Here is a 114583-nt window from a genome sequence, read left to right as displayed (position 1 = left end):
GGACGATCGCCCCGTGATGCTCGATATTCTTCTTCATGCGGGCCTCGTACATGCCCAGCACGGTCATGTTGAGGATGTTCTTGGTGTAGTCGGTGTGCAGGTCCTTGATGATGCGCTCCAGCGACGGATTGCCGGCGGCGCGGAAGATCAGGGCGTGGAACTCCTGGTTCTTGACCACCCAGTGCCGCATGGACGCGGCAGCCTGGCGCGGCGCCGCCGCGCCGCCGGCGTTGACCTCGGTGTACAGCGCGGCGACGGCCTCGGCGCATTCGGCGTGGGTGGCTTGCAACTGTTGCAAGTCGGCGTCGGAGATCCAGCGCGCCGCAAGCTCGGCCGCCATGCCTTCCAGTTCGCCGCGCAGCCAGTAGTTCGCGCCTATGTCCTTGATTGTCGGCGCCACCACCGTGGCGCCGTAGCGCGGCTGCTGGACGATCAGACCCTTGGTCTCAAGCTGCCGGAACGCTTCGCGCACCGGCGTGCGGCTGACGTCGTACTCTTCGGCCAGCGTCTCCTGTCGCAGCTTCTGCCCGGGCGCATAAGCGCCATTGAAGATCTTCGCGGAGATCGACTCCACCAGATGCTGCACCAGTTCTTCCGCGGCGGGATATGCGCGATCCATGGCCTGACTCCCCTGTCCTTGACGGCTGCGGCTATTCCCCGACGGCTATTTTCCGGGTTCCGCGGAGAATACCAGCAGCCACTTCTCTTGTTCCTGGCGCATGCGTTCCAGAAAGACCTGCGATCCCGTGGGCATGGGCTGGCTGCCTTGCGCATACAGCTGCGCCATGCCCTCGCTCTGCGCCACCGCCAGCATGGCGCGTTCCAGCTTGGCGACGATGTTCCGCGGCGTGGCGGCAGGCGCCACCAGTCCCGATATCGAGCCTACATCGAATTCGCCGCCCAGGGCTTCGCGGGCAGCGGGGACGTCCGCCAGATTCGACACCCGCTGTGCGGAGGTCACGCCCAGCGCCCGCATCTTTCCGGACTGGATGAACGGCCCGACCACCACGGTCTCGACCGCGGTCACGTCCACCACGCCGGAAAGCAGGGCGGTGGCCGCCTCCGCGCCGCTCTTGTAAGGCACGTGCATGAGCGTGGCGCCGGTCTGCTGCTGCATCAGGGCGAACACTTGGTGTATCGAGGTGCCCTGTCCGGAACTGGCAAAGGATACGGCGTCCGGCCGGCTGCGGGCCCGCGCCACCAGCGCCGGCAGGTCCTGGATCGGCGAACTTTCCGGCACCACCAGGGCCAGTGGCGTATTGGCGATCATGGAGACGTAGGCGAAATCCTTGAGCGCGTCGTAGTTCAGCTGCTTGTGGATGAGCGGGTTGACCGCGACCATGCCATTGGTGATCACCATCAGCGTGTAGCCGTCGGGCTTGGCCCGGGCCACGATGTCGGCGGCAATGTTGCCGCCGGCGCCGGGCTTGTTCTCCACCACTACCGGCTTGCCGAGCTCGGCTTGCAGCTGTTTGGCCACCGTGCGGGCGGTTAGATCGGTGATGCCGCCGGGGCCGAAAGGCACGACCAGCGTGATGGGGCGCTCGGGCCAGTCCGTGGCGGCCTGAGCCAGGCCGCCAAGCGAAAGCGTCAACGACGCGAGGCAGGCGCGCAGAATAGAGGCGTGCATGATGGTTGTCTCCTTGGAATTTTCTATCTCTTGGCATGCCGGCCGGTCTAAGCCGGCCGTGGACGGCTGCCATTCATGGTTGCCGCCCGGGGAACTGCGGACTATCAGTGTTCGAGGTCCTGTTCGGTGATCGCGGGCGGTTCGCCCTTGATGTTCATGCGGCCTTCGTACACCGGCCGGCCGCCGGTCGTGGGGCCCTGGTACTGGACGAAGAACAAAGTGCCGCCGGTCTCGGTGCTGAGCGCCTCCTCGATGTGCGGGTCCGGATGGAACACCACGGTGCCGGGACCGTACATCTTTCCGCCCATGTTGAATTCCCCTTCGATCACGTACCAGACCTGGGCGAAGTCGTGCTTGTGCAGGCGGAAGCCCGCGCCCGGTTCATAACGCAGAAAGCCGGCGTTGGGCTCGGTGGGGCGCTCTTCCCGCGTGTGGAAGAGGAACTTCGTCTTGTTCTTGAACCGGCCCATTTCCCATTCCATGTCCTCCGGCCTGCGGTACTCGGGCATGTGGTGGGTCTGCGCCTGGTCGAGAACGTCGTTGCTGCTCATGGCTTGCTCCTTGGTGATTGGCCGGGAAAGTCTATCGGCCTTGCGCGGGAATTACTGGATACAAGATTCGCCTGGCGGCGGCGCGGGCGGGAGATATCAGGCGCCCAGGAAATAGGTATTGGACCGGCCCAGGCGGCCTCCCTAGACTGCAAGCCGTCATGGAGAACGAGCTATGCACTTGAAGGGAATCATCGGCTACCTGCTGACGCCTTGCGATGAGGGCGGGCGGGTGGACCACGCGCTGCTGGAGGCGCACGTCGAGCGGTTGATCGGCGAGGGCGTGCATGCGCTGGCGCCGCTGGGCAGCGTTGGCTGCTTGCCCTATCTGGACGATGGCGAGCGCGAGGCCGTCATCGACACCGTCATAGGCGCGGCGCGCGGTCGGCTGCCCGTGCTGGCGGGCGTGTCCAGCCTGAGCACGGCCAGCACCGTGCGCCATGCGCGCTACGCCGAACGCGCGGGCGCCGCCGCCTTGCAGCTATTGCCCAGCACCTACTGGAAGCTGACTCAGGACGAAATCCATGCCTACTACCGCGAGGTCTGCGCGTCGGTCTCTACGCCGGTGATGGTCTACAACAACCCGTTCACCACGGGCATGGACTTGCCCGTCGAGTTCCTGGCCCGGCTGGCCGAGCTGCCCAACGTCAGCATGATCAAGGAAAGCAGTCCCGATCCGACCAAGATCGCCAGGCTGCGCGCAGCCTGCACGGCGAGGACAGCCGTGTACATCGGCCTGAACTGCATGGCGCGGACCGGATTCGCCGAGGGCGCTGCGGGCTGGTGCACGGCATCGGCCAATGTCAGCGCGTCCTACGCGCTGAACCTGTATCGCTGCGCCATGGCGGGCGACGCGCGCGGCGCGGACGAATGGTTCGGCCGCCAGATCGATCTTCTGAACTTCCTCATGGACCATGGCCTGCCGCGGACCGTGGCCGCGGGCCTGCGTCTGCGCGGTTGCGATAGCGGCCGTCTGCGCGCGCCCCTGGCGCCGTTGGCCCCGGATCTGGAACAACGACTTCTTGAAATCCTCAGAAAAATGGAGATAACTCGATGAACAAGGGATTGCGCCGCTGCATGGCGGCTCTGTTGGGTGTAGTGCTTCCCGCCGCGGCGGCGTGGGCGGGGCCGTATCCCGATCAGCCCATACGCCTGATCGTGCCGTTTGGCGCCGGCGGCGTGACCGACACCACGGCGCGCGTGTTTGCCGAGGGACTGACGCGCGAACTGGGCCAGCCGGTGGTGGTGGAGAACCGTGGCGGCGCGGGCGGTTCGATCGCGGCCGGCGCGGTGGCGAAGTCGCCGGCCGACGGCTACACGCTGCTGGTGATCACCAATGGCATGGTCGCCGTTAATCCGCTGATCTACAAGAAGCTGCCTTACGACCCGAACAGGGACTTCACCTACGTCGCCATGCTGGCCAACACGCCGACGGTGCTGGCTGTGGGCGCGGACAGTCCGTATCCGTCGCTGCCGGAGATCATCAAGGCCGCATCGGTCCAGGCTGACAAGATCGCGTTCTCCACGGCGGGGGAGGGTTCCGACAACTACCAGGTCCTGGAGCTGCTGCAACAGGCGACCGGCGTGAAGATGCTGCACGTGCCCTACAAGAGCGGATCGGAGTCCATGACGGCGGTGATGAGCCGCAACACGGACCTGACGGCCGTTTCCGCCGTCACCGCGGTGGGCTTTGTCGAGGCTAGGCAGATTCATCCCTACGCGGTGACGTCGTCGCGACGCCTGGCCAGTCTGCCCGACATCCCGACGGTCAAGGAAGTGTTGGGCAAGGACGTGGAAGGCGGCTCGCTGTCGGGCATCGCCGTGCCCAAAGGCACGCCGGCCGATGTGGTTGCGCGCCTGAACACGGCCATCGCGGCGGTGGCCAAGAGCCCATCGGTGCAGGACAAGATCTACGCGCGCGGCAGCGAACCCGTGGACGGCACGCAGGCGGCGTTCGAACAGAGGGTCCTCGCCGAACAGAAGAAGTGGGCGGGAATTCTTTCCCGTCCGGCGCAGTAAGGGCAGGGCGTCAGGCCGTTTGCGCGCCCAGCACCTCGCGCGCCGTGTCGATGAACCAGCGGACCGCGGGATTCATGGACTCGGCGGGCGCCGCCAGCGCCATGGCGTAGGTCAATGGCGCGTCCGCCACGTCCATGAGGTCGACGTAGGCGACGTTGTCGATGGCGATCCTGCGCAGCGCTGCCGGGGCGATGGCGACGCCCAAACCCGCGGCGATGAGCGGAAGGCTGATGAGGGCGTGGGACGATTCTTGCAGGATCCTTGGATGGAACCCGGCCCGCTGGCAGGCGGCGACGATCTCTCCCGCGAATCCGGGGCTGTCGGAGTGCGCCAGGGCCACCAGCGTTTCATCAGCCAGGTCCGAGAGCCTGGCGCATTCCATGCCCGCGACGCGATGGCCCGAAGGCACGGCCAGCACCAGCCGTTCCCGCTGCAAGGCCGTGATCGCGATGCCCGGCACCCCGGAAGCGGGTGGCACCAGGAATGCCGCATCCAGCTCGCCGCGCTGCAATCCCGCCAAAATGCCGACGGTGCTGCCGCTGCTCAGGCGCAGGCGTATGTGCGGAAAGCGCTGCGCGAATTCGGGCAGGACGCGCGGCAGCAGGTTCAACGCGGCGCTGGGCACCGCGCATACCCGCAGCGTGCCCATGCGTCCTTCCGCTGCATCGCGCGCGGCCTGCAGCGCGGCGTCGGCGCCTTCGAGCAGGCGCTTTGCTTCGCGCAGAAAGGCGCCGCCAGCGACGGTGAGGCGCACGCCCAGGCGGTCGCGCTCGAACAGGTCCGCGCCGATCTCGGTTTCGAGCCGCTTGATGGCGACGCTGAGCGGGGGCTGGGTCATGTGCAGCCGGGCGGCCGCCTTGCGATAGTTCAATTCCGTCGCCAGGACGACGAATTGCCTGAGCTGCCTGAAATCCATGCCGGTCTCCCCGTGCCTATTTTCCCCAGGGCCGCAGCGCTGGCCTCAGCCCCGCGTGCACTGGAAGTCTGTCATGAAATCGGCCAGGGCGGCCGCCGCGGACAGGTCGACGGCGTTGTAGAGGCTGGCCCGGATACCGCCGGTGTGGGAATGTCCCTTCAAGCCCATCAGTCCGGCGATTTCGGCCTGGCGCAGAAACAAGGGCTCCAGGGCGGAATCGGCCAGGAAGAACGGCACGTTGTTGATGGACCGGAACTCGGGCCGGACCTTGTTGAGGTAGAAGCCGCCGCTGGCGTCGATGGCGCGGTACAGCAGCCAGGCCTTGGCCTGGTTGGCCTGGTGGATGCGTTCTATCCCGCCCGTCCGGCGGATCCAGCGCAACGTCAGTCCGGTCAGATACCAGGAAAACGTGGCGGGGGTGTTGAGCATGGAGTCCGCCCGCGCCGCGTGCGCATAGTTCAGCACGTCGGGAGTGATGGGCAGCGCGCCGTTCAGCAGGGCTTCGTCCACCACCACGACCGTGACGCCGGCGGGCCCCATGTTCTTCTGCGCGGCGGCGTAGATCAGGCCGTGCCGGGACACGTCGATGGGCTTGGACAGCAGGCTGGAGCAGGCATCGCACACCAGCGGGACGGACACGTCCGGCGGGGCCGGGAATTGCACGCCGTGCACCGTCTCGTTCTCCGTGTAGTGAAGATAGGCTGCGTTGGCGTCGAGCCGCCATTCGCCGGGAGCGGGTACGCGGTCGAACCCCGATGCCTCGCTGCTGGCCGCGACGCGGACCGCGCAATAGCGCCTGGCCGCCTCGATGGCCTTGCTGGACCAAAGCCCGGTGTGCAGGTAATCCGCGGAAGCCTTGCCGCGCAACAGGTTCATTGGCACCTGCGAAAACTGCAGCGAAGCGCCGCCTTGCAGGAACAGCACCTTGTAGCGGTCAGGGATCTGCAGGATGGCCCGCAGGTCCAGTTCCGCCTGGCGCGCGATGTCGATGAACACGCGAGAACGGTGGCTGATCTCCATTACCGACATGCCGGTGCCCGCGAAATCGAAGAACTCCTCGTGCGCTTCCTGCAGCACTTCCAGCGGCAGCGCGGCCGGGCCTGCGCTGAAGTTGTATGACCTTGCCATGTGTCCTGATCCTGTCCCGCCTGGCGCGGGCTCCTGCAATGTTGCGCTCGTGGCGAACGCCCGAGTCTACGGATAGAATGGCCGGCCCGGACAGGCCAGTTTTCATCTTGTGAGCAGACCGCATGGCTAAGACCTTCGAGCTGGATACGCTGAAGATGCGCATGAACGATGCGGAGCTTCAGCGCCTGGAGCTGCATCAGCGCATCCAGCGGGCGCTGCGCGCCCTGATCCTGGACGGCGCGCTGGGGCCCGGCCTTAGGCTGCCCGCGACCCGCGGCCTGGCCAAGTCGCTGGGTGTGGCGCGCGACACGGTTGAGAACGCCTATGTGCAGCTGCACCGCGACGGCTACATCGTGCGCCGCGAGGGTTCGGGCAGCTATGTGTCCCAGACCGTGGGCACCGAACTGCGCGGCGCCGCGCGCAGGCGCGCGAAGCTGGATCCGAAACTGGGCGCGCCGCAGCCGGGGGCGGGCCTGAGCCGGCGCGGGCGCATGATCCTGGACAGCGGCGGGGTCGCGGACCAGCAGGTCATCAAGGCGTTCGCCACGGGCCTGCCGGAAACCCGTACGTTTCCCACCGAGGTCTGGGAGCGGCTGCAGCGCCAGGTCCTGAAAGACTATCGCGCCCATGTGCTGCTGCATGGCGACCCGCAGGGCGCCGAGCCCTTGCGCCGCGCCATCGCGGCCTACCTGAACTTGGAGCGTGGGGCCAAGGTCTTGCCCGAGCAGGTGCTGGTGCTGAGCAGTACTCGCCAGGCCCTGTTCCTGTGCGCGCAATTGCTGGCGGACGCCGGCAAGCCCATGCTGATGGAGAACCCCGGTTACTTCGGCGCGCGCAAGGCCTTCGAAGCCGCGGAGACGCACATCGTCCCCATCGACGTCGACGCGCAAGGCATACGCATGGATCTGCTGCGCGCCGACCGCAGCGGCGCCAACTGCGTGTACGTGACGCCGTCGCACCAGTACCCCACGGGCGTGACGCTGTCGCTCGAGCGCAGGCTGGAGCTGATCGGCTGGGCGGCGGAACATGGCAAGTGGATCATCGAGGACGACTACGACAGCGAGTTCCACTACGACGGCCTGCCCACCGCCTGCGTGCAAGGCCTGGACCTGCATCAGCGCACGATCTACCTGGGCACATTCAGCAAGACGCTGTATCCGGGGCTCAGGATGGGATACATGGCGCTGCCGCCCGGCCTGGTCGACGCGTTTGCCCGCGCGCGCAGCATCATGGACGGGCATACCCCGCAGATCCTGCAGCTGACGCTGGCGCGCTTCATGGACGACGGCCACTACAACTCGCACGTGCGGGCCATGCGCAAGCTGTATGCGGGACGCAGGCAGGTGCTGCTGGAATCCCTGGGGAAACACCTGGGCGGCATCGTGCAGGCCGTCAGGCCGCCGGGCGGGCTGCAGATTCCCTGCCTGCTTGAGCGCGGATGGTCCGAGGAAAAGACCATCCGCCAGGCCGAGGCCGCCGGCCTGCGGCTGCCCGGGCTGAGCCGTCTCTATGCGGGCGACTACAAGCAGCCGGGCTGGTTGCTGGGCTACGCCTCCCTGACGGCCTACGAGATCGAAGCCGCGGTGCTGCGGCTGTCGAATGCCTTGAGGAAGGCGTAGAGGGTTTCAGTACGGCAGCGGGAAGCGCCTGGCCAGCCCGGCCACGCCCTCGCGGATGGCCCTTTCCGTGCGGGCGTCGACGGCGCCGGCGCGCACGCCGCCGAGTAAGGCCAGGATCATGTCGCCGATCTCCTGGAATTCGGCGGCCCCCATGCCGCGCGAGGTGCAGGCGGCGCTGCCCGCGCGTATGCCGGAGGTGACCGCGGGCTTGGCGGGATCGTTGGGGACGGCGTTCTTGTTCAGGGTGATGCCTACCTGTTCCAGCGCTTGCTCCGCCGTGTTGCCGGCCAGGCCCCAGGGCCGCAGGTCGACCACGCCCAGATGGCAGTCGGTGCCGCCCGACACGATGGACAGCCCGCCCTCGGCCAGCCGGCGGCACAGGACGCGGGCGTTTTCTACCACGGCGTGGGCATAGGTCTGGAATGCGGGCTGCAGCGCTTCGCCCAGGGCCACGGCCTTGGCGGCGATGATGTGCATCAGCGGACCGCCCTGCAGGCCCGGAAACACCGCCGAATCGATCTTGCGGGCGAGTTCGCCGTCATTGGTCAGGATCATGCCGCCGCGCGGGCCGCGCAAGGTCTTGTGCGTGGTGGTGGTCGTGACGTGCGCATGCGGCACTGGCGACGGATACGCCCCGGCCGCGGCCAGGCCGGCGAAATGCGCCATGTCCGCCATGAAGATCGCGCCCACCTCGTCGGCGATGGCGCGAAAGCGCGCGAAGTCCAGCGTGCGCGAATAGGCCGAGCCGCCGGCGATGATGAGCTTCGGCCTTTCCTGCCGGGCCATGCGCTCGACCTGGTCCATGTCCACCCGATGCGTGGCCGGATCGACGCCATAGCTCAGCGCCTGCAGCCAGCGTCCCGACATGTTGACCTTGGAGCCATGGGTCAGGTGCCCGCCAGCCTTCAGGTCCAGGCCCAGGATCTTGTCGCCCGGCGCCAGCAGCGCCAGATAGACCGCCTGGTTGGCCTGGCTGCCGGAGTGGGGCTGCACGTTGGCGTAGCGGGCGCCGAACAGGCGCGTGGCGCGCTCGATGGCGATTTCCTCGGCCACGTCGGCGTTGATGCAGCCGCCGTAATAGCGGCGGCCGGGGTAGCCCTCGGCGTACTTGTTCGTCAGCACGGAGCCCTGGACTTCCAGCACCGCGCGGCTGACGAAGTTCTCGGAAGCGATCAGTTCTATCGAGTGCATCTGGCGGCGCCGTTCGGCGTCGATCGCGCTCCAGATACCGGGATCGGTCTGCGCCAGGGGCAGGGCGTTGACGCAAGGCAACGCGAGGCTGTCGGGAAGGTCGGTGTTCGTCACGGTGGTTCCTGTTTCGATTGGCAAGTGGCGATGGGAGGTCAAGGATTGGCGGCCAGCGCGCGCTGGCCGCCATGGATCAGCAGGTGCGCGGTCAGGCCGGCGACCAGGCCCCAGAACGCGCCGCCCACGCCCAGCAGGGTGACGTTGGCGGCGGTGGCCAGAAAGGTGATGAGCGCGGTCTCCCGGGTGCGGGCGTCGGCCATCGCATTGGCCAGGCTGCCGCCGATGGCGCCCAGCAGGGCAAGGCCGGCCAGCGTGGTGATGAACGCCTTGGGCAGCACCATGAACAAGGTCGCCAGCGTGACGCCGAAGGTGCCCACCAGGATGTAGAACACGCCGCAGGCCAGGCCCGCGATGTAGCGTTTGGCGGGATCCGCATGCGCGTCGCGGCCGGTGCAGATCGCGGCGGTGATCGCCGCCACGTTGAAGGCGTGCGCGCCGAATGGCGCCATGATGAGCGAGCCCAAGCCCGTCACCGTGAGGATGGGATTCGCGCTGGTTTGGTAGCCGTCGTTGCGCAGCACCAGCATGCCGGGCATGTATTGCCCCGTCAGCGTGATGATGAAGAGCGGCAGGGCGACGCCCAGCAGGGCCTGCAACGAGAACCGCGGCATTTCGAACACCGGCGCGGCCAGGCTGAGGTGGACTGTCGAGAAGTCGATGCGGCCCTGTGCGATGAGCAGCCCCAGGCCGATGACCAGGATACCGACCACCGCGAAACGCGAGGTGTAGCGCTTGAGCAGCGCGTAGGAGATGACCAGCACGATCACCAGCAGCGGATCGGCGCTGGCGCCGCCGAAGGCATTGATGCCGAATTGCAGCAGGATGCCTGCCAGCAGGCCGGCGGCGATGCCGCCCGGAATCATGCGCACCAGTTTTTCGAACGCGCCGGACAGGCCCAGCACGATGAAGCCCAGCGCCGACAGGATATAGGCGCCGATGACCTCACCGTAGGGCGTGAACGGCATCACGGTCGCCAAAAACGCCACGCCGGGCGTGGACCAGGCGGTGATGACGGGGGCCTTGTAGCGCCAGCTCAGCAGCGCGCCCGTGATGCCCACGCCGACGGAAACCGCCCATACCCAGGAAGTGGTCTGGGCTGGCGTCAGCCTGGCCAGCTCCGCCGCCTGGAACACCAGCACAAAGGTGCCGCCGTAGTTCACTAGCACCGAGATCAGGGCTGCGACGGTGGGGGAAAAGAAATCGGCGGGTCTGAGGCCAGCCGGCGATGCGTTCATGTTTCACTCCGCGTTCATGGTGGTGCCTGGCCTCGCGGCCAGGCTTGAACAGGGAGTCTAGGTTGCCTGCGGTATGTTCATACCTGCCACATCGTAGGGAGTGGGCAGACCGCTTTTTGGCGAGGACGCCAGTGGGTAGAACGTGGTGAAAAGATCAGCGCCATGCCTCCCGCAAGGCTGGTGCGATTGCCGATGCCTGGCGTAGCCCGGCTTCGGCGGCTTCGGCGCGGCGGGCTGGATCCAGCACGTTGTCGCCTATGGCACGCTCGCTGGCCGCGTCCGGCAGCACGGCATGGACTTGGCTGCCGGCCTCGCGCAGCGCGTGAAGTTCGCGCCGCAGGTGGCCGCTGACTGGATTGCCTTCCCGATAACCCAACGGCGCCAGCACCACGACCTGCCCGTAGCCGGCAGCCATGTCGGCGTTGGTCATGGAACGGATGCCGCCGTCCATGTAGGCCGCGCCGCCGATGGGCACGGCCGGCCAGGCGCCGGGCACGGCACAGCTGGCGGCGATGGCATCGACGAAATCCACCCGGTCGGCGGCGCTGAAACTGCGCCCCTCGCCGGTGGCCGTGTCGACCGCGACCACCAGCAAGGGGCGGGAGGGCCAGTCGCTGGCGCCCAGGCGGGCGGCGATGATGGCGCGGCGTTCTGCCAGCGTGGGGGTGGCGCTGCGCAAGGCATGGGCGCCGATGCGCTGGCGCGCCTGCCGCGGGTCTGCGCCGACCTTGCCGTACAGCGCGCGGTTCTTGTCGTCAGCCGCCTGTTGCGAGTAGGGCCGGTATTGTTCGGCGCCTGTTCCGCCCAGTTGCGTCGCCAGCAGCTGCACGGGCGGGACGCCCAGCGCCAACTGCGCGCCGGCGACGGAACCGGCCGAACAACCGATGAACAGGTCCGCGGCGGCGAGATTGACGTCCTGGCGCGCCAGGCCCGCCAGGATGCCGATCTCCCAGGCCAGCCCGGTCACGCCGCCGCAGCCCAGCACCAGGCAGCGCTTCTTCTGCGCATGCGGCATTCAGGCTGTCTCGACGCGGGTGGAGGCGGACGGCTCGGCCTCGCCCATGCTGGAAGCCGGGCGGTAGTGGTAGTCGCCCATGTCCGTCTTGCGCAGCATGTGCCAGTAATCGTCGTTGCGGAACGGCGTGGGCGCCACCACCTTGCCATGCGCGTTGCGATACCAGTTGCTCATGCCCTTGTGGGTCCAGATCATGCGGTCGTGGGCCGCCTGGACGCGCGCGTTGTAGGCGTCGTGCCGATCCCTGCGGACTTCGATCTCGAAACGCCCGCCTGCCCGCTCCATGCCTTGCTGCAGCAGGCCCATGACATAGCGCACCTGGGTCTCCAGCAGCGCGACGACGCTGCCGCCGTGGCCCAGGGCGGTGTTGGGACCGGCCAGGATGAACAGATTGGGAAAGCCCGGCGCGGCGACTCCCATGAAGGCTTCGGCTCCTTTTTCGTCCCAGGCCTCGCGGATCGATCGTCCGCCGCGGCCGTAGAGCTTGAACGAGGACAGCAGATTAATGGCGTCGAAGCCTGTCGCGACCACCAGCACGTCCAGTTCGTGCGCATTGCCGTTGTCGCTTACCACGGCGTTTTCAGTGACCCGCGCGATACCGCCGGTGACCAGCTTCACATGGTCCCGCGCCATGGTGCGGAACCAGCCGTTGTCCATCAGCATGCGCTTGCCGAAGGGCGGATAGTCCGGCAGCACGTCGGGCAGCAGATCCTGGCGCTCGCCGAGTTCCGTCTTGATGTAGCTGGTGAAGTGCTCGCGATGCTTGTCGTTGATCTGGTTGATCGCGCGCTCGGGGTGCGGCCATTGCGGATCGATCTGCAGGGTCGCATGGACCCGGTCGTTGAAGATCCAGGCCAGGCGCTGGCGATACCACTCCTGGTAGTAAGGCACTTCGCGCAGCAGGAAGCGGACGTCCTGGGGCACGGGTTTCTGGAACTTCTCGAAAGGCGCGGCCCACTGCCTGGAGCGCTGGAACACGGTCAGGGAGCGGACATGGTCGGCGATCGCGGGCACGACCTGCATGGCGCTGGCGCCGTTGCCGATGATGCCCACGTTCTTGCCGCGCAGGTCGATGCCCTCCGGCCAGTTTGCGGTATGGAAGCAGGGGCCCTTGAAGCTGTCCAGGCCTGGTATGGGCGGCAGCTTGGGCACGTTGAGCAGGCCCACCGCGCTGATGACGATGTCGGCCACGTAGTCCTGGACCTGGCCGTCCTGCCCCGTTGTGCGCACGTTCCAGCGCAGCGTGGATTCGTCGTAGCGGGCGGACTCGACGCGCGTGTTGAAGCGGATGCTGGAGCGCACGCCATACTGGTCGGCGACGCCTTCGAAATAGCCCTGGATTTCGCCTTGCAGGGCGAAGTAGCGCGACCAGTCGTGCTTGGCGAAGGAATACGAGTAGATGTGGTTGGGCGTGTCCACGCCGGCGCCGGGATAGCGGTTCTCGTACCAGGTGCCGCCGACTTCGGCGTTCTTCTCGATCACCACATAGGGAATGCCCGCGCCTTGCAGGCGGATCGCCGCGCACAGGCCGGCCACGCCCGCGCCGATGACCAGGACACGATAGCCTGGCGGCACCTGGAACGTATCGCGTTGCTCCAGCGCGAAGTCTGGATCCAGCCCCAGCCACGCGGCGATCATGGGGCCGTACGAGTCAGGAACCTCTTCCCCGATGCTGGCGCGCAGCATGGCGACCAGCTGTTCATGCGCAGGCGCCGGTAGCTTGGGTTGCTGGCCGCGGCGGGCCAGCAGGATGGCCGAGTACGCGGCCTCGCGGACCTCTTCCTGCACGGCGTCCGGCAAGCCACCCGGGTCGTTGTCTTCAAGGCCGCGGATGCGCGAGCACTGGTAGCGCTCGGACAGCCATTGCGTGTCGCCCGTCAGGTGCACCAGCACCATGAGCAGGGTGGGGATGTTGGCGCTGGCCAGCGCGCGCTTGAGCGTGGCCTCCCACACGTCGTTGCCGAGCGGTGCTGCCGGGGCCAGGGTATCGCGATGCATGTAAGGGTCCTTCGAGGAATGGCGTGGGGGTTGGGGTGGCGGCCTACTCGGCGGTTGCGCCGGACTTCTTGATCAGCTCGGCCCATTTGGCGCTGTCGCTGACGATGAAGGCGCCGAAGTCGGTGGGCTTGCTGAACAGCGCGTCCAGGCCCATTTTCTTGAACTGCTCCTGCACGTCGGGCGCTGCCTTGATCTTCTGCAGGGACGCCTGCAACCGGTCGACGACCGCCGGCGGCGTGCCGGCCGGCGCCACGATGCCCAGCCAGGGCATGGCGTCGTAGCCGGGCAGGCCGGATTCCTCCACGGTGGGCAGGTCTGGCAGCACCGAGGACCGCGTCTTGGTGGTCACGGCGAGCGGGCGCACCTTGCCGCTATCCAGGAAAGGCTGGGCGGCCGCGATATCCACGAACAGCATGTCGACTTCGCCGCCCGCCAGCGAGGTCAGCGCCGGCACGCTGCCCTTGTAGGGGATGTGGGTCATCTTCAGGCCGGTCAGCGCGGCGAACAGCTCGCCTTCCAGATGGTTGGAAGTGCCGTTGCCGGAAGAAGCGAAGGTCGCCGACTTGCCGTCCTTCTTGAGCGCGGCGATCAGTTCCTTGACGCTGGTGGCCTGCACCTGCTTGCCTGTCACCAGCACATGCGGCACGCTGGCGATGAGCGAAACGGGCTGGAAGTCCTTGACCGGGTCGTAGTTCGCGGTGTTCTTGTACAGGCTGGGAGCGATGCCCAGGGACGATGCGGCCATCAGCAGCGTGTAGCCGTCGGCCGGCGCCTTGGCCACATAGGCCGAGGCGATCATGGTGCCGGCGCCGGGCTTGTTGACCACCACCACCGGCTGGCCCAGATCGCCTTGCAGCTTGGCCGCGATCTGGCGGGTCATCACGTCGGTGACGCCGCCCGGCGTGAAGGGCACCACGATGTTGATGGGCTTATTGGGATAGTCCTGGGCCTGGGCGGTAGCGCCCGTGCACATCAGGGTTGCGGCCAGGCAGTGCGATAGCCATTTCATGGGTTGTCTCCTGTGGTTTTCCAGGTGTGGTTTTCAGGTGGAGCCTGCGCTGAGGTTCCGGTGCCGGATCAGTCCCCAGACCATATTGGCGTAGGGCATGTCCAGGTTCAGTTTTGCTGCGATCTCGATCATGGCGCCCACCAGGGCGTCGATTTCCAGCGGCTTGCCTTGTAGCGCGTCCTGCAGCATCGAGGTCTGGGCCGAGCCGGCGCTGGCGGCCGCCTGCATGCGTTGCTCCACCGTCACCGGCAGCGCAAGCCCGAGCGCCTGGCCCAGCGCCTGGTACTCGCCCAGCATGGCGCGCGCCAGTTTGCCGAGATAGGGGTCCTGGACCATGGCCCGCATGGTGGCGTTGGCCAGCACGCTCAAGGGATTGAAGGTGGCATTGCCCATCGCCTTGATCCATACCGCCTGGTGGATGCCGGGCGTGACATCGCACTGCAGGCCAGACGCGTGCAGCAGGCCGGCGAGTCGGATCGCTCGGGCGGAAATGCTGCCATCCGGTTCGCCGAGGATGAGGTTGTTGCGGGCGTTCTGCGACGCGATGCCAGGAGCGGCGGCGTTTGCCGCGATGTACACCACCGAGCCCAGCACCCGCTCCAAAGGCAGCGCGCGCTGGAGGAGGCCGCGGCCATCGACCGATTGCAGCGGCGTGTCTCCCAGGGGACTGTCCAACGTGGGCAGATACCACCAGGGGATGCCGTTCACGGCCGGGACCACGGCGCCTTCCGGCGCCAGCATCGGCGCCAGGTGCGCGGCGATGTCGTCGAGCGCCTGCTGCTTGACCGCGAGGATCAGGTAGTCCGCGTCGCGCACCTGGCGCGGGTCGTCGGTGGTGCGCACCGGGTAGTGGCGCGTGACGCCGTCAGCCGTCAATCCGACGCCATGCTGCCGCAGCGCGGCCAGCGTTTTCCCGCGGGCGATCATGGTCACCTCGCAACCTGCCTGGGCCAGGCGCGCGGCCAGCAGACAGCCGATCGCACCCGCACCATATACCGCGACGCGGCATTGATGAGCATCTTCCATTTCTACTCTGCGAAAAGTGGCCGCCAGGATGGCGGCGCGGTTGCCGCTATTGCTGGTATTCGGGCCGGATGCGTTGCAGCAGCCGGAGCAGGGGAGGCCAGTGCTTGTGGCGGGACGGGCGGTCGAGACGGTCGAACTGACGGCCGACCTTCTCGGCGACTTCGGCTGAAGGCACAACCAGCGGCAGGCCGCCGGCCAGGGCCGCGACCTGCGCCTGGCAGGCGCGCTCCAGGTAGAACATGGCGTCGAAGGCGTCAGGAACGCTGGCGCCGCAGACCAGCAGGCCGTGATTGCGCAGGATCATCGCGCTGTGCGGACCCAGGTCGGCGATCAGGCGTTGCTGTTCGTCCATGTCCAAGGCGACGCCTTCGTAGTCGTGGTAGCCGATGCGGTTGTGAAAGCGCATGGCATGCTGCGAGATCATGAGCAGGCCGGCTTCTTGCGCGGACACCGCGATGCCGGCCGCCGTATGCGTATGCATGACGCAGGCCGCGTCGTGGCGGACGCGATGGATGGCGCCATGGATGACGAAGCCGGCAGGGTTGATGCCCAGGCCGGTCTGGTCCAGCAGGATGCCGCCGTCGATGTCCACCTTGACCAGGTTGGACGCGGTGATCTCGTTGAACATCAGGCCGTAGGCATTGATCAGGAAGTGCGGCTGGGCGCCGGGAACCCGGGCCGAGATATGCGTATAGATGTGGTCGGTCATGCGCATTTCGACAGCCAGGTTGTAGGCCGCGGCGAGGTCGACGCGCACTGCCCATTCCTCGGCTGAAACCTGGTCCTTGATCGATGCCTCTTGCACGGCAGCTCCTCCGGTTTTGCATTCTTCTTTGTCTGGTCGACGCCCTTGCTGCGTGGCGTCTTTCAACCGGAGTATAGGTTTTCCCGCCGCTGCCGACTAAGCAAACGTTTTGATGGAAACGCATCAATCCCATCAATGATTCGGCCTGGCCGGCATGCATGAAAAACCTTGATGGATATGCATAAAAACGTTTAGCTAGTGCCGTGAAAAGCCGCTACCTATACTGGTTTTCCAAACGACAGGCGCGCCCGCAAGGAGCCGGCGCGCCATTGAAAATCAGAAACGCCGGAGGCTGGATGGACGCTGCAGGAAACCGCACGATCACGGATTTGCTCGATGAACAGGCGCTGTGCCATGGGCATAGGATCGCGATTGTGCATGAGTACCAGAATGGCGCCATCAGCCAGTTGAGCTTCCTCCAATTGCGCGATGCGGCCCGCAGCTACGCGGCGGGCCTGCAGGCCCGTGGCGTGATGCCGGGCGACCGCGTATTCGTGTTCATGGGCAACACGGCCGAGTACGTGCCGCTGTGGATGGGCCTGATGCTGGCCGGGGCCGTCATCGTGGCGGGCAACATCCACCTGACTGCGTCCGAAGCAGCCTATCAGCTGGAGCACTGCCAGCCGGCGCTGGCGCTGGTCGAGCCGGCGCACGAGGCGCTGATCCGCGAAGTCTGCGCCGGGATGGAACAGGCGCCGGACATCGTGCCGGTGGCGCGTGGCAGCCTGGGGCCGGACGGCCTGGGCGGCGCCTTGGCGGGCGCGTCCGCGGACTACCATGCGCCGGACCAGAGCGGCGACGATCTTGCGCAGATCCTGTACACCTCGGGAACCTCGGCGCGGCCCAAGGGCGTGATGCTGACCCAGGCCAACCTGCTCTGGTGCGGCCTGGCGGGCGCGGCCAACAGCGGCCTGAACCGCGCGGATCGCGTGTTCAACAACAAGCCGCTGTTCCATGCGAACTGCCAGGAAACCGTGTTGTCCTGCCTGACGGCGGGCGCCACCGTGGTCATTGGCGAACGCTATAGCGCAACGCGCTACCTGCGTCAGCTCATCGAGCATCGCATCACGATATGCAGCCTGTCCGGCATGCTGTGCCGCACCTTGCTGAATCAGCCGCCCACGCCGTTCGACACGGCCCACCAGGTGCGCTACGCGGGCTACGCCATCAACATCTCGGAAGCCGAGATCGCCGCGTTCATCGAACGCTTCCGCATCCCGCTGCGCAACGGCTACGGGCAGTCCGAGACCATGCTCTACATCACCTTGCAGCCGCATGCCTCGCCGTCCGCCTATCCGTCCATCGGGCGCGCCACGCCCGACCGCGAAGTGTTCGTGGTCGACGACGACAACCAGCCGGTGGCCGCGGGCGCCGTGGGTGAGATCGTGGTGCGCGGGCGTCCAGGGCGCACGCTGACCCCGGGCTATTACCGCGACCCGGCGGCTACCCAGGCCGTGTTTGAAGGCGGCTGGCTGCATACGGGAGATCTGGGCTATCAGGACGTCAAGGGCAACTTCTTTTTCTTCGGCCGCAAGAAAGAGGTGATCAAGCGGGCCGGCGAGAACATCTCGGCCGCGGAGGTGGAAGAGGCCCTGATGGGGCATCCCGCCGTGCGCGACGTGGCCGTGGTGGGCATACCGGATCCGGTTCGTGACCAGTCGGTCAAGGCCTTCATCGTGCTGCACGCCGGGCATCAGGCGGATGCGGATGCCATCAAGGCCTTTTGCGCCCAGCGGCTGGCATACTTCAAGGTGCCCGAACAGGTGCAATTCATGGCAGAGCTGCCGCGCAACGCCAGCGGCAAGGTGCAGAAGCGGGCGCTGCTAGATGCCTGAACGCCGCCGTGGGTCGTCAGGCCTTGCCGGTGGCGGCCTTGCCCAGCCGGGTCAGGGCTTCGGTGACCTGGTGGACGATGGCCTGGCCTTGGTTGCGGTGGATGGCGATGGTGAATTCCAGCGTCAGTGGAGTCCGCGTCGGGTCCACCAGCGCCAGGGTGCCGGCGCGAACCTGTTCGGCCACCATCATTTCCGGCAGCTGCGCGATGCCGCCGCCAGCTTCGACGACTTCGATCAGGCTGTTCAGGCGATTGCAGCTGCAGATATTGTCCAGGTTGGCGCTCATGTCGCGCAGCTCGTCCTGCGCCGGGCCGAAGAAGCCCGACGGGCGCGACACGCACCACAGCGGTTCTGTCTGCAATAGCGATTGCATGGTGCGCGGATGGCCGTCAGCGTCGCTCAGCAGCCGGGACGAGACCATCCACGACATGCGGGTCTTGCCCAGCGATTCGCAGATGAACTGGTCGTCGCGCAGATGATTGGCCATGATCGCGATATCCAGCGCGCCCGAGGTCAGGTGCTCTTGCAGCTTGACCGCAAGGTCCAGCTCGATCTCGTAGGAGACGCGCGGCAGGGCGCGGCGCAGCTCGGGCACCACGCGCGAAAACCAGGTCATGGAAATCTCGCCCATGCCGATGCGCACCGTGCCGGCCGCGTTGTTGACGGCCTCCGCGTCGGTGAAGGCGTCCTCCACCGCCAGCAGCAGCGGTTCCACGCGTTCGACGAAGCGGCGCGCGGGCACCGTCAGTTCCAGCCGGCGGCCGCGCTTTTCGAAGAGCGGAAAGCCCAGCGACTGCTCCAGCTCTTTCATGCGCGCCGAGACGGCGGGTTGGGAGGTGTGCAGCCGTTCGGCCGCGGCGCGGAAACTGCCCAGCTTGGCGATCTGGCACAGGGTTTCGGCGTTGGTCAGATTCGGACGGGGCATGGGCGCGTGGTGTGGTTTTTGGGCGGTATGTTAAGGCCAAAGGACGCGGACGGGCTGTCCGTGCCGCGGTTTCACGCGGATTTCTGGCTTTCCTCGCGCAGTATCTGGCCGAGGCGGCGCGCGCCAGGCCCTGCCGCGTCGGGATCGGGGTAGACCAGGTACAGCGCGCCCCAGCGCTGCGCGCCATCCTGCAGCGGCAGCGGCTTCAGTTCGCCCGAGGCCAACTGTTCGCGGATCCAGTCTTCCGGATACCACGCGAAACCCATGCCCATGCACGCCGCGCGTATCGACGTGCTCTTGTGGCTGACGGTGATGCGCTGCTCGGCGACGTCCCAGACGCTGGGCCGCACGCGCTGGCGGCCGCTGTCGCGGATCACCAGGTGGCGATGCGCCTTGAGGTCCTCGAGCGACAGCGGACGGTTCATCAGGTGCAGGGGGTGCGACGGCGCGGCGGCGGCGATCGCGCAATAGCGCAGCAGCGCGTCGCCGACATGGCCGGCCGGAATGTGATCGGCGCAGATGGCGAGGTCGGCCTCGCCCGAGAGCAACAGTTCATCCGTGCCGCCGACCACCGATTCGTGAAGTTCGATGCGGGTCTCGGGGAACTCGCTGGCAAGTCTGTCCAGGCAGCGCAGCAGCAGGTCCGTCGGGAACAGGCTTTCCACGGCCAGCGTCAGCATCTGCTCCCGCCCCTTGGCCAGGTTGGCCGCCGCCCGTTCCAGGCGCTGGGCCTCGCCCACCAGCGATTTGCCGCGCCGGTAGAGGATCCTGCCGTCGTCCGTGAGCAAAGCCTTGCGTCCGTCCATCGCGAACACCGCCACCCCCAGCCGCTCCTCGATCTGGCGGATCGCGTAGCTGATGGTCGACTGCGATTTGCTGAGCGCGTCGGCGGCCTGGGCATATCCGCCCGCGTCCACCACGGCGACCAGGGCCTGCCATTGCTCCAGCGAAATTCGAGGCGGCATATATATCTACTGATTAGATAGGTTTGACCAAAATATTGAACTATTTTATCTGATGGTTGGATGATTCAATGGCTCATCGTCATCGCGACACAAGGAGCCGACATGAACATCCTGGTTATAGCCGCCAGCGCGCCCGCTGGCTCTTACTTCGCTACGCTTGCCGAGCGCTACGTGGCCGGCGTCCAGGCCGGCAGCCAGGCCGGGGTCGTGTGGGCGGACCTGGACGCGGAATCCTTCGACCCGCGCATGACCGCGGCCGACCTTGCGTTCTATCGCGGCAAGGGGGCGTTGCCCGGCGACGTGCGGCGCGAGCAATTGCGGGTGGAGGCCGCCGACCTGGTCGTGCTGGCGTTCCCGGTCTACTGGTGGAGCATGCCGGCGCTGGTCAAGGGCTGGATCGACCGCGTCTTCACCAAGGGGTGGGCCTTCGGCGCCAGCGGCGGGCAGCCCGGCCGCCTGGCCGGCAAGCGCATGCGCCTGATCGCGACCGGCGGCGCCGGCGAACAAGCCTATGACGGGCACGGCTACCGCGCTGCGATTGCCACGCAAATCGAGCACGGGGTCTTCCACTACAGCGGCGTGAGCGACGTGCGCACGCATCTGTTTCTTGATGTCGAGAGCGGTGACGACGAGGCGCGCGTGCGCGGCCTGTCGGATGCGCACGCGCTCGGCCTGTCCTTTGCAGCGCCTGGCTCACAAGCTGCGCGCTGACCCTTTCTCTTCCTACCCTTCTCAATGAGGTTCGCCATGTCCATCACTACCCGGGAAATCCACTTGAAGCATCGCCCCTCGGGGCTGCCGACGCCAGCCGACTTCGCGCTGGTCGAAACGGCGCTGCCGGCGCCCCGGCCAGGGCAGATCCTGGTCCGCAATCTGTGGATGTCGGTCGATCCGTACATGCGCGGCCGCATGGATGAGCGCAAGAGCTACATCGCGCCCTTCGCGCTGGATCAGGTGATGGAAGGCGCGGCGGTCGGCGTGGTCGAGCAGAGCGCCGATCCGCGCTTTGCCGCGGGCGACCGCGTGGTGCATTTCGCCGGCTGGCGCGAGCACGCGCTGATCGACGCGGCGCACGCCACCGCTGTCGCCGATGACGGCATCGCCTTGCAGACCTATCTGGGCGCACTGGGCTTTCCGGGCCTGACGGCCTACGTGGGGCTGACGCGGATCGCCAATGCGCAAGCGGGTGAGACGCTTTTCGTGTCCGCCGCCAGCGGCGCGGTCGGCAGCGTGGTGGTCCAGATGGCCAAGCAGATGGGGCTGCGCGTGGTGGCGTCCGCGGGGTCGGAGGACAAGGCGCGGTGGCTGCGCGACGTGGCCGGGGCCGACGCCGTCATCGATTACCGCAACGCGCCTGACCTTACTGCGGCATTGGCGCAGGCCGCGCCGCAGGGCATCGACATCTACTTCGACAATGTCGGCGGCGACCATCTGGACAGCGCGCTGGCGCTGGCCAATGACCGGGCGCGTTTCGTGCTGTGCGGCATGATCTCTGGCTACAACGAAGGCAAGCCGGCGATCGGCGTGCGCAACCTGTTCTCGGCCATCGAGAAGCGCATCAAGTTGCAGGGCCTGATCGCATCCGATCACATCGACGTACTGCCCGAGTTCATCCCCCGGATGAGCGCATGGATCAAGGCCGGACAGGTGCAGCTGCGCGAAACGGTGGTGGACGGGCTGGAGCGCGCGCCCGAGGCATTCATCGGGCTCTTCAAGGGCGCCAACACCGGAAAGATGCTGGTCAGGCTGACCAAGTCCTGAAGATCGGGGCGGCGCGTGCGGGCGGATGGCTCGGTGAAATCCGCCATTTCCCGCCGCCAGGCCCGCCGATACACTGGCCGCTCGCCATCCTAACGAGACAGCCATGAGACATCTACTTCCCGCCCTGGGCGCCGCGCTTGCCTTCACGCTAGTCGCGCAGGCATCGGCCCAGCAAGCCCAGCCCGCGGCCGCCGTGCCGCGCGACCCGTTCTTCTGGCTGGGCGAGATCAACAAGGCCACCGCCGTCATCAACACGGACGAGGGGCTGCTGGACAAGTCCATGGCGCCGCGATTGGCGGCCGGCGTGGCCAAGGTGATCAGCGACGGCAACCAGCCCGGCGCCAAGCGTCCGGCCAGCGTCATCACCTTCGAGCCGCTGCTGATCAAGGCGGCGGGCGAAGACGTGACGTTGCTGCACGCGGGACGCTCCAGCCAGGACATGCACGCGACCTACCGCAGCGCCATCCTGCGCGACAAGCTGCTGGACCTGGCGGCCCAGCTGAACGCCACCTCCACCACGCTGGTGGAACTGGCGGGCAAGCATGCCGCGACCATCGTGCCGAACTACACCAACGGCGTGGCCGCGCAGCCCAACAGCTATGGGCATTATCTGCTGGGGCAGGCCGCCGGCCTGGCGCGCGACGCCCAGCGCATCCGCGAGGCCTACGTGCGCATCGACCGTTCGCCGATGGGCACGACGGTGCTCAACGGCACCAGCTGGCCGCTGGACCGCAAGCGCATGGCGCAGTACCTGGGCTTTGCCGCGCTGGTGGACAACGCCTATGACGCTTCGCAGATCTCGTCCATGGATCAGCCCGTGGAAGTCGCCTCCATCGTCACCAGCATCGCGCTGCGCACCGGCAATTTCGTCGAGGACGTGATGACCCAGTACGCCCAGCCGCGTCCCTGGATCCTGCTGGAAGAGGGCGGCGGCAATACCTACGTGTCCAGCGCCATGCCGCAGAAGCGCAATCCCGGCCTGCTCAACGACACCCGCAGCGATGCGTCCACCGCCGTGACGCTGGCCATGGGGCCGGTGGTGCAGACGCACAACATCACGCCCGGCATGAGCGATCCGAAGGACGTGAAGCAGAATTCCGCCATGGTGGATGCCGGGATTTCGGCGCTCAAGCGCTGGGACCGGGTGTTGAAGGCCATGGTCCTCAGCCCCGACAGGGCGCTGGAAGAGCTGAACAGCGACTGGACGGCCTCGCAGGAACTGGCCGACGTGCTGATGCGCAAGTACAAGCTGCCGTTCCGCGACGGCCACCACTTCGCGTCCGAGGTCGTCAGCTACGCCAAGACCAACAACATCAAGCCGCTGGATTTCCCGTATGAGCAGGCGCGCCGCATCTATGCGGACGCCATGAAGGACTCGAAGTACGGCAACGAACTGCCGATGAGCGAGGCGGAGTTCCGCTCGACGCTGGATCCGGTGGCCATCGTCAAGAACCGCGCCACTTCGGGTGGTCCGCAGCCGGCGGAAATGGACCGCATGCTGAAGGAGGCGCGCACGCAGCTGGCTGAGCAGGACGCCTGGATCAAGGCGCGCCGCGCCTACATCAACGATGCGCTGGCGGAGCTGGACAAGAAATTCGGCGCGCTGGTGGCCAGCGCGCCGAAGCAATAGAGCCAGTAGGAAGGGCGCTTCCCGGCGCCTGCCGGGAAGTCCCGCTCAGCCCCGGGCCGGGAAGGGCGCCGCGAAGCGGCGCAGCCGCAGCGCGTTGCTCAGCACGAACACGCTGGACAGGGCCATCGCGCCCGCCGCGAATACCGGCGACAGCAGGCTGCCGTTGACCGGGTACAGCAGGCCCGCCGCCACCGGGATCAGCGCCACGTTATAGGCAAACGCCCAGAACAGGTTCTGCTTGATGTTGCGGATGGTGGCCTTGGACAGGGCGATGGCGTTGGGCACGCCGCCCAGGTCGCCCGACATCAGCACCACGTCGGCGGCTTCGATGGCGATGTCCGTGCCGGTGCCAATGGCCAGGCCCACGTCCGCTTCGGCCAGCGCCGGCGCGTCGTTGATGCCGTCGCCCACGTAGGCGATGGGGCCGTACTGCTGCTTCAGGCGCTGCACGGCCGCGACCTTGCCGTCCGGCAGCACTTCGGCGACGACTTCGTCGATGCCGAGCTGGCGGGCGATGGCCTCGCCGGTGCGGCGGTTGTCGCCGGTGATCATGGCGACCTTCAGGCCCAGGTCATGCAGGGCGCGGATGGCGGCGGCCGTGGTTTCCTTGATGGGGTCGGCCACGGCGATCATGGCGGCCAGCTGGCCGTTGACGGCGGCATACAGCGGCGTCTTGCCTTCGTCGCCCAGGCGTGCGGCGTCCGAGCCGAAGGCCTCGACGCTCAGGCCCAGTTCGCGCATGAAGCGGTCGGCGCCGATCTCGATCAGGTCGCCGTCGACCCGTGCGCTCACGCCAAAGCCGGTGATCGATTCGAACTGCGAAATCGTGCCCAGCGCGATGTTCTCGGCACGAGCCGCGTCCACGATGGCCTGCGCGATCGGGTGTTCCGACTTGGCTTCGACGGTGGCGACCTTGCCCAGCACGGCGTTGCGTTCGAAGCCCGGCGCGACGATCAGGTCGGTCAGCTCGGGGCGGCCCTTGGTCAGCGTGCCGGTCTTGTCCACGGCCACGACCTGGGCGTCCTTCAGCGACTGCAGCGCTTCGCCCTTGCGGAACAGCACGCCCATCTGCGCGGCGCGGCCGGTGCCTACCATGATCGAGGTCGGCGTGGCCAGGCCCATGGCGCAGGGGCAGGCGATGATCAGCACGGCCACGGCATTGACCAGGGCGAAGGTCAGGGCCGGCTCGGGTCCAAAGGTCAGCCAGATGATGAAGGTCACCACGGCGGCCGCCATGACTGCAGGCACGAACCACATCGTGATGCGGTCCACCAGGGCCTGGATCGGCAGCTTGGAGCCTTGCGCCTGTTCGACCATGCGAATGATCTGCGCCAGCAGCGTGTCGCCGCCGACCTTGGTGGCGCGGAACGTCAGCGCGCCGTTCTGGTTGACGGTGCCGCCGACCACTTCGGAGCCAGGCTGCTTTTCGACGGGCACGGGCTCGCCGCTGATCATGGACTCGTCGATGTAGCTGTTGCCTTCCACGACCTCGCCATCTACCGGGATGCGTTCGCCGGGGCGGACTTCGATCAGGTCGCCGGCCACCACTTCGTCGATGGCGAGTTCCAGCGTGGCGCCGTTGCGCACGACGCGCGCGGTCTTGGCTTGCAGGCCGAGCAGGCGCTTGATGGCCTCAGAGGTGTTGCCCTTGGCGCGGGCCTCCATGTAGCGGCCCAGCAGGATCAGCGCCACGATGACCGCGGCGGCCTCGTAGTAGACGTTGACCGTGCCTGCGGGCAGCAGTCCGGCCGCGAAGGTGGCGACCACCGAGTAGGCATAGGCGGCGGACGTGCCCACTGCCACCAGCGAGTTCATGTCGGGTGCGCCGCGCAGCAGCGCGGGGATGCCCTTCTTGAAGAAGCGCAGGCCGGGGCCGAACAGCACGATGCTGGCCAGCACGAATTGCAGGTACCAGCTGTTCTGCGTGCCGATGGTCTCGGCGATGACGTGGTGGAAGGCGGGCACGATGTGCGCGCCCATTTCCAGGATGAACACGGGCAGCGCGAAGATCGTGGCCACGGTCAGCGCGCGCTTGAGCGACTTCAGCTCGGCGGCCTGGCGTTCGGCCACGGCGTCGGTGTCGCTGGCTTCGGCGGCCAGCGGCTTCGCGTCGTAGCCGGCCTTGGCCACTGCCTGGATCAGGGCGCTGGCGGGCACGCCGCCGGCCGCGGTGATGCTGGCGCGCTCGGTGGCGAGGTTGACGCTGGCGCTGCTGACGCCGGGCACCGCCTTCAGGGCTTTTTCGACGCGGCCCACGCAGGAGGCGCAGGTCATGCCGGTGACCGACAGTTCGATGGTGGTTTCGGCCACGGCATAACCCGCCTTCTGCACCGCCTGCACGGCGGCGGCGACGTCCGGCGCGCCTGCAAACGTGATGTCGGCGCGTTCGGTCGCCAGGTTGACGCTGGCCCGGTTGACGCCCGGCACGGCCTTCAAGGCCTTTTCGACCCGGCCCACGCACGAGGCGCAGGTCATGCCTTCGATAGGCAGGCTGACCGCGACGCTGTCTGCTGGGATGGCACTCATATCCGCTCCTTGAAAACTTGGAATGTCCTGCTGATGGCTGTCACTATAAAGATTCCAATGATGTCAAGGTCAAGCGTTTGATCGGACGGGTTTTGACCTGGCTCAGCCCAGCCTGCCCAAGGCGGGGAAGGTCAGCAGCATCCAGATGGCGAAACGGGCCAATTGGCCGGTGGCGATGGCCCATCCCATCACGATCAGGATCAGCCCGGTCAGGACCCGCAGGATCCGGCCGGCGCGCTTCAGGCCCTGCATGCGCCGCAGGAAGGGGCTCATGAACCAGGCCGCGGCTAAAAAGGGGACGCCAAGCCCCAGCGCGTAGACGCCCAGCAGGGCCACGGCCTGGCCCACGCTGGCCGAGGCCGCGCCCAGCGCCAGGATGCCGGCCAGGATCGGGCCGATGCAAGGCGTCCAGCCGAATCCGAACGCCATGCCCAGGATCGCGGCGCTGCCGGGGCTGCCCTTGCCCACGGGATCAAACCGGTAGTAGCGCTGGGCCCAGGCGGGAAGGCGCAGGACGCCCAGCAACATCAAGCCCGCCAGCGCAATGATCGCGCCTGCGGCCAGGTTCAACTCGTAGCGATAGGACAGCAGCAGGCGGCTCAGCGCCGTGACGCTGGCCCCGAAGATGACGAACACGGCCGAGAACCCGGCCACGAAACAGGCCGCCAGCCCCAGCATGCGCCAGCGCAGCGCGCGGCCATCATCCGCGGACGCGCCGGAGCCCCCCGCGATGTAGGAAAGGTAGCCCGGAACCAGCGGCAGCACGCAAGGCGACAGGAACGATGCGGTCCCCGCGATGAAGGCGGTGGCGAAGCCGATGAGGGACAGGTCAAGCATGACGGACCGCCGCGGTCATGGCGCCGCCTCTTCGCGCTGACGCTGGCGGGCCAGCGTGATGCCCTCGTTGACGGTGCGCGCCATGTCGCTGCCGGCGGGCAGCCTGGCCAGCAGGCGCTGCCAGAAGTCGATGGCCGCCGGGAAGTCGCGCTGGTCGAAGCGGCTTGCACCCGCCAGCATCAGGGCCAACGGCTCTTCGGGGTTGAGGTCCAGCGCGCGCCGCAACAGCTGGTCAGGCTGCCCGGCGAAACCCCCGTTGGCGCCGAGCACCAGCGATTCGGCGTATTCGGCCAGGGCTGCCGGGTTGCTGTCCACCACCGGCGCGGCCCGGGCAAAGGCCAGTGCCGCGTCGGCGTGCCGGCCGAAGTAGCGGTGGGAACGGGCCAGCATCAGCCATCCCTGATAGTCGTCGGAATCGCTCGCCAGGCGGGTCTCCAGTTTGGCCACCATGGCCTGGATGTCGGCGGCGGTGACTTGGGGCTGGGCGGCAGGCGCCGGAGGGGGCGCGATGGCGCCAGAATTGCCCAGAGCGACATAGGCCACTATGGCTGCCAACGGCAGCGCGATGGCCAGGCCGGCGGGCAGCAGGCGGCCGCGGCCGGGCGCGGATGCATGCCCTTGCGTCTCGCCGGCTTCTTCCAGTGCCAGGCGCTGCAACTCGGTGCGCGCTTCCGCGAAGGCGTCTTGCGACAGGATGCCGCTTGCGCGGTCCCGTTCAAGCTCGCGCAGCTGGTCGCGCAGCACCGCCACGTTTGCCGCTCGGCGCTTGTCGGCGGCGCTGGCGGCGGGCGTGCGCCGCAGGGAGGCGATCAGCCATAGGGTGACAACGGCGGCCATCAACGCGGCCGACAGATAGAAGAGCTGAGTCATGTTCCTGATCCTTTTTCAGTGTCGACGCCAAGCAGAGCGTTGGCAGCCCGGCGCTCCGCAGGCGTCAGCGCGGGGCGCTGCTGGCGCAACCTGCGACGGCGCAAGGTCAGGGCCAGCGCGGCCAAGCCGGCGGCCAGCAGCGCGGCCGGGCCGAACCACAGCAGCAGCGTGGCAGCTTTCAGGCGCGGCCGGTACAGGATGAAGTCGCCGTACCTCGCCTCCATATAGGCCAGGATCTCGGCTTCCGACTTGCCGGCGTCCAGCTGTTGACGGATCTGGCGGCGCAGGTCGACCGCCAGGTCGGCGCGCGATGCGGCGATGGATTCGTTCTGGCAGACCAGGCAGCGCAGCTCCGAAGCGATCTCGTTGACGCGGCGGTCTTCGGCCGAACCATGGGCGCCCGAGCCGTAGCCCAACGCCAGCAATAGCGCCAATGCGCGCAGGACGGCCTTCATTGCAGCCCCCGGATCAGCGGCAAGAGGGTATCGCGCAGCGATTCTGCGCTTACCGGACCGATGTGCTTGTAGCGGATGATCCCGGCCTGATCGATGACGAAGGTCTCCGGCACGCCATAGACGCCATAGTCGATGCCGGCCTTGCCGTCGCTGTCGGATACGGATTTCTCGTAGGAGTCGCCGTTGCGCGCCAGCCAGGCGATGGCCTCGGTCCGGATGTCCTTGTAGTTCAGGCCGATCACCGGCACGCCGTGTTGCGACGACAGTTCCTGGATGTAGGTGTGTTCCGTCAGGCAGGCATAGCACCAGGACGCCCAGACGTTCAGTACCCATACCCGGCCTTTCATGCTCTCGGGCGTGAAGGTCTTTTGCGGCTCATGCAGTTCGGGCAGGGCAAACGCGGGCGCCGGCTTGTCGATCAGCGGCGACGGCACTTCGGATGGGTTGAGGGTCAGGCCGATCCCCAGAAAGAACACCAGCACCACGAAGCCCGCCAGCGGCCAGATGTAGCGGCTCATGGCCTGGCCTCCGCGGGCGTCTGCGGCCCTGTGGGTCGCGGCTGCTTTTGCTCGCGCCGCTTCAGGCGATAGCGCGGATCGCTGACCGCCAGCAGGCCGCCCAGGGCCATGAGGATGCAGCCGCCCCAGATCCAGTCCACGAACGGCTTGTAGTACAGGCGCACGCTCCAGGCGCCGTCCTGCTCGGGCTCGCCCAGCGCGACGTAGACGTGGCGCAGGCCGTTGGCGGCGATGGCCGCCTCCGTCATCGGCAGCGCCGAGGAGGCATAGGTGCGCTTTTCGGGGCGCAGGTCGCGCAGGCGCCGTTCGCCGCGATAGAGCGTGAAGGTACCCATTTCAGACTCGTAGTTCGGGCCGCGCACGCGTTCCACGCCTTTGAATTCGACGCGGTACGAAGCCACCGGCGCGCTTTGCCCGGGCTGCATCAGCAGATCCTGTTCGGTCTCGTAGCTGCCCACCAGCGCGACTCCGGCAACGAACGCCGCCACGCCCAGATGGGCCAGATGCATGCCCAGCCAGCTGCGCGGCTGGCGCCACCAGCGCTCGCGGGTCGCGCGGATGCGCTTGGCGACGTCCACGGCGATGGCGGTCGCCAACCACACGGCCAGTCCCAGCCCCAGCGCCGCGCCCGCGGACCAGCGGCCGAAGAGCAGGGGAACGCCCACGCCCGCCAGCACGGCCAGCGCCGCGGGAATCGACAGGCGTTTGAGCAGGCTGCCAGCATCGGCCGATTTCCAGTTGGCGATGGGGCCCACCGCCATGAGCAGCAGCGCCGGCACCATCAGCGGCACGAAGACGGCATTGAAGTAGGGCGGTCCGACCGACAGCTTGCCCAGGCCCAGCGCATCGATGATCAGGGGATAGAGCGTACCCAGCAGCACGGTCGCGGCGGCGACCGCGAGCAGCACGTTGTTGACCAGCAATAACGATTCGCGCGACACGAACGCGAACTGGCCGCCGTGGCCTATCCGGGGCGCGCGCAGGGCATACAGGAACAGGGAGCTGCCGACCGTGACGGTGAACAGCGCCAGGATGAATACGCCGCGCGCCGGGTCCGTCGCGAACGCATGCACCGAGGTCAGCACGCCCGAACGCACCAGGAACGCACCCAGCAGGGCCAGTGCAAACGTGCCGATCGCCAGCAGCACGGTCCAGCTCTTGAAGCTGCCGCGCTTCTCGGTCACGGCCAGCGAGTGGATCAGCGCCGTGCCGGCCAGCCAGGGGATGAAGGAGGCGTTTTCCACCGGATCCCAGAACCACCAGCCGCCCCAGCCCAGCTCGTAGTAGGCCCACCAGCTGCCGACCGCGATGCCCAGCGTCAGGAACAGCCAGGCCGCCGTGGTCCAGGGACGCGACCAGCGGGCCCAGACCGCATCGAGATTGCCCGACAGCAGCGCGGCGATGGCGAACGCGAACGCCACCGAAAACCCCACATAACCCATGTACAGCAGCGGCGGGTGGAAGATCAGGCCGATGTCCTGCAGCAGCGTGTTCAGGTCCAATCCGTCAGCCGGGGCCGGGACCAGGCGCTCGAACGGATTCGACGTCAGCAGCACGAACAGCAGGAAGCCCGTGCTGATCAGGCCCAGCACGCCCAGCACGCGCGCGACCATGGCGTCGGGCAACTGCCGCGAAAACAGGCTGACCGCGCAAGCCCAGCCCGTCTGCATGAACATCCACAGCAGCAGCGAGCCTTCATGCCCGCCCCAGGTGGCTGCGACGCGGTAGAACAAGGGCAATTGGGAATTGGAGTTGTAGGCCACATAGGCCACCGAATAGTCCTTGGCCGCGAAAGACCAGACCAGCGCCGCGAGGCTGAAGGACACCAGCAGGAACTGGATCTGCGCGGCGGGCCGCGCAATGGCGATCCAGTCCGCGCGGTCCAGGGCCGCGCCGCGCAGCGCGAGCACGCCTTGCGCCAACGCGACGAAGAGCGTCAGGATCAGGGCGAAATGAGCGAGTTCCGGAATCATCGGGGGCGGGCCTCCTGCGGGGCGGTCTTTGGTGCGGCCTGCGATGCGGCCTGATCGATCGCGTGCTGCGCCTCGGGCGGCATGTAGTTCTCGTCATGCTTGGCCAGCACTTCCTCGGCGCGGAACAAGCCATTGCCGTCCAGCCTGCCCTGCGCCACGACGCCTTTTCCTTCGCTGAACAGGTCCGGCAGGATGCCTTCATAGGCCACGGGAACGGTGTGGGCCGTGTCGGTCACGACGAAACGGACGGTCAGCGTGCCCGGCGTGCGTTGCACGCTGCCGGTTTGGACCATGCCGCCCACGCGGAAGGCGCGTCCTGCCGGCGCTTCGTTGTTGCTGACCTGGGTGGGCGTGTAGAAGAACACCAGATTGCTCTGGAAGGCGTTCAGCACCAGGGCGCTGGCCACGCCTACCGAGGCCAGGCCGCCCAGGGCCAGCCACAAGCGCCGTGTCCGCTTATGCATCGCCGGTCTCCCGCCATTCAGCGGCGGGGCGCGGACCCGCCTGGATCGCGCGGCGGCGGCGCGCCAGCAGCAGCTGTTCGCCACCCAGCAGGAACGCCGTCATCAGCAGCGATCCCCACACGTAAACCGCATAACCGCCCATGGCGAGGAATTCGCCCAGACTGGACCAATGCATCATTCGCTACTCCATTGTTCGCGGATCCAGGCCGCGTGCCGCTCGCGTTCGAGCACGATGCAGCGCAGGCGCGCCAGCGCCGTCGCGATGCAGTACATCCACGCGGCCAGGGACATCAGCAGCATGCCGGCGAGCATGATGCCGGCCATGCTGGGCGCGGCGGTCAGGGATACCGAAGCGCCCTGGTGCAAGGTGCTCCACCATTGCACCGAAAAATAGATGATGGGAATGTTGACCACGCCGGCCAGCACCAGCACCGATCCCGCCCGGTCGGCGCGCTGCGGATCGTCGATGGCCGCCTTCAAGGCGAGGTAGCCCGCGTACAGGAACAGCAGGATCAATTCCGAGGTCAGCCGCGCGTCCCAGACCCACCAAGCGCCCCACATGGGCTTGCCCCACAGCGCGCCGGTCCAGAGCGACAGAAACGTGAACAGCGCGCCGGTCGGCGCCAGCGCGGCAATCATCATGGCCGACAGCCTGCTGTTGAGGACCAGGTGGATCAGGGCCCAGAACGCCATCACCAGATAGACGAACATCGACATCCAGGAGACCGGGACGTGGACGAAGATGATGCGGTAGCCCTGGCCTTGTTGAAAATCGGCGGGCGCGACGATAAAGCCGATATAGAGGCCGGCCGCGGCCAGCAGGACCGCAGCCGTGGCGAACCAGGGGATCGCCTTTCCGGCCCAGGGGTAGAAAGCCTTGGGCGAGGCATAGTGAAACCAGCGGATCATGGGCTCCTCATTCCAGTGAGATGCGTATCGCCGCGGCGGCGGCCAGCGGCGCGAAGAACAGGGACAAGGCCAGCACGGCGCCCAGCAGCGACAGGTGCGCGCTCGCGCCCAGGCCGCTTTGGGCCGCCTGCACCGCGCCGGCGCCGAATATGAGAATGGGAATGAAGAGAGGCAGGACCAGCAGGGCCAGCAGCGCCCCGCCGCCACGAGCGGTCAGGGTGAGCGCCGCGCCGATGGCGCCGATCAGGCCGAGGGCGGGCGTGCCGATGGCCAGGCCCAGCGTCAGGAACAAAAGGGCGGCGGCATCCAGGCCGAATTGCAGGCCCAGCACGGGCGCAAGCAAGGTCAGCGGCAACCCGGACAGCAGCCAGTGGGCCGCGACCTTGCCCAGCACGATCACCGGCAAGGGCGCGGCGCACAGCATCAATTGCTCCAGCGAACCGTCGCGATGGTCTGCCTCGAACAGGCGGCCCAGCGACATCAGGCAGGACAGCAAGGCCATCACCCAGAGCACGCCTGGCGCAATGGCGCGCAGTATTTCCCGTTCGGGGCCGACCGCCAGGGGGAACAGGCTGGCGGCCACCAGGAAGAAGGCCAGCGGCGTCAGCGTATCGCTGGCGCGCCGTTGAGCGATGCGCAGGTCGCGCAGCGCAACGGCCGAGAGCAATTTCGGCATGGAATTCATGCGCTAGGAGCCAAGCCGGATCTGCTTGTGCGCATGGTCCAGCGCGATCTCCTGATGGCTCGTCGCCACGATCGCGCCGCCATCGCGCAGATGGCGATCCATGGCGCGTGCCAGCCACGAGTGAGCGCCGGCGTCCAGGGCGGTCACGGGTTCGTCGAGAATCCAGAGGGGCCGGAACTCGGCAAGCAGGCGAGCAAGGGCTGCCCGCCGCCTCTGGCCCGCCGAGAGGGCACGGATCGGAACATGCTCCTTGCCTTCGAGGCCTGCCTCGCGCAGCGCGAACGCAATGGCAGCGGGACGGTCCGCATATCCGCTTGCGGCCTGCAGCGCGTGCAGATTCTGGGCGGCGCTGAGTTCGCCGCTGAGGCCATCGGCATGGCCCACATAAAAGAACTGGCCGCGATACCTGTTGCCAGGTTGCGAGATGCCGAGTCCCTGCCAGAGCACCTTGCCGCGCGCGGGCCGCGCCAAGCCGGCCAGAATGCGCAGCAGGCTGGTCTTGCCGCTGCCGTTGCGTCCGTGCACGAATAGGCATTCGCCGGGCGCCACGTGCAAAGCCAGCTCCTTGAACAGCGGACGCTCCGCGCGCATGCAACCCAGACCCATCGCTTCAAGCATTGCCGCCCCGCCGCTGTGTGGACAAAGGGGCAACTATAGGGAGGCGCGTCTGACCGTCACATTGCTGGCGGTTTACATTCCTGTAATGTTCGCCTCAAAACGGCCATGGTTCAGTACAGTTCGCGGCGCAGCGCACGGAGCAGTTGAAAAAGTGCCGATCGGCGCCGCAAGTTGCGGCGCCGCGGCTGCCTAGAACCAGATGCGCACGCCGGCCAGGATGGCGCGTTCGGAACGGCTTTCTCCGGCTTCGCTGGCGTAGCTTGCGGTCTTGCCGAACTTGCGCCCGAACGACACGCCGACATAAGGCGCGAATTCGCGCGTGACTTCGTAGCGCAGCCGCAAGGAGAACGATGCATCCGACAGACCCGAGCCCACGCCGCGCGCCTCGTCGTTCTTGCCGTTCAGGCTGGCTTCGATCTCGGGCGTGAGGATCAGGCGTTGGGTAAGCAGCAGGTCGTACTCCGCCTTCAGCGCCAGCGCAGTCCTGCCGGATCCGCCGACATAGCCGGTGATCTCGGTCTCGATGCCGTAGGGCGCCACGCCCTGCACGCCGAGCGCAGCCCAGTTGCGTTTCGGACCCGTGCCGAAATCGCGCCGCGCGCCCAGCTGAAAGTCCCAGAACGGCGATATCGTGTGGCTCCAGAAGGCCTCGATCTTGGCATCCGTGCTGCCGTTCAGGCGATCGCCCTCGCTCTTGATCCACAGTTTGTTCAGGTCGCGGCCGATCCAGAACTGGCCGTCCCATTGCAGGCTGGTCTGTTCGTTGCGGTCATAGGCGACGCCGAGCTTGTCGAACAGCAGATGGCTGGTGACGACGTTGTCCATCATGTGCGGATGGATGCGGTAGGCGGCGTAACGCTGCTCGGTGCTGCCGTCGCTGGAGGGCAGGGAACCCACCGGCGGGCCTTTGCGCGAGGATTCGTCCATGCCGGGCATAGAACTGTGGTCCATGCCAGGCATCGAACCGTGATCCATGCCTTTCATCGAACCGTGATCCATGCCTTTCATGGAACCGTGGTCCGTGCCCTTCTTCGAGGCCGGGGCCTGGCCCTGCATCGAGCCGTGGTCCATGCCTGGCATTGAGCTGTGGTCCATGCCCTTTTTCGGGGCCGCAGCGGATCCCTCGTTCGAACCATGGTCCATGCCTTGCATGGAGCCGTGATCCATGCCCTGCATCGAGCCATGATCCATGCCGCTCATCGTTCCCGCCGGCGTCTGCGCCAGGGCCAGTCCGGAGGCGGCGGAAAGGAGGGCGGCGCCCGCGACGAGCCCGGGCCAGCGCTTTCTGGATGTCATTGTTCTCATTATTCCCCCTATTCCACGACGACCGCGCGGAACATGCCGGCCTCCATGTGGAACAGCAAATGGCAGTGATAGGCCCAGTTGCCGCGCGCGTCCGCGCTGACGCGGTAGCTGAGGCGCTGCGCCGGGTTCAGGCTGATCGTGTGCTTGCGCACCTGGAAATTGCCGTCGGCGGATTCGAGGTCGCTCCACAAGCCATGCAGGTGGATGGGGTGCGTCATCATGGTGTCGTTGACCAGCACGAAGCGCACGCGCTCGCCATACTTGAGCACGATGGGCTTGGCCTCGGTGAACTTCAGTCCGTTGAACGACCACATGTAGCGGTCCATGTTGCCGGTCAGGTGCAGCTCGATCTCGCGGGTCGGCGGGCGGTTGTCCGCCGGTTCGACCATGGAGCGCAGGTCGGCGTAGGTCAGCACGCGGCGGCCGTTGTTGCGCAGGCCCACGCCGGGATCGTCCAGCCGGGTCGAAACGATGTCGGGCACCATGGAGTTGGCGGGACTGTATTCGGCGGGGTAGGGGTGCTTGACCTCGACCATGCCGCCTTCGTTGCCGCCCGCGCCATGGTTCATGCCGGCGTGATTCATGCCAGCCATGCCTGCGTGGTTCATGCCTCCCATGGAGCCATGGTCCATGCCGCCTTGCGTCCCGGCGTTCATCGCGCCTTGAGCGCCGTGGTCCATGCCCCCCGCTTGCGAGCCGCCCATGTCCATGCCGGGCATGTCGTGCGCCATGCCCATGTCCATCATGGTCAGCACCTGCACCGGGTCCAGCGCCGGGATCTCGGCCTGCATGCCTTCGCGCGGCGCCAGCGTGCCGCGGGCATAGCCGGAGCGGTCCATGGCTTGCGAGAAGATCGTATAGGCGCGCTCGTCCTGCGGTTCGACGATGACGTCATAGGTCTCGGCCACGGCGATGCGGAACTCTTCCACCTCCACGGGCCGCACGGCCAGGCCGTCGGCGGCCACCACCGTCATCTTCAGGCCGGGAATGCGCACATCGAAGTAGGTCATGGCCGACCCGTTGATGAAGCGCAGGCGGATCCGTTCGCCCGGACGGAACAGGCCGGTCCAGTTGCCGGCCGGCGACTTGCCGTTGGTAAGAAAGGTGTAGGTCGCGCCCGAGACGTCGGCCAGATCGGTCTGGTTCATGCGCATCTTCTGCCACATGAGCCGCTCGTTCAACGCATTCTTCCAGCCGGATTTCTCGGCATCGTCGATCAGGCTGCCGACGGTGGGCTGGATGTAGTTGTAATAGTCGGGCATCACCTTGAGCTTGCGGAACACGCTCATGGGATCTTCGTCGGTCCAGTCGGACAGCAGGACGACATAGTCGCGGTCCGCGCGCACCGGGTCCGGGCGCTTGGGATCGATGACGATGGCGCCGTAAAGCCCGGTCTGCTCCTGGAAGCCCGAATGGCTGTGATACCAGTACGTGCCGCTCTGGCCCACGTCGAACTGGTAGGTGAAGGTTTCGCCAGGGGCGATGCCGGGAAAGCTCAGGCCGGGCACGCCGTCCATGCCGGTGGGCAGGATGATGCCGTGCCAGTGGATCGAAGTGTCTTCGCGCAGGCGGTTGGTGACGCGTAGCGTAACGCGGTCGCCTTCGCGCCAGCGCAGCGTGGGCGCGGGCAGCATGCCGTTGACCGTGGTGGCGATGCGCGGGGCGCCGGTGAAATTGGCGGGGCTCTCGCCGATCTCCAGGTTGAACTCGGTGCCCGACAGCACGCTCTGCCGGGCCGAGCCCGCCTGCGCCCACGAGGACGGGCTCCACAGGCCCATGCCGGCCAGCGCGCCGCCCGTGGCCAGGCCCTGCACAAACCGGCGGCGCGGATTCGAAACTGCTCTACTCATGCTCTATCTCCCCGGTAGCCGGACCGGCATCCCGGCTGTGGATTACTTGACGGAAACCGCGCCCTTCATGCCGGCGGGGTAGTGCCCCGGCTCGAGGCAGGCGAAGGCGACGGTTCCCGCCTTGTCGAACGTCCAGACGATGTCGCCGGCCTTGCCCGCTTCCAGCGAGACGGAGTTCGGCTCTTCATGGCGCATGCCCGGATCGTTGAGCATCATCTGGTAGTGGCTGTCCAGGTCGGCCTTGGTGCCCAGCACCATTTCGTGGCGGATCTTGCCGGAATTGGTGACCTTGAAGCGGATGGTCTCGCCCGCCTTGACGTCGATCTTGTCCGGCGTGAAGCGCATGGCGTCGGTCATGTCGACGACCACCGTGCGCGAGACCTTGGCGGGATTGCCGGGCTTGCCGATGGCGGCCACGGCATCATGGCCGCCGCCGTGGCCAGCGCCGTGGCCGGGGGCGGCCATGACACCGAAGGAAAGCAAAAAGGCGCCCGCGGCGACGGCGCCCTGCGCGAGTTTCACCAGTTTCTTCATGCGTATCCTCTAGACGAATTGGGGGTGGGAGGCGCCACTTTAGTGACGCGCTCCACACCGCAACCTGTCGGGAGGATTACTTTCCTGTAATGTTCGGCGCCCGGGACAGCGTGAAGCCGACCTCGGTGCCCTGGCCGCCGCAGCGGGCGAAGGCGTTGCCGCCGTGCATGCGGGCGATGGCCCGCACGATGGCTAGGCCCAGGCCGTGCCCGTCGGCGCGCCGGCTGCGGGCATCGTCGCCCCGGTAGAAGCGGTCGAAGATGCGCGGCAGCGCCTGCGCCGCGATCGGCGCGCCGGGGTTCCTGACCCTGATTTCGATCTCGTCCTGCCGGGCGATGCAGTAGAGGTCGATGCCGCGCCCGCGGGGCGTGGCGCGGATGGCGTTGCTGAGCAGGTTGGCGATGGCGCGCCGCAGCAGCCGCGGGTTGGCCATCAGGGCGGCGCCGCCGTGCGCGGTCAGGGACACGCCGGCCTCGTCCAGCGCGGCCTCGTAGTATTCGGCCACGCGGGCGACCTCTCGGCGCACGTCCACTTCCTGCAGGTCTCCCGCCGGTTCGCCGCCGTCGGCGCGGGCCAGGAACAGCATATCGTTGACCAGGGCTTTCAGGCCTTCCAGCTCTTCCAGGTTGGATTCCAGCACCTCGCGCAGCTCCTGCTCGGAGCGGCGGGAAGATAGGATGACCTCGGTGCCGCTGATCAGCGTGGCCAGGGGCGTGCGCAGTTCATGCGCCACATCGGCGTTGAAGCCTTCCATCTGCTGATAGGCGGTCTGCACCCGGCCCAGCATGCCGTTGAAGGTATGGGTGAACTCGCGCAGCTCGCGGTCTATGCCCTGTTCCGGCAGGCGCACGGCCAGATTGTCTGGCTGGATGCGGGCGGCTTGCTGAGACAGGCGGCGGATGGGCGACAGGGAGCGCCGCACTGCCCATGCCGACAGCACCAGGGTGGCGCCGACCCAGACCGCGCAGATCAGCACCAGCGCCGTGGCAAAGGCATACAGGAACTGCGTGCCGGGACGCAGGTTGACGGCCACGGTGAGCTCGGCGCCCGGCAGCAGCGCGCCTTCCAGCGGCACGCGCAGTCCGCGCATGTTCCAGCCGTCCTGCGTATGCAGCTTGATCTCGCGCCCGGCCACCGTGCGCACGGCCACGGGCGGCGCGTCGCCGTAGAACACGCTGCCGTCCGCGAGCGTGATCCAGGTCTTGAGGTTGCCGTGGCCGACCATGATGTTGTCCAGCGCGCCGCGCAGATCCTGCATCTGCGCGAGCGTGGCCTGCATGCCGATGAGGTGGTTGATGAGTTCGAGCTTGCCCGCCACCTCGGTGATCTCCTGGCGCTGCACCTCGCGCTTCAAGGCCCAGAACAGGGTGTAGCCGGCAACGCTGGACACCACCAGGGCGATGACGCCGAGCAGCAGCGTGAGCCGGATCTCCATGGACGCAATGCGCGGCAGTTTCATTTTTCGCGCAGCTCCAGCACGTAGCCCATGCCGCGCACGGTATGCAGCAGCTTGGTCTCGAACGGATCGTCTATCTTCGCCCGCAGACGCCGCACGGCGACTTCGATGACGTTGGTGTCGCTATCGAAGTTCATGTCCCAGACCTGCTCGGCGAGCACGGTCCGGGACAGCACCTGGCCGTGGCGGCGCAGCATCAGCGTCAGCAGCGTGAATTCCTTGGCGGTCAGGTCCAGGCGCAGGCCGCCTCGCTGCGCCTTGCGCCGCGCCAGGTCCATCTCCAGGTCGGCCAGCTTGAGCAGCGTCGATTCCTGCCCCCGGCCGCGGCGCAGCAGGGCCTGGATCCGCGCCAGCAGCTCGGAAAAGGCGAAGGGCTTGACGAGGTAATCGTCCGCGCCGCCCTCCAGGCCGCGCACGCGGTCTTCGACCTTGTCGCGGGCGGTCAGCATCAGGACCGGCGTTTCCTTGTGCTTGCGCAGGTCCGCTAGCACGCCGAAACCGTCGACGCCCGGCAGCATCACGTCCAGCACCACCACGTCGTAGTCGCCCTCGATGGCGGCGTGCCGTCCGTCGATGCCGTCGCGGGCGATGTCGACCACGTAGTTGTGCTCGGTCAATCCCTTGCGGACGTAGTCCGCGAGCTTTCTTTCATCTTCGATCAACAGGATACGCATGGGGCGCCTCGCTTTCCTTGCACAAATGTAATGAGTCGGTCCGGCTTCTGTAATTGCCGACTGCGTAGAGTTCAGCGTGTCAGCCAAGTTCCCGCTTGGCGGCGCTGAAACACAAGGAGCGATCCGTGAGTGCTCGAAAACCTGTCTCGAAGCGTTGTGAAACGGCCAACGATGAAATCGGCGTTGCGGCGCATTATGCACCCTGCGCGCCGAAACGTGCACGGCAATCCGGGCGGATGCCGGTTGATGGAACTGGTCCGTCCAGGACCTGAGCAGGCGCTCCGCGATGAAGATCCTGTACACCAATTTCCATCGCGGCGATGGCGGCGGCCACACCACGTATGTGCTGTCGCTGGCCGGGGCGCTGCGCAACGCGCACGACATCGTGGTGGCCGCGCCGCCAGAAAGCCGCTTGTTCAAGGCGGCTTCGGCCATGCCCGGCGTGCGCGCCGAAGCGCTGGATTTCCGCGGCGGCCTGCTGGGCGCGCTGCCCAACGCGCGCCGTCTGCGGCGGCTGCTGGCGCAGGATCGCTTCGACGTCGCGCACGTCAACGGTTCGGCCGACCATCGCCTGTGCATGCTGGCAGGCCTGGGGCTCGGGGCGGATAGCCCCGCGGTGGTGTACACGCAGCACAACGACCGGAATGCCAGCAGCTTCGGCGCGACGCTGCGCGCCCGCCTGGCGACGGACCGCGTCATCTGCGTGTGCGAGCACACGCGCCGCAAGCTGGCGGGCAGCGCGTTCGCGCGCTGCGGCCTGCGCACCGTGCGCAATGGCGTGGACGTGGAACGCTTCAGGCCGCCCGCGCCGCAAGCCGTGGATGACGCTCGCCGCCGTTGGCTGCCGGCCGCGCACGCGCGCCGCCTGGTGATCGGCAGCAATGCCGGCACTGCCGACTACAAGCGCTGGCTGGACATGGTCGAGGCCGTGTCCTTACTGCCCGCCGAGCTGCGCGAGCGCATCGTCATCATGATTGCCGGTGAGCCGCCCGGCGAACTCCAGCGCCGACGCGTGCGCGAACTGGGCATGGAAGGCCAGGTGGTCTTCTCAGGCTTGCTGGACGACGTGCGGTCCTTCGTGGCGGCGCTGGACGTGGGATTTGTGCTGTCTTCGGAGATGGAGACCATCTCGTTCGCGTGCCGCGAAATGATGGCCATGGGCGTGCCGGTCATCGTCAGCAATGCCGGCGGGCTGGCCGAGAATGTGCATGCGGGGCTGGACGGCTGGGTAGTGTCGGCGCGCACGCCCGAGGCCGTGGCCGGCGTGCTGCGCGAGATCCTGGCGCAGCCGCTTCTGTTGGGCCCCATGGGACGCGCGGCGCGGGAGAAGGCCGTGCGGGATTTCGCGCTGTCGCGCTTCGTGGCGGACACGCATGCGGTCTACCTTGAAGCGCTGGCGCAGGCCCAGCGTCCGTTGCGGCTGGCTTGAGCGGCAAGGGACGCTGGCGGGTACGTCAGATCATGGCCTTGCCGCTGCGTCTGGCCGCGCGGATGTCCTGCCACAGCGTCACGCATAGCAGCGCCAGGATGAGGGCGGAAATGGCGGGCCACACCAGAAAGTAGAACGTCAACCACATATCGGTCTCCTTGTTGCGGGATGGATGCTCAGCCTTGGGTGGGCTGGATTTCGGGGCGTTGCGCGGCGGGCGTGGACATGGCTTCCTGCGCTTCCTGGAAGGACGTCACGCGGTCCGCGAGCAGGCTGAAGTCGAAACGCTGCTTGTTGCGCAGGCTGAGGCTGGCGCAGACCGTGGCGCTGACCCCGTAGGCGGTCAGCGAGCCCATCAGTACGATGTACTCGCGCAAGGTGCCGACGAAGATGGGCAGCATCACCAACACGCCTGCCGTGCCTACGGCGAGCGCCGCAGTGCGGCCGAAGAAGCCGAACGTCATGAGGCCCAGCACCACGCCGCCGCCTATGGCCGAGCAGATCTCGAAGAACACGGCGATGGCGCCGGTGATGGGCAGCAGCTCGAAGCGAACGATGGTGAACATGGCCACGGCGCTGAGCACGGCGCTGACGAAGGCGCGATTGTCGACGCGGTCCCAGTAGAAGCTGGCGATGACCGGAAACACGATGGCGCCCCACAGCGCGCCGACGAACACCAGCATGACCAGGATGTCCAGGCGCAGGCTGGCGAAGATCACGCCTATCATCGTCGCCACGATCATGGTGCAGCGGCCCCACCACAGCATGCGGCGCGGATCGGGACGGCCGCCAGCCAGGTTCTTGGCGTACACGTCGGTCATGACGATGGCCGACAGCGCGGCCAGGTCGGAGTCCGCGGTGGAAGAAAGCGAGCCCACCACCAGCAGGAAGAACAGCGCGATGCCGAAGGGCGGCAGGTAGGTCGACGCCATCTGCGGGATGATGTTGTTCATGTCGCCGTTGGCAGGTTCCAGGCCGACGAAAAGCGCGAGCAGCCCCAGCATGCCCAACCCGATCACGACGGCGCCGTATCCCGCCGTGGCCGTCAGGAAGGTGGGCTTGATCAGGTCCTCGCGCACCGCGAACAGGCGCTGGGCGATGGTCTGGTTGCCGATGGCGTAGGCCAGCACGGCCACGAAGTAGGGCGCGCCCTGTTCCAGGATGGCGCGGGTGGAATAGAAGTCCGCCTGGTCGGAACTCAGCCGCCACATGTTTTCCGACAGCACGTCAGGGCCGCCCGCGTTGAAGAAGATGAGCGGAATGATGACGACCGCCGCGATGATCATGGCGGCCAGCTGCGCAAAATCCGTCATCACGGAGGTGCGGAATCCCGACCACAGCGTGTAGGACAGCACGCCCAGGCCGGCGATGAGCACGCCCTGGATGAAGCTGAGCGGGCTCAGGATCGAAACCAGCGCGCCAGCCGCCGTGAAGTTGACCATCAGGCTGATGCAGCTGCCGACGATGTTCGACACCGCCATGATCATCTGGCTGGAGGTGCCGTGGCGCGCGTGTATGACCTCGGCCAGCGTGTGGGCCTTGGGCGCCAGCTTGCGGAAGCGCTTGCCGAAGGGATAGATGAACAGAATCATCAGCGCACCCCAGAAGCCGTAGTGCAGCGGCCCCGACAGGCCATACTTGTAGCCCGAGGTGGCGCTGGCATAGAACGATGCGGCCCAGATCCAGGTGGCGATCATGCTGGCGGTGGACAGGCCGAAACCGACCGCGTTGTTCGACACCATGTAGCCGTCCACGTTCTCGTTCTTCTGGCTAATCAGCAGCGACATGAGGAAGGTCGCGCCGTAGAAGCCCACCAGCAGCAGGATGGCGGTGGTGGCGGATAGCTGAAAGAATTCTGTCTCTTGCATCGTCTTCGTCCTTTCTCCTTGACAGCGTGTTCATGACGGACAGTCATGGCTGCATGAAGGCCGTTTGCGCGGAATGCGATGGGCGGCAAACCCCTGTGACGCAGCCGAAACACCGGGCGAGCGGCCGTAGGCGCGATCGCAAGCCTGCCCGGCGCGGACGTGACTGGAGACGCCCTCGGACGGACAGCAATAAGGCACACCGTATAGGTGTCTTGCCGCCGCATTGCGCAGAACGCTGGTTGCTTTTTACGTTGCCCGATGCGGCGAGCGATGGTCCCGCCTGGTAAGCAGGATTTTTGTTCCGCAGCCTTTACGGCTGGGTGTGGGTGTTTCGGCGTTACACGCCGGGCCGCTGTGCGCGGCCTTGTGATGGATGCCTCCAGGCGATGTGCATCGTCTGGCTGCATGCGTAATGAACTACAACAGGCGCCAAGTATAGGGACATACCCCGCTCGAGTCCAGCATGCGGCCGCTAGGCGTACGTGCACGGAGTATCGCGATTCGCATTGGCGGGCATCGCAACACTTAATTGGCCGTGGCGCCTGCTGTCCGATAAGGTATGCCCAAGCCCGGGCCATGCGTGCGGCATGGCCGCGCAAGACCGAGAGACACATGACAGACCGCGTATACATCAATGCCGTCGGACCAGACGGCAATCCCCTATTCCTGCACGTGCGCGATGGCCGCATCCTCACGCTGGGCGCCGAGCCGCCGGCCGCGGGCGCCGCACAGGTGACCGACCTGCGCGGGCACCTGGTGCTACCCGGCTTTGTCGATGGCCATATCCACCTGGACAAGAGCTTTGTCGGCGACCGTTGGAGGCCTCACCGGCCCGCGGCCAACCTGCGCGAGCGGCTGGCCATCGAAAAGGAAGAGCTGGCGGCCGCGCCGCCCATCGAAGGACGCGCCGATGCGCTCATCGCGCAAGCCGCGGCGTTCGGCACGGTGGCGATGCGTTGCCACGTGGACGTGGATGGCAGCACCGGACTGGCCAATCTGCGCGCCGTCATGGCGGCGCGCGAGAAGTGGCGCGGCATCGTCGACATCGAACTGGTGGCGTTCCCGCAGGCCGGCGTGATGTCCTGTCCGGGCACGCCGCAATGGCTGGAAGCGGCCGTGCGCGAAGGCGCCGAGGTGGTGGGCGGCATCGACCCTTCCACCCTGGACGGCGACGCGGAAGGCCAGCTGGATTGCGTGTTCGGCATCGCCGACAGGCTGGGCGCGAAGGTCGACATCCATTTGCACGAGCCGGGCGAACCGGGGGTCGAGCAGATTGCCCGCATCGCCGCGCGCACGCGGGCGCTGGGCCTGGCGGGCCGGGTCGCCATCAGCCACGCCTATGCGCTGGGCGACGTCGGGCCGGGCGCATTGGAAGAGGTGGCGCGTAAGCTGGCCGACGCGGGCGTGGCGATCATGACGAACGCGCCTGGCGACCGGGCGTTTCCGCCGGTTCTGGCGCTGCTCCAGGCGGGCGTGCGCGTGTTCACGGGCAACGACAACATCCAGGACTGCTGGTGGCCTTACGGCAATGGCGACATGCTGCAGCGCGCGATGCTGATAGGCTACCGCTCCGGCCTTTACACCGACGGTGAATTGCTGACGGCTTTGCGCATGGCGTCCCACTCGGGAGCGGAGGTGTTGGGCCTGGAGGGCTACGGCTTGGCGGCCGGCAACGAGGCGACCTTCGTGGCGCTGCCCGCGCCCAACGGCGCGGCCGCGGTCGCCGCCGTGCCGGCGCAGCGCTTCCTGTTTCGCAGGGGCGAGCCTGTGGGCGACGCCGTGGCGGCCTTCGGCGGTGTCAGGCCGGCGGCGTGACCTGCGCGGCGCGCTGTTCGCAAAACCGGGCCAGTGCGCGCAGCAGCGCGTGGCCGGCATCGCTCAGGCGCGAACGGGCATAGAGCGACAGGCGCAGTCCGTCAGGCGTCGGGAAGCCTTCTTCCGGCGTGAGCACCCGGTGCTCGGCGGTGACGCAGGCGGCCGGCAGCAAGCTGACGCCCAGCCCGGCAGCGACCGCCGCGCTGAGGCTGGGCAGGCTGGGGCTGGAGAATCGCACGTGCCAGGGCTTGCCGCTGGTCTCCAGCATGGCGGTCATTTCCTGGCGGTAGAGCGCGCCGGACGGAAAGGCCACCAGCGGCACGGCGGTGTCGGATGCGGGCGGCGGCGAGCCGCTGGCGGTGATCCAGCGCAGGGGCTCGGGCCACTGCGCATGGCAATCGGCATCGACCTCCCAATGCTTGACCAGCAGCAGGTCGAGTTCGCCATCACGGTAGCGTCGCAACAGCTCATGACTGAGACCGCCCTCGACCTCCACGCGCAGCCGGGGATAGGCCGCTTCGACGGCGGCGATGGTGGGCATCAGCGTCGAACCCATGAAGTCCTCGGGCGCGCCCAGGCGCAGCACCGCGCTGGCCTGCGCCGCGGCCACGCTTTCGCGCGCTTCCTCGGCCAGGCGCAGGATGCTGCGGGCGTAGCCCAGCAGGCGCTCGCCTTCCTCGGTGGGCAGGACGTGGCGCTGCGCGCGGTCCAGCAGGCGGCAACCCAAGTTCTCTTCCAGCCGGATGACGTGCTGGCTGACGGTGGATTGCGTCAGGTGCAGGTGCTCGCTGGCGCGGGTGAAGTTACCCGTGTCCACGACGGTAAGGAAACTGCGCAGCAGGACCGGATCTAGCATTTGGATGTCCACTCGAATCTATCAAGCCAATTAATTTCATAATACTTGGGCAGGCCGCCATACTTGGAGTCTCACGAGGCCGGGAGTCGATCCGGCCGGCGTCAGGCTGTTGATCTGGAGGAAATATCGATGTCTATCTTTCGCGCGGGTCGCCTTTGGCTGGCGGCATTCCTGTTGGGCATGGGGGGAGCGGCTGCGGCTGCAGCCCCGGACACTGCGCTGTTGACCGCTGCGGGCAACGGCGATGCGGCCCGCGTCAAGCAGCTGCTTGAGCAAGGCGTCGCCATGGACACGCGCGATGCGGACGGCAATACGCCGCTGCTGCGCGCCACTCAGGGCAATCATGTCGAAGCGGCGCGCGTCCTGATCGAGGCCGGCGCCAACGTCAATGCGCAGAACTCGATCCGCGACAGCGCCTACCTGCTGGCCGGCGCACGAGGCTATCGCGAGATCCTGGCGCTGACGCTGGCGCACGGCGCCGACCTGAAAAGCACCAACCGCTACGGCGGCACGGCGCTCATTCCTGCGTGCGAGCGCGGCCACGTCGAAGTGGTGGACATGCTGCTGCGCGCCGGCGTGGACGCGGACCATGTGAACAACCTGGGCTGGACCGGTTTGTTGGAAGCCGTGATCCTGGGCGACGGCGGCGCGCGCCACCAGGCGATCGTCAAGCGGCTGATCGAAGCCGGCGCCGACGTCAACCTGGCCGATGGCAAGGGCGTGACTCCATTGCGTCATGCGCGTGAGCGCGGACAGACCGAAGTCGTGCGCCTGCTGGAGGCGGCGGGAGCGAAGGGCTGAGGCGCTGGCGCCGTGTAAAAAAAACGGGGCTTTCAAGCCCCGTTCTTCATTCCGGAAACCGCAAGCCGGATCAGAAGCCCTCGCGCGGTACGTGCACGCGGCCTTCCATCAGCACGCGGGCGCTGCGGCTCATGATGGCCTTGGTGACCTTCCATTCGCCGTCCACGAGCTGGGCCTCGGCGCCGACGCGCAAGGTGCCGGACGGATGGCCGAAGCAGACGTTGTCGCGTTCGCCGCCGCCCGCGGCCAGGTTGACCAGCGTGCCCGGCACCGCCGCGGCGGTGGCGATGGCAACGGACGCAGTGCCCATCATGGCGTGGTGCAACTTGCCCATGGAGAGCGCGCGCACCAGCACGTCGATGTCGCCCGCGCCGATCTTCTTGCCGCTGGAGGACACGTATTCCTTGGGCGCCGCGACGAAGGCAACCTTGGGCGTGTGCTGGCGGCTGGCGGCCTCTTCGATCTTTTTGATCAGGCCCATGCGCAGCGCGCCGTGGGCGCGGATGGTCTCGAAGCGCGCCAGCGCGGCGGCGTCGCCGTTGATGTCGTCCTGCAGTTCGGTGCCTTTGTAGCCCAGCGCCTCGGCGTCCAGGAAGATCGTGGGGATGCCGGAGTTGATCATGGTGGCCTTGAAGTTGCCGATGCCGGGCACTTCCAGGTCGTCGACCAGCTTGCCGGTGGGGAACATCGAGCCGCCATCGCCTTCCTCGGCCGGGTCCATGAACTCCAGGCGCAGCTCGGCGGCCGGGAAGGTCACGCCGTCCAGCTCGAAGTCGCCGGTTTCCTGCACGGCGCCATCGGTCATGGGCACGTGGGCGATGATGGTCTTCTGGATGTTGGCCTGCCAGATGCGCACGACGGCCACGCCGTTCTGCGGCACGCGGGCCGGGTCGACCAGGCCGTTGGTGATGGCGAACGGGCCGACGGCCGCGGACAGGTTGCCGCAGTTGCCGCTCCAGTCCACGAAGGGCTGGTCGATGGAGACCTGGCCGAACAGGTAGTCGACGTCATGGTCGGGGCGCGTGCTCTTGCCGATGATGACGGTCTTGCTGGTGCTGGAGGTGGCCGCGCCCATGCCGTCGATCTGCTTGCCGTAGGGGTCGGGGCTGCCGATCACGCGCATCAGCAGCGCGTCGCGCGCGGCGCCGGGCATGCGCGCGGATTCGGGCAGGTCGTCGAGCTTGAAGAACACGCCTTTGCTGGTGCCGCCGCGCATGTAGGTGGCGGCTATCTTGGTCTGGGGAGCATGGGTCATGGGGCAGTCCTGATGATGGGTGTGGGGGCGAGCGCCGCAGCGCCCGCCCGGCCGTTGGCGGATCAGCCGGCCTTCCTGTCGGCGCCGGAAGCTTCCAGGAAGTCCTGGGCGAAGCGCTGCAGCACGCCGCCGGCTTCGTAGATCGAGACCTCTTCGGCGGTGTCCAGGCGGCAGGTCACGGGCACTTCGACGGTTTCGCCGTTGCGGCGGTGGATCACCAGCGTCAGGTCGGCGCGCGGCTTGCGTTCGCCGATGACGTCGTAGCTTTCGGTGCCGTCCAGCTCCAGCGTCTTGCGGTTCACGCCAGCCTTGAACTCCAGCGGCAGCACGCCCATGCCGATCAGGTTGGTGCGGTGGATGCGTTCGAAGCCTTCGGCCACGATGGCTTCCACGCCGGCCAGGCGCACGCCCTTGGCGGCCCAGTCGCGCGACGAGCCCTGGCCGTAGTCGGCGCCGGCCACGATGATCAGCGGCTGCTTGCGGTCCATGTAGGTTTCGATGGCTTCCCACATGCGCATGACCTGGCCTTCAGGTTCCACGCGGGCCAGCGAGCCCTGCTTCACCGTGCCGTCCGCGTTCTTCACCATTTCGTTGAAGAGCTTGGGGTTGGCGAAGGTGGCGCGTTGCGCGGTGAGGTGGTCGCCGCGGTGGGTGGCGTAGGAGTTGAAGTCCTCTTCGGGCAGGCCCATCTTGTCGAGGTATTCGCCTGCGGCGCTGTCCATCAGGATGGCGTTGGACGGCGACAGGTGATCGGTGGTGATGTTGTCGCCCAGCACGGCCAGCGGCAGCATGCCGCGCAGCGTGCGTTCGCCTGCCAGCGCGCCTTCCCAGTACGGCGGGCGGCGGATATAGGTGCTTTGCGCGCGCCACTCGTACAGCGGGCTGATGGCGGCCTTGCGGTCGTCCTGGATGCCGAACATGGGGGCGTAGACCTTGCGGAACTGCTCGGGCTTGACCGCGGCCTTGACCACGGCGTCGATCTCTTCGTCGCTGGGCCAGATGTCCTTGAGGCGGATCTCTCGGCCATTGGCGTCGGTGCCCAGCACGTCGCGTTCGATGTCGAAGCGGATGGTGCCGGCGATGGCATAGGCCACGACCAGCGGCGGCGAGGCCAGGAAGGCCTGCTTGGCGTAGGGATGGATGCGGCCGTCGAAGTTGCGGTTGCCGGACAGCACGGCGGTGGCATAAAGGTCGCGATCGATGATTTCCTGCTGGATGACGGGATCCAGCGCGCCCGACATGCCGTTGCAAGTGGTACAGGCAAAGGCGACGACGCCGAAGCCCAGCTGTTCCAGCTCCGGCGTCAGGCCGGCTTCGTCCAGGTACAGCGAGACGGCCTTGGATCCCGGCGCCAGCGAGCTCTTGACCCAGGGCTTGCGGGTCAGGCCGGCGCGGTTGGCGTTGCGCGCCAGCAGGCCGGCGGCGATGACGTTGCGCGGATTGCTGGTGTTGGTGCAGCTGGTGATGGCGGCGATGATCACGGCGCCGTCGGGCATCTGGCCGGGATTGTTTTCCACCACGCCGGAGATGCCGCGCTCGGCCAGGTCGCTGACCGGCAGGCGGCGGTGCGGATTGGACGGGCCGGCCAGGGTGCGCACCACGCTGGACAGGTCGAAGCGCAGCACGCGTTCGTATTCGGCGTGCTTCAGGCTGTCGGACCACAGGCCCGTGGTCTTGGCGTAGTTCTCGACCAGGGCGATCTGCTCGTCCTCGCGGCCGGTCAGGCGCAGGTAGTCGATGGTCTGCTGGTCGATGGAGAACATCGCGGCCGTGGCGCCGTATTCGGGCGCCATGTTCGAGATGGTGGCGCGGTCGCCCAGCGTGAGGCTGGCGGCCCCTGCGCCGTAGAACTCCAGGTAGGCGCCCACGACCTTTTCTTTCCGCAGGAATTCGGTCAGGGTCAGCACGATGTCGGTGGCGGTGATGCCGGGCTGTGCGCGGCCGGTCAGCTCCACGCCGATGATGTCGGGCAGGCGCATCCACGAGGCGCGGCCCAGCATGACGTTCTCGGCTTCCAGGCCGCCCACGCCGATGGCGATCACGCCCAGCGCGTCCACGTGCGGCGTGTGGCTGTCGGTGCCGACCAGCGTGTCGGGGAAGGCCACGCCGTCCTGCGTGTAGATGACGGGCGACATCCGTTCCAGGTTGATCTGGTGCATGATGCCGTTGCCCGGGGGCACGACCTCGATGTTGCGGAAGGCCTGCTTGGTCCAGTCGATGAAGTGGAAGCGGTCTTCGTTGCGGCGGTCTTCCACGGCACGGTTCTTGGCGAAGGCGTCGGGGTCGTCGCCGCCGTATTCCACGGCGAGCGAGTGGTCGACGATCAGCTGCACCGGTACCACCGGATTGACCTTGGCGGGGTCGCCGCCCTTGTCGGCGATGGCGTCGCGCAGGCCGGCCAGGTCGACCAGCGCGGTCTGGCCGAGAATGTCATGACAGACCACGCGCGCGGGAAACCAGGGGAAGTCCAGGTCGCGGCGGCGCTCGATCAGCTGCTTCAGCGCATCGGTCAGCATGGCCGGATCGCAGCGGCGCACCAGGTTTTCCGCCAGCACGCGCGAGGTGTAGGGCAGGCGGTCGTAGGCCCCGGGCGAAATCGCCTCGACGGCGGCGCGGGTGTCGAAGTAGTCCAGGCGGGTGCCGGGCAGGGGCTTGCGGTAGTTTTGGTTCATGCCTCGGTGCGCTGCAGGTTGCCCTGCGCGATCTGCTGTTCGATGTTGAGACGGGATGCGCGGATGTGGCGGCGCATCAGGATTTCAGCCAACTCGCCATCACCGTCGGCGATGGCGTCCAGAATACGGTGGTGTTCGGCGTAGGCCTGCCGGGGGCGGTTGGGGGTGGTCGAATACTGGATGCGGTACATGCGCGCCAGTTGATAGAGTTCGTCGCACAGCATGCGGAACAGCATCTGGTTGCCGCTGCCCTTGACGATGCGGTAGTGGAAATCGTAGTCGCCTTCCTGCTGGTAGTAGCCCAGCCCGGCCTGGAAGGCTTCGTCGCGCTCGTGCGCTTCCAGCACGGCGCGCAGCTCGGCGATTTCCGAGGGCGGCATGCGTTCGGCGGCCAGGCGGCAGGCCATGCCTTCCAGCGATTCGCGGATTTCGTAGAGTTCGGAAAGTTCCTGCTGTGACAGGGACACCACGCGGGCGCCGGCGTGGGGCACGCGTACCAGCAGCTTCTGGCCTTCGAGCCGGTGCAGGGCTTCACGCAGCGGGCCGCGGCTGACGCCGTGGATGCGGGCCAGCTCTGGCTCGGAAATCTTGCTGCCGGGGGCGATTTCGCCCTTGACGATGGCGGACTGGATCTTGCGGAAAATGTGTTCCGCAAGCGTCTCGCTGTCGCCGGGGGCGGCGCCGGGCAGGGTCAGCACCTTGCTCATTGTGTTGACAATCTTTCCGCTATGGAGAGAAAAATTCGGAAAAAAGCGCCCTTGGGCGCTGAATTGTCAACAATTTACCCCGGAGCCCGGGCTGGCGCAAGCCCGGCCCGACCCCAGGGGGCGCAGGCCGGGCGCCTACCGCTTGTGGTGCACCTGCTGCAATCCATAGACCTGCACCGGCATGCCCACCTGCCGCGCCTTCAGCTGCAGGGACAGGTATTGCGAGTAATGCCGCGACTGGTGCAGGTTGCCGCCATGGAACCAGAGCGCATGCTGCTGCGTGGGCTTCCACATGTTGCGCTGTTCGCCCTCCCAGGGGCCGGGGTCCTTGGTGGTGTCCGAACCCAGGCCCCAGCACTTGCCGACCTTGTCCGCGACCTCGCGGTTGATCAGGTCGGCGGCCCAGCCGTTCATCGAGCCGTAGCCGGTGGCGTAGACCACCAGGTCCGCCGGTAGCCGGACGCCGGACTTCAGCACCACGGCGTCGCGCGTGAGGTGGCTCACGTCGGTGCGCGACTGCAGCTTGATGCTGCCGTCGATGATCAGGTCGCAGGCGCCGACGTCGATGTAGTAGCCGGATCCGCGCCGCAGGTACTTCATGAACAGGCCCGAACCGTCATCGCCCCAGTCCAGCATGAAGCCGGCCTCTTCGAGCTTGGCGTAGAACCCGGCGTCGCGTTCGCGCATCTGGTCGTAGAGCGGGATCTGGAACTGCGCCATGATCTTGTAGGGCAGCGAGGCGAACGTCAGGTCGGCCTTGCGCGTGGTCATGCCGTTTGCCAACGCTTGTTCGGAATAGAGGCCGCCCAGGCCGATGTCCATGAGTGTTTCGGAGCGCACGATGTGGGTGGACGAACGTTGCACCATGGTGACGTTGGCCCCGCCTTCCCATAGCGCCGCGCAAATGTCGTGGGCAGAGTTGTTGGCGCCGATGACGACCACGTTCTTGCCGCGGTAGGCGTCGGGGCCAGGGTGTTGCGAGGAATGCTGCTGTTCGCCCTGGAATTCGTCCTGGCCGGGGAAGCTGGGGATGTTGGGCTTGCCGGACATGCCGGTGGCCAGCACCAGCTGCTTGGGCCGCAGCACCACGGGCTTGCCCTCGCGCAGCACCGTGACCTCCCATTCCTGCTTCTGCTCGTCGTAGCGCGCAGACTGGCAGACGGTGGAGGTCCAGTAGTTCAGCTCCATGATCTTGGTATACATCTCCAGCCAGTCGCCGATCTTGTCCTTGGGCGCGAAGACCGGCCAGTTCTCGGGGAAGGGGATGTAGGGCAGGTGGTCGTACCAGACCGGATCATGCAGGCACAGCGACTTGTAGCGCTTTCTCCAGCTGTCGCCGGCGCGTTCGTTCTTTTCGATGATGATGGTGGGCACGTCGAGCTGGCGCAGGCGCGCGCCCAGCGCGATGCCGCCCTGGCCGCCGCCGATGATGAGCACATAGGGCTGGGTCTGGTAGCCGAGTTCGGCGGCTTCCTGCTCGCGCTTTTCCAGCCAGGTCTGCCGAGTGCGGCTGCTGCCGTGTTCGGCGCCCTTGGGCCGGCGCAGGCCGCTGGGTTCCTCGTGCCCCTTGAGTTCGGACATGGTGGTCAGCAGGGTCCAGATCTTGCCGTCCTGGACGCGGATGTGGCCGTAGCCGCGGGCGCGGTTGGTCTCGATCTCGATCCAGCCTTGCAGCAGGCCAGCCTCCTGCGACACGGCTTCCTTCGGATCCAGGCTGAAGCGCACCGGCTCCACTTGCGGCAGCTGGTGTTGCAGCATGTCGCGGATCTGGCCATGGCCTTCGAGCGTGCGCAGGTTCCAGGTGAACAGCACCAGGTCGCGCCAGTAGCAGTCGTCCTGGAACAGCGCCGCGACGCCATCGATGTCCTTGTTGCCCAGCGCCGTGTTCAGGCGCGCGAGCACGGCGTCCAGGGCGGCGCCGGCTTGATCGGTCTGCATGTCTAGTCTCCTTGCCCGTGGCGGGCGATCGTTGTCGTGGCGGACCGGGGCATGGTCCGCTGGCGGCCCCGGCCTGTGCCGGCCGGTGGGCGTCGATAACGATCAAGCAATCGGCGTGCCAGTTGTCGCGCCCGGGAAGGCAGGGCTGGATGCCGTGGCGTCACGCCACACCTGTGGCGCGAGGGTGTGGCGCCTCAGGTGCGCGAGGCCAGGCCGTGGCGCCGCATCTGGCGATGGACGGTGGACCGGTCCACGCCCAGGCGCCGCGCGGCTTCGGAGACATTGCCGCCGCAACTGGCCAGCATGGCGCGCAAGGCGGCTTCTTCGGGGCCGGCGGCCGCCACGGCCGGCGCCAGCGCGTCGGGCAGGTCGGCGGGTTCGATCACGCCGTTCTCGCACAGCGCGGCGGCGACCGCGATGGCGTTGGCGAGTTCGCGGATGTTGCCGGGCCAGGCATGCGCCTTCAACGCCATCAGCGCGGCGGGCGCCAGCACGGGGGCGCCGGACTCGTCCTGGTGGCGCGCCAGCAGGCGGGCGATCAGCCATTCCAGGTCGGCGCGTTCGCGCAGCGGCGGCACGGTCAGCGTGGCGGCGTTGATGCGGTAGTAGAGGTCTTCGCGGAAGCGCCCCTCGCGCACCAGCGCGGCCAGGTCGCGGTGCGAGGCCGACACCAGGCACAGGCGTACCGCGCGCGGGGTGTTGGCGCCGATGGGTGTGACCTCGGATTCGGCCAGCACGCGCAACAGGCGGCTTTGCAGCGCCAGCGGCATGTCGCCGATCTCGTCCAGGAACAGGGTGCCGCCGTCGGACTCCTCGATCAGTCCCTTGCGGCCCTTGGCCGCCGCGCCGGTATAGGCCCCCGGCAGGTAGCCGAACAACTCGCTTTCGATCAGGGATTCCGGGATCGCCGCGCAGTTCACGGCGACGAAGCGCCCGGTGCGCTGGCTGCCGTCGTGGATGGCGCGAGCCAGGTATTCCTTGCCGACCCCGGTTTCGCCTTGCAGCAGGATGGGCAGCCCCTGCCGGGCCAGCTTGGCGGCGCGCGTCAGCATGGCCGCCATGCGGGCGTCGCCTCCGTCCAGTCCGCGCAGCGCCGACGGCGCGCCACGCACCGCGACGCTGGCGCCGCGCGAGTGCCGGTTGGGTTCGATGGCATGCGCGAACAGCGCGTTGCCGTCGCGCGCAGCGATCAGGCGCTGTTGCGGCGCATGGGCGCGGGTGTAGCGCGGCAGATCGTCCAGCTGCACGTCGAAGAAACGGGTGACGGGCTGGCCGATCAGACTGGCGGGATTGCGCCAGTCCAGGCCAGCCGCGCGCGCCAGCAGCTTGGCGCCGGTATGCGTCATGCCCAGGATGCGGCCGGAGCCGTCCAGCGAGATCGCGGCCTCCGGGTCCACGTCCAGGAATTCGGGCGAGCGCGCGAAACGCAGTACCCATTCATTGCTGGTGCGCGCCATCAGGTTGGCCATCTCGATGCGCCGCGTGGTGCTGGTGACCAGGTGCAGCGCCAGGTTCTGGCTGGCTTTAAGGATGGGCGAACTGAGCAGCGAAATGTCCAGCACCGCCGCGAGTTCGCCATCGGCGCTGTAGATCGGCGCGGCGGTGCAGGACAGCGGCGTATGGGTGTTGTCGAAGTGATCGCTCTGGTGGATGGTGAGGGCTTCGCCGCTCTCCAGGCAGGCGCCCACGGCGCAGGTGCCGGCGCGGCGCTCCGACCATTCCGACCCCAGATAGAGCCCGGCCTTGCGCAGGCTGGCGGTCTGCTGCGCATCGCCCAGGAATTCCACGGTGACGCCCTGGCGGTCGGCCAGCAGCAGCACGTAGTTCTGGCCGGCGACCTGGCGGAACAGATGGTCCAGGCCGGACCGTGCGATGGAGATCAGCGCTTCGGACTGCTGGCGGTGTTCGCGCAGCCGGCCATCCGGCACGATATAGGCCTCGCAGGCCTGGGCGGGGTCCAGCCGGTACTGGTCCAGGCAGCGCAGCCAGCTGTTGACCACGTGCGCGTCGCGTTGCGTGGGCCGGCCCAGGCCGACTTGCTCGATCTCGCGGATATGGGCGGAGTGCAGGGATTCCTGACTAGGCATGTCGTCTCCATGTTGCGCCCGATCTGCGCCGGATCAACGGGCAGCATGCACAGAGGACGACACGCCTGTAAATGCTGGTTATCCAGCATCAGTGCCTATGGGGGACGCTACAGGTCGACCTTGACCTTGCCGGCCTGCACCAGCCCCGCCACGTCGCGAATTTCCGCCAGCAGCGCCTGTTGCAGCTGCGCGGGCGTGCCGCCGGTGGGCTGGAAGCCCTGTTCGCCCAGCTTGGCGCGCACCGTCTCGGTCTGCAACGCGCGGTTTATGCCCTGGTTCAGCGCCGCAATGGCGGCATCCGGCGTGCCGGCCGCGCAATAGGTGCCGAACTGGATCTGCGCCGAGAAGCCGGGGTAGCCGCCTTCCGCCACCGTCGGGATGTCCGGGTACTTGGTCAGGCGCTCCGGACTGGTCACGGCCAGCACGCGCAGGCGCCCGCCTTGCAGATAGGGCTCCACCGCCGCGACGGTGGCGACCACCACCTGGATCTGCCCGCCCAGCAGGTCCGTCATCATCGGGCCCGTGCCGCGGTAAGGCACGTGCAGCATGTCGATGCCGCAGGCGGCCTGCAGCAGCTCGGTGGCCAGATGCTGCGGCGTGGCGTTGCCGGGAGAGCCGAAGGTCAGTCCCTTGGGTTCGCGCTTGGCCTGGGCAACCAGTTCGCCCAGGGTCTTGGCCGGCAGGTCGGCGTTGACCGCCACCATGTAGGGCGAACGGGCAATGGGGCAGACGGGCGCCAGCTGCTTGAGCACGTCCTCGGGCGGCCGGGCGTAGTAGCGCACCGAAGGCACCAGGCCGGCGAACAGCAGCACGCTGCCGTCCTTGGCGCCGTTGGCGGTGTAGTCGGCGCCCAGCATGCCGCTGGCGCCGGGCTTGTTCTCGACCACCACCGGGCGATCCAGCGCGCCTTCCAGCGTGGCCGCGATCACACGGCCCAGCACGTCGGTGCCGCCGCCGGGCGGGAAGGGCACGATGACGCGCAAAGGGGCTTCGCGCGCGCTGGCGGCGCCGCCGAGCGCTGCGCCCAGCGGCGTGAGCGCCAGGGCCGCCATGTTCTTCAGGATGGTTCTGCGATTCATATTGTTTGTCTCCGTATCCACTCTACGCGGGCTAGGCCGCGCTTGGCGCGCCGGCAGCCGGCAGAAAAAATCCATGCAGCGCCGCCGCCACGATGGCGGGTTCCTCCACCGGCAGCATGTGTCGCTGGCCCGGCACCACCTGCGCCTGCGCATGGGGCAGCGCTTCGGCCAGTTCCCGTGTCATGCGCGGGGTCGAGCCGACGTCCAGTTCGCCGGTCAGCGCCAGCGCGGGGCAGGCGATGTCTGGCGCGGCCTGCGCCAGGATCGGGTCTCCCTGCGCGAACACGCGGTATGCCGCCAGGAAGCTGGCGCGGTCGTTGTCCAACAGGCGCTGGCCGATGCTGGCCACGCGCTCGGGACGCCGGGCCTGGAACTCGGGCGTGAACCAGCGCTGCAGCGAGACCTGGGCCGCGGCTGCGGGATCCTGCGTGGCAGCTGCTTCCAGCCGCGCCAGCACGGCGCGTGTTTCGTCCGCGCTGCGGCGGAACACCGTGCTCAGCAAGGCCAGGCGCGTGACGCGTTGCGGGCGCGCGGCGGCATAGGCGCCCGCGATCAGGCCGCCCATGGAATAGCCCAGCAGATTGGCGTTTTGCCAGCCGGCGCGATCCAGTTCCGCGTCCAGCTGCGCGATGTAGTCCTGCACCGTCACCCCATCGGCGACGGCGGGGGCGCGGCCATGGCCCAGCATGTCGTAGCGCAGCACTTCGAAATGGGGCTCCAGCAGCGGCGCCAGATCGTCCCACAAGGTGTGGTCCAGGCCGACGCCGTGCAGCAGCACCAGCGGTTCGCCGCGGCCCGAACGCCGAAAATGCGCGCTCATTTGGCCTGTGCCTCGCGTTCGAGTTCCTGCAGGTCGGAGTAGCGGTTGCCGATCCGGTGATGCGGACGGCCCGAGGTCGCCGCGCCCAGGGCGATCACGATTTCGTCGGGGGCGGGCGCGTCGTTGATGGTGGTCTGCACGGTCAGGTAGTGCGAGCGCAGGCCCTCGTCCAGCTTGTGCATCAGGGGCACGGTGATCACGCAGCCGGGGCCGCCGCGCATATTGGTGAAGCTCAGGTAGCTGGTGCCGCCGACCGCGCCGCGATAGGCGTTGCCAAAGCGCAGCGTGTGGATCAGGGCCGAGGCGTGTTCGACTTCGCCAGCCGTGCCGACCACGGCGGCCTTGCCATAGGCTTCGACCTGATCGGCCGAGCCGGCCTGGCGCAGGATTTCCGCGACCAGCAGCTCGCCCAGCGGCGGCGCGGCTTCCAGGATCTTGGGCCGCAGGTCTTCCTGGAACGGCAGGCCCGCCCAGGGATTGCGGATCACGGCCGCGGCGATGACCATCACCAGCGGGCGTTCGGCCTCGCGGCCGCCTTCGATCAGGGTTTTTTCCACATAGCTGACTACCTTGCGCACTTGCAAAGACATAACCGCTGCTCCAGTACCTGTAGGAATGAAAGACGCGGCCATTGTTGGGTGGCGGGCGGAGTTTTGACAATCCAAATTAACTCAAGTTAATTTCGGAAAATCCGAATTTTCCGCTAGCTTGAATCCATGTCCGCGCCCTTGAAAATCCAGCACTTGCGCCAGTTCCTGCTGGCGGCCGACCACGGCAGTTTCCGCCTGGCGGCCGAAGGCACGTTTCGCTCGCAGGCGGCCGTGTCGGCGGCCATGCAGGATCTGGAGCAGCAACTGGGCGCCCCGCTGTTCGAGCCCGGCAAGCGGGCGCAGCTCACGCCCCTGGGCATCGCGGTGGCCCCGCTGTTCCGCGAACTGTTGTCCACCCACGACCGGGTGCTGGACGCGGCGCGCCAGTTCGGCCTGGGCAGCCAGGGGCCGGTGTCGTTGGCGGTGATGCCGTCGCTGGCCGACGAGTGGCTGCCGCGCCTGCTGGAGCGCTACGCGCGCAGCCACCCCGCGATCCGCATCCGCGCCATCGACGAGTCTTCGCAGGACGTGCACCGGCTGGTGCTGAGCGGCGAGGTGCAGGTAGGGGTGGCGGGGCAGGTGCCGCGCACCGCGGAGGTAGCGTTCGCGCCGGTGGCGCGCGACGCGTTCGGCCTGGTGTGCCGCAAGAGCCATCCGCTGGCGCGGCGCCGCGGACCGGTGCCCTGGTCCGCGCTGGCAGGCGAGCGCCTGATAGGCAATGCCACCTTCGACACGCTGAAGAACCGGCAGTTGGGCGGCGCCATCGAAGACCCGTTCATGGTGGTGTCGAACCGCGCGTCGCTCTTGGCCAGCGTGGTGAGCGGCCTGGGCGTGACCGTGCTGCCGGTGCTGGCGCGGCCGGCGGCCGCGACCGGACTGGCCTTCGTGCCGCTGGCCGAACCCACGGTCGAGCGCATCGTTGGCGTGCTGACCCGCAAGGAAGAAACGCTGCTGCCGTCGGTGGCGGCCATGCATGCGCTGGCCTTGCGTTCATTGGCCCAGTTCACGCGCCGCAAGGGCGCGATCCTGGTGTAGCGGGCCGGGCGTGCTGCGGCGCTAGACGCCGCAGGCGTAGATCATGAACTGGCGGAAGGCTTCGGCGGGCTTGGCCAGCCGCGCTTGCGGATGCCACAGCAGGCCCGCCTCCATGGGCGGGACCGCATCGGTGATGGGCACGGCCTCGATCTTGCGGCCCTCCAGCGACCACGGACGGTAGACCATGTCCGACAGCATGGTGACGCCGAAGCCATGCGCGACCAGCCCGCGCAGCGCCTCCATCGAGCGCGTGCGGAAGGCGATGTCGGGCTGCAGGCCGTGGGCGCGCCAATAGGCCAGCGCGGAGCGTTCGCCTTCGTCCATTTCCAGCAGGATGTAGGGATAGGCGGCAATGTCGGCCAGCGACGGCGCCGATGCCTGCGCCAGCGGATGGCCGGACGCGGTCCACAGCTGCCGCCGCGAGCGTACCAGCACCTGATGTCCGAAGCGTTCGCGCCGTTCCACATTGGACAGCAGCGCCACGCCCAGTTCGACCTCGCCGCTGGCCACGGCGGCTTCGATCTCGGGCCGGTCCAGGTCGACCAGGTCCAGCTCCACATCGGGATAGCGCCGCCTGAAGCGCGCCAGCAGGTCGGGCAGGAAGTAGCCCAGCACTGTGTAGGACGCTGCGATGCGCACCGCGCCGCGCAGCGCATAGCGCTGAAAGCCGGGCTCGCGCAGGGCGTCGTCCAGGGAGTCGAGCACCTCGCGCGCGCGCTGGTGGAAGTTATGTCCTTCGGGCGTCAGGGTGACGCCATGCGGATGGCGGTCGAACAGCCGCACGCCCAGCTGCGCCTCCAGGGCTAGGACCGCGTTGGTGACCGCGGATTGCGAGACGTGTTCGTCGGCGGCGGCCATGGAGAACCGGCCAGTCCGGGCGGCCGCCGCGAAGTAGCGCAACTGGCGCAGGGTGACGTCGTTAGCCATGTGTTTATCGAATATCTGATACCTGAATATATGAATATACGATAGCCAACTCGCTTCCTACACTGCGGCAAAACACCAAGAACCCGGAACGCAGGAGACAAGCGTGAACGCCCCACACCCCGCAGGCGCGGCCGATACCCATGGCCTGACGCTGGACGACAAGTACACCCGCAGCCACGGCCGCATCTATCTGAGCGGCACCCAGGCCCTGGTGCGGCTGCCGCTGCTGCAGAAGCAGCGCGACCTGCAGGCGGGCCTGAACACTGGCGGCTACATCTCGGGCTACCGCGGCTCGCCGCTGGGCGGGCTGGACCAGGCGCTGTGGAAGGCCAAGCGCCACCTGCAGGCCAGCGACGTGGTGTTCCAGCCCGGCGTGAACGAAGACCTGGCCGCCACGGCGGTGTGGGGCTCGCAGCAACTGAACCTGTTCCCGGGCGCGGCGCGCGATGGCGTGTTCGGCATGTGGTACGGCAAGGGGCCGGGCGTGGACCGGTCGGTGGACGTGCTCAAGCACGCCAATTCCGCCGGCAGCTCGAAGCATGGCGGCGTGTTGCTGCTGGCGGGCGACGATCATGCCGCCAAGTCCTCGTCGGTGGCGCATCAGTCCGAGCACGTGCTGATCGCCAGCGGCATACCGGTGCTGTACCCGTCCAATGTGCAGGAATACCTGGACTATGGCCTGCACGGCTGGGCCATGAGCCGCTACACCGGCCTGTGGGTGGCGATGAAGTGCGTGACCGACGTGGTCGAGTCCAGCGCGTCGGTGGAGTTGGATCCGGAGCGGGTGCGGGTGGTGCTGCCCGAGGACGCCTTGCCCGAGGGTGGCCTGAACATCCGCTGGCCCGATACGCCCCTGGCCCAGGAGGCGCGGCTGCTGGACCACAAGTGGTACGCGGCGCTGGCCTATGTGCGCGCCAACAAGCTGAACCGCGTGGTGCTGGATTCGCCGCAGGCGCACTTCGGCATCATGACCGCCGGCAAGGCGTATCTGGACGTGCGCCAGGCGCTCAACGACCTGGGCTTGGACGAGGCCGCCTGCCGCGAGGCCGGCATACGCGTGCTGAAGGTGGGCTGCATCTGGCCGCTGGACGCGCAGGACGCGCGCGAGTTCGCCACCGGCCTGAAAGAGATCCTGGTGGTGGAGGAAAAGCGCCAGATCCTGGAATACGCGCTGAAGGAAGAACTCTACAACTGGCGCGACGACGTGCGGCCGCGCGTCTACGGCAAGTTCGACGAGCGCGACAACGGCGGCGGCGAATGGTCCACGCCGCGCGGCGGCTGGCTGCTGCCCGCGCGCCATGAGCTGTCGCCGGCCCTGATCGCCCGCGCCATTGCCGCGCGCCTGGAGAAAGCCGACCTGTCGGACGCGCTGCGGGCGCGCATCGCGGCGCGGCTGGCGGTGATCGACGCCAAGGAGCGCGAGGCCGCCCGCCCCACGCTGGTGGAAGAGCGCAAGCCCTGGTTCTGTTCGGGCTGTCCGCACAACACCTCCACCCGCGTGCCCGAAGGCTCGCGCGCGGTCGCCGGCATCGGCTGCCATTACATGGCGATGTGGATGGACCGCAAGACCGATACCTTCAGCCAGATGGGCGGCGAGGGCGTCGCCTGGCTGGGCCAGAAGGACTTCACCACCGAGCGCCACATCTTCGCCAACCTGGGCGACGGCACCTATTTCCATTCGGGGCTGCTGGCGATACGCGCGGCAGTCGCCGCGCGCGCCAGCATCACCTACAAGATCCTCTACAACGACGCGGTCGCGATGACGGGCGGTCAGCCGGTGGACGGCGTGCTGACCGTGCCGCAGATCGCGGCGCAGATGCAGGCCGAAGGCGTGATCCGGACCGTGGTCGTGACCGACGAGCCGGAAAAGTACGCCGGCGCCGCCGCGCTGCCGCAGGGCGTGGCAGTGCACCACCGCAAGGCGCTCGACGACGTGCAGCGCGCCTTGCGCGACATCGCGGGCACGACGGTGCTGATCTACGACCAGACCTGCGCCACCGAGAAGCGCCGCCGCCGCAAGCGCGGCGAGTATCCCGATCCGCCGCGCCGCGCTTTCATCAACGAGGCGGTCTGCGAAGGCTGCGGCGACTGCTCGGTGCAGTCCAACTGCCTGTCGGTCGAGCCGCTGGACACGCCGCTGGGCACGAAACGCCGCATCAACCAGTCGTCCTGCAACAAGGACTTTTCCTGCGTGGAGGGCTTCTGCCCCAGCTTCGTCACGGCGGAAGGCGCGACGCTGCGCAAGCCGGGCACGGGCCGCAATCTTCCCGCGTTGGCCGAGCCGCCGCGGCCCACCCTGGCGGAAATCCGCCCGCTTGGGGCCTATCGCGTGGTGATCGCGGGCGTGGGCGGCACCGGCGTCGTGACCATAGGCGCGCTGCTGGGCGCGGCCGCGCATCTCGAAGGCAAGGGCGTGACCGTGCTGGACATGGCGGGGCTGGCGCAGAAGGGCGGCGCCGTGCTCAGCCACGTGCAGCTGGCCAATCGCCCCGCGGACCTGCATGCCACGCGCGTGGCGCTGGGCGAGGCCGACCTGGTCATCGGCTGCGACGCGCTGGTGTCGGCGTCGCCCGAGGTGCTGTCGCGCCTGCGGCCGGACCATGGCCGCGCCGTGGTGAACAGCAGCGCCGCGCCGACGGCGGCCTTCCTGTCGCAGCCCAGCTGGCGTTTCCCCGGCGCGCAGGCCGAAGCCGCGCTGGCGCGCAGCACGGGCGGCAACTGCGATTTCATCGAGGCCGGTCCGCTGGCCGAGGCCCTGCTCGGCGATACCATCTATGCCAATCCGCTGCTGCTGGGTTATGCCTGGCAGCAGGGCGGGCTGCCATTGGCGCTGGACAGCCTGCGGCGCGCGATCGAGCTGAACGGCGTCTCTGTCGAGAAGAACCTGGCCGCCTTCGAACTGGGCCGGCAAGCCGCGCATCATGGCGCCGCCGCGCTCAAGCCGGCGCCGCGGGCGCAGGTGATGGCCTTGCCGGAATCCTTGGATAGCCAGATCCAGCGGCTGGCGCAACACGTAGGCGCCTATCAGGACGAGGCCTACGCCGCGCGCTTCCTGGAGGCGGTGAGGGCGGTGCGTGCGCGCGAAGCCGCGCTGGCGGATCCGCAGCGTTTCGAAGTCACGCAGACGGTTGCGCGCAATCTTGCCAAGCTCATGACCTACAAGGACGAGTACGAGGTGGCGCGCCTGTACGTGGATCCGGCCTTCAAGGCCAGGCTGCGTGAGCAGTTCGAAGGCGAACCCGGCCGCGACTACTCGCTGCGCTATCACCTGGCGCCGCCCGCGCTTGCGCGCCGCGACGCGCGGGGACGCTTGCAGAAGCGCGCCTACGGTTCGTGGATGGGACTGGCGTTTCGCGCGCTGGCGCCCATGAAGCGGCTGCGCGGCACCTGGCTGGACGTATTCGGCAAGACGGCCGAACGCCGCATGGAGCGCCAACTGGCGACCGACTACCAGGCGCTGGCCGAGGAGTTCGCCCGCACACTGGACGCGGCCAATCGCGCCACGGCGCTGGAACTGGCCGCGCTGCCGGACACGATCCGAGGCTATGGCCATGTCAAGGAGCAAAACGTCGAACGGGCGCGCGTGCAGCAAGCCGAGCTGTGGCAGCGTTACCGGGGACGGGCGCGGGAAACGCTGGCGGCTTGAGAAAATCGTGGCATCAAGGCGCTGAGTCCAGCAGCACGCAGTTGCGACCGTTCAGCTTGGCCTTGTACAGCAGCTCGTCGGCGCGACGGGAAAGCAGCTCCAGCGCCGTGGCGTTGTTGCCGCGGGCATGGGCGACGCCAAAGCTGGCGGTCATGCTGAAGCTGGTGCCTGCGCCGGCGCTGATGCGCGTCTGCGCGATGTTCAGCCGCATGCGTTCCGCGATGTCCCGGACGCGGTCGGGGTTGCGGCTGCGGCACAGCACCGCGAATTCCTCGCCGCCCACGCGTGCCACCACGTCGGATTCGCGGAAGGTCTTGCGGCACAGTTCGGCCACGGTCTTGAGCGCTTCGTCGCCGGTGGCGTGGCCGTGCGTGTCATTGATGGCCTTGAAGTGGTCGATGTCGAACAGGATGAAGCCCAGCCCTTCCTGCGCATCGTTGCGGATGTCGTCCAGCGAGGCTTCCAGGCGTTTTTCGAAGGCGCGCCGGTTCAGCAGGCCGGTCAGGAAATCCGTTTCAGCCATGATGGCGAGATCCTGGATCAGGCGGTCGCGTTCCAGCTCCAGCTTGCGCACGGCGGCGGCGTTGTCGTTGAGCACGTTCAAGGCCTTGAACATGCCGTTGACTTCGCCGCGGTACTGGTCCGCGGGAATGGCCGGCACATCGCCGCCTTTCGCGATTGCGCCGATGATGTTGGTGGCGCGCACGAACGGCCGGATGACGCGCTTGCGGAACATGGTCAAGCCGATTACCAACGCGGCCGTGAGCATCGCCGCGGCCGCAAGGGTGGTCAGCAGGACGCGGATCGCGGCCTGGCGGTTTTCTCCAATGCGCCGCTCTACTTCATTGAGCATGAGGTCGCGGAAGCGGACGATGGACTGCATGCGCGGCACGTAGTTCGCGCCCAGTTCGTACATCGACACCAGGGAGTCCTCTGGCGCCCGTTCGGCTATGGCGCGCACGCTGTCCAGGTAGCTCATGCCATCGCCGAAGTACTGCTGCTGCAGTTCGCGGTAGGCGAGGGAAGAGGCGTATCGCGGCATGCTGGCGATGTTGGCGTCGATCAGCGCGCGCAGTTCGTCGATGCGGCCGATCACGCGCTCTATCCTCAGCTGATCGCTGGCGGTCAGCGTGCGGCGCTTGCTGAGGGCTGGCGCGAACGTGGAGCCGACCAGTCCTGCCTGTTCGCGCAATTCGCCGGCAAGCAGCGCCAGCGACAGCAGGTCGAAGTCCTCGCCCTGGTTCCGGGCGACCAGACCGATGCCGTCGGACATCGCGGCGCGCAGTTCAGGCACCAGCGCGACCATGTCGCCGACCACCGTCCACAGGTTGTAGCCGGAGACGTTGGCTCGGGGCGCGGCGATGGCCGCGTCGGCGCTGGCGCGGGCGTTCAGCAAGGACTCGCGGATGCGTTGGATATTGGTGAATTCGCGGGCGCCGTTGGGATTGAGCGGGGCGCGGTAGAGCGCAAGCAGGTCGGCGATCCGTGCATTGGTGCGCTGGCGCGCCTGGTCCAGCGCGTGCAGGATGTTCTCGGGTACCGGCAGGTCGGAGCCCAGCGCGGAGTTCATGGGCCCGCGTTCGGCGGATACCGCCTCCATGGTCATCAGGGTCGTGCGGACCACGATGAAGCCTCTCAGGGCGTCGTCGGTGGCGGCCAGCGACTGCCAGTTCTGCTGTACCACGATCACGGTCAGCATGGAGACCGGCAGCGCTACGCCAGCAGCCAGTGTCAGGAAATACCTTTCAAGGGATTTGAGAGCAAAGACATTGCGGAACATGCGTAAACATCGGCTCGTAACAATGACTGGTGGCCGGAGGTTACTTGAAATGCGGTACGCATAAGTATTGTTTTCCCCCCACATTCAGACAGGTGGAAGTTTGTATCGCATTAAATCGTAAAGTCTCATTTCCGAGCGTATTGCATCACTCTATTGCGAGCGCTTTCATGGCTTGTTCCGCGCCGCGCGGCGGGATCATCATGGCCGCGCGACGGGCAGTTTTTCCAGCGCGTCCTTGAAGTCGGGATAGTCTTTCAGGAATTCCTGGCTGAGCCCGAACCGCTTCACCAGGCGCTCGTCCACCGTCAGGTTGAGCACGGTCGCGCCGTCCCACAGCCTGGGGCGCTTTTTCACGTGGATCAGCACCTTCTCGGTGAACTCGCGATAGGAGTCATGCGGCTCGCATTGCTCGTAGTCCGTCGCGACCCGTTGCGCCAGCCCAGCCTCCAGGCCGGCCTGGCGCGCCTTCTCCTGCAGCCACGAGGCCGGCAGCGTTTGCAGGCTGCCGTCGCGGTAGCCGCCGCCGATGTCGGAATGGGCGCCGATGAACCAGCGCTGCTCGACCGGATGGTCGGCCGGGCGCGGCTCGGAGTTGGCCAGGCGGGTCCACAGGGTCGGCGCGTACGGTTCGCGGAATTCGTTGGTGGCGATGGCGTGATAGGCGTGATGGACGTGGTTGCTGAGTTCGGTGTCGTGGAAGTTGTAGAACCTGGAAAAACCCGGAAAGGGAATGCCGCCCACGGGTATGCCCAGGCTGCCGACCGTGTCCCACACGCCGACGAAATGCACGTCGGTCTCGCGCGAGAAGTTCACGCGGAAGGTCGTGGCTTCCAGCGACGAGGGGATGCAGTCGTCGCGGTAGAGCGCATAGGCTTCCGTCACGTTGTTGTCAGAGGGGTCGTTCAGCAGGCCGCATTTGCGCACCATGCCTGCCAGGCTGCGGGCGGAGTAGGCGCCGCGGCTGAAACCGAACAGGAAGATGCGGTCGCGCGGTTCGTAGCGCTGGCAAAGCCAGCGGTAGCCCGCGCGGATGTTGGCCGAAAGCCCCGCGCCAAAGGCGCCGCCGGCGAACTTGTCGATGGCGGCCCACAGGCCCTGGCCCTGCGTACCCACGCCCTCTATGTAAAGCGTTTCCTGCGTGGAGGTCTCGGGTGCCGCCTTGTAGAGTTCGTAGACATTGGTGCGGTCGTTGGGTTCGTTCCAGGTCCCGTCGAAGAATACGGCTAGATTCTTCACCATGATCGTTCTCCACAGATGGAGTCTTGCGATGAAGCTGCTTGCTGGCATGGCCCGCTTCCTGCGCGACGTAAGCTAGCACGCCGCCGCGGGCCTGCCGGGGGCGTGGTTTCCCTGCTGATCGGACGTACACCGCACTTTTGACTAGCTAATTGGTAGCGATCCGTCGCGCCGGCTGGGCTTGCAGGGCGGCACGGGAGCAGCAGGAAAACCGCACTACACCGAAAGTAGCAATCCGGCGGGCATGGACGGGCGGCGCGTCCGCGTTGGCGGCCGAGCCGCGCTTGGGGTATGTTGCGGGCAGTGCGGCCGCGGGCCGCGCATGATTAAAGAAGATGTACATGGGACCTCTAGCCATACTGGGCGCCTTGCACGAAGAAATCGCCGACCTGCTCGCGGCAATGGATCCGGGCGCCGCCATCCACCGCATCGCCATGCGCGACTTCCATGTCGGCACCTTGTGGGGCACGCCCTGCGTGATCGCGTTGAGCCGGATCGGCAAGGTGGCCGCGGCGGCAACCGCATCCATCGTGATCCAGGAGTTCAAGGCCTCGCGTGTGATCTTCACCGGCTTGGCGGGCGGCCTGCGCCAGGACGTGGCGGTGGGCGACGTGGTCGTGGCCAGCGCGCTGATGCAGCACGACATGGACGCGCGCCCGCTGTTCGGACAGCATGAGATTCCGTTGCTGGGGCGCGAGCGCTTCGACGCGGATCCGGTCCTGAGCGGGCAACTGCTGGAAAGCGCGGCACAGTTCGCGCGCGGCCATGCCGGTTTGATGCCAGGGCAGGGCGCACGGCCGCCGCGCGTGCACCATGGCCTCATCGCCACCGGCGACGTCTTCGTCAATAGCAATGACCAGGCGCACCTGTTGCGCCAGCGCCTGCCCGATGCGCTCTGCCTGGAAATGGAAGGCGGGGCCATGGCGCAGGTCTGCCACGAATTCGGCGTGCCCTTTGCGGTGTTGCGGGTGATCTCGGATCAGGCCGATCACGCGGCGAAGGCGGATTTCACCGATTTCCTGGTGAACCTGGCGCGGGTCTACACCGCGGGCATCCTGGCGCCCCTGCTGAAGTCGGGCGCGCTGCGGGAAGCCTGAGGCCGGCGCTTGTCAGCGGCCGGTGTCGGGGTAGTTGGGGCCGGCGTCGTGGAAGCCGCCCTCGCTGTAGGGATTGACCGCGCCGGGATACGGCGGGCCGCCATTGCCTTGCGCGCAACCGGCCAGGATCACGGCCGTGGCCAAAAGGGAAAGCAGGCGGGTCAAGGCGGATTTCATGATGGTCTCCTGCGCCAGGCGCCCGTGGCGGACGCATGGCGTGCGGCTGGTCTATGCAGTCGATTTTACGCTTCGGACGCGGCGCCGCGCAGGTCGCCAGGCTTGGCCTTGCGTTTGGTCTGCGGCGCCGAGCAGCGCTGCTGGTAGGCCTCTACCGCGCGGGAATTCGCCGCCTGGAAGTAGGGGTGCGGATGACCGGCTTCGCGCAGCGCGTCATGCATGCGCCCGCCCCACACGCATTGCGCCTCGGCCTGGTCCCAGAGCCGAGCGGCCAGGCCTTGCTGGCCGTGGCGCCACAGCGCCAGGCCGTAATCGGCCACGATTTCCTCGTCGCGCGGAATCTCGCGGTAGGACTGCTTCATCAGGTCCAGCCCGCCGTCGATGTCGCCCCTCAGGGCCAGGATCCAGCCCAGGGTGCCCAGGTTGTAAGGGAGGGGGCCGGCGGTGGCTATGGATGTACGCGCCTGGGCTTCGGCCTGCGCCAGGTGATCGGGAAAATCCGCCAGGTAATAGGCGATGCTGTTGGCCCAGTCGGGTTCGTCCCGCAAGGGTACATCGGCTTGGCGGCGCTGCAGTTCCAGCGCGTCTTCCAGCGCCAGGGCAGGCATGCCCAGCAGGCGTTCCAGCTTGAACCTTGCGCGCAGCACGTCGCGGTCCGCGGGTGCGGACCCGGAACGGGCACGTGCCAGCCATTGCCGCGCCAGGTCGGCGCGCCCGGCCATCAGCAATAGATTGGCCATGTCCAGCTGTTGCAGCGGTTGTGCGCCGCAGTCGGTGGCATCCACCAGTTGCAGCGCGCCCTCGGCATCGCCCTGGCTGAACTTGCGGTTGATGGCGTCCAGCTCATCGAAGCACTGGCGGTTTTCCGCCGCGCTCGCTTCGACGGATATCGACAGCGTGGCAGCCGGCCGATCGTGGCTGAAGTACGCCGTGTTGCCCTGGGCCGTGCTGTAGCCCAGGTCCACCCATTGCTCGCCCCAGCGCACGTGCATGGTGGTGACGTAAGGCCAGCCCCCCAGCGGATCCTTATCCCCGCCGCTTTGCAACTGGAACACGCTGCCCCAGGCGCCGCTGCCTATGCGCCGGATCAACGTGTAGTCCTCGGCGGAATGCGCCTCGCGGGTCCAGATCCAGGCGCTGCGGCCCAGCGCGTCGGTGACGCCGTGCACGATGCCGTCGTGGTCGGGCGTACCCTCGATGGACTGGTCCTTGCCTGTCAGGAACAGGCGGTATGGCGTATTGGGAGCGATGGCGCTGCCACGGCTGTTGTCCAGCTTCAGGAGCAGGTAGCGGCCGTGTTTCCCCTTGCCGTACTGCGGCATGCCTTGAGGCGGCTCCGCGGGCGTGCTGCGGGTGGATGGCTTCTTGGTGGACGAGCTGGCGCAGGCGTAGGCCGGCAGGGCCGCCAGGGCAAGCGCGAGCGCGCCGGACAACATCAACGGGGACAGCCTGGATTGCAGAAGCGTCATGGGTGCTGCTTGAGGTCTGAGCGATGGGGCCTGAGAGACAGGCGGCATTCTCTCAGAGAACACAGTGCGGCGCTGGTTTGCCTGCAATGGCGGCGGCCGCCGCGGATCGGATGCGGCGGGCGCGCTCCTGTGGCATTCTTGCGCCCGCGACCCGCCGCCGCCCGCGGCGCATTCCCGTTCCGTGATGCCGACATTCTTCCTGCGGTTGTTTGATTTCCTGCTGCTGTCCGCCGCGGCGGCGCTCTTTGGCGCTTGCCTGACTTCGGTGCTGAAGACCGATGCCTACGGCTGGATGATTCCGGATGCGCCGTTCCTGTACGGGCCGTTCGAGTTCTATGTCGATTCCGCCTTGGCGGGGTTGGCCGGCCTGCTGTCGCTGGCGTTGGCCGAGCGCTTGGCGCGGGTGCGTCGCTCGGCCGCATGGCGGGCCGCTGCGACGCTGGCCGCCGTGCTGGTTGCGCTGTATCTGGCGCCGCCGGACCCGCAGGTGTTTGGCAACACCTGGGCGCCGGGCGAGGCCACGAGGGAACTGTTCGTGGCGCAGTGGCGCATGGTGCTGCCCATTGCGTTCGCGGCGCTGGCGCTGCGCCTGGGATTGCGGAGCATGCTCGCGCGGTCTGGGACCTAACCCTGCTCCAGCCGGTAGAACTGCTGGCTTGCGATCAGCGTCGCGCCGCAGGATGTCTTCATGCCTTCCAGGGCGGTGCGCCGGTCCGAACTGACGGCGGCCGCGCCTTCGACGATGGTATGCGTGCCGCCGCACTTGGGGCAGGTGACGCGGTCCCCCAGCCGGGCCATGGGCTGGCCGAAGATCATGACTGTTTCGTCGCCCGTGACGACCACCCCGCCATGCGAGGTGCGGTCGCCCTTGCGTATCACCGATAGCTGCGCCATGGCTGCCTGTTGCCCTGTCAGTTTGGTTATGTGTGCTTACAGATAGGTGCCGTCGGGGGCCTGCCGCGGCGTGCCGGTGACGAACGTGCCGTCGGGCGCCATGCGGACCGGACCGTCGCCGCCGAGGTAGCGGCCGTCAGGCGCGCGCTGCGGCTTGCCGGCGACGTAGGTGCCATCTGGCGCGCGCGTGATGGGCCCGCCGTCGCCGACGTAGGTGCCGTCGGGGCAGCGGCGCGGCTTGCCGTTGATGAAGCGGCCGTCGGGCATCATGTGGAATGACTTGTTCATCGCGCATCCTCGTCCTGGGGAACCCGCATGATATCCAGGGTCCGTGATGCGTTTTGTAATAGGACGTGTCATCTTCAAACGCAAGGCCGTTACAGATATGGGAGGATCGGTCCTCTTCGCAATGCTCGCCGCAGGCCCGGCGGCCGCGTTCCTGCCATCCAACCAGACCCATATGAGCGATATCGACATACTGCTGCAGCCCATACCCGGCGAGGCGCCTTGCGGCGCCGACATGGTGTTTTCCGCCGAGTTCGACGCCGTGCGCGAAGCCCGCCGCCACGATGATCCGAACCTGGACCAGGGCGACTGGGTCATCGACATCAAAGAGGCCGATTGGCCGGAAGTCATCCGCATCTGCACCATTGTGCTGCGTGAACAGAGCAAGGACGTGCGCGTGGCTGCCTGGCTGGCCGAGGCCTGGGCCAAGACGCGCGGCTTCGCCGGCCTGCGCGACGGCTATCTGCTGGTGGACGGCCTGTGCCGCCACTATTGGGAGGGCCTGCATCCCGTGCCGGACGAGGGCGACGTGCAGCAGCGCGTGGGCAATCTGGCCTGGCTGCTGGCGCGCTCGCAACAACTGATCCGCGAATTGCCGTTGACGCAGTCCGAGGGCGGGCGCTATGGCGCGGCCCTGTGGGACAGCGCCTCGCAGCTGGCCAACGCGGTCAAGCGCGCGCCGCAGAACGCGGCCGAGATCACGCGCGGCAAGCTCACGCTGGACCAGTTCGACGCCGCGCGCCGCGATACGCCGCCGGCCTTCTATTCCGAACTGGAAGGCAATCTGCAAAGCTGCTTCGCGGCGCTGGATACCCTGGAACAGACCCTGGCGCAGCGCCTGGGCGATGAGGGCCCGGCCTTCTCGCCGGTGCGCGACGCGCTGCGCGACGTGACCGAACTGACCCGCCGCTTCGCCCGCGACGCCGGGCTGCTGGTGCGCGCGGATACCGCGGCGCCGGCCGCTCCCGCCGCTGCGCCCGCAGTTGCCCGGATGGAGCCGACCTTGTCCGCCGCCGACCCTGTTTCCGCCGCGCCCGCGCCCGCGGCCGCGCGCGGCCCGCTGCAAACGCGCGAGCAGGCGCTGGCGCAGCTGCGCGAAGTGGCTGAATTCTTCCGCCGCACCGAGCCCCACAGCCCGGTGGCCTATCTGGCCGACAAGGCCGCCAGCTGGGGCGAGATGTCGCTGCACCTGTGGCTGCGCACCGTCCTCAAGAATGGCGATGCGCTGTCCGGCCTGGAAGAGCTGCTGGGCGTGCCCAAGCCGCCGGACCACAACGGCTGAGCCCAGCCATTGCTTGAGCGGCAACCGGCCCTTGCGGGCCGGCCAGGCGCCTAGCGGCTGGCGCGGAACTCGATGCGGCGGTTTTTGGCGCGGCCTTCCGCCGTGGCATTGGTGGCGAGCGGCTGGTCGGGGCCGGCTCCCAGCGTCTCGAAGCGCGCGGGCGGCAGGCCCTTGTCCACCAGGTAGGTCTTGACGGCGTCGGCGCGCGCCTGGCTCAGCGCCAGGTTGGTGCTGCGGCTGCCGGAGCTGTCGGTGTGGCCGATGATCTGCACCTTGTCGCTGTGCAGCTTGGGCACCACGTCCGCCACCTTGTCCAGCAGCTCGCGGCCGCGCGTGGTGAGCGTGGCGCTGCCGGTCTCGAATTCCACCACGCGGTTGGTCAGGACCTGGTCGAGCAGCCCCTGCTCGTCCTTGCTGGCGGACACGCGCAGGCCGTTGACGATCTTGTAGGTGGGATTGAGCGAGGTCGCGAAGGCGCTGGCAATCTGCTGGCGCGAGGCTTCGTTCTGCACTTCGCCGCGCAGGCGGATCTGGGTGCCGTCGATTTCCAGCTGGCCGCGGTTGATCTGTTTCAATGGCTGGCCGATGAGCTTGCCGACGTGCTCGGACCAGTTGGGCGGCGCGACCACGCCGCCCACATCGATCTGGTCGATCACGTTGCCCACGCCGTACACCTGCTGCAGCCGCGCCAGCACGTTGGCCTTGGTGGCCTCGTCCGGCACGGCGCCGCTGGCCACGACCTGGCCGGGCTGGGGGATGACGTTGGCGGGCACCACCGTGGCCGCGTCCTGGGCTGTGGCCGTGCAGGCATACAGCGCGGCCATGAGCAAGAAGGAATAGCGCATGGTCAGGCTCCGGTGAAGACTTCAAGAAAGGTGTCCAGCGCCAGGCGCAAGGACAGGCGCGGCTGGTCCAGGTAGCTGGACAGCTTGGCCAGGCCATGGCTGGCCGACACGTGGTTGCGGACCCAGGGCGCGTCTTCCAGCACGATGTGCTGTTCGGCATACGCCTGCGGCGTGGACAGCAGGCTGGCCAGGGTCTGCGGCGAGGCGCCGCGGAAGTCGACCGCCAGCCGGTGCTTGCCGGCGATGCGGCCGATGAAGAGGGTGATCTCGAAGTCCGCGCGCGACAGGAAGGGCGAGATCAGCGTCATCCAGTAGGCGGCCACCAGGTTGATGTAGAGCGGATCGTCGGGCAGCGGCAGCGACAGTCCCTTGTCCAGCTGCGAGGAGCCGCTGGACATCACCGGCTCCAGCAGGATGCCCAGCGCCAGGATGATGTCGTGCACGCGCGCGGCGTGGCCGTTGCCGCGCAGCATCGCTTCCAGCCGTTCCAGCGTCTGCAGGTCGACGAAGGCGTCGAAGCCGTCGTCGGCCGCCGTGCGGATCTCGCCTTCCAGTTCGTTGAGCGTCTGCAGCGCCGAGGCGGGATCGCTGTCCTGCATCAGCAGGGCGGCGGTGCCGCTCATGCGGTTCCACATGCGGCTGAAGGCGATGGGGCTGCGGGCGATGAAGGCCAGCGGCTTCTGCACCTCCACCGAGGTGGCGGACAGGAAAGGATAGCGGCGGCCCGACAGGTCCTGGCTGGGCTGCAGGTGACCCGCGATGGCCAGCTTGCCGCGCGATCCCAGGATGGCGAACGGCATGGGCTCGGCCTCGTCGTACAGCGCCTTCCAGTGCGGCTCCTGCGCCAGCATCTCCATGGTGCTGGCGACCCAGGCATCCAGCGTGGCCATCAGCTGCGGATGCGAGGTGTTCTTCACGAAGTCGCCGCGGCTGGGGATCTTGCCGAAGTAGGCCGTGCGGAACAAGGGGGACTGCGGGTTGCTCATTGCGGCGCTCCGGGTTGCGTCTGGGCGGAGGATTCGGAAGAGGCGCCGATCACGGACGAGGGCAGGCGCAGGTTGCGCAGGCCCTGGCTGCCGCCGGGCTCGCTGCCGCCGGCGCCGGGCGCCTGGGCGTTGCTGATGATGCGCAGCTTCACCGGCACCGTCACGTTGGATTTGCCCCAGCTCATGTTGAAGCTGCCGTCGGCGTTGGCGGTGCGCTGGGCGGTGGCGATCAGGCGCTCCAGGCCGAAGCGGCCGGGTTCGTTGACGATCTCGACCACGCTGCCGTCGAAGGTGGTGGCGGTGATGCGCGCGCCGGGGGCGCCCTGGGCGTTGGGCCACACGAAATTGACCCACTGCGGCGGGGTGTTGCGGTAGCGCAGCTGCTGGCCGTCGATCTCGATCGTGTACTCGGTCACGCCGGCCGCGGGCTTGGGCTGGATCTGGAACAGCGTCTGCGGCTGGCTGGCTGCGCCACTGCCGGCCGCGCCACCCGAAAGCGGTGCCACCCATTGCGCGAAGTTGGCCGTGAAAGCGGGCTGCAGGCTCACGCCCATGTCGCCCCAGGTGCGCGCCGTGAGGATGTCGCCGCGGCGCACGGTCAGGGGACCCAGCGTGTCGTTGACGTACCTGGCGATGCTGCCCTGCGGGCCGAACACCTGGCCGATCTCGTCGCTGCTGGCCTCGACGCTGGCGCGGCTGGCGAAGGGATACTTCTCCGCCAGGGTCTGGTTGAACGGACGGTAGACCTGCGCATTCCAGACCTTGTTCAGCTCGGACTCCGCCGGTTGCATGGTGACGGCGTAGGCCTGGATCAGCGGGCGCACCAGCAGCGGACGCAGGGTCTCGCGCTGCGTCGCCGACATGCCTGCCAGCATCTGCTCGTCCACCAGCTTCAGCGCATCGGCCAGTTCGGAGTCCTTGCCTTCCAGCGTCTGGCGCATCAGCGTCAGCGCGCCCGGGCCGGGATCGCCCTGGTTGTTCAGCAGGTTGAAGCGGGTGCGGATCTTCGACAGCGCGCCCATGTAGTTGCCCAGCAGCGACTGGTTGTCGCGAGTGACCACCAGCCGCGCCACGTCGGAGAATTCACGCCCCACCGGACCCATCGGAATCGCCTCGCCGTTGGCGGCGGTGGCGGGTGCCGCGGACGGCGGCGTCTGGCGCAGGATGACGCGCTTGAACCAGCCGACCACGCCGCTCTGCGCCTGCTGCAGCCCGGCGTTGATCAGCGAGGGATTGTCCCAGGAGGTCTGCTCATAGGTGGTGTTGATGAGCTTGGCGATGGGCGAGGTCTGTGGATCGCCCAGGCGGTTCATCGCGCCCACCGATTGTTCGAAGCTCGTGAAGGGCTTGATCGTCACGCCGCGCAGGAACTTCTGCCATTCCTCGGCGTACTCGGTCTTGTACATCGTCGCCAGGCTTTTCTGGATCTGCTCCGGGCTGCCTTCCAGCGTCAGGTCGTCGCGCGCGTTCACGCCCAGCACCCAGTCGCTGGTCTGCACTTCCTTCTTGGCGGCCTCGCCGATGGCGGGCTGGATGTACTGCTCCCAGGCTTCGCGCGTGAAGGTGCCGGGGATGGCATAGCTGCCCGCGACCACGCCCGCGTCGTTCTCGCCCACGATGCGCGCCACCGTCATGGCCTGGAAGCGCGTGGCGGCGCGCGCCTTGAGCGTGGCATAGGCGCGTTCGCGCGCCGGCATGCCCTGCATCACGGCGCGCAAGCTGCCGCGGGTCTTCTCGACCAGCGCCAGGTTGGTGTCGATCTGCGGCCAGCCTTCGTCCTGCGCGCGGCCGACGTAGAACGAGATCAGCCGCTCGGCGCTGCGGATCAGCTGGTCGCGCGGCATGGCGCCGCGGTTGGTCTCCAGCCAGCCGCGCCAGAAGCGCGTGATCTGGTCGGACAGGTGCGTGGGATCCACGTGCTGATGATTGGCCATCATCAGGTAGGTCTTGAGCGCGTTGTAGGCGTCGTCCGCATTGGTGGGCGAGGCGTCCTGGAACAGGGTGTCGCCATTGGTCGCGTGCGCGGCGCGGGCCTGCTGCGGCGCCGGTTGCGGCGTGCTCCCGTTGGCCGCCGCGGCAGAGGTATCGACCTTGGCCAGGAAGTCTTCCAGGCTGGCCTTCACCGGCGCCAGCATGAATTGGCGCGCGCCGTTGTAGTACTCGGCCAGCAGCCGCTCCTTCAGCACGTCGCCCTGGTACAGGCCCAGTCCCAGGGACCACGGCCGGCTGGAGGAATAACGGTCCAGCTGCTCGATGCGGTCCTGCAGGATCTCCATCGCTTCCAGTCTGCTCTGCAGGTCGGTGCGTTCGCTTTGCAGGCGGACCACCTTGTCCAGGTCGGCCTGCACGTTCTGCGCCAGTTGCCGGTTGCCCAGGTACGACCAGCTCCAGCCGCCCAGCACCAGTCCCAGCGCCAGCACCAGGCCGAAGAAGGCCAGGTAGCGCATGCGCGTCTTGGCGGGGCTGGCGTGCTGGCGCACCAGTTTCTTGTCCGCGAAGATCACGCTGGAGAACAGCTCGCGCAGGAAGAAGCCGTTGTTGGAGGTCACGCTGCGCGACTGCGCGCGCGCTGCGGGCCGCAGCTCGAAGCGTTCGGCCAGCCGTTCGGTCGACGTGCTTTGCGTGACGCCTTCCTGTAGCGCGCTGGTGAAGTAGAAGCCGCGGAACACCGGCTTGTACTGGAACGGATTGGTTTCGAACAGCGTCGACAGGAAGGTGCGCAGCGCGGGCTTGATGCCGGCGAATTCCAGCGGAAAGGTCAGCAGGCCCGGCGGCAGGTCGCGGCTGTTGCGCAGCGAGATCTGCGCCGTGCCCATTTCCTTCAGGCCTTCATACAGCTCGTCGAAGCGGCTGTCGAACAGCGCCAGCACGTCGCGGTTTTCCTCGGCGCCGTAGGGCAGGGTTGCGCCCCAGACGCGGTCGCGCTCGCTCTGGTCGCTGTCGGAGAAGAACTCGCTGAAGCCCGAGATCAGGTCCGCCTTGGTGAAGATGATGTAGACCGGCGCGAACACTTCCAGGCGGTCGGTCAGCTCCTGCACGCGCTGGCGCAGGTTCTTGGCCAGGTTGATCGCGAACTCGGGGCCTGCGCCCGTCAGCTCGTCGATGCTGGCGGCCACGATGATGCCGTTGATGGGTGCCTTGGGACGGTGCCGCTTGAGCAGGTCCAGGAAGCCCATCCATTCATTGCGGTCCTCTTCATGCACCGAGTAGCGGCCGGCGGTGTCCAGCAGGATGCCCTCGGTGGTGAAGAACCAGTCGCAGTTGCGCGTGCCGCCCACGCCTCGCACCGCCGCGCCGTTCTTGTCCGCGAAGGGGAACTGCAGGCCGGAATTGATCACGGCGCTGCTCTTGCCGGCCGCGGGGTTGCCGATGACGATGTACCAGGGCAGCTCGTACAGGGCCTCGTTGCCCGAGGTCTGGCCGATCTTCGAGGTCTTGATGGTGCGTACCGCCTGGGTCAGCCGCGTGCGCAGCGCTTCCACGTCGTTGCGGTTGGCGGCCGCGCCCGTCTGCACCTGCTGTTCCAGCATGTCGCCCAGGTTCTTGTTGGCTTTTCGGGTGCGCCGCCGGCGCCACAGATAGGCGCACAGCCACAACAGTACGCATATGCCCAGGGCGATGCCCGCCCAGATCAGGCCGATCTCCACCGTGTCGGCGAACAGGAACAGGAACACCACCAAGGCCAGCAGCCCGAGCGCCATGAAGGTGCGGGGATTGGCCAGCGCGCGCGAGGACCAATGTCGGCCCTCGCTGATGGCGCGGGAAGTGCCGGATAGGAGATCGGAGGGGCTGCGCATGGTTTGAGCTATGTTCTTTTGGGTCAGGCGGGGAGGGGTTCGGAGGAAGACACCAGCACCAGCGTCCGCAGCGCGGGGTCCTGGGTCATGAGTGCGAGCACGGGCGCGCCGGCCTGGGCGCAGGCGGCGCCCGCGACGGCCACGGTCAGCAGATGCGCGGCCGCGCCGGTATGGCCGCAACCGGAGCTCACCGCCAGGCATTCCTGGTTGGGGTCCAACGCCGGAAACAGCGCGGCAGCCAGGCCGGCGGTCTCCAGCGGGCGGCTGCCGCGGTGGTCGGCATCGCTGATCAACGCGGCCACGCCATCGGCGGGCTGGCCTTGTTCGGCCAGGAATTGCGCGGCCAATTCGGTCAGCCGGGGTTCATGCAGCGCGCCGCGCGCGTCGGCGCCGACCGAACGCGGCGCTTGCGCCGACAGGATCAGGGTCAGCGCGGCGTCGGCCCGTGCGGGCTCAGCGCCCGAGGCTTGCGCGGCCAGGTCCAGCAGCAGGCCCGCAGCGGCTTCGCCAGGAATCTGGCCCTGCGGGTTGGCATTGGTCATGAGCCGGCCGGCGGCGTCCCATTGCTCGACCCGCGTGGCGTCGATGTAGGAGTCGGCGACCGCGACCAGGCGCAGCGTGGCGCTGCGCGCGGTCAGGGGTTCCTGCGCCAGCTGGCGCAACAGGCCGTCGCAGGCGAGCGCGTCTTGCGCGGCATGCAGGCGCAAGGCGATGCGGCTGGCCGGCCACGCAGCCGTCGCGCGCATCTGGTCCGCGGCATGGTCGCGCACGGCGTCCGGCCATTGCGCCGGCAGCAGCAGTTCCAGCTGCAGCAGCGGCCATGCCTCGTCGCGTTGCGGTTCGCCCTGGTTCAGCACGATGGAGCGCGCCTCCTGCGACAGCGCCTCCACCACTTCCGCCAGCAGGGCGGTTGCACGCACGCATTCTTCCTCGAGCGCGGCGGCCGGGGCGCGGGCCTCGCGCGCCGTCGCGCGCAGCGCCTCGGTATCGAGTTGCGGCGCGCGCGCGCTGAACACCGGAAAGCCCTGCGTGTTCTTGAAAGACGGATCCAGGTCCGGACGCTGCTGCGCGGTCAGCGCCGCGTGGATGGCGGCAGGTTCGCTTCCGGCTGCGGCGCTGGCGGCGCTGGCCAGCACGCGCAGGCGCGCGGCGGCGGGCGCGGGCTCGGCCGCCTGGGCCGTGTTGTCCTGCGCGGGCTGCGCCGGCGCGGCGCGGGCCTCGCGCCGCGCGCGGACGATGCGCGTGCCGCCCCATGCCGCGACAATCAGCGCCAGCGGCAGCGCGAACAGATAGAGGCCGATGTCCACGCCGGTGGGCAGCGTGCGCGATTCCTGCCACCAGATGATGACGGCGAGCCAGACCACGCCGAAGACGAGGGCCAGCAGCAGCCCGGTTTTGAGTATGCGGCTCATGGATGCGACCCGACGCTTGCGAAGTTGATCATTGCGCGGCCTCGCCATTGCGCCGCATGACGCCCGGGCGGCGCAGCTCGGTGTGGCCGAAGTCCATCATCTTCCAGCGGCCGCCCCAGGTCAGGCCGACGCGCTCGGCGGTTTCGCCAAAGAGTTCATAGCCACGCATGGCCCAGGGATCCTTCTCGGACACGACCACCTTGCCGTCGCGCAGGAAGGCGCTGTCCGCGGCCAGGCCGAACTGGTGATAGCTCTGGTAGGCGCCGGCATTGGTCACGTGCGAGCCCATCTTCGCGAGTTCCGCCTGGCGGTCCGGGCTGCGATAGCCTTCGATCAGCACCATCTCGTAGCCGTGCTCTTCGCGCATCACGCGGTACGCGGCCAGCAGGCGCTGGCGGTAATCGGCGTCCAGCAGGTTCCAGTCGCGGCTGGCGCCGCCCAGGTTGGGACGCACCAATTCCACTTCGCGCGTGGTGAACGCTTCAGGCGGCAGCGGGGGCGGCGGGACCAGTCTTTCGCCAGTCAGCAAAGCCTGGATGCGAGGGTCTGGACCCGCGGTCCGATCCTCGTAAACAAATGTGTGATTGTGTCGCATGACGAAAGCGAAAAGTGACGGAAGCAGCACAACCAACAGCACTGCGGCGATGTGCCAGCGGTACGCCGAAAACGCGCCGCCGGCCTTTCCGAAGCCCGTGCGCAGCGCCTGCGCGGAGTCGCCCACGGCCCCGCCGGCGTGTCCCGCGCCGCGCGCCATGCCCTGGCGTATTCCCTGCGCGAACGCGCGCGCTCCCCGTGCCGTGGCCTCCCGCAAGGACGGAAAGACAAGCAACGCGGAGACGCCGATGGCGAGCAGAAAGTAGAGCGGCAGCAGGAGCAGCAAGGAGGTCCCTCAGTTACGAAGGCGTAATCTTTTGTTCTATTCGGGATTCAGGCAAGCGCTTGGACGTTGCAAAACGCGTCCGTGGCTTAGAACTCGTAACAAGAAACGGTGATGCGAAAGAAGTCATCAGGTATTCTCGAACCCCTTGGTTACAGGGGTGCTGACAGCCCCTGCAGACACGGGACTTCGCATGGCAGAAGACGAAAAAAGATCGCGATCACCGACCTCTGTTCCCAGCTTGCTCGCAGGACGCTCACCGTCACCGGATGAACGCGCGGCGTCGCGCATCCTCGCCGCGCTAGAGGGGCGAGTGCCGGACGCCGAAGTCAAACACCTGGCGCCCAAGCGCCGTTCCCGCTTGCCGCTGGCCTTGCTGCTGCTGTTGCTGACGGGCGCTGCGGGCGCGGTGCTATATAGCGTGTTCGATACGCCGCCGCTGCCTGTGGTCGCTGAATCGACTCCTCCTGTTACGCCGCCGGCGCAGCCCGTCGCCGCGCCAGCCGCTACAACAGCGGGTGCGCGCGTGGCCGCTGCCGATCCCGACCCGCAGCCTTCTTCCGCGGCCGTCATCGAAGACCATCCTCTCGCGCAATTGGGACTTCCCAATGCCGATGAGGACCGGACGCCCGAGAACCCCTTGTCTGCGCTGGCCGTCACCGCTACGCCGCCGCAGCCTCGCGCTGCGTTGCAGGCGCAGGCCGCCGCGCCCAAGGCTGCCGGGCCCACAGTGCCGCGCGCGAACACCGCGCAGGCCTCGCCCAAGGCGTCGCCCCAGGCCGCGCCGCAGCGCGCCAAGACGCCACGCAACGATTCCGACGCCGCATTGCTGGCTGCGCTGATGTCCTATGGCCTGCCACCGGCTTCGCCGCCCGGGACCAAGGTCTACAAGAACGACGGCGTCTTCGTGCGCGAACTGCCGGGCTCGCCCTTGGCGGCGCGCCTGGAGCAATGCCGCAAGCTGGGCTTCCTGGAAAGCGAGCAATGCCGCTTGCGGGTGTGTTCGGGTTATTGGGGCACCGCGCCCGAATGCCCGAATCCGCAAGCCCAGGTCGAACCCTGAGTCCTCAGAGAAGGTTTTTCCCCGCAATGGATCCGACTGCAACCCCCGGCTTGTTCAGTTCCGACGCCCGCCTTTTCAGCCTGGAAGGCGAGGGCGCGCTCGCCTCGCTGCAGGTCGAGGGCTGGATCGCGCGCGAAGCCTTGTCGGGCGTTTCGCAAACGCGCGTGGTCGCGCTGTCGGATAACGCCGGTCTGGATTTGCGCGACATGATCGGACGCCCCGCGACGTTGTGGACCACCCGGGCCGACGGCAGCCGCGCGGGCCGCAGCGGCCTGGTGCGCGAAGCCGAGCTGCTGTCGGGCGACGCGGGCCTGGCGCGCTACCGCCTGACCATCGCGCCCTGGCTGTGGCTGGCCACGCAGCAGCGCAACAGCCGCGTGTTCGAAGCGCGTTCCGTGCTGGACATCGTCGGCCATGTGCTGGGCGGCTACGAAGGCTATGTGCATCGCGTGGCCGCCGACGCGGCCGAAGCGCAGGCTGGCGTGGCGCCGCGCCCCTACACCACGGAGTACCGCGAGACCGACTATGACTTCATCAGCCGCCTGCTGGCCGAAGCGGGACTGGGCTGGACGGTGGCCGAAGACCCGGAGGTTCCTGCGCGTCACGTCGTGCTGATCTTCGCTGATAGCCGCGGCCTGGCCGAGGACTCGGAGTCCGCGGGCGGGGGCGTGCGCTTTCATCGCGCGGGCGCGACCGAATCGCGCGACACCGTGCAGGCCATGGCGCGCCAATGGCGGCGCGGCCCGGACCGCGTCACGGTCCTGGGCTGGCATGGCGGCGGCAAGCGCGCGGTGGCGGCCGAGGCGCTGGCGGGTCCCGTCGAAGGCGGCGAAGAGGCTGGTCTGGAATGGTACGAAGTGGCCGGCCACGGCAGCTTTGCCGATGAAGCCGAGGCGCGGCGCCAGGCGACCTTGGCGATGGAAGCGGTGCAGGCCGCTGCGGAAACCTTTGTCGGCCTGGGCAGCGTGCGTACCTTCCGTTCCGGCACGCGCTTCACTTTGCAGAACATGTCTCCGCTGGGTCCCGCCGCTGAAGAGGGCTTCGAACCCGCCTTCGCGCTGGACCGGGTCGAGCACGTAGGCATCAACAATCTGCCGCCCGAGACCCGCGCCTCGCTGGCGCAGCGGCTGGGCGGGCTGGACGCGTATCTGGCGTTGGACGCCGAGGCTCCCGAGTCGCCAGGCGTAGAGCGCGCGCGCGCCGAGCAGTCGCGGGCCGACGCTGCCGTGTTGGCGAAGGCGCGCGAGGTTGGCTATGCCAATCGCTTCCAGGCGGTGCGCTGCGACCGCCCCTGGCGGCCGGCGCTGCCGCAGGCGCGCGGCGCGCGCTTGAGCGGCGCGCCTTCGGTCCATGGCGTGCACACCGCCATCGTCACGGACGCGGACGGCGCGGTGCAGCCGCGGGAGCAGGACGAGATCCTGCGCAACAAGCGCGGCGACGTGCGCATCCGTTTCCATTGGCAGGCCGACGGCGCGGAGGGGCTGGCCAAGAGCCGCTGGGCCCGCGTGGCTCAGCGCCAATCGGGCGCAGGCATGGGCATGAGCTTCGTGCCGCGCATCGGCCAGGAGGTGCTGGTGCGCTTCCTGGACGACGACGTGGACCAGCCCATCGTCGTGGGCGCGCTGTACAACGGCCGCGGCGAGGGCGGCACGCCCGCCACGCCGGGCGGCCGCGACGGCGGCCAGGCCGACACCGAGGTCTACGCCGCCGCGCGCGATAGCGCGCCCAGCGCCCAGGCCAACCTGGCGGGAGGCAATGCGCCCGCCTGGCATGGCGCGGCCGGCGGCGACGAGAACCACCGCAACGCCGCCGCGCTCAGCGGCTTCAAGAGCAAGGAGTTCGGCGGCTCGGGCTACAACCAGATCGTGTTCGACGACAGCGACGGACAACTGCGCGTGCAGATCAAGAGCAGCCTGGAAGCCAGTGAACTGAACCTGGGCCACCTGATCCATCAGGCCGGCAACTACCGCGGCGGCCTGCGCGGCCTGGGCGCCGAGCTGCGCACCGATGCCTATGGCGCCGTGCGCGGCGGCGCGGGCGTGCTGCTCAGCACCTACGCCGGCACCGGCGCCTCCGCCGGCCCCGCAGGCGAAGCCGCGGGCTTGCAGGCGCTGGCCAGCCAGGCCGACCAGATGGCGCGTTCGCTGGACGGCGTGGTCGGCGCGCACCAGGGCTTGCGGCTGGCAAGCGCGCTGGGCTCCAGGGGACCGGAAGCCAGCGTGCTGGACGACGGCAAGGCGCCGCTGGCGGCCATGCATCGCGCCGTGTCCGGCACCGTCGCGGGCGACAGCCTGGACGGCGCGCGCAGCGACGCCTCGGCCAAGCACACCCAGGCGGCCGAGGGCAAGGTGCCGCACCTGACCGATCCGGTCGTGTTCATGGCCGCGCGCGCGGGGCTGGCGCAGGTCGCCGGCGAACACATGCAATACACCGCCGGCGAGACCGTGCACTGGTCGGCCGGCAAGGACCAGAACCTGGCCGTGATGGGCGCGCTGCGCGTGCATACCGGGCAGGGCCTGGGCATCGTCGCCGGCCTGCAGCAGGGCGGCGCGGACTCCGGCCTGGACCTGATCTCCGCCACGGGCGACGTGCACGTACAGGCCCAGCACGACATCCTGCGCGTGCAGGCGCAGAAGGACATCACCATCGGCAGCGCCACGACCAACGTGGAATGTGCCGCGCCCAAACGCATCCGCATCGCCACCGCGGCCGGCGCCAGCATCGTGCTGGAAGGCGGCAACATCACGGTGACCGCGCCGGGGCGCATCGACGTGAAGACGGGGAACAAGCAGTTTGCCGGGCCGGACCAGATGTCCTATGCCCTGCCCGTGTTCGTGCAGAGCGCGCCCGCGCCGATGAAGCTGGCCCTGCGCCTGCAGGACATGCCGGGGGCCCATGGCATCGCGCCGGAGGGCGAGACCTGGCGGATCGTGAAGGTGCCTGCGGAACTGAACGTGGTTCAACAGGGTGGACGCATCAATCCCCAGGTGTTCGATTCGTCGGAGTGGTCCGAGGTCTTGGGCGAAGGGAAGACGCCCGCCGGCGGCGAACTCGGCCTGACGGAAGCGCAGCAATACGCCGTCCATAGCGAAGTGATGGCAAATCCCGGCCGCGTATGGCTGATCAGCGGCCTGACCGCGCAAGCCATGACGCCAGCGCGTTGGACGACGACCTCGGAACAGGCGACGTCGGAGCGGATTCTCGATGCCCTAAATTTTGCGCGCAAGGGTTCGGAACTGGACACGGCGCACGCCGACTGGCTGTCCGAGCATGCCCTGGCCGACGGCTCGGCGCAGGGCCTGGAGACGCTCAAACCCAAGACGAAGGCATAAGGCAGGCGCCCGCCGGCTTGCGTTCAAGAAAAAGGCCATGGATAAACTCGACATAGACCAGTACACCGCGCAGATCGTCCCGGACACGATGACGACGGTATCGGGCCAGTACTTCGACCTGAACCAGCCCTTCGCCATGCCGCGGTATGGCAACCGCTGCGAGTCCTACATCACCGGCCGGGAATACATGGCGGCCGTGGCGGCCGCGATCCGCGGGGCGCAAAGCTTCATCATGATCGCGGACTGGCAGATGGACTACGACGTGGAGCTGGAGCGGCGCGGCGAGAACGGGCATCCGGGCCGTCTGTCTTCGCTGCTGGCGGCCGCGATACAGCGCGGGGTGCATGTGCGCATCCTGCTCTACGATTCGATCAGTATGGCTCTAAATACGCACGATGACACGACGCAGGACATGCTGCATGGCTTGCCCAAGGGCAAGGGTTCCATCCGTGTCATGCTGCAGAATGCCAATACGGGGCGGATTCCGGCAACAAACACTTTTTTTTCCCATCATCAGAAGTTCGTGCTGGTGGACGGAAAACAAGCATTCCTGGGCGGAATCGATCTGGCCTATGGCCGTTGGGAGACTCCGTCCTTCGATGTCGTCATCGACCCGAAAATCCACGTGTTGAACGACGCGTACAACGCGCAGCTTGTGGCGGCCAGGAAGGCGACCCAGGCAGAGCTGGACCTCACCCGGGCCTCGGGGGGACTGCCGGGATTTGAGCCTCCGTTGGGCGGAGCTCTGCTCGATCCCTTGCGGCAGCCGCGCGAACCATGGGAAGACGTGGCCATGAAAGTCGAGGGCCCCGCGGCCTTCGACGTTTTCCTGAACTTTGTGTTGCGTTGGAACAGCTTCGCGCGCGCGGGTACCAATGTGTTCGATCCAAGCATGGATGCGAGTTGGTTCGACCGAGCGAAGGGGTCTCAGCATTTGCTTGATCCGCAGACGCGCGGCAGCGGCAATGCCACGGTGCAGATATGCCGTTCGGCCTCGTCGACACAGTTGCGGGATGAACTGAAACTCTGGGGCGACAATTACAAGTACGTCAACGACGACTGGAAGACGCCCAACCCGAAGCGCCGGAAGATAGTTCAGGCCGCCCGGGCGAAGTGGGCGGCTAACCATCAGACCAGCATCCGGGACGCGATGGTCAACTGCATCCGGTCGGCGCAGGCCTACATCTACATCGAGAATCAGTTCTTCATTTCCGATTGCGGGGTGGATCAGCTCGGCAAGAAAACGTCGCCGGGGACGAATCCCATCATTCCGGAATTGGCCAATGCGATAGGGGCGGCGATCTATGCGGACCGGCCCTTCCATGTGTGGCTGGTGCTGCCAGAGCATCCGGAAGGCCTGTTGGAAGAGCCGGCGACCATGTCCCAGACGTGGTGGGCGCTACAGGGCGTCAAGCGCGCGCGCAACAGCCTGGTGCATCGAATCAACGCCACACTGTACGCCAAGCACCGCAAGACCAGGAAGGTGGCTCAGCCAGCCCAGACGAACGCGGACATCGCTGTCGCGCTTGCCAATTGGGGCATGGCGGACGAATGGCGCAAGTACCTGACAGTGTTGAATCTGCGGAACTACGGTTCGACACGTCTGGGTGTTGTTACGGAGATGATCTACGTACACAGCAAGCTGACCATCGTCGACGATGCGGTCGCCATCATCGGCAGCGCGAACATCAACGATCGCAGCCTGAACGGGAACGGCGATACCGAACTGGCTGCCGTGGTAGTGGACGACGATGGGGCTGCGATGACCGATGTTGGCGCAGGCGTGAGAGTCGTGACGCGGAAATTCGCCCGAGACCTGCGCATGAAGCTCTGGCGCAAGCACTTTGGCATGATGGTTGAGAGCGGCTCGACAGGCGTGCAGAAGGCTGCCGGCGTACCGCAAGGAATCAGTCTGGAGAGACCTTTGGATCCCTCCAGCATCGGGGCTTTGCAGCAGCTCGCGCACGATAACCGCGAGGCCTATAGCACTGTTTTCCGGCATACGCCTCGCAACAGTTTCCGCAAGCTCCTGGATGGACGCAAAGCCTTTCCTCCGATCTATACACAGGTCAAGAAATACGAGGTCAATGGCGTTCCAATCGGCAATGTCGGGCCGGACGGCAAGCTGCGTGATGGCTATATTCTGGTCGACGGTCCGCCCTCGGGGGAATACGATTTCACCAAGTTGCCTGATTTGCAGCCGACGTACATGGCGAATTCAGAGCATAAGATCGAACAGGCAATTGCCTATTTGCGTTCCAAAGTTAAGGGGTTTTTCGTTGAAATGCCCTTGGCGTGGGGGGCTGGCGAAGGAGATACGCCGAAGCCGCCGGGACGTGTCCTGGATAGCGTCATCGCGGAGCAGACGAGTAAGCCGAAGGAAGACTTTTTTGAAAGCAAGAAAGAAGAACAGGCAGCATGATGAGGTTCTTGCCCGCCGTGCGGCAGTTGGTGCCGCCGGTTGACGCCCTAGGAGACAAGTCGTGCGTGAATTCTTGATCTGGGCTGCCGATATGGCGTTTCAGACCGCGTACGCCCTGGTGTACGTGCTCCCGCTAGTCTGCGTCGTGGGGATTGCGGTTCATATCTGGCCGCATCGCTTCGGAGCATTGGGATCGTCGGCCGCACGCAAGGGGCTCGCGATAGTCATGGCGGCCGTATGGCTGTTGGCGATCGTGGGATTTTTTCTGCTCCTCTATGTTTCGCGGAGCTATTCCCGGGAGCATGGTTTTGTCCTGGTCGCTTTTCTTGCCTATATGGCGCCGTCGCTGGTCTTGTCTCTGATCGGATTGATCGTCCGATACAAGACTCGCGTCAGGGACGAAGAGGATGATTGATGTTCCGCTCACGCTGCTAAAGGCGGGAGAGACCTTCGCCACGGAAACGATATCGCTGCTGCCCGTGGTATGGGCCGTCGGCTTGCTATTGTGTATCGAGTCCGACCTGCCATGGTTGCGGTCGACGACCTGGCGTCTCTTGCGGAATGTGATCGTGGCGCTGATGGCGCTGTTTCTGGTGTACGTGGTTGTCTACGCAATATACGGTTCGGCAGTGGCTGTCTATTTCGATGATCACGGGTTCACGAACCTTACTGTACGTACCTTGTCCACGATGTGGGTGTCGATCGCGCTGGCATTGGCAGGAGTTGTGCTGTGGATTCATCGTCGATCCAGGCAGAACTCATGACGATTTTTCGAAAATAGAAAAGAAGAGCGGGCGGTTGGATGGAGGCCTAGTTTGCGGGAAATCTTGATGGCGCTCGCTGAATTCGGAGTGTTGATCGTCCGATCCTCCTGCTACGTATTGCCGCTTGCATGCGTGTTGGCGGTGATCATCCATCTTTGGCCACAGCGCTTTGGCAAGCTGGGAACGGTGGCTTCCAGGCGTTGGATTTCGGGAGGAATGGCGGCGATTTGGGTGTTCGCGCTGTCATTGCTCTTCCTGCTTTATTGGGTTGCTAGCCGATACGACAACGGATACGGCTATGCGATGCTTGGGCTGATGACTTACATGAGTCCGTCGCTCATCATGTCTCTCGTTGCGTTATTGGCCCATTGGCGATTGGCGCGGAGGGACCGCGAACATGTATGAGTTCCCCGTCAATATTCTTCTTTTTGGCAAATCTCTGGCCGTAAACCTCTTTCAGCTTCTTCCAGTTGTTTGGGGTATAGGCATTCTTTTATGCGTCGAGTCCCATCTTCCTGGGCTGTTGCCGAAAGTTTGGCGTAGGGTACGTGATGTCGTCGCCGTCATGATGGCCGTTTTTCTGTTGGTGTGCGGCGTCTATGCCATCTTCGGATACAGCGTTGCCGCTGTTTTCGATAAGCCCGGATATTTTCACATGACCGGGGATGCCTTGTGGGCATTGTCGCTATCCATCGGGATGGCGGTGCTCGGACTGGTGCTGCGTGCGCGTGCCCGGCCCGCCGTCTAGGTTGCGTTTTTTGAGGGCGTTGCTGAAACGGCGCTGCGCATGACGGAACCCTTATCGGAAAAGGGGACGCCCAGCACAGTTTCCGCTAACTATCTTGGGAGACGGTATTGGACGACTTGATGCTTTGGTCCGCCGAAAGGGCGTTTCGGACGGCACAGGCGTTGATGTACGCGCTGCCACTTGTCTGCCTTTTGGGAGTCGCCGTCCAGGCCTGGCCTGGCAGATTTGGGGTTTTGGGATCTTCAGCGTCACGCAGGGCATTTTCCTTTGTCATGGTAGCGGTCTGGCTCTTCGCTATCGCGGGCGCATTGTTGCTCAATCATGTCACCGAGAACTATTCGCGGTCTTATGGTTTCCTCTTGCTCTCCTTCCTGGTTTATCTGGGGCCGTCAATGATCTTGTCGCTCATCGGGGGGATTGTCCGATGCAAGATGCGCCGGGCGGAAAGGGGTAATGGTTGACAACGTGGTGCCAGGGCTTGCGGGAATTGGTCGGGAGTCGAATCTTCGACGGCGGCGGCTGGGCCTGAATGGCCAGCCGATTCGAATCATCCATATCGTCGTTCGACTTATGACCGGCGGTACGGTTACTTTTCTGCCCCGCTTGCCCTACTATCTGGGGCCATCGCTGATCCTGCCTCGGATCGGCCCGACGCTGCGCCACAGATTGCGCTGAGAGCGTCGGTTCTAGCCCTGGGAGAAGAATTTGCGCGCGGTCCTTGCTGCGATTGCCGAGTCTGGCATGTTGATCGCCCAGTCGACGGCCTACCTGGTGCCGGCGGCGGGCGTCCTGGCGCTGATCATCTGCCGATGGCCCCAGCATTTTGGCCGGCTGGGGACGCGGTCCTTCAGACGCGGGATATCGGCTGGAATGCTGGCGGTCTGGGTTTTTGCGCTGGTCCTGCTGGGCATGTTCTATTGGCTGGCGACCAACCATGACAGCGGCTACGAGTTTCCGCTGCTTGGGCTGATGCCGTACATGAGCCCGTCTCTACTTACCGCCCTGATCGTCCTGCTGGTCCATCGGCGAATGGCGAAGCGGGAGCGCGGCCATGAATGAGGTGTATCCCGCCAATGTCCTGCAGTCCGGCGAATTGCTGGCCTGGGGGATATTCCAGATCGTTCCGCTCTGGTGGGGCGCTGGAATCCTGCTGTGCCTGGAGTCCAATCTTCCGGGGCTTTCGGCCAGGGCCTGGCGCGCGGTGCGCGACGTCACGATCGCGCTGATGGCGGTGTTTCTGCTGGCCTGCATTGCTTACGCCGTCTTCGGCTATGGCGTCGCCGTCCAGTTCGATCAGCCGGCCTATTTCGACAAGGCGCTGGAAGCCTTGCGCTTGCTGTCGCTGTCGATGGGAATGGCGGTGTTCGGGCTGGCGCTACGCGCCCGTATCGGGCGCGGCGCCGTTTCCCGCAGCCGTTAAAATCCCGCCATGCTTCCGCCTCAAGTCCTCGTTGCCCTCATCGTCCTGATGCTCGCCGTCGTCATCCCGCTGTTCGCGGTGACGATCCAGCTAAGCCGTTTCATCCATTGGTCCTTCTGGGCCGACAAGGCCACGCGCGGCGAGCGGCCGCATTTCACGGGGCCGGTGCTGGCGCTGATCTTCAGCACCCTGGCCGCCAGCGATTTCGTGGGGTATGAACCCTTTCTGACGATTTCGGAGATGAATCCGGTTCCGATCGAGGCCAGGGCCTATTTCACCGTTGCGATGCTGGCGCTGGCTGTGTGGTGCTGGGCCTATGGGCGGTCGATCCGGGACCGCGTGCTGCGCATGATCGGGACCCGCGCGTCTTAGCGGGGGCCAGGGTTCACGCATGATGTCGATCTACGGCTTTCTTGCGTTGGGCGCCCTGGCATTGGCCATCTGCGTGCCGTTCGCCGCGACGGCGATACAGCTGATTCGCCTGCTGTGGTTCATCACGGGCGACAAGGAGACGCGCGGCGCGCGTCCGCGCTTCACGGGCCTGGTGCTGGCGATGTTTTTCAGTTCGCTTGCGGCTACCGAACTACTGTCCGTGGAGCCATTCCTGACCCTGTCCCACCTGAATCCGGTGCCGCAGCAGCACCGGGTGGAATTCATGATCGCGATGCTGGCGCTGGCCCTCGCGGGCTGGATATGGGGCGGCGCGATCTGGAACCGCCGGTCAGGCGGCTGAGGCGGCCGCTGGAAACAGGGCGCCTACTTCGCCGCCTGCACTTCGATCTTCACCGTGTTCGAACGCACGCCGTTCGATTCGATATATACCTCGTAGACCGCCGGGTCCTTCGGCAGCTGCACCTGCGCCGCCAGGTCGGTGCTGAACTGCGTGCCCACGCTGATGCCGGGACTGATGGGAAGGCCCTTGGGCGGACGCGAGCTGGGGATTTCGTCCACTTCCATGCCGGGACGCTTGCGCGGCTTGTATTCGTAGGCCACGCCTTCATAGACCGCCTTGGTCTGCGTGTTGACGGCGACGAAGCGCGGCAGTTTCTGGTTCTGCGATACGGGAATGATGCCCTGCGCGCAGACGGGGATGACCAGCGCGCCGGAAGCCTGCGGACGCACGCGCGCGGGCGCGGCAATGTTGAGCTGGTCGTCGCTGCCCTGGTTGGGCGGGATGCAGGCGTGGTCGCGCACGGTGCCTATGGGCGCGGTGGCGAACGAGGGCGGATCGATCCAGTCGGTGTTCATCGTGGTCTTCTGGGTATGAGGGGTGGGGCGCGCGGCGGTGGCGGCGCCGGGCACGGCCATGGCCATCGCGGCCGCGAGCAGCAGGGCCAGCGCCGGCGCCAGGCGGCGCCGCGCGTCAGAACGAGGGCCAGCCATTGGACATGTCCGTCTTGCGTACGGCCTGGGCGCAGCTGGCGCAGAAGCGGATGCTGACGCAGTCGCCGCCGAACATGACGCAGGAGCCGACGTGGCTGGGATCGGCCTGGCTGGCAGGCAGGCCGAAGTGGCAGTGGTTGCCGAACTGGGAATAGAAATACGGACCCTTGTCGAGCTTGGACGAGTCCATGTCGGCTTCGTCCGGGTGGGCACGCGCCCACTCGGGGCCGCTGGGCGTCATGCCGATCAGGTGGCCGATCTCGTGCACCAGCGTCTGCTGCAGATAGTCCAGCGTGTTGGGCTCCCAGGGGCTCATCGCCGCCACGCCCAGAAGGTTGGTGCCGGGGAACGCCACGCCGCCCGCGGAGCTTTCCATCAACCGGACCTTCAGGATGATCTTGCCCGTGGTCGGGACGGGAACCAGGCCTGCCATGCGGATGTTCAGGGCGTGGCAGGCCTTGGGGTTCGCCGTATCGTAGGGCACCGGCGTAATGCGGTCCTTGGGTATCGTCACCTGCCTGAGGCCGGCCGCGGGGTCGGTGTACTCGAACAGGCATTCGACGTACCAGTCCACGCCCGGCTCGATGTGATGCCACAGGAAGCTGAGGTTGCCGTCGGCGCTGACGAACTCCACCTGCTTGTCGCCCGCGCCGGGACCGGCCGAGGCTTGCACGTAAATGGGCTGGACGGGCAGCATCGAGGCCAGCCGGTCGATGTGGCAGACCACGAGCGTATAGGGCTCGTGGTCCGGGCCCTGCGACCCAGGATAGACGGAGGCGGCCAATTGGCGCAGGCGTTCATAACCGTCGTCCGTGAACACGTCCATGTTGGCGTCGCCGCGCGTGCTGACCGGCGGCAATTGCACGACGTCCACGCCATGCCGCGCGTATTCCGTCGCGGTCGGCTGGAAGCCGTGGCGGCGCGCCAGCGTCTCGGGGCCAGGCAGCATGATTTCCTGGAGATACAGCCGCCTTGCGGTCTCGACCTGCTCCGTGGAGATGGTCTGGTTCTTGTCGTTCACCACCTCGAAGGTATAGGTGTTCAGGCCGGCGGCGGGCAGGGTGATGTTGTCGACCACCTTGGTGCCGTCGGCGTCGGTCACATAGCTGTAGGAGCGCTGGTTGGGCTCGCGATACAGCGGCTGGCGGCTTTGCTCGCGCGCGGAGTACACCGCATTACCCGCACGCGGGCTGACCTTGACGCTGAAGCGGTGCTGGCCGGCCTTGTTGAAGCGCACGCGGATCCTGGGCTTGTTGGTCTGGCGGTCCAGGCTGTCCAGCGCCTGGCCATCGTTCCAGACTTCGTCTTCCTCCTTTAGGTTGACGTACTGGAGCTTGGCGCCGCTCCTGGCCCGGTAGGCGGATGGCGTCGGCGCGCCGGCGTCCGGCGTCCCGGCCGCGGCGGCGCCGCCTGCGTCCTCGCCGCCGGGCGCGCCCGCGGGCCTGGCCACGGGGCCGGGCAGGCTGACGCCAGCCATTTCCATGACCCGCTTGGCCATCGCCGGATAGGGCGAGTTCGCCACCGCGGGGATGTTCATGATCGCCTCCGCCACCTTGGGCAGCGTGACGCTGGATATCGTGGGTGATTGCAGGATGGCGCCGACCACGGACGGAATCGCGGAGTCGGTCAGGCCCGGCGTGCTGAGTATTGCGCCCGCCACCGTAGGCAGATTGCCCTGGTTGACGTCCGGCATGGTCAGCAGCGTGTTCACCGCCGTGCTCAGCGCGGCGGGGCGTCCGCCCATGGCGCCCATGGCCTGGGTCATGACCGGGCCGATGGCGGATCGCACGCCGCCGCTGCCGGCCGCCGTCAGGTTGGAGGCGGCGTCCAGGGCGGATGCCGCCGTGGCGTTGCCCATCGCCGTGGCGGCGCTGGAAGCGCCCGACAGCATGCCCGAGGCGGACGGGCCGGCGCCTGCGGCCGGCGAAGCCAGGGTGGATGCCTGCGATGCCAGGGCCGAGGCCTGCGACGCCATGCCGCTCGCCTTCGTCACGGCTCCTGCCGCGTCAGTCAGCGCCTGCGGCATGGATACCGCGCCGGCCAGCGCGTCGGTTGAGCCCTGCGCCATATTCATGGTGGAGAGGCCGCCATCCATCAGCGACGGCGTTGCCATGCTGGCCAAGGATTGCGTGGCGCCGTTAGCCAGTGAGGACGTGGCGCCGCCAGTCAGCGACGGAGCCGCATTCTGCATGGCCGTCTGCGCCATGCCGCCGGCCTTTGCCATCGCGCCCGACATCAGTTCCGAGCCTGCCTTGCCCGCTGCCTGCATGGTCTTGCCGGCCATGGCGCCCAATTCCTGCACGGGCTTGAGCGCATCGCCCACCATGCTCTTGGCCTGGTCCAGCATGCCGGACGCGCCTTCGGCCGCCGCGGACAGGCTCTTGGAGACGGCAGTCGCGCCGTTCGCAAGCGCGGCGCCCGCGCTGCCCAGCATCGAGGCTTGCGATCCGGCGGCCGCAGCAGGCGTGGGGGCTGCGGCGAGGGGAGCCGCGGCGCCGACCGCACCGGTCGCGCCGGCGGCATTCAGCGCCTGGCCGGAGCCGGCTTGCGCCTGCAGCTTGGCCTTGGGGCGGTGCACCAGTTCGGCCGTGACCAGCATCGGGTCGCCCACTTGGGTGGACGGCAGCGCCGGCAGCGCGGCCGCGTCGCTGGCAGGCCCAATCAGGTTGTGCGACGCGCCTTTGACCGAGAACATGCCCGGCCCCTTGAACAGGATGTCGCCGCCGGTCATGACGATGCTGGCGCCGGCGGCCTGCAGGGTGACGCTCTGGTTCGCCAGGATCTCGATGCTGTCGGCGGTGGAGGTGACGGTGATGTCCTGGCCGGCCAGCATTTCCAGCATGTCGGTATGCGCGTGGATTGACACAGGGGATTCGGCGGCGACGGCGCGGATGCCGCCGTCCTGCACGAACAGGCTGGTGGAGCGGCCGGAGGCCGTGGCGAAGGTCTGGCGCGCGGCGACGTGGCCGTCGGCCTGCGCGGTGACGTGCAGGTTTTCGCTGGCGTGCAGGATGGCCGAGGCCGGCGTGGCGAAGTTGAGCGAGGAGGGCGCGTCTATCAACATGCGGGCGCCATCGATGCGCTCCACCGCCTCCGTGCCCGTGCGCTCGGCGCCGCTGGCCTTGAGCGCCTGTTGGCCGCCCACGCTGCCCGGATAGCGGCCATCGCCCTTGGGGTCGATGGCGCGGGTCAGCGCGTCATATTGGCTGGTGGCCGCGAGCGCGCGCGCCTGGCGCTTCGTTCCCGCGGCATCCAGGCGTTGCGCCGCATGCTGCGCGCCGCGCAGACGCGTCAGCGCTTCCTGGGCGTCGGCCTGGGTGGACCGGGCATCTTCGCGCGCGCTGGCGGACACCAGCATGCCTTGCCCGGAGCGCACCACGGTCCAGGCATCCGAGCGCAGCTCGAAGCCGGTGCCGCGCCATGCGCCGCGGTTCGATTCGTCCGCGGCCTGCTCGACCAGATAGCCCAGGCCCAGCTGCGTGGCGCCGATGGAACTGGACAGGCGGGTGCGCATCTGCCGCGATGTATCGTCGAACAGCCACTGGCTGTGGCCTGCGTCGTCCAGGCCCTTGCTGTGCCAGCCGCTGAGCGTGCCGGGATGGTTGGCCGCGGCGTCCTCGCCGGCGGACCAGGGAGGCAGGTCCGCGTCGTTGTACAGCTGTGCCGAAGCCACGGGCTGGTCGATGTCGCCGTCCAGGAACTCGACCAGGACCTCGGTGCCTTTGCGCGGCAGATGGTGCGCGCCCCAGTTGGGACCGGCCTGCGCGCCCGCAACGCGCAGCCAGGTGCCGGAACTGTCGTCGCCCGGCGCATTGCCGGTGTCGTCGCCGTGGCTGCGGTGCGCCAGGCCGCCAGGCAACGGGCGCGCGCCGCGTTGCCAGGGGAATTGCACCTTGATGCGCAGGTCGCGGCCCGAGGAAATGGGCGCGTCCTGCGCGGCCACCACCACAGCCGCCAGGCCTTCGGGCGCCGTGGGCTTGGCGCGCCAGCTGGGCACAAGCGGCGCGGCCGCGGGCAGGGCGCCGAAGGCGTTGCGGTAGGAGCCGTGTTCCAGATCGGACTCGCCCAGCGCCTGGGCGGCCTGGCTGCCCAGGTTGTTGGCGGCTTCGTGTTCGACGTGCAGCAGCGTGTAGCGGTTGCCGCCCATTTCATCGACGGCCTGGCCCGAGCCCGCGGCATAGCGGCTGTGCTGGGTCAGCGTGAAGTCATGGCCGGGCATCATCTGGCGCGCCGTGCCGCCACCGTCAAAGCGCACCATGCGGGCTTCATGCGCCTGCAGGCTGCGCGCGGCGGCAAGCTCCGCGCTGTCGCCGTCGGCATGGCGGCCGTGGCCGTCGTAGTCGTAGTCTTCAAGGCGGGGCACCGCGCCGGCCTGGACGTCGGACTGCGCATGCGCCGCGTGCGCGAGCAGCTTGCGGTCGTCCCAGGCCAGGCGCGTCACGGCGTTGGGACGTACCGCGCGGGACGCGCCGAAGCGCGTGATGCTGTCCTCGGTTTCGGTGGCGTCGCTGCGGTGAAAGCGCAGCGTGGCGTCGGGGCAGGCGGGCCGCGCCGCGCGGGTGTCGAACACGACCAGCCGGTGGCGCGCGCCGCCCGAGGCTTCGTCCTGCTGTTCGCCCTGCTGGTGGTCGAAGCGGAAGCTCAAGCCGGCTTCGGCCATCAGGCGCAGCACGAAGGCCAGATCGGTCTCGCGGTACTGCGTGCGCAGCGGGCGCGGCGCGGGCGGTTCGGCGATGTCGAACGAGTAGGCCGCCTGCGGATAGTCGGCGAAGATTTCGCTCAGGATGTCGGTGACCGATTTGTCCTGGAACAGAAAGCTGTCGCGGCGCAGGCCCAGGGCCGCCAGCCAGGGCGCGGCGTGCAGCCGGTAGCGCGCCAGGCCGCCGTCCGCGCCCAACGCGTCCACGCCTTCCACCACTGCATGCCATTGGCGCCTGCCGCCGTCGGCCAGCAGCAGGCTGACGCTGATCTCGCGGCCCAGCAGGGCCTGCACATCCAGTTCGGCCGAGGATGCCAGGCAGTCCAGCGTCAGGGAAAACAGTTCGGAGACGCCTTCGCGCAGGCTCATGCGCTCCACCGCGAGCGCCGCATCCAGGGGCGTGCGCACTTGCAGCATGCGGGCGTTCTGGGAGAGGGTGGCAACATCCAGGCTGCTGAATCCGGCGGGCGTTTGGGAACGGTCGGTCATGGAGCGGTCGGCCTGCGGCTGTCAGGGGAGCGAGATGGTCAGGTGCGCGGCGCGCGGCCCGATCTTGACGATGTCATGGTACGGAGCCATGGCGGTCTGCATGTCGCGGTTCAGGAAGTGGCTCATGCCCAGATAGGCCAGTAGCCCCAGCAGCGCGAACAGCGCGCCGATGCTCCACAGCGGCACGTCGCGCTTGAGCGTGTGGGCGATCTTGTCGGGCAGGGGCCAGTGCGGCGCGAAGCCCGCGCGCTTGCCGCGCAGCAGCGTGATCTCGTCGCCCAGCCGCGCCGTGAGATAGCCTAGCTTCTCCTGGCCTTCGATCATGTACTTGCCCTGGAAACCCAGCAGCAGGCACATGTAGAACACTTCCAGCGATTGCAGGCGCGGCGCGCCCTGCGCGCGCAGGTCCTCCAGGCGCGCAAAGAAGTTCTCGCCGGCGAGCTGTTCGCCGAACAGCGTCAGTTGCAGCGGCTGCAGCATCCAGGCGTCGCGGATGGAAAAGCCGGAATTCAGCACGGTCTCATCCACCGCCGCGCAGAACGCGTACTTGGTGGCGTAGACGTCCTCGGCCGGGATGTCCATCTTCTTCGCGCTGCGCTCGAAGTCGGCCAGGAACTGCTGAACGCGCGCCGAGAACGAGGCGGCGTCCACGGGTTCCTGGCCGCTTTTCAGCAGGAACAGCATCAGGAAGCCGTCGTACAGCAGGTCCAGCAGGGACTTTGCGGGACGCGAGCCGTAAAAGTCGGCGGCGCGGGGAGGGAGCGAGGCTCCGGGCATCAGGGTAGGCGCGTCGGCGGTCATGGGCAGGCTCTAGCGGGTGACGGCGATGAGGTCCAGTTTCAGTTCGGGTATGCCGGAGGGGGCATAGATGGCGATGCTGCGCGCCTGCAGCATGCGGTCATACAGCGAGCCGCGCGTCTGCAGGGTGAAGTAGCAGGCGCCCGGCTTGACGGGCACGGCGGGCGGAACCTGCGGCGTGTAGACGAGCTGCACGCCGGGCATGGCCGATAGCACCAGCTTTTCCACGTCGTCGGGCGCGCCCACCTTGAAGCGCAGCGGCACGGTCTCGGCCAGTTCGCTGGCGGGCGTGGCGGCGGACACCGACAGGTAGAGCGCGGTGGTCTCGTCGAGCTTGCCGGAATCCAGCCGGCCGACATGGAACGAGGGGCGCAGCTCTTCCAGCACGATAGAGAAGTAGCGGGTGGAGATGACGGTGTCGAGCAGGTCGCGCAGGATCTCGTCCAGCTGCGCGAAGGCCGCGCCCGGCGCGTCGTGCTGGTAGGCCGGCAGGTCCGCCAGCGTGTGCACCTTGGAGAAGGTCATGAGCGCACCGGCGAGCCGCAGCATTTCCTGGAACAGGCGTTCGGGATGCAGCTGCGGATTGTGGAACAGGTGCGACAGCGCCGAATAGGCCTCGTTGCAGGTGTGCAGCAGCCAGAACGAGGCCACGTCGCCCGAGCGGAATTCGATGATGTTCTTGTTCGGCTCACGGTGAAAGCCGTAGAGCGCGTTGACCTTGGCCTGCAGCGCGTCGAGCAGGCGGCGCAGCTGTTCGAACAGCGCGCTGCAAGCCTGCACCGTGACGCTGGGGGCGATGAAACTGGTGTCCAGTTCGTAGCCGGCGCTGGCGGTGCGGCGCACGCGCGCAACGGGGATCGTCAGCAGCGCGTCGCGCGGCTCGTGTTCCGACAGCAGGCGCACGTTCTTGCGCAGGAAGGCGAGTTCGGCCGTGCTGGCGTTGGTGTACAGATCCGGCGCGGGGCTGTCCTGATGCGCATAGCGCGCATCGAAGCCCTGTTCCTGGCGTGTGTCGCGATAGTTGCCGCCGACGTCTTTCATCGGATGCAGCGCCAGGTAGAACACCGCCGTGCTGGCGCCGTCCAGGCCGTCCAGCGCGACCGCGGGCGGCAGGTCGTCGTTATGGGGGGCGCTGTAGATCTCGCCGTCGGGAAAGATCGCGGAGAGCTCGGTGGCGCGCAGCATGCCGTTGGCAAGCGCCGCGGCGTCGAAACGCGCCGCGCGCAGGCCCCAGGCATAGGGATGCAGCGCGCGGCTCATTTCCGCGAGGCGGGCCTCGTGGTACGCGTCTTGGCGTTGAAAATGCTGGGGCCGCAGGAACAGCCCCTCTCCCCACAATATCTTCGCTGAATGGCTCACGTTTGCTGGCTCTTGCTTCTTATATAGAGAGGGCGTCGATGACGGCGGCTAGTCGCGGTCGGCTCGCGTTCAGTTCGGGCATTGCACCGAGCCGAGGCGGGCCGGATCGAAGCCGGGCACGCCCGGTGGCAACACTATCTGTCCGGTGACCACGGTCATCGCGCAGGCATGGGCGCCCATGACGATGCCGGTGTCCTCGGCGGTCTTCACTTCGAATACGTATTTCCAGCGCTGCGGCGCGGGCGCGTAGAACAAGCCCGCGACAGCGATGTAGGCAGCGGTTTTTGGCACTTTTTCCAGGTGCTCATAGCGCTGTCCCGGCGTCAGTGTGACTTCGCGTGCAGCGATGATGCTGTCACCCAACGCTGCCTTTTCGGCGTCAGTATCAACCAATTGCGTGAGCGGTGCGCGCTGAAATGCCTCGGCATTCTTCAAATAGTATATTTTCGTAACCACAGCCATGGGCTGTCCGCTACTCGCATTCAAATTTTCTCCGGCATGTATCGCCAATTTCACATCGATTGGCGCATTCGGGTCTTTTTTCAGGCCCGCCATATCCATCATGCCGCCGGTCATTCCGGCCACCGCTCCAATCGCTGAAACCGCTGCGCAACCGCTGATTACGGGGCTTGCCGCGATGATGGCGAGCGCCGCCACGCACCGAGAAAAATAGAGATGTTTTGACATGGCTCTTTATACCGGAAGCCTGCGACAACATACAGATCGCGGCACGTTGAGCGAAGTTTGGTGGCGAGTTACATGAAGTAATGCACTGTAGTGCGGCGCTAACAAAAGGTTGTTGAAATACGCGGCCTTGGTTACACCCTCCTACATACCAAAAAAATGCACAGATACCGGGTTTTCCTCATCAGCGGAATGCTGGCCTTTCTCGCGGGCTGCGCCACATCTCCGAAGCCGCAGACCGACGCCGAATACAAGCAGTCGATGACGCACGCCACGCAGACCTTGGCTGCGAAGGGCAACGACCAGGCGGTCGCCGAGTTTCAGGAAATCGCCCTGCTCAATCCCGCCCGTGGAGAGCCGTGGTCGTACATCGCCAAGATCCGCTTCGACGAGCAGAAGTATGGCGAGGCCATCGTCGCGGCCGACGAAGCGCTGAACCGCGACCCCGAAGACTTCACCGCCAAGACCGTGCGCGCGGTGGGTGGCCTGCGGGTGGCGATGCAGTCGCTGGCTGATCTGCGCGCCAACGCGCTGCTGGCGGGCAACGCCCGCACCGATGCGGTGGCGCTGGCTGCCGCCATGCGCGAAACCCTGGGCCAGGACGTGCTGTTCCCCGAGGGTTACAAGCCGCCGCGCCCGCGCCAGCCGCGGCGCAGCGATGCGCAGGGCGCGGCCGCCGCGCAACAGGCCAAGCCTGCCGCCAACGCGGCGGCGGCGACGCCGGCCGCGACGCCTGTGGCCGCAACGCCCGCAGCCCCTGCGGCGAATCCCGCCGCAGCTCCCGCCGCAAAGCCGCCTGCGGCCCCGGCGGCCGCCGGCGCCGCGCCGGCCGGCCGCGCGCCGGATCCGTTCGGCAACCTCCTCAAACCCTGATCGGGCCTACGGCCTCTTCACTATGCACTTCGCTTGGAGCCCCCATGGCTAAGAAAGAAAGCGTTCAGAAAAGACTCCAGAAAGTACGTCCGCCGCGCGTGCAGCTGACCTATGACGTCGAAAAGGGCGACGCGATCGAGCAGAAGGAACTGCCTTTCGTCGTGGGTGTGGTCGGCGACTTCAGCGCGCAGTCCGAAGCCGAGCTGCCGCGTTTGAAGGACCGCAAGTTCGTCAACATCGACGTCGACAACTTCGACGACGTGATGCGAGGCCTGGAGCCGCGCGCCGCCTACCGCGTGAAGAACCGCCTGACCGACGAAGGCGGCACCTTCGGCGTGGACCTGAAGTTCCGCTCGGTCGAGGACTTCCGGCCCGAGGCCGTGGTGCAACAGATCGAGCCGCTCAAGGAGTTGCTGGACATCCGCACCAAGTTGGCAGACCTGCGCAACAAGCTGGCGGGCAACGACAAGCTGGAAGACCTGCTGGGCGAAGTGCTCAGCAGCACGGAAAAACTGCAGCAACTGACCAGCGAAGCCGGCAAGAACGGCAAGGGAGGCAGCAATGAGTAATTCCGCCGCTGCGCAGAACGTATCCGCGCCCGCCGCCCAGGCCGATTCGGGCCTGCTGGACCAGATCGTCGAACAGAGCCGCGTGGCCAAGTCCACGGCCGAGCACGACCGCGCCAAGGACCTGATCGGCGAACTCGCTCGCGAAGTCATGAAGGGCACCGTGGTGGTGTCGGACAACCTGTCCGCGATGCTGGACGCCCGTGTGGCCGAGCTGGACCGCCTGATCTCGGCACAGCTGAGCGAAGTCATGCATGGCGCCGAATTCCAGAAGCTGGAAAGCACCTGGCGCGGCCTGCATTACCTGTGCCAGGAGAGCAACACCGGCCCGATGCTGAAGATCAAGGTGCTCAACGTCACCAAGCGCGACCTGGTGCGGGACTTCCAGACCGCCATCGACTTCGACCAGAGCCTGATGTTCAAGAAGGTCTACGAAGAAGAGTTCGGCACGTTTGGCGGTTCGCCGTTCGGCGCGCTGCTGGGCAACTTCGAGATCACGCGCCAGCCCGAGGACATGTACTTCATCGAACAGATGTCGCACGTGGCCGCGGCTTCGCATGCGCCCTTCATCGCCTCGGCCTCGCCCGAGCTGCTGGGCCTGGACAGCTTTGCCGACCTGGGCCGCCCGCGCGACCTGGCCAAGGTGTTCGACACGGTGGAATACACCAAGTGGCGCAGCTTCCGCGATTCGGAAGACTCGCGTTACGTGGGTCTGACCATGCCGCGCTTCCTGGGCCGCCTGCCGTATGACCCGAAGGAAGGCACCTCGGTGGAGGGCTTCAACTTCGTCGAGGAAGTGGACGGCACCGACCATGCCAAGTACCTGTGGTGCAACGCCGCCTGGGCCTTCGGCGCGCGCCTGACCGCGGCCTTTGCCGACTTCGGCTGGTGCGCGGCGATCCGCGGCGTGGAGGGCGGCGGCCTGGTCGAGAACCTGCCGACCCACACCTTCAAGACCGACGACGGCGAAATCGCCCTGAAGTGCCCGACGGAAATCGCCATCACCGACCGGCGCGAAAAGGAACTGAGCGACCTCGGGCTGATTCCGCTGGTGCATTGCAAGAACTCGGATTACGCCGCGTTCTTTGGCGCGCAGTCGGTGCAGAAGGCCAAGAAGTACAACACCGACAGCGCCAACGCCAACGCGGTGCTGTCGGCGCAGCTGCAATACATCTTTTCGGTATCGCGCGTGGCGCACTACCTGAAAGCCATGATGCGAGACAAGATCGGCAGCTTTGCCTCCGCGCAATCTGTCGAGAGCTTCCTGAACCGCTGGGTCTCGCAGTACGTGCTGCTGGACGACAACGCGAGCCAGGAACAGAAGGCGCAGTTCCCCTTGCGGGAAGCATCGGTGCAGGTTGCCGAGGTGCCGGGACGTCCCGGCGTGTTCCGGGCCGTGGCGTTTTTGCGGCCTCACTTTCAGCTCGACGAGCTTTCGATTTCGTTGCGCCTGGTTGCGGAACTCCCCGCCCAGGCCCAGAAGTCGTGACCACCGTCGGATTCGACGATTTTTAACCAGAGAGGCTATTAATGAAGGACATCTACGTCAAATTCGGCAATCCCGCGCTCAAGGGCGAGTCGCAGGACAAGGACCATCCGGACTGGATCGAAGTCGGATCGTGGCGCCATGAAATCATCCAGCCGCGTTCGGCTACCGCTTCCACCTCCGGCGGCCACACCGCCGAGCGTACCGAGCATGGCGAGATGGTCTTCACCAAGGACCTGGACGTGGTCAGCCCGCTGCTGTATCAGCACGCTTCGGGCGGCACCACCTTCGACGAAGTGACCATCGATTTCCTGCGCGCCGACGGCGAAGGCAACCGCGTCAAGTACCTGGAAATCAAGCTCAAGTACGTGATCATCTCGCGCGTGGCGCCGGAAGTCGTCAGCGAAGGCCTGCCGCACGAATCGTTCTCGCTGAAGTACGCCGCCGTGCAGTGGAAGTACACGCAGCAGAAGGTGGGCGGCAACCAGGGCGGCAATGCCCAGGGCGCATGGAGCCTCACCAAGAACGACAAGACGTACTCGGTCTGAACCTGACCGCATGAACGGCAAAGGCCCCGGCCGGTCCGGCGCCTTTGCTCAATGAGGCCGCGATGAAGGGATTCGAACCCAGCCTGTTCGACAAGTTGTTCGACGGCGACGGGCAGACACCGCATGCGTTGCGACGCCTGTCGGTGGAAGAAATCAAGGAAACGGTCGCGCGCGACATCGAGGCCCTGCTCAATACGCGCATGGTCTTCACCGAAGACTCGCTCAAGCGCTATCCGAATTGCCAACGGTCCATCCTGACCTATGGCCTGTCGGATTTTTCCGGCCTGAGCCTGGCCAGCCACTACGACCGCGAATTTATCTGCCGGTCGCTGGAGCAGGCGATCGCCCGCCACGAGCCGCGCCTGACGCATGTGCGGGTGCTGCTGCAGGTGGACAGCCGTGCGACCTCGGTGCTGTATTTCGCGATTACCGCGATGCTGGACGTGGGGCCGGCGCATGAGCCGGTCACGTTCGACGCGACGCTGCAGCCGTCCACCTTGCAGTACTCGGTGAGCAAGGGCCGGGCCAAGGCCGCGGCAGTCGCCTGATAACAATCCATGCATGCGGGCGCTGGCGGCACGCCGCCGGCGAAGAAGGGAAAGATGGAAGAACTGCTGCCTTACTACGAACGCGAACTGGGCTTTCTGCGCGGTTCGTCGCGCGATTTTGCGCAGCGCTATCCGAAGATCGCCGCGCGGCTCGGGCTGTCTGGCGAAACCTGCGAGGATCCGCACGTCGAGCGGATGATCGAATCGTTCGCGCTGCTGGGCGCGCGCATCAACAAGAAGCTGGACGACGACTATCCGGAGTTCACGGAAGCGCTGTTCGAGGTCATGTATCCGCACTATCTGCGTCCGTTCCCGTCGTGTTCGGTGGCGCAGTTCGACATGGGGGGCATGGCCTCGCAGCTGACCGCGCCGGTGCGCATGGCGCGCGGCACGGAGCTGAAATCGCATCCCGTGCGCGGTGTGGCGTGCCGTTTCCGCACGGCGTACGACGTCACCCTGGCGCCGGTGAGCATCCGCCAGGCGGTGTTCGCGGCCACGGCCAACGCGCCGTCGGCGGCCAGCCTGCCGGCGGGCGTGACGGGCCGGCTGTCGCTGACGCTGGCCTGCCTGGCAGAAACCCAGAATTTTTCCACCCTGGCGGTGGACCGCCTGCGCGTCTACCTGCATGGCGAGCCCTCGTTCGTGGCAGCGTTGCGGGACTGCCTGTTCCTGCGCACCGCCGCGGCCTATCTTGAAACGCAGCCGGGCCGCTGGAACCGTATGCAGGACGTGCCGCTGGCCGAGGTCGGGCTGTCGGAGGACGAAGCGTTGATCGACTTTCCGGCGAGCTCGCATCCCGCTTACCGGTTGCTGGCGGAGTACTTTGCGTTCTCCGAGAAGTTCAATTTCGTCGACATCGACCTCGCGGCGCTCAGGCGCGCGGCGGGCCCGGTGCGTGAAATCACCCTGCATTTGGCATTGAAGGGCGTGCGAGCGGACTCGAATACGGCGCGCCTGCTGGAATCCGCAACCGCCGACAACTTCCGGCTGGGCTGCACGCCCGTCGTCAACCTGTTCGCGCAACGCGCCGATCCCATCCGCGTCACCCATGCGCAGGCGTCCTATCCGGTGGTGGCGGACGCTCGCCGCGCCTACGGCTACGAGATCTATTCGATCGACCGCGTGCGCCAGGTGCGGCAGAACGCGCAGGGCGATTCGGTGGTGGAGTTCCGGCCCTTCTATTCGCTACATCATGGCGAAACGCCCGAGGGCGCCGGGCACTACTGGACGGCGCGGCGCAATTCCATGGTGGCCGAGCGCAGTCCGGGCTACGAAATGGAGCTGTCCATCGTCGACATCGATTTCGACCCCTCGCTGCCGCAGACCGAGACCCTGAGCCTGGAGCTGACCTGCACCAACCGCGACCTGCCCGCGCATCTGGCGGTGGGGCAGCCGGGCGGGGACCTGTTCCTGGAGGGCGGCTCGATCGCGCGCGAGATCCGCATGCTGCGCCGGCCGACCCACACGCATCGCTTCCAGCAAGGGCGGGCGGCGCACTGGCGCCTTATTTCGCATCTGGCGCTGAACCATCTGTCGCTGGTGCACAGCGGCCTGCCTGCGCTGAAAGAGACGCTGCGGCTGTACGACCTGTCGCATTCCGCGGTGGCGGCGCGCCAGATAGAAGGACTGGTCGGGCTGGACTACAAGCCTGCCACGCACTGGATGCCCGGCGAACCGTTCGCGACCTTCGTGCGCGGCATCGAGATCCGGCTGACCATCAACGAAGACAACTTCGTCGGCACCAGCCTGCATGCCTTCGTGGCGGTGATCAACCGCTTCTTCGGCCTTTACGTGCACGCCAACAGCTTCGTGCAGCTGGTCGTGCTGTCGCGCCGCGGCGCGGAAGAAATCCTACGGTGCCCCCCATGCAACGGCGACGCGATCCTAGCGTAATCGAATCGCTGCTGGCCGAGCCTCAGCGCTTCAAGTTTTTCCAGGCCGTGCGGGTGCTGGAGTCGTGGTTCGCGCGGCAGGAAGGCAGCCGCGCGCGCAACGCCGTGCCCACGCACCTGCGCTTCCTGAATTCGTCGTCGCTGGGCTTCCCGGCCAGCGAGATCGCCGCGCTGACGGCCTATGACAAGCAGGGCCAGACGCTGGAAGACGCCGAGGCGCGGCTGGCGGCGCTGGCCGCGGGCAACCTGGGACGGGTGGAGATCGAGCCGGCCTTCTTCGGCCTGTTGGGCGCGCAGGGCGCCATGCCGCTGCATTACACCGAGATCCTGAGTACGCGCGAGAGCTCGCGGCGCGACCGCGGCGCGCGCGCCTTCTTCGATATTTTCTCCAACCGGGCGGCGGCGCTGTTCTATGCGGCCTGGAAGAAGTACCGCATGCCCGTGCGGCACGAGACTGAACAGGACCATCACTATCTGCCGCTGCTGCTGGCGCTGGGCGGCATCGGTCATCCGGCGCTGCGCGACCGCCTGCAATCGGGCCAGGGCCGGGTGTTCGACGAATCGCTGGCGCACTATGCCGCGGCGGCGCGCCAGCGGCCGGTATCGGCGGCCTATCTGCAACGCGTGCTGGCGGATTACTTCCAGGTGGCGTTGCGGGTGGAGCAGTTCGTCGGGCGCTGGTATCACGTGCCGCCGCAGAACCGCACGCAGCTGGGCATGCCCGGCGCGGTGCTGGGCGTGTCGGCCATGGCTGGCGACCGCATCTGGCAGCGCGACATGCGCATTCGTCTGTGGATCGGTCCGCTGTCCAGGGACGCGTTCACCGACTTCCTGCCCGGCGGCGCGCGCGCCCAGGCGCTGGAGAAGCTCTTGACCATGTTCGGCGGCATGAGCTTCGAGTACGAAGTGCGGCTGGTGATGGCGAAAGAGGACGTCGGCGGCAGCGTGCTGGGCGAAGGCGGCGGCGCGCGGCTGGGCTGGAACTCCTTTCTTTGCACCGAGCCGGTGGCGTCGGACCGCGATGACGCCAGCTACGAATTGCACACCATTCATTGAGACTAGACGACCTAGAACATGGCCACACCCTTGAAGACCCTGATTGGAAAGCTCAACCAGACCTGCCGTCAGGCGGCCGAGCGCGCCGCCAGCCTGTGCATGGCCCAGGGGCATTATGAGGTGGACCTGGAACACCTGTTCCTGGCCCTGCTGGAAAAACCAGCGAGCGACTTCAGCATGGTGGCGCGGCGCAGCGGCATAGAAGCTTCAGTGCTGGAAGCGGACCTGAATGCCGAGATTCGAGGCTTCAAGAACGGCAACACGCGCACGCCGGTGTTTTCGCCGCATCTGCCGCGGCTGTTCGAACATGCCTGGTTGATCGCCTCGCTGGACACGCAGACCACGCGCATCCGTTCCGGCCATCTGCTGCTGGCCTTGCTGACCGAGCCCGACCTGGCCCAATTGGCGCGCCGCGGATCGCGCCTGTTCGAATCGTTCCGGCTGGACGAGCTGAAGCATGATTTCACCGCGTTGACTGCCGGCTCCGAAGAGGCAGGCCAGTCGGTGGCGCTGGGCGACAGCCCGGCGGGCGACGCCGGGCAGGATGGCGCGGCCCCGGCTGCAGGCCTGTCCAAGACGCCGGCGCTGGACCAGTACACCGCCAATCTGACCGAGCGCGCGCGCGAGGGCAAGATCGATCCGGTGATCGGCCGCGATGCCGAGATCCGCCAGATGATCGACATCCTGACGCGCCGCCGCCAGAACAATCCGATCCTGACCGGCGAGGCCGGCGTGGGCAAGACCGCGGTGGTCGAGGGGCTGGCGCTGCGCATCGTGGCGGGCGACGTGCCGCCGGCGCTGGCGGGCGTGGCGCTGCGCACGCTGGACATGGGCCTGCTGCAGGCCGGCGCCAGCGTCAAGGGCGAGTTCGAGAACCGCCTGAAGAACGTGATCGACGAGGTCAAGCAGAGCTCCACGCCCATCATCCTGTTCATCGATGAAGCCCACACCATGATAGGCGCGGGCGGGCAGGCCGGGCAGAACGACGCGGCCAACCTGCTCAAGCCGGCATTGGCACGCGGCGAACTGCGCACCATCGCCGCGACCACCTGGAGCGAATACAAGAAGTACTTTGAAAAGGATGCCGCGCTGGCGCGCCGCTTCCAGGTCGTGAAAGTGGAAGAGCCCAGCGAGGAGCTGGCCGCGAGCATGCTGCGCGGCATGGCGCCGCTGATGGAACAGCACTTTGGCGTGCGCGTGCTGGACGAGGCCATCGTGGCCGCGGCGCGCCTGTCGCACCGCTATATCAGCGGCCGCCAGCTGCCGGACAAGGCTGTCAGCGTGCTGGACACGGCCTGCGCGCGCGTGGCCCTGGGCCGCAGCGCCACGCCGGCGCTGATCGACGACGCGCGCCACCGCCTGGCGCGCCTGGAGACCGAGCGCGTTGCCTTGCGCCGCGAGGCCGCGGCAGGCGCAGCGCAATCCGCGCGCTTGCGCGAGCTGGACCAGGAAATGGACGCCACGCGTGTCGCGTTGACGGACGCGGAAGCGCGGCTGGCGCGGGAAAGCGAGCTGGTCAGGCAGATCCACGCGCTGCGCGAGGAACTCGAGGCGACGGGTGTGGAAGCCGCGCCGGAGCCCGCCGGCAAGCGCCGCTCGGGCAAGACGGCCGAACCCGCCGCCACGCCGGGCCAGGCGCAACTGGCCGAATTGCAGCAGCAGCTGCGCGCTTTGCAGGGCGAGGCGCCGCTGGTGCCTGCCTTCGTGGACGCGCAGGTCATCGCCGAGATCGTGTCGGCCTGGACCGGCATCCCGCTGGGCCGCATGGTCAACGATGAAATCCGTACCGTGCTGGAACTGCAGCCCCTGCTTGCCGAACGCGTCATCGGCCAGGACCATGCCTTGCACGCCATTGCGCAGCGCGTGCGCACCGCGCGCGCCGGCCTGGAAGACCCCAACAAGCCCAAGGGCGTGTTCCTCTTCATCGGCCCCTCGGGCGTGGGCAAGACCGAAACCGCGCTGGCCGTGGCCGACGTGCTGTATGGCGGCGAACGCAAGCTGGTCACCATCAACATGAGCGAGTACCAGGAGGCCCACAGCGTATCGGGCCTGAAGGGCTCGCCGCCGGGCTACGTGGGCTACGGCGAGGGCGGGGTGCTGACCGAGGCGGTGCGCCGCCAGCCCTACAGCGTGGTGCTGCTGGACGAGATCGAGAAGGCCCATCCCGACGTGCTGGAGCTGTTCTTCCAGGTATTCGACAAGGGCGTGATGGATGACGCCGAAGGCCGCGAGATCGATTTCCGCAACACGCTCATCATCCTGACCTCCAACGTCGGATCCTCGGCCATCATGCAGGCCTGCATGAACAAGAGCGCCGAGGAACGGCCCGATCCCGAGGCCTTGCAGGAACTGTTGGCGCCGCAGTTGTACAAGGCCTTCAAGCCCGCCTTCCTGGGGCGCATGAAGACCATCGCCTACTACCCGGTGGACGACGACGCCTTGGTCCGCATCATCGGGCTGAAGCTTGGGCGCATCGCCCAGCGGGTCCAGGCCAACCACCGCGCCGCCTTCGAGTGGGACGAGGCGCTGGTGGAGGCCGTGCTGGCGCGCTGCACCGAGGTGGATACCGGCGCGCGCAACGTCGACCACATCTTGAACGGCACGCTGTTGCCGCAGATCGCGGAACAGGTGCTGGGCCGCATGGCGCAGGGCGAGGCCATCGACCGCATCCGCGTGACCGCCGGCAAGAACGGCGAATTCCGCTATCGCCTTGCCTGACGCCGGAGTCTGACATGCCCATGGATACCGCCGGCCTTTCCCGAATGTCGATCGCATCGGTCGATCAGGCCAACCGCCTGCTGGATCTGCGCACCCCGCTGGGCGCCAACCGGCTCGTCGCGGAAACGCTGTCCGCCACGGAGACCTTGTCGGACGGCGCGTTCCGGCTGGAACTGACCGCCCTGTCCGACAATGCCGGCATCCCCTTGTCCGAACTGCTGGGCAAGCCGGCGACCCTGCGCCTGCAGACCGCGCTGGGCCGCGAGCAGCCCCGGGTCTGGAACGGCTACATCACGGCGGCGGAGTTCCTGGGCGCCAACGGCGGGCTGGCGCGCTATGGACTGACGCTGGAGCCCTGGCTCGCGTTTCTGCGCGCGCGCCGTGACAGCTTTGCCTATCAGGACAAGACCGTCTTCGAAATCGTCGACAGCATCTTCGGCGACTACAAGGATCAGGGGGGCATCGCTCCGCAATGGCGCTGGGTGGTGAAGGACCGCGCCGCCTACGCGCAGCGCAGCCTGACCGTGCAGTACCGCGAAACCGACCATGCCTTCGTTGAGCGCCTGCTGGCGGAAGAGGGCTTGTTCTACTGGGTGGAGCACGAGGCCGGCGAGGGCGATGGCAGCCACACGCTGATCATCGCCGACCATAACGGCGCCTTCCAGCCCGGCCCGCAGGCCAGCGTGCGCTTTGCCCGTGCCGACGTCACGGAGACCGAGGACAGCATCCAGCAATGGAGCCGGCGCGCGCGCTGGCAGACCAATGCGGTGCGCATGGCCAGCTGGGATTACCGCAGCGCCCAGGCCAGGCCGGTGGCGGCGCAGGTCGAGGGCGGCGCCGCGAAGGGCGCGATGGATCTGGTCGTCAACGACTATCCCGGTCAGTACGCCTACGAGGACAGCGCGCAGGGCGAGCGCCTGGCGCACATTGCGCTGGCCGCGCTGCGCGTGGGCCAGGATAGCTGCGAGGGCGCGGGCACCGTGCGTACGCTGGCGCCGGGCCAGCGCTTCGAGCTGACCGGGCATTTCCAGCAGGGCGGGGCCGCCTATGTGGCGATCGCCGTGCGGCACGAGGCCCGCAACAACTTCGACGAGGACCTGGGCCGCGCCGTGCGCGAGGTGCTGGGCGAGAGCGGTCCGCAAGCCGCCGAGGCCGACTTCTACCGCAACACCTTTACCTGCATAGGCATCGATACGGAATTCCGCAAGGCCACGCGCGACGGGCATGGCGAACGCCTGCATCCTCGCCCCACCGTGTACGGCGCGCAGACGGCGCTGGTGGTGGGCGCCGAGGCGCCGGTGCATACCGACCGTGACCACCGCGTCAAGGTGCAGTTCCATTGGCAGCGCGGCAAGGCTTCCAGCAGCCGCCTGGAACATCCTTCGGGCGACGAGAACGCGCCCGCCAAGGACGAACTGGGCACGTGGGTGCGGGTGGCGGAAGCCGTGGCGGGCGGCGACTGGGGCGGCAACTTCGTGCCGCGCGTCGGCCAGGAAGTGCTGGTCGAGTTTTTGCACGGCGACATCGACCGGCCCGTGGTGGTTGGCGCGCTCTACAACGGCGCGGGCGCCGAGGATGCTTCGCACAATCAGGTGCAGGGCGGCGCGGCCAATGCCACCGGCAACGCGCCCGCCTGGTTCGCGGGCGGCGCCGACGGCCATGCGCACAACGTGGTGATGTCCGGCTTCAAGACGCAGGCGCTCGCCAGCAGCGGGCAGGGCACCGGCGGCTACAACCAGCTGGTGCACGACGACACGCCGGGACAATCGCGCCTGACGGCTTCGACCACGCAGGCCGAGAGCCGCCTGAACCTGGGCCACGTCAAGCAGCAGCGCGACAACGAACGACTGCAGGACCTGGGCCACGGCGCGGAGCTGTCGACCCGCGAGGCGGTGGCGCTGCGCGGCGGCGCCGGGCTGCTGATCAGCGCGGACCTGCGCAAGAACGCCAAGGGTGCGCTGCTGGACAGCGAGGAGGCGGGCCTGCAGATCGAGAACGCGATGCGCGTGGCCGACGAATTGGCGCAGGCGGCAACGCGCCAGAAAGCGGTGCTGGAAGACGATCCGGAAACACTGCCGGCGCAGGATGCGTTGAAACATGTGCTGGAGGTTATCGACGCGAAGCAGGACGCGCCCGAGGGCGAGCCCGTTGCGGCCTATAGCGAGCCACAGTTGCAGGTGAGCGCGCCCAGCGGCATCGGGCAGTACACCCCGGCGGACGCCTTCCTGGCGGCCGGGGCGACGTTGGCGCAGGTGGCGCCGGACGTGAACTGGGCCAGCAGCGCCAACCTGGCAATGGGCGTGGCCGGCGGCGCGGTGCTGTTCACGCTCGGCCGCAAGGCGTCCGGCGGCAGCCCGGTGCAGGGTCAGGGGCTGCTGCTGCATGCGGCGGGCGGCAAGCTGCGCCTGCACAGCCAGGACGCCAAGATGACTTTGTCCGCGGAAAAGGCGGTGACCTTCGCGTCGGCGCAGGCCGGCGTGACCGTGCAGGCGGCCAAGCGCGTGCTGGCGACGGCTGGCGGCGCCTATGTACGCGTGGAAGGCGGCGGAATCCAGCTGCACGCGCCGGGGAAGGTCGAGTTGAAGGCCGGCGTGCATAACTGGGTCGGCCCGGAAAGCAGCCAGGCGAATCTGGCCTTCAACGAAGCCAGTCCCTTGTGCGAAGCGCGCGTGCGCGGCGCGGCCCAGCGCGGCGGCGCCGTGGTGCCGCTGGGCTGAGGCGGGAGGACGGCGGCATGCTTGATTACCAGGCGTTCAGCGCCTATGGCTATGGCCTCATCCAGGACGAGCGGACGGCCGGCGTGCCGGCCTGCGTCCAGGCCGAAGCCCTGGTGCCGCCTGCGCTGCGGAAAATGCCGGGGCTCATGCCCCGGTTGGTGGATCTGTCCGCCATGGCAGCGGCGGACAAGGCGCAGGCGCTGGCCAGCCTGAACCAGGCCTTGCTCGATAGCGGGGATCTGTGGCTGGGGCTGCTGCTTCAGTCCGATCAGCCCGCCGATGCCGTGGCCGCGCATCTGCGTTCGCGGATGATCGTCGACATCGCAGGCCAGGGGCCGTGCTTCTTCCGTTTTTTCGACCCGCGCGTGTTGGTCCAGCTGCCGTGGATGCTGGACCCGGCGCAACTGGCCTGGCTTTGCGGGCCGGTGCAGCGCTTCGCGTTCCACCTGGATGGCGCATGGCGCGCCGTGGCGCGCCCCGACGCCGAGGCGGCGTTGCGCCCGCGGCTGAGCGCCGAGCAATCCTTCGCGCTGACCCAGGTGCAGGCGTTGAACGAAGTGCTGGCAGGCCTAGAGACGTTTGAACCGCAGGGGCGCGTCGCCGTGGGTCAGGCCGTGATGGGGCATTTCCGCACCGCCCGCGACCTGGGCCTGGACTCGGCGGAGGAACGCAAGGCGTTCGCGCGCCACGCCCTGGAGATACACCCCGCCTTCCATCGGCACGAGCGGGTCCGCGCCTGCCTGGCGGCGATGCAGCCCGAAGACGATTACCCCTACCTTGCCGCGATCCAGGACCTGTCGGATGAAGACTGGTCCCGAGTGCGCGCGGATATGGAACGAACTGGAGAGCCCGATGGCCGATGATGCAAAGAACTGCGGGAAGAAGCGCTCGTCGCTGGATTGCGGAGAGGATTGCCCGTTTCACCGGATCGGCCTGCCCATCATGCCGCTGCGCTACGCGGTGCTGAAGAACGACGGCGCTTTTCCGGCGCTGGACGGCGACCTGAACACGCCGCAGCTGGCAGAGCGGCCCCTGGGCGACAGCGCACGTTATGGCGTGCGCCTGCTGCGTCCGGGCTATCTGTACGTCTATGACGAGGCGCGCTCGGAGCTGAAGGGCTACTACGTCAACGAAAATGCCACCCTGTACAACTTCGATCTCGACAAGCCGGTGCAGGACTGCGACCGGACCTTTACTTGCACGATGGACCACGAAGCCAAGGCTTCGCTGCTGACGATTCCGAACGCCAAAAAAGCGACATTCGTATGGTTGGCGTTTTCGGACGTGCAGTGGACCAAGGATGTGTGCAAGGCGCACAAGGGCAAGAAGGGCGCCGACATGCGCGAGCGGCACATGTTCAAGTTCGACGTGCAGGCCTGGCTCAGTGGCAAGAAGCACCCTCAAGCCAAGAGCATCAAGACCCTGAAGGACACGGCCGCCGATTATGTGGTGCATCGCAAGCGGGAACTGGACCCCTACGGCAAGCAGCAGCTGCTGGGATGGAGCACCATCGGCTACTACGACGTGCATGGTTGGATGGGCGGGATGATCGAGGACGCGGCTGAAGCGTTCTCGCCTGGCAATGGGCTGATGCTGGCTTTGCCGGACAGTACGGGAATCATGCAGGACCTGGCTAGGTTGATGCGCATGCGTTTTGATGAGTTCGTGTCGAACAAGGCGGACGAACGCCCGCTTACCATCTCGAAGTCCATCGAGTCGTTGCGCGAGATTGTGATGCAGACCGCCGAGACCGATTTTCTTCGGAAAAGAGGCAACGATGCGGTAAATCAGTCGGTCTACGGAACGACCTCGCCTGGCATGGCGTCGGGCCCGGGAGGGAGCGGGGCGGCTGGCTTGGCTGCCGGGACGCTGTTGGCGGATTTGCTGATACCGGGACACCAGGAGCGGCGCAAGGCCGAGGCGGAAGAGCTACGCTATCCGACTGCCCAGGAAAGGAGTCAGGTTCGACATGATTCCTGGAAGAAGTATCTCGAAAAATACGATGAGAATGCGCGCGTTGAATGGCAGAACGGGTTCGACGCGCGCATGGCGAAGTTCGATTCCGACACCATCATCCCGATGGCACAGGCCCATGTGGCCTGGATGAAGTGCGAGAAGACGATCTCGTCGTTTGAGTGCAACTACGATTCCCGGAACGTGGATAGCGGCGAGGTCTTTCAGACCGTATTTTCGCTTTGCATTGACGGAACGCAAGACAAGCGGGCCTGCTTCGATCTGTATGTCGAGTGGTTGCAGGGAGACCCGGTTGATACCAAGAATCTGTTATTGCGCGCCATGTTTCACAATCAGGATCTGATTGCCGAAAAAGTTCTTGAGGCGCATGAGGCGGCTGTTGATTGGAAGGCGATTCCCTGGGGAAATCTGCACGGGGCTTACAAGACCGGCCTGAGCGTGTTGAGCGATGGCCGGTTGGACAAGACTGCACGCTTGCTCGAGCAGGTTATGGGGCCGATAACGCGCGTGCTTAAATTTGGAGTGGATAGCGGCGCCGCTCGAAAGTTGGCCATGTATCTGGGGCTGGTGTCGCAGAAGAGCGTGGCGATCGTCGAAGTCGAAGGCGGCAAGAAAGCGTTTCGAGCGGCGCTAATTCGGGAGCTCCTGCGTCAGCACGGTGCCAAGGTGGATATACGCCAAATGGAACGAGCCGTGGCGGACGAGTTGCGGCGCCTGGAGGTCAAGGGCGAGCAGGTGGAAGGGACGGAAAGGAAGAAGTGGTTCATGTTGGTGGACAACGAATCCGCGGCTAGCGTCGCTTCCGATGCTCGTCCGGCAGATAAGGCGAGAGGATTGGCTCAGTCAGTCATGACTGTCGAGGCGTACGAGGCTCAGGAAATGGCGCGTTGGCGCTCGGTCATCAATACGGATTTGCGCGTTGGCGTCGTCAGCGGAATTTTTCAGGCTGTCGTGGTGTACAAGCTTTGGCGGGACACGGAAACCGCAATGTCACACGAGAGCAGCGATGCAAGTTGGAAATTCGTGGTTGGAATCGCAGGGATGGGAGGGACGTTGGCCGATGTGGTCGGGGCGGCGTTGAAGAATCGGGCTACCGCTGGCATGTCGCTAGGAGTCGGCGTCGGATTCGAGACTACGGGGAATTTGCTTGTACGTTGGGGAGGGCGAATCGGCGTTATCTCTGGCATCATCATGGCGGTTTTTGACCTGAAGAGTGCTCGGGAGCAGCGGGATATCGAGAAGAATGGCTTTATGGGTGGGTTGTATCTTGCTTCGGCGGTTGTGAGCGTTGTGGTCATCGCTGCCTTCTTTTGGTCATTGACACTGGTCGGGTTGATAGCGTCCGCGATCCTGATCCTGATTTCTATCCTCATCGAATCCTATAAGGACAACAAGCTTCAGGAATGGCTCAAACGTTGCCAGTGGGGCGTCAATCATAAAAAGGAAGGGGCAGAGGTGTATCACGGACTTCCGGATGAGGTAAGAAATCTCCGTCTTGCTGTTGGTGGAGATACGTGATGGATTACACAGGTTTTATCTCCAAGTTTCCGAACAATCGGTCATTGAATGATTTCGATCGACAGCATCATTTGAAGCAAAAGACTCGGCTCGATGTGCCGCTTTTAGCGCAATTGTGCGTGGTGAAATTGGACTCCAATCGATTGGTTTCGGTTGATCGTTGGTACGGCTGGCGCGGGTTCATGGCGCTGGTGGGGGCGTTGATTGTGTTGGTTGGCCTGGGGGGGCTGTATGTCGCCGTGGAACCGTTATTTGGTGATTTACCTGACGATAATGGGCTCTGGGGAATGCTCATATTTGGGGTCATCGCATTTTCCGCGCTAGTTGGATTAGGCGGGTGGACGGCATGCAAGGAGTTATTCCGCTGGACGTACTATCCGATTGTGCTGGACCGTAAGAATCGCATGGTGCATGTGTTCCGATTGGATGGAACCACGCTGACTGTTCCGTGGGACAAAATATATTTCACCCTCGGGCGAGGAAAAGGTGCGTTCGGTTGGTTAAATTGGGATGTTCGCGGGCTGATTCTTGACGCTGATGGCGTAACGGTGCGGGAGACGTTTGCCTTTTGTATAGCCTCCAGCCGTCTAGAGAATGTCCATTCTCACTGGGAATTCCTGCGACGCTACATGGAAGAGGGGCCTCAGGCGGTGCTGGAGGCGGTCCTGTACTGCATGCCTGTGGACGGCAACAAGCGCGAGAGCTTCGCCTTTTCCAAGGAGCGCGTTTTCGCCAACGACGCGAACAGTCCGGGTTTTATGTATCTGACTATGATTCCCTTCAACTACCTGCACACCATCATGCGCTGGGCAGTCATG

General features: G+C 66.9%; 97 protein-coding genes (1 of these 97 cut by a window edge). 39 read left to right on the top strand and 58 right to left on the bottom strand.

The features are described from left to right. From BRO63_RS27880 to BRO63_RS27870, 3 genes are all read right to left on the bottom strand, one after another. A protein-coding gene (locus BRO63_RS27880) for a GntR family transcriptional regulator (RefSeq protein ID WP_088142897.1) crosses the window boundary here: on the bottom strand, positions 1-619 show its 5' portion. It extends 125 nt beyond the left edge of the window; the window shows 619 of its 744 coding nt (coding positions 1-619); it begins with the start codon at positions 617-619; the stop codon falls past the left edge of the window. Between the two features lie 45 nt (positions 620-664). After that, positions 665-1630: a Bug family tripartite tricarboxylate transporter substrate binding protein gene (locus BRO63_RS27875; protein WP_088142896.1), complete on the bottom strand. Its 966-nt coding sequence runs from the start codon at positions 1628-1630 to the stop codon at positions 665-667. Between the two features lie 104 nt (positions 1631-1734). Then, positions 1735-2181: a cupin domain-containing protein gene (locus BRO63_RS27870; protein ID WP_088142895.1), complete on the bottom strand. Its 447-nt coding sequence runs from the start codon at positions 2179-2181 to the stop codon at positions 1735-1737. A gap of 172 nt (positions 2182-2353) precedes the next feature. Between BRO63_RS27870 and BRO63_RS27865 the strand changes: the two genes are divergently transcribed. Continuing rightward, complete coding sequence (locus BRO63_RS27865; protein WP_088142894.1) at positions 2354-3235, top strand: dihydrodipicolinate synthase family protein; 882 nt, start codon at positions 2354-2356, stop codon at positions 3233-3235. Continuing rightward, positions 3232-4197 carry a Bug family tripartite tricarboxylate transporter substrate binding protein gene (locus BRO63_RS27860; protein ID WP_088142893.1) on the top strand — a complete coding sequence of 322 codons (966 nt, stop codon included), beginning with the start codon at positions 3232-3234 and terminating at the stop codon, positions 4195-4197. The genes BRO63_RS27865 and BRO63_RS27860 overlap by 4 nt, the downstream gene beginning before the upstream one ends. 10 nt (positions 4198-4207) lie before the next feature. Here the strand turns inward: BRO63_RS27860 and BRO63_RS27855 are convergent, their stop codons facing one another. Beyond that, positions 4208-5113, bottom strand: coding sequence for a LysR family transcriptional regulator (locus tag BRO63_RS27855; RefSeq protein WP_088142892.1), 906 nt, complete (start codon positions 5111-5113; stop codon positions 4208-4210). 45 nt (positions 5114-5158) lie between these two features. After that, the gene (gene serC, locus BRO63_RS27850; RefSeq protein WP_088142891.1) at positions 5159-6241 is read right to left on the bottom strand and encodes a 3-phosphoserine/phosphohydroxythreonine transaminase; all 1083 of its coding nucleotides are present in this window, start codon (positions 6239-6241) and stop codon (positions 5159-5161) included. A 122-nt stretch (positions 6242-6363) separates the two neighbouring features. Between serC and pdxR the strand changes: the two genes are divergently transcribed. Beyond that, entirely contained in the window at positions 6364-7860 is a 1497-nt protein-coding gene (gene pdxR, locus BRO63_RS27845) for a MocR-like pyridoxine biosynthesis transcription factor PdxR (RefSeq protein WP_088142890.1), read from the top strand. Positions 7861-7866: 6 nt separating this feature from the next. Here the strand turns inward: pdxR and BRO63_RS27840 are convergent, their stop codons facing one another. The 7 genes from BRO63_RS27840 to BRO63_RS27810 form a co-directional block, all read right to left on the bottom strand. Then, positions 7867-9165 (bottom strand): serine hydroxymethyltransferase, encoded by a 1299-nt coding sequence (locus tag BRO63_RS27840; RefSeq protein WP_179215240.1) that lies wholly within the window; start codon positions 9163-9165, stop codon positions 7867-7869. Positions 9166-9203: 38 nt separating this feature from the next. Next, entirely contained in the window at positions 9204-10403 is a 1200-nt protein-coding gene (locus tag BRO63_RS27835; RefSeq protein WP_088142889.1) for a benzoate/H(+) symporter BenE family transporter, read from the bottom strand. 154 nt (positions 10404-10557) lie between these two features. Further along, the gene (locus tag BRO63_RS27830; RefSeq protein WP_088142888.1) at positions 10558-11418 is read right to left on the bottom strand and encodes a patatin-like phospholipase family protein; all 861 of its coding nucleotides are present in this window, start codon (positions 11416-11418) and stop codon (positions 10558-10560) included. Continuing rightward, positions 11419-13416: a flavin-containing monooxygenase gene (locus BRO63_RS27825; RefSeq protein ID WP_088142887.1), complete on the bottom strand. Its 1998-nt coding sequence runs from the start codon at positions 13414-13416 to the stop codon at positions 11419-11421. A gap of 43 nt (positions 13417-13459) precedes the next feature. Next, a complete protein-coding gene (locus BRO63_RS27820; RefSeq protein ID WP_088142886.1) occupies positions 13460-14425 on the bottom strand; it encodes a Bug family tripartite tricarboxylate transporter substrate binding protein in 966 nt (321 codons plus the stop codon). A 33-nt stretch (positions 14426-14458) separates the two neighbouring features. Then, a complete protein-coding gene (locus BRO63_RS27815; protein WP_088142885.1) occupies positions 14459-15451 on the bottom strand; it encodes a ketopantoate reductase family protein in 993 nt (330 codons plus the stop codon). 46 nt (positions 15452-15497) lie between these two features. Then, positions 15498-16256 (bottom strand): class II aldolase/adducin family protein, encoded by a 759-nt coding sequence (locus tag BRO63_RS27810; RefSeq protein WP_088142884.1) that lies wholly within the window; start codon positions 16254-16256, stop codon positions 15498-15500. Positions 16257-16552: 296 nt separating this feature from the next. On the opposite strand from BRO63_RS27810, the gene BRO63_RS27805 reads away from it, so the two are divergent. Continuing rightward, on the top strand, positions 16553-18091 hold the full coding sequence (locus tag BRO63_RS27805; RefSeq protein WP_088142883.1) for an AMP-binding protein: 1539 nt from the start codon (positions 16553-16555) through the stop codon (positions 18089-18091). Positions 18092-18107: 16 nt separating this feature from the next. Here the strand turns inward: BRO63_RS27805 and BRO63_RS27800 are convergent, their stop codons facing one another. Together BRO63_RS27800 and BRO63_RS27795 are read right to left on the bottom strand one after the other, a co-directional pair. Then, complete coding sequence (locus BRO63_RS27800; protein ID WP_088142882.1) at positions 18108-19016, bottom strand: LysR family transcriptional regulator; 909 nt, start codon at positions 19014-19016, stop codon at positions 18108-18110. 71 nt (positions 19017-19087) lie between these two features. Continuing rightward, on the bottom strand, positions 19088-19981 hold the full coding sequence (locus BRO63_RS27795) for a LysR family transcriptional regulator (protein WP_088142881.1): 894 nt from the start codon (positions 19979-19981) through the stop codon (positions 19088-19090). A 102-nt stretch (positions 19982-20083) separates the two neighbouring features. Between BRO63_RS27795 and BRO63_RS27790 the strand changes: the two genes are divergently transcribed. From BRO63_RS27790 to BRO63_RS27780, 3 genes are all read left to right on the top strand, one after another. Continuing rightward, positions 20084-20692, top strand: a complete 609-nt coding sequence (locus BRO63_RS27790) for an NAD(P)H-dependent oxidoreductase (protein WP_179215239.1) — start codon at positions 20084-20086, stop codon at positions 20690-20692. A 36-nt stretch (positions 20693-20728) separates the two neighbouring features. Next, positions 20729-21742 (top strand): NADP-dependent oxidoreductase, encoded by a 1014-nt coding sequence (locus BRO63_RS27785; protein ID WP_088142879.1) that lies wholly within the window; start codon positions 20729-20731, stop codon positions 21740-21742. Positions 21743-21845: 103 nt separating this feature from the next. Further along, positions 21846-23372, top strand: coding sequence for an argininosuccinate lyase (locus tag BRO63_RS27780; protein WP_088142878.1), 1527 nt, complete (start codon positions 21846-21848; stop codon positions 23370-23372). A 45-nt stretch (positions 23373-23417) separates the two neighbouring features. On the opposite strand, the gene BRO63_RS27775 is transcribed toward BRO63_RS27780, so the two are convergent. The 16 genes from BRO63_RS27775 to BRO63_RS27700 form a co-directional block, all read right to left on the bottom strand. After that, positions 23418-25898 (bottom strand): heavy metal translocating P-type ATPase, encoded by a 2481-nt coding sequence (locus BRO63_RS27775; protein ID WP_088142877.1) that lies wholly within the window; start codon positions 25896-25898, stop codon positions 23418-23420. Between the two features lie 102 nt (positions 25899-26000). Continuing rightward, on the bottom strand, positions 26001-26735 hold the full coding sequence (locus BRO63_RS27770; protein WP_088142876.1) for a cytochrome c biogenesis CcdA family protein: 735 nt from the start codon (positions 26733-26735) through the stop codon (positions 26001-26003). A gap of 15 nt (positions 26736-26750) precedes the next feature. Further along, on the bottom strand, positions 26751-27605 hold the full coding sequence (ccmI, locus tag BRO63_RS27765) for a c-type cytochrome biogenesis protein CcmI (RefSeq protein WP_088142875.1): 855 nt from the start codon (positions 27603-27605) through the stop codon (positions 26751-26753). After that, positions 27602-28060 carry a cytochrome c-type biogenesis protein gene (locus BRO63_RS27760; protein WP_088142874.1) on the bottom strand — a complete coding sequence of 153 codons (459 nt, stop codon included), beginning with the start codon at positions 28058-28060 and terminating at the stop codon, positions 27602-27604. The genes ccmI and BRO63_RS27760 overlap by 4 nt, the downstream gene beginning before the upstream one ends. Next, a complete protein-coding gene (locus BRO63_RS27755; RefSeq protein WP_088142873.1) occupies positions 28057-28578 on the bottom strand; it encodes a DsbE family thiol:disulfide interchange protein in 522 nt (173 codons plus the stop codon). The genes BRO63_RS27760 and BRO63_RS27755 overlap by 4 nt, the downstream gene beginning before the upstream one ends. Next, positions 28575-30551, bottom strand: coding sequence for a heme lyase CcmF/NrfE family subunit (locus tag BRO63_RS27750; protein WP_088142872.1), 1977 nt, complete (start codon positions 30549-30551; stop codon positions 28575-28577). Before BRO63_RS27750 ends, BRO63_RS27755 begins: the two co-directional genes overlap by 4 nt. After that, entirely contained in the window at positions 30548-31015 is a 468-nt protein-coding gene (ccmE, locus tag BRO63_RS27745; RefSeq protein ID WP_088142871.1) for a cytochrome c maturation protein CcmE, read from the bottom strand. The genes BRO63_RS27750 and ccmE overlap by 4 nt, the downstream gene beginning before the upstream one ends. Continuing rightward, the gene (gene ccmD / locus BRO63_RS27740) at positions 31008-31193 is read right to left on the bottom strand and encodes a heme exporter protein CcmD (protein ID WP_373557803.1); all 186 of its coding nucleotides are present in this window, start codon (positions 31191-31193) and stop codon (positions 31008-31010) included. Before ccmD ends, ccmE begins: the two co-directional genes overlap by 8 nt. Continuing rightward, the gene (ccmC, locus tag BRO63_RS27735; protein WP_088142870.1) at positions 31190-31924 is read right to left on the bottom strand and encodes a heme ABC transporter permease CcmC; all 735 of its coding nucleotides are present in this window, start codon (positions 31922-31924) and stop codon (positions 31190-31192) included. The genes ccmD and ccmC overlap by 4 nt, the downstream gene beginning before the upstream one ends. A gap of 7 nt (positions 31925-31931) precedes the next feature. Then, on the bottom strand, positions 31932-32600 hold the full coding sequence (gene ccmB, locus BRO63_RS27730) for a heme exporter protein CcmB (RefSeq protein WP_088142983.1): 669 nt from the start codon (positions 32598-32600) through the stop codon (positions 31932-31934). Positions 32601-32612: 12 nt separating this feature from the next. Beyond that, on the bottom strand, positions 32613-33227 hold the full coding sequence (gene ccmA / locus BRO63_RS27725; RefSeq protein ID WP_088142869.1) for a cytochrome c biogenesis heme-transporting ATPase CcmA: 615 nt from the start codon (positions 33225-33227) through the stop codon (positions 32613-32615). Between the two features lie 189 nt (positions 33228-33416). After that, a complete protein-coding gene (locus BRO63_RS27720; protein WP_179215242.1) occupies positions 33417-34235 on the bottom strand; it encodes a copper resistance protein B in 819 nt (272 codons plus the stop codon). 305 nt (positions 34236-34540) lie between these two features. Continuing rightward, on the bottom strand, positions 34541-36382 hold the full coding sequence (locus tag BRO63_RS27715) for a copper resistance system multicopper oxidase (protein ID WP_088142868.1): 1842 nt from the start codon (positions 36380-36382) through the stop codon (positions 34541-34543). 42 nt (positions 36383-36424) lie between these two features. After that, positions 36425-36916 carry a cupredoxin domain-containing protein gene (locus tag BRO63_RS27710; RefSeq protein WP_088142867.1) on the bottom strand — a complete coding sequence of 164 codons (492 nt, stop codon included), beginning with the start codon at positions 36914-36916 and terminating at the stop codon, positions 36425-36427. A 76-nt stretch (positions 36917-36992) separates the two neighbouring features. Beyond that, positions 36993-38375: a heavy metal sensor histidine kinase gene (locus tag BRO63_RS27705; RefSeq protein WP_088142866.1), complete on the bottom strand. Its 1383-nt coding sequence runs from the start codon at positions 38373-38375 to the stop codon at positions 36993-36995. Next, on the bottom strand, positions 38372-39046 hold the full coding sequence (locus BRO63_RS27700) for a heavy metal response regulator transcription factor (protein WP_088142865.1): 675 nt from the start codon (positions 39044-39046) through the stop codon (positions 38372-38374). The genes BRO63_RS27705 and BRO63_RS27700 overlap by 4 nt, the downstream gene beginning before the upstream one ends. A gap of 286 nt (positions 39047-39332) precedes the next feature. On the opposite strand from BRO63_RS27700, the gene BRO63_RS27695 reads away from it, so the two are divergent. Next, the gene (locus tag BRO63_RS27695) at positions 39333-40475 is read left to right on the top strand and encodes a glycosyltransferase (protein ID WP_088142864.1); all 1143 of its coding nucleotides are present in this window, start codon (positions 39333-39335) and stop codon (positions 40473-40475) included. A 25-nt stretch (positions 40476-40500) separates the two neighbouring features. Here BRO63_RS27695 and BRO63_RS34360 read toward each other — a convergent pair whose 3' ends face one another. Together BRO63_RS34360 and BRO63_RS27685 are read right to left on the bottom strand one after the other, a co-directional pair. Then, positions 40501-40623: a putative transporter small subunit gene (locus tag BRO63_RS34360; RefSeq protein ID WP_088142863.1), complete on the bottom strand. Its 123-nt coding sequence runs from the start codon at positions 40621-40623 to the stop codon at positions 40501-40503. Positions 40624-40651: 28 nt separating this feature from the next. Further along, positions 40652-42343: a sodium:solute symporter family protein gene (locus BRO63_RS27685; RefSeq protein ID WP_088142862.1), complete on the bottom strand. Its 1692-nt coding sequence runs from the start codon at positions 42341-42343 to the stop codon at positions 40652-40654. 612 nt (positions 42344-42955) lie between these two features. Here BRO63_RS27685 and BRO63_RS27680 point away from each other — a divergent pair. Further along, positions 42956-44158: an amidohydrolase family protein gene (locus BRO63_RS27680; protein ID WP_088142861.1), complete on the top strand. Its 1203-nt coding sequence runs from the start codon at positions 42956-42958 to the stop codon at positions 44156-44158. On the opposite strand, the gene BRO63_RS27675 is transcribed toward BRO63_RS27680, so the two are convergent. Beyond that, entirely contained in the window at positions 44142-45014 is an 873-nt protein-coding gene (locus BRO63_RS27675; RefSeq protein WP_088142860.1) for a LysR family transcriptional regulator, read from the bottom strand. The two genes, BRO63_RS27680 and BRO63_RS27675, sit on opposite strands and share 17 nt — an antisense overlap. Before the next feature lie 129 nt (positions 45015-45143). Between BRO63_RS27675 and BRO63_RS27670 the strand changes: the two genes are divergently transcribed. Further along, positions 45144-45815: an ankyrin repeat domain-containing protein gene (locus tag BRO63_RS27670; RefSeq protein ID WP_088142859.1), complete on the top strand. Its 672-nt coding sequence runs from the start codon at positions 45144-45146 to the stop codon at positions 45813-45815. Between the two features lie 70 nt (positions 45816-45885). Here the strand turns inward: BRO63_RS27670 and prpF are convergent, their stop codons facing one another. The 8 genes from prpF to BRO63_RS27630 form a co-directional block, all read right to left on the bottom strand. Beyond that, positions 45886-47070, bottom strand: a complete 1185-nt coding sequence (gene prpF, locus BRO63_RS27665) for a 2-methylaconitate cis-trans isomerase PrpF (RefSeq protein WP_088142858.1) — start codon at positions 47068-47070, stop codon at positions 45886-45888. Between the two features lie 62 nt (positions 47071-47132). After that, positions 47133-49742, bottom strand: a complete 2610-nt coding sequence (acnD, locus tag BRO63_RS27660) for a Fe/S-dependent 2-methylisocitrate dehydratase AcnD (RefSeq protein WP_088142857.1) — start codon at positions 49740-49742, stop codon at positions 47133-47135. Then, positions 49739-50449 (bottom strand): GntR family transcriptional regulator, encoded by a 711-nt coding sequence (locus BRO63_RS27655; RefSeq protein ID WP_088142856.1) that lies wholly within the window; start codon positions 50447-50449, stop codon positions 49739-49741. Before BRO63_RS27655 ends, acnD begins: the two co-directional genes overlap by 4 nt. Positions 50450-50584: 135 nt before the next feature. Beyond that, positions 50585-52387 carry an NAD(P)/FAD-dependent oxidoreductase gene (locus tag BRO63_RS27650; RefSeq protein ID WP_088142855.1) on the bottom strand — a complete coding sequence of 601 codons (1803 nt, stop codon included), beginning with the start codon at positions 52385-52387 and terminating at the stop codon, positions 50585-50587. A 194-nt stretch (positions 52388-52581) separates the two neighbouring features. Further along, a complete protein-coding gene (locus tag BRO63_RS27645) occupies positions 52582-54474 on the bottom strand; it encodes a sigma-54-dependent Fis family transcriptional regulator (protein WP_088142854.1) in 1893 nt (630 codons plus the stop codon). 107 nt (positions 54475-54581) lie between these two features. Next, positions 54582-55553, bottom strand: a complete 972-nt coding sequence (locus BRO63_RS27640; protein WP_088142853.1) for a Bug family tripartite tricarboxylate transporter substrate binding protein — start codon at positions 55551-55553, stop codon at positions 54582-54584. Positions 55554-55584: 31 nt separating this feature from the next. After that, complete coding sequence (locus BRO63_RS27635; RefSeq protein WP_088142852.1) at positions 55585-56373, bottom strand: alpha/beta fold hydrolase; 789 nt, start codon at positions 56371-56373, stop codon at positions 55585-55587. Then, a complete protein-coding gene (locus BRO63_RS27630; protein ID WP_088142851.1) occupies positions 56370-56963 on the bottom strand; it encodes an amino acid synthesis family protein in 594 nt (197 codons plus the stop codon). Before BRO63_RS27630 ends, BRO63_RS27635 begins: the two co-directional genes overlap by 4 nt. A 126-nt stretch (positions 56964-57089) precedes the next feature. On the opposite strand from BRO63_RS27630, the gene BRO63_RS27625 reads away from it, so the two are divergent. After that, entirely contained in the window at positions 57090-57998 is a 909-nt protein-coding gene (locus BRO63_RS27625; protein ID WP_088142850.1) for a LysR family transcriptional regulator, read from the top strand. A 21-nt stretch (positions 57999-58019) separates the two neighbouring features. On the opposite strand, the gene BRO63_RS27620 is transcribed toward BRO63_RS27625, so the two are convergent. Next, complete coding sequence (locus BRO63_RS27620) at positions 58020-58925, bottom strand: LysR substrate-binding domain-containing protein (RefSeq protein WP_088142849.1); 906 nt, start codon at positions 58923-58925, stop codon at positions 58020-58022. Positions 58926-59028: 103 nt separating this feature from the next. On the opposite strand from BRO63_RS27620, the gene BRO63_RS27615 reads away from it, so the two are divergent. Beyond that, positions 59029-62571, top strand: coding sequence for an indolepyruvate ferredoxin oxidoreductase family protein (locus BRO63_RS27615; RefSeq protein WP_088142848.1), 3543 nt, complete (start codon positions 59029-59031; stop codon positions 62569-62571). Between the two features lie 13 nt (positions 62572-62584). On the opposite strand, the gene BRO63_RS27610 is transcribed toward BRO63_RS27615, so the two are convergent. Both BRO63_RS27610 and BRO63_RS27605 read right to left on the bottom strand, forming a co-directional pair. Further along, complete coding sequence (locus tag BRO63_RS27610) at positions 62585-64351, bottom strand: GGDEF domain-containing protein (protein ID WP_088142847.1); 1767 nt, start codon at positions 64349-64351, stop codon at positions 62585-62587. Between the two features lie 198 nt (positions 64352-64549). Further along, positions 64550-65590 carry a DUF2235 domain-containing protein gene (locus tag BRO63_RS27605; RefSeq protein ID WP_088142846.1) on the bottom strand — a complete coding sequence of 347 codons (1041 nt, stop codon included), beginning with the start codon at positions 65588-65590 and terminating at the stop codon, positions 64550-64552. Between the two features lie 338 nt (positions 65591-65928). Between BRO63_RS27605 and BRO63_RS27600 the strand changes: the two genes are divergently transcribed. Continuing rightward, positions 65929-66684, top strand: a complete 756-nt coding sequence (locus tag BRO63_RS27600; RefSeq protein WP_088142981.1) for a 5'-methylthioadenosine/adenosylhomocysteine nucleosidase — start codon at positions 65929-65931, stop codon at positions 66682-66684. Between the two features lie 12 nt (positions 66685-66696). Here BRO63_RS27600 and BRO63_RS34345 read toward each other — a convergent pair whose 3' ends face one another. Continuing rightward, positions 66697-66861 carry a hypothetical protein gene (locus tag BRO63_RS34345; RefSeq protein WP_088142845.1) on the bottom strand — a complete coding sequence of 55 codons (165 nt, stop codon included), beginning with the start codon at positions 66859-66861 and terminating at the stop codon, positions 66697-66699. Between the two features lie 65 nt (positions 66862-66926). Next, a complete protein-coding gene (locus tag BRO63_RS27590) occupies positions 66927-68330 on the bottom strand; it encodes a tetratricopeptide repeat protein (protein ID WP_256943422.1) in 1404 nt (467 codons plus the stop codon). Positions 68331-68514: 184 nt separating this feature from the next. Here BRO63_RS27590 and BRO63_RS27585 point away from each other — a divergent pair, with 184 nt between their 5' ends. After that, the gene (locus BRO63_RS27585) at positions 68515-68958 is read left to right on the top strand and encodes a hypothetical protein (protein ID WP_088142979.1); all 444 of its coding nucleotides are present in this window, start codon (positions 68515-68517) and stop codon (positions 68956-68958) included. On the opposite strand, the gene BRO63_RS27580 is transcribed toward BRO63_RS27585, so the two are convergent. Then, positions 68955-69224 (bottom strand): PAAR domain-containing protein, encoded by a 270-nt coding sequence (locus BRO63_RS27580; protein ID WP_088142844.1) that lies wholly within the window; start codon positions 69222-69224, stop codon positions 68955-68957. The two genes, BRO63_RS27585 and BRO63_RS27580, sit on opposite strands and share 4 nt — an antisense overlap. A gap of 36 nt (positions 69225-69260) precedes the next feature. Continuing rightward, positions 69261-69512 carry a hypothetical protein gene (locus tag BRO63_RS27575; protein WP_059371245.1) on the bottom strand — a complete coding sequence of 84 codons (252 nt, stop codon included), beginning with the start codon at positions 69510-69512 and terminating at the stop codon, positions 69261-69263. Positions 69513-69684: 172 nt separating this feature from the next. On the opposite strand from BRO63_RS27575, the gene tssA reads away from it, so the two are divergent. Beyond that, positions 69685-70791, top strand: a complete 1107-nt coding sequence (gene tssA / locus BRO63_RS27570) for a type VI secretion system protein TssA (RefSeq protein WP_088142978.1) — start codon at positions 69685-69687, stop codon at positions 70789-70791. A 50-nt stretch (positions 70792-70841) separates the two neighbouring features. Here tssA and BRO63_RS27565 read toward each other — a convergent pair whose 3' ends face one another. The 5 genes from BRO63_RS27565 to BRO63_RS27545 all read right to left on the bottom strand — a co-directional run bounded on the left by BRO63_RS27565 (position 70842) and on the right by BRO63_RS27545 (position 78711). Further along, positions 70842-71636: an OmpA family protein gene (locus tag BRO63_RS27565; protein ID WP_088142843.1), complete on the bottom strand. Its 795-nt coding sequence runs from the start codon at positions 71634-71636 to the stop codon at positions 70842-70844. Positions 71637-71638: 2 nt separating this feature from the next. After that, a complete protein-coding gene (gene tagF, locus BRO63_RS27560) occupies positions 71639-72622 on the bottom strand; it encodes a type VI secretion system-associated protein TagF (RefSeq protein ID WP_088142842.1) in 984 nt (327 codons plus the stop codon). Continuing rightward, positions 72619-76323, bottom strand: coding sequence for a type VI secretion system membrane subunit TssM (gene tssM / locus BRO63_RS27555; RefSeq protein WP_088142977.1), 3705 nt, complete (start codon positions 76321-76323; stop codon positions 72619-72621). The genes tagF and tssM overlap by 4 nt, the downstream gene beginning before the upstream one ends. A gap of 119 nt (positions 76324-76442) precedes the next feature. Beyond that, positions 76443-77831, bottom strand: a complete 1389-nt coding sequence (locus tag BRO63_RS27550) for a hypothetical protein (RefSeq protein ID WP_088142841.1) — start codon at positions 77829-77831, stop codon at positions 76443-76445. A 28-nt stretch (positions 77832-77859) separates the two neighbouring features. Beyond that, positions 77860-78711: a M15 family metallopeptidase gene (locus BRO63_RS27545; RefSeq protein ID WP_088142840.1), complete on the bottom strand. Its 852-nt coding sequence runs from the start codon at positions 78709-78711 to the stop codon at positions 77860-77862. Positions 78712-79021: 310 nt separating this feature from the next. Here BRO63_RS27545 and BRO63_RS27540 point away from each other — a divergent pair, with 310 nt between their 5' ends. From BRO63_RS27540 to BRO63_RS27485, 12 genes are all read left to right on the top strand, one after another. Next, positions 79022-79771 carry a hypothetical protein gene (locus BRO63_RS27540; protein WP_088142839.1) on the top strand — a complete coding sequence of 250 codons (750 nt, stop codon included), beginning with the start codon at positions 79022-79024 and terminating at the stop codon, positions 79769-79771. A 26-nt stretch (positions 79772-79797) separates the two neighbouring features. Beyond that, positions 79798-83103 (top strand): type VI secretion system Vgr family protein, encoded by a 3306-nt coding sequence (locus BRO63_RS27535; protein WP_088142838.1) that lies wholly within the window; start codon positions 79798-79800, stop codon positions 83101-83103. A gap of 37 nt (positions 83104-83140) precedes the next feature. Continuing rightward, the gene (locus BRO63_RS27530; protein ID WP_179215238.1) at positions 83141-85525 is read left to right on the top strand and encodes a phospholipase D-like domain-containing protein; all 2385 of its coding nucleotides are present in this window, start codon (positions 83141-83143) and stop codon (positions 85523-85525) included. 61 nt (positions 85526-85586) lie between these two features. Next, entirely contained in the window at positions 85587-85940 is a 354-nt protein-coding gene (locus BRO63_RS27525) for a hypothetical protein (RefSeq protein WP_088142836.1), read from the top strand. Further along, positions 85933-86289 (top strand): hypothetical protein, encoded by a 357-nt coding sequence (locus tag BRO63_RS27520; RefSeq protein ID WP_088142835.1) that lies wholly within the window; start codon positions 85933-85935, stop codon positions 86287-86289. The genes BRO63_RS27525 and BRO63_RS27520 overlap by 8 nt, the downstream gene beginning before the upstream one ends. A gap of 66 nt (positions 86290-86355) precedes the next feature. Further along, positions 86356-86694 carry a hypothetical protein gene (locus BRO63_RS27515; RefSeq protein WP_143218600.1) on the top strand — a complete coding sequence of 113 codons (339 nt, stop codon included), beginning with the start codon at positions 86356-86358 and terminating at the stop codon, positions 86692-86694. Next, complete coding sequence (locus BRO63_RS27510; RefSeq protein ID WP_088142833.1) at positions 86687-87037, top strand: hypothetical protein; 351 nt, start codon at positions 86687-86689, stop codon at positions 87035-87037. The genes BRO63_RS27515 and BRO63_RS27510 overlap by 8 nt, the downstream gene beginning before the upstream one ends. Positions 87038-87490: 453 nt before the next feature. After that, a complete protein-coding gene (locus tag BRO63_RS34080; protein ID WP_143219521.1) occupies positions 87491-87712 on the top strand; it encodes a hypothetical protein in 222 nt (73 codons plus the stop codon). A gap of 66 nt (positions 87713-87778) precedes the next feature. Beyond that, positions 87779-88096, top strand: a complete 318-nt coding sequence (locus tag BRO63_RS27500; RefSeq protein ID WP_143219520.1) for a hypothetical protein — start codon at positions 87779-87781, stop codon at positions 88094-88096. Beyond that, the gene (locus BRO63_RS27495; RefSeq protein ID WP_143219519.1) at positions 88089-88457 is read left to right on the top strand and encodes a hypothetical protein; all 369 of its coding nucleotides are present in this window, start codon (positions 88089-88091) and stop codon (positions 88455-88457) included. The genes BRO63_RS27500 and BRO63_RS27495 overlap by 8 nt, the downstream gene beginning before the upstream one ends. Positions 88458-88466: 9 nt before the next feature. Continuing rightward, positions 88467-88829, top strand: a complete 363-nt coding sequence (locus BRO63_RS27490; protein ID WP_088142829.1) for a hypothetical protein — start codon at positions 88467-88469, stop codon at positions 88827-88829. A gap of 19 nt (positions 88830-88848) precedes the next feature. After that, complete coding sequence (locus BRO63_RS27485; RefSeq protein ID WP_088142828.1) at positions 88849-89190, top strand: hypothetical protein; 342 nt, start codon at positions 88849-88851, stop codon at positions 89188-89190. A gap of 23 nt (positions 89191-89213) precedes the next feature. Here BRO63_RS27485 and BRO63_RS27480 read toward each other — a convergent pair whose 3' ends face one another. From BRO63_RS27480 to tssJ, 5 genes are all read right to left on the bottom strand, one after another. Further along, positions 89214-89840 carry a hypothetical protein gene (locus BRO63_RS27480; protein WP_088142827.1) on the bottom strand — a complete coding sequence of 209 codons (627 nt, stop codon included), beginning with the start codon at positions 89838-89840 and terminating at the stop codon, positions 89214-89216. Further along, a complete protein-coding gene (gene tssI / locus BRO63_RS27475) occupies positions 89821-95028 on the bottom strand; it encodes a type VI secretion system tip protein TssI/VgrG (protein ID WP_088142826.1) in 5208 nt (1735 codons plus the stop codon). Before tssI ends, BRO63_RS27480 begins: the two co-directional genes overlap by 20 nt. A gap of 21 nt (positions 95029-95049) precedes the next feature. After that, positions 95050-95805, bottom strand: coding sequence for a type IVB secretion system protein IcmH/DotU (gene icmH, locus BRO63_RS27470; RefSeq protein WP_223283522.1), 756 nt, complete (start codon positions 95803-95805; stop codon positions 95050-95052). Positions 95806-95838: 33 nt separating this feature from the next. Next, positions 95839-97185, bottom strand: coding sequence for a type VI secretion system baseplate subunit TssK (gene tssK / locus BRO63_RS27465; RefSeq protein WP_088142824.1), 1347 nt, complete (start codon positions 97183-97185; stop codon positions 95839-95841). A 69-nt stretch (positions 97186-97254) separates the two neighbouring features. Further along, the gene (gene tssJ / locus BRO63_RS27460) at positions 97255-97872 is read right to left on the bottom strand and encodes a type VI secretion system lipoprotein TssJ (RefSeq protein ID WP_088142823.1); all 618 of its coding nucleotides are present in this window, start codon (positions 97870-97872) and stop codon (positions 97255-97257) included. A 189-nt stretch (positions 97873-98061) separates the two neighbouring features. Between tssJ and BRO63_RS27455 the strand changes: the two genes are divergently transcribed. The 12 genes from BRO63_RS27455 to BRO63_RS27400 all read left to right on the top strand — a co-directional run. Beyond that, complete coding sequence (locus tag BRO63_RS27455; protein ID WP_088142822.1) at positions 98062-98742, top strand: hypothetical protein; 681 nt, start codon at positions 98062-98064, stop codon at positions 98740-98742. Positions 98743-98786: 44 nt separating this feature from the next. Then, complete coding sequence (gene tssB, locus BRO63_RS27450; RefSeq protein ID WP_013396290.1) at positions 98787-99311, top strand: type VI secretion system contractile sheath small subunit; 525 nt, start codon at positions 98787-98789, stop codon at positions 99309-99311. Beyond that, positions 99304-100797 (top strand): type VI secretion system contractile sheath large subunit, encoded by a 1494-nt coding sequence (gene tssC / locus BRO63_RS27445; protein ID WP_088142821.1) that lies wholly within the window; start codon positions 99304-99306, stop codon positions 100795-100797. The genes tssB and tssC overlap by 8 nt, the downstream gene beginning before the upstream one ends. A 41-nt stretch (positions 100798-100838) precedes the next feature. Then, complete coding sequence (locus BRO63_RS27440) at positions 100839-101342, top strand: Hcp family type VI secretion system effector (RefSeq protein ID WP_006395404.1); 504 nt, start codon at positions 100839-100841, stop codon at positions 101340-101342. A gap of 62 nt (positions 101343-101404) precedes the next feature. After that, positions 101405-101890 carry a type VI secretion system baseplate subunit TssE gene (gene tssE, locus BRO63_RS27435; protein WP_088142820.1) on the top strand — a complete coding sequence of 162 codons (486 nt, stop codon included), beginning with the start codon at positions 101405-101407 and terminating at the stop codon, positions 101888-101890. Between the two features lie 54 nt (positions 101891-101944). Continuing rightward, positions 101945-103783: a type VI secretion system baseplate subunit TssF gene (gene tssF / locus BRO63_RS27430; protein ID WP_088142976.1), complete on the top strand. Its 1839-nt coding sequence runs from the start codon at positions 101945-101947 to the stop codon at positions 103781-103783. Continuing rightward, positions 103747-104838, top strand: a complete 1092-nt coding sequence (gene tssG / locus BRO63_RS27425) for a type VI secretion system baseplate subunit TssG (protein WP_179215237.1) — start codon at positions 103747-103749, stop codon at positions 104836-104838. Before tssF ends, tssG begins: the two co-directional genes overlap by 37 nt. A gap of 18 nt (positions 104839-104856) precedes the next feature. Beyond that, on the top strand, positions 104857-107556 hold the full coding sequence (tssH, locus tag BRO63_RS27420) for a type VI secretion system ATPase TssH (RefSeq protein WP_088142818.1): 2700 nt from the start codon (positions 104857-104859) through the stop codon (positions 107554-107556). A gap of 14 nt (positions 107557-107570) precedes the next feature. Then, positions 107571-110273, top strand: a complete 2703-nt coding sequence (locus BRO63_RS27415) for a type VI secretion system Vgr family protein (RefSeq protein WP_088142817.1) — start codon at positions 107571-107573, stop codon at positions 110271-110273. A gap of 17 nt (positions 110274-110290) precedes the next feature. Further along, positions 110291-111136: a DUF4123 domain-containing protein gene (locus BRO63_RS27410; protein ID WP_088142816.1), complete on the top strand. Its 846-nt coding sequence runs from the start codon at positions 110291-110293 to the stop codon at positions 111134-111136. Beyond that, the gene (locus BRO63_RS27405) at positions 111126-113765 is read left to right on the top strand and encodes a T6SS effector BTH_I2691 family protein (protein WP_088142815.1); all 2640 of its coding nucleotides are present in this window, start codon (positions 111126-111128) and stop codon (positions 113763-113765) included. The genes BRO63_RS27410 and BRO63_RS27405 overlap by 11 nt, the downstream gene beginning before the upstream one ends. Further along, positions 113765-114583, top strand: an 819-nt coding sequence (locus BRO63_RS27400; RefSeq protein ID WP_088142975.1) for a DUF6708 domain-containing protein, incomplete at its 3' end; no start/stop codon positions are given. The genes BRO63_RS27405 and BRO63_RS27400, both read left to right, overlap by 1 nt.

The organism is Achromobacter xylosoxidans, assembly GCF_002192695.1.
Taxonomy (GTDB): domain Bacteria; phylum Pseudomonadota; class Gammaproteobacteria; order Burkholderiales; family Burkholderiaceae_B; genus Achromobacter; species Achromobacter xylosoxidans_C.
Note: the sequence above shows the minus strand (reverse complement) of the source record. Positions and strands in the feature narration are given on the sequence as shown.

What these genes read in the sequence shown, in the direction of transcription:
- BRO63_RS27875 (WP_088142896.1), bottom strand. Translation starts at nt 1,630, where the DNA reads ATGCACGCCTCTATTCTGCGCGCCTGCCTCGCGTCGTTGACGCTTTCG.
- BRO63_RS27870 (WP_088142895.1), bottom strand. Translation starts at nt 2,181, where the DNA reads ATGAGCAGCAACGACGTTCTCGACCAGGCGCAGACCCACCACATGCCC.
- BRO63_RS27865 (WP_088142894.1), top strand. Translation starts at nt 2,354, where the DNA reads ATGCACTTGAAGGGAATCATCGGCTACCTGCTGACGCCTTGCGATGAG.
- BRO63_RS27860 (WP_088142893.1), top strand. Translation starts at nt 3,232, where the DNA reads ATGAACAAGGGATTGCGCCGCTGCATGGCGGCTCTGTTGGGTGTAGTG.
- BRO63_RS27855 (WP_088142892.1), bottom strand. Translation starts at nt 5,113, where the DNA reads ATGGATTTCAGGCAGCTCAGGCAATTCGTCGTCCTGGCGACGGAATTG.
- serC (WP_088142891.1), bottom strand. Translation starts at nt 6,241, where the DNA reads ATGGCAAGGTCATACAACTTCAGCGCAGGCCCGGCCGCGCTGCCGCTG.
- pdxR (WP_088142890.1), top strand. Translation starts at nt 6,364, where the DNA reads ATGGCTAAGACCTTCGAGCTGGATACGCTGAAGATGCGCATGAACGAT.
- BRO63_RS27835 (WP_088142889.1), bottom strand. Translation starts at nt 10,403, where the DNA reads ATGAACGCATCGCCGGCTGGCCTCAGACCCGCCGATTTCTTTTCCCCC.
- BRO63_RS27830 (WP_088142888.1), bottom strand. Translation starts at nt 11,418, where the DNA reads ATGCCGCATGCGCAGAAGAAGCGCTGCCTGGTGCTGGGCTGCGGCGGC.
- BRO63_RS27825 (WP_088142887.1), bottom strand. Translation starts at nt 13,416, where the DNA reads ATGCATCGCGATACCCTGGCCCCGGCAGCACCGCTCGGCAACGACGTG.
- BRO63_RS27820 (WP_088142886.1), bottom strand. Translation starts at nt 14,425, where the DNA reads ATGAAATGGCTATCGCACTGCCTGGCCGCAACCCTGATGTGCACGGGC.
- BRO63_RS27815 (WP_088142885.1), bottom strand. Translation starts at nt 15,451, where the DNA reads ATGGAAGATGCTCATCAATGCCGCGTCGCGGTATATGGTGCGGGTGCG.
- BRO63_RS27805 (WP_088142883.1), top strand. Translation starts at nt 16,553, where the DNA reads ATGGACGCTGCAGGAAACCGCACGATCACGGATTTGCTCGATGAACAG.
- BRO63_RS27800 (WP_088142882.1), bottom strand. Translation starts at nt 19,016, where the DNA reads ATGCCCCGTCCGAATCTGACCAACGCCGAAACCCTGTGCCAGATCGCC.
- BRO63_RS27795 (WP_088142881.1), bottom strand. Translation starts at nt 19,981, where the DNA reads ATGCCGCCTCGAATTTCGCTGGAGCAATGGCAGGCCCTGGTCGCCGTG.
- BRO63_RS27790 (WP_179215239.1), top strand. Translation starts at nt 20,084, where the DNA reads ATGAACATCCTGGTTATAGCCGCCAGCGCGCCCGCTGGCTCTTACTTC.
- BRO63_RS27785 (WP_088142879.1), top strand. Translation starts at nt 20,729, where the DNA reads ATGTCCATCACTACCCGGGAAATCCACTTGAAGCATCGCCCCTCGGGG.
- BRO63_RS27780 (WP_088142878.1), top strand. Translation starts at nt 21,846, where the DNA reads ATGAGACATCTACTTCCCGCCCTGGGCGCCGCGCTTGCCTTCACGCTA.
- BRO63_RS27775 (WP_088142877.1), bottom strand. Translation starts at nt 25,898, where the DNA reads ATGAGTGCCATCCCAGCAGACAGCGTCGCGGTCAGCCTGCCTATCGAA.
- BRO63_RS27770 (WP_088142876.1), bottom strand. Translation starts at nt 26,735, where the DNA reads ATGCTTGACCTGTCCCTCATCGGCTTCGCCACCGCCTTCATCGCGGGG.
- ccmI (WP_088142875.1), bottom strand. Translation starts at nt 27,605, where the DNA reads ATGACTCAGCTCTTCTATCTGTCGGCCGCGTTGATGGCCGCCGTTGTC.
- BRO63_RS27760 (WP_088142874.1), bottom strand. Translation starts at nt 28,060, where the DNA reads ATGAAGGCCGTCCTGCGCGCATTGGCGCTATTGCTGGCGTTGGGCTAC.
- BRO63_RS27755 (WP_088142873.1), bottom strand. Translation starts at nt 28,578, where the DNA reads ATGAGCCGCTACATCTGGCCGCTGGCGGGCTTCGTGGTGCTGGTGTTC.
- BRO63_RS27750 (WP_088142872.1), bottom strand. Translation starts at nt 30,551, where the DNA reads ATGATTCCGGAACTCGCTCATTTCGCCCTGATCCTGACGCTCTTCGTC.
- ccmE (WP_088142871.1), bottom strand. Translation starts at nt 31,015, where the DNA reads ATGCATAAGCGGACACGGCGCTTGTGGCTGGCCCTGGGCGGCCTGGCC.
- ccmD (WP_373557803.1), bottom strand. Translation starts at nt 31,193, where the DNA reads ATGATGCATTGGTCCAGTCTGGGCGAATTCCTCGCCATGGGCGGTTAT.
- ccmC (WP_088142870.1), bottom strand. Translation starts at nt 31,924, where the DNA reads ATGATCCGCTGGTTTCACTATGCCTCGCCCAAGGCTTTCTACCCCTGG.
- ccmB (WP_088142983.1), bottom strand. Translation starts at nt 32,600, where the DNA reads ATGCCGAAATTGCTCTCGGCCGTTGCGCTGCGCGACCTGCGCATCGCT.
- ccmA (WP_088142869.1), bottom strand. Translation starts at nt 33,227, where the DNA reads ATGCTTGAAGCGATGGGTCTGGGTTGCATGCGCGCGGAGCGTCCGCTG.
- BRO63_RS27720 (WP_179215242.1), bottom strand. Translation starts at nt 34,235, where the DNA reads ATGAAAGGCATGGATCACGGTTCGATGAAAGGCATGGATCACGGTTCG.
- BRO63_RS27715 (WP_088142868.1), bottom strand. Translation starts at nt 36,382, where the DNA reads ATGAGTAGAGCAGTTTCGAATCCGCGCCGCCGGTTTGTGCAGGGCCTG.
- BRO63_RS27710 (WP_088142867.1), bottom strand. Translation starts at nt 36,916, where the DNA reads ATGAAGAAACTGGTGAAACTCGCGCAGGGCGCCGTCGCCGCGGGCGCC.
- BRO63_RS27705 (WP_088142866.1), bottom strand. Translation starts at nt 38,375, where the DNA reads ATGAAACTGCCGCGCATTGCGTCCATGGAGATCCGGCTCACGCTGCTG.
- BRO63_RS27700 (WP_088142865.1), bottom strand. Translation starts at nt 39,046, where the DNA reads ATGCGTATCCTGTTGATCGAAGATGAAAGAAAGCTCGCGGACTACGTC.
- BRO63_RS27695 (WP_088142864.1), top strand. Translation starts at nt 39,333, where the DNA reads ATGAAGATCCTGTACACCAATTTCCATCGCGGCGATGGCGGCGGCCAC.
- BRO63_RS34360 (WP_088142863.1), bottom strand. Translation starts at nt 40,623, where the DNA reads ATGTGGTTGACGTTCTACTTTCTGGTGTGGCCCGCCATTTCCGCCCTC.
- BRO63_RS27685 (WP_088142862.1), bottom strand. Translation starts at nt 42,343, where the DNA reads ATGCAAGAGACAGAATTCTTTCAGCTATCCGCCACCACCGCCATCCTG.
- BRO63_RS27680 (WP_088142861.1), top strand. Translation starts at nt 42,956, where the DNA reads ATGACAGACCGCGTATACATCAATGCCGTCGGACCAGACGGCAATCCC.
- BRO63_RS27675 (WP_088142860.1), bottom strand. Translation starts at nt 45,014, where the DNA reads ATGCTAGATCCGGTCCTGCTGCGCAGTTTCCTTACCGTCGTGGACACG.
- BRO63_RS27670 (WP_088142859.1), top strand. Translation starts at nt 45,144, where the DNA reads ATGTCTATCTTTCGCGCGGGTCGCCTTTGGCTGGCGGCATTCCTGTTG.
- prpF (WP_088142858.1), bottom strand. Translation starts at nt 47,070, where the DNA reads ATGACCCATGCTCCCCAGACCAAGATAGCCGCCACCTACATGCGCGGC.
- acnD (WP_088142857.1), bottom strand. Translation starts at nt 49,742, where the DNA reads ATGAACCAAAACTACCGCAAGCCCCTGCCCGGCACCCGCCTGGACTAC.
- BRO63_RS27655 (WP_088142856.1), bottom strand. Translation starts at nt 50,449, where the DNA reads ATGAGCAAGGTGCTGACCCTGCCCGGCGCCGCCCCCGGCGACAGCGAG.
- BRO63_RS27650 (WP_088142855.1), bottom strand. Translation starts at nt 52,387, where the DNA reads ATGCAGACCGATCAAGCCGGCGCCGCCCTGGACGCCGTGCTCGCGCGC.
- BRO63_RS27645 (WP_088142854.1), bottom strand. Translation starts at nt 54,474, where the DNA reads ATGCCTAGTCAGGAATCCCTGCACTCCGCCCATATCCGCGAGATCGAG.
- BRO63_RS27640 (WP_088142853.1), bottom strand. Translation starts at nt 55,553, where the DNA reads ATGAATCGCAGAACCATCCTGAAGAACATGGCGGCCCTGGCGCTCACG.
- BRO63_RS27635 (WP_088142852.1), bottom strand. Translation starts at nt 56,373, where the DNA reads ATGAGCGCGCATTTTCGGCGTTCGGGCCGCGGCGAACCGCTGGTGCTG.
- BRO63_RS27630 (WP_088142851.1), bottom strand. Translation starts at nt 56,963, where the DNA reads ATGTCTTTGCAAGTGCGCAAGGTAGTCAGCTATGTGGAAAAAACCCTG.
- BRO63_RS27625 (WP_088142850.1), top strand. Translation starts at nt 57,090, where the DNA reads ATGTCCGCGCCCTTGAAAATCCAGCACTTGCGCCAGTTCCTGCTGGCG.
- BRO63_RS27620 (WP_088142849.1), bottom strand. Translation starts at nt 58,925, where the DNA reads ATGGCTAACGACGTCACCCTGCGCCAGTTGCGCTACTTCGCGGCGGCC.
- BRO63_RS27610 (WP_088142847.1), bottom strand. Translation starts at nt 64,351, where the DNA reads ATGTTCCGCAATGTCTTTGCTCTCAAATCCCTTGAAAGGTATTTCCTG.
- BRO63_RS27605 (WP_088142846.1), bottom strand. Translation starts at nt 65,590, where the DNA reads ATGGTGAAGAATCTAGCCGTATTCTTCGACGGGACCTGGAACGAACCC.
- BRO63_RS27600 (WP_088142981.1), top strand. Translation starts at nt 65,929, where the DNA reads ATGGGACCTCTAGCCATACTGGGCGCCTTGCACGAAGAAATCGCCGAC.
- BRO63_RS34345 (WP_088142845.1), bottom strand. Translation starts at nt 66,861, where the DNA reads ATGAAATCCGCCTTGACCCGCCTGCTTTCCCTTTTGGCCACGGCCGTG.
- BRO63_RS27590 (WP_256943422.1), bottom strand. Translation starts at nt 68,330, where the DNA reads ATGACGCTTCTGCAATCCAGGCTGTCCCCGTTGATGTTGTCCGGCGCG.
- BRO63_RS27585 (WP_088142979.1), top strand. Translation starts at nt 68,515, where the DNA reads ATGCCGACATTCTTCCTGCGGTTGTTTGATTTCCTGCTGCTGTCCGCC.
- BRO63_RS27580 (WP_088142844.1), bottom strand. Translation starts at nt 69,224, where the DNA reads ATGGCGCAGCTATCGGTGATACGCAAGGGCGACCGCACCTCGCATGGC.
- BRO63_RS27575 (WP_059371245.1), bottom strand. Translation starts at nt 69,512, where the DNA reads ATGAACAAGTCATTCCACATGATGCCCGACGGCCGCTTCATCAACGGC.
- tssA (WP_088142978.1), top strand. Translation starts at nt 69,685, where the DNA reads ATGAGCGATATCGACATACTGCTGCAGCCCATACCCGGCGAGGCGCCT.
- BRO63_RS27565 (WP_088142843.1), bottom strand. Translation starts at nt 71,636, where the DNA reads ATGCGCTATTCCTTCTTGCTCATGGCCGCGCTGTATGCCTGCACGGCC.
- tagF (WP_088142842.1), bottom strand. Translation starts at nt 72,622, where the DNA reads ATGAGCAACCCGCAGTCCCCCTTGTTCCGCACGGCCTACTTCGGCAAG.
- tssM (WP_088142977.1), bottom strand. Translation starts at nt 76,323, where the DNA reads ATGGCGCTCGGGCTGCTGGCCTTGGTGGTGTTCCTGTTCCTGTTCGCC.
- BRO63_RS27550 (WP_088142841.1), bottom strand. Translation starts at nt 77,831, where the DNA reads ATGAGCCGCATACTCAAAACCGGGCTGCTGCTGGCCCTCGTCTTCGGC.
- BRO63_RS27535 (WP_088142838.1), top strand. Translation starts at nt 79,798, where the DNA reads ATGGATCCGACTGCAACCCCCGGCTTGTTCAGTTCCGACGCCCGCCTT.
- BRO63_RS27530 (WP_179215238.1), top strand. Translation starts at nt 83,141, where the DNA reads ATGGATAAACTCGACATAGACCAGTACACCGCGCAGATCGTCCCGGAC.
- BRO63_RS27520 (WP_088142835.1), top strand. Translation starts at nt 85,933, where the DNA reads ATGATTGATGTTCCGCTCACGCTGCTAAAGGCGGGAGAGACCTTCGCC.
- BRO63_RS27515 (WP_143218600.1), top strand. Translation starts at nt 86,356, where the DNA reads ATGGCGCTCGCTGAATTCGGAGTGTTGATCGTCCGATCCTCCTGCTAC.
- BRO63_RS27510 (WP_088142833.1), top strand. Translation starts at nt 86,687, where the DNA reads ATGTATGAGTTCCCCGTCAATATTCTTCTTTTTGGCAAATCTCTGGCC.
- BRO63_RS34080 (WP_143219521.1), top strand. Translation starts at nt 87,491, where the DNA reads ATGGTTGACAACGTGGTGCCAGGGCTTGCGGGAATTGGTCGGGAGTCG.
- BRO63_RS27500 (WP_143219520.1), top strand. Translation starts at nt 87,779, where the DNA reads ATGTTGATCGCCCAGTCGACGGCCTACCTGGTGCCGGCGGCGGGCGTC.
- BRO63_RS27495 (WP_143219519.1), top strand. Translation starts at nt 88,089, where the DNA reads ATGAATGAGGTGTATCCCGCCAATGTCCTGCAGTCCGGCGAATTGCTG.
- BRO63_RS27490 (WP_088142829.1), top strand. Translation starts at nt 88,467, where the DNA reads ATGCTTCCGCCTCAAGTCCTCGTTGCCCTCATCGTCCTGATGCTCGCC.
- BRO63_RS27485 (WP_088142828.1), top strand. Translation starts at nt 88,849, where the DNA reads ATGATGTCGATCTACGGCTTTCTTGCGTTGGGCGCCCTGGCATTGGCC.
- BRO63_RS27480 (WP_088142827.1), bottom strand. Translation starts at nt 89,840, where the DNA reads ATGGCTGGCCCTCGTTCTGACGCGCGGCGCCGCCTGGCGCCGGCGCTG.
- tssI (WP_088142826.1), bottom strand. Translation starts at nt 95,028, where the DNA reads ATGACCGACCGTTCCCAAACGCCCGCCGGATTCAGCAGCCTGGATGTT.
- icmH (WP_223283522.1), bottom strand. Translation starts at nt 95,805, where the DNA reads ATGCCCGGAGCCTCGCTCCCTCCCCGCGCCGCCGACTTTTACGGCTCG.
- tssJ (WP_088142823.1), bottom strand. Translation starts at nt 97,872, where the DNA reads ATGTCAAAACATCTCTATTTTTCTCGGTGCGTGGCGGCGCTCGCCATC.
- BRO63_RS27455 (WP_088142822.1), top strand. Translation starts at nt 98,062, where the DNA reads ATGCTGGCCTTTCTCGCGGGCTGCGCCACATCTCCGAAGCCGCAGACC.
- tssB (WP_013396290.1), top strand. Translation starts at nt 98,787, where the DNA reads ATGGCTAAGAAAGAAAGCGTTCAGAAAAGACTCCAGAAAGTACGTCCG.
- tssC (WP_088142821.1), top strand. Translation starts at nt 99,304, where the DNA reads ATGAGTAATTCCGCCGCTGCGCAGAACGTATCCGCGCCCGCCGCCCAG.
- BRO63_RS27440 (WP_006395404.1), top strand. Translation starts at nt 100,839, where the DNA reads ATGAAGGACATCTACGTCAAATTCGGCAATCCCGCGCTCAAGGGCGAG.
- tssE (WP_088142820.1), top strand. Translation starts at nt 101,405, where the DNA reads ATGAAGGGATTCGAACCCAGCCTGTTCGACAAGTTGTTCGACGGCGAC.
- tssF (WP_088142976.1), top strand. Translation starts at nt 101,945, where the DNA reads ATGGAAGAACTGCTGCCTTACTACGAACGCGAACTGGGCTTTCTGCGC.
- tssH (WP_088142818.1), top strand. Translation starts at nt 104,857, where the DNA reads ATGGCCACACCCTTGAAGACCCTGATTGGAAAGCTCAACCAGACCTGC.
- BRO63_RS27415 (WP_088142817.1), top strand. Translation starts at nt 107,571, where the DNA reads ATGCCCATGGATACCGCCGGCCTTTCCCGAATGTCGATCGCATCGGTC.
- BRO63_RS27410 (WP_088142816.1), top strand. Translation starts at nt 110,291, where the DNA reads ATGCTTGATTACCAGGCGTTCAGCGCCTATGGCTATGGCCTCATCCAG.
- BRO63_RS27405 (WP_088142815.1), top strand. Translation starts at nt 111,126, where the DNA reads ATGGCCGATGATGCAAAGAACTGCGGGAAGAAGCGCTCGTCGCTGGAT.